This window comes from Rhodococcus sp. UFZ-B548 (assembly GCF_903819475.1).
Classification (GTDB): Bacteria; Actinomycetota; Actinomycetes; order Mycobacteriales; family Mycobacteriaceae; genus Rhodococcus_F; species Rhodococcus_F erythropolis.
Map to the genome: position 1 here is coordinate 1 of NZ_CAIJDS010000017.1, position 114,230 is coordinate 114,230.

At 61.7% G+C, this 114,230-nt stretch carries 112 protein-coding genes and 1 pseudogene (1 of these 113 running past the window's edge); 48 read left to right on the forward strand and 65 right to left on the reverse strand.

From position 1 onward, the window contains the following. Nucleotides 1-716: HNH endonuclease signature motif containing protein (locus H7C86_RS16235; RefSeq protein ID WP_182261826.1), on the forward strand; the 716-nt coding region annotated here is incomplete at its 5' end. 100 nt (nt 717-816) lie between these two features. Here H7C86_RS16235 and H7C86_RS16240 read toward each other — a convergent pair. From H7C86_RS16240 to H7C86_RS16255, 4 genes are all read right to left on the reverse strand, one after another. Next, nucleotides 817-1,515, reverse strand: coding sequence for a type 1 glutamine amidotransferase domain-containing protein (locus H7C86_RS16240; RefSeq protein ID WP_182261827.1), 699 nt, complete (start codon nt 1,513-1,515; stop codon nt 817-819). 153 nt (nt 1,516-1,668) lie between these two features. Further along, nucleotides 1,669-3,102, reverse strand: a complete 1,434-nt coding sequence (locus H7C86_RS16245; RefSeq protein WP_182261828.1) for a lipase family protein — start codon at nt 3,100-3,102, stop codon at nt 1,669-1,671. 144 nt (nt 3,103-3,246) lie between these two features. Next, nucleotides 3,247-3,918, reverse strand: coding sequence for a TetR/AcrR family transcriptional regulator (locus H7C86_RS16250; RefSeq protein ID WP_081051136.1), 672 nt, complete (start codon nt 3,916-3,918; stop codon nt 3,247-3,249). A gap of 76 nt (nt 3,919-3,994) precedes the next feature. After that, on the reverse strand, nt 3,995-4,165 hold the full coding sequence (locus tag H7C86_RS16255) for a hypothetical protein (RefSeq protein WP_175470379.1): 171 nt from the start codon (nt 4,163-4,165) through the stop codon (nt 3,995-3,997). A 152-nt stretch (nt 4,166-4,317) separates the two neighbouring features. Between H7C86_RS16255 and H7C86_RS16260 the strand changes: the two genes are divergently transcribed. Further along, nucleotides 4,318-4,731, forward strand: a complete 414-nt coding sequence (locus tag H7C86_RS16260; RefSeq protein ID WP_046379562.1) for a hypothetical protein — start codon at nt 4,318-4,320, stop codon at nt 4,729-4,731. A 15-nt stretch (nt 4,732-4,746) separates the two neighbouring features. Here the strand turns inward: H7C86_RS16260 and H7C86_RS16265 are convergent, their stop codons facing one another. From H7C86_RS16265 to H7C86_RS16275, 3 genes are all read right to left on the reverse strand, one after another. Next, a complete protein-coding gene (locus H7C86_RS16265; RefSeq protein ID WP_092765713.1) occupies nt 4,747-6,021 on the reverse strand; it encodes an RNA polymerase sigma factor in 1,275 nt (424 codons plus the stop codon). A gap of 3 nt (nt 6,022-6,024) precedes the next feature. Further along, nucleotides 6,025-6,453 (reverse strand): YciI family protein, encoded by a 429-nt coding sequence (locus tag H7C86_RS16270; RefSeq protein WP_007735729.1) that lies wholly within the window; start codon nt 6,451-6,453, stop codon nt 6,025-6,027. Nucleotides 6,454-6,612: 159 nt separating this feature from the next. Further along, nucleotides 6,613-7,206, reverse strand: coding sequence for a hypothetical protein (locus H7C86_RS16275; RefSeq protein WP_182261829.1), 594 nt, complete (start codon nt 7,204-7,206; stop codon nt 6,613-6,615). 93 nt (nt 7,207-7,299) lie between these two features. On the opposite strand from H7C86_RS16275, the gene H7C86_RS16280 reads away from it, so the two are divergent. Together H7C86_RS16280 and H7C86_RS16285 are read left to right on the forward strand one after the other, a co-directional pair. Continuing rightward, a complete protein-coding gene (locus H7C86_RS16280; protein ID WP_182261830.1) occupies nt 7,300-8,271 on the forward strand; it encodes an alpha/beta hydrolase in 972 nt (323 codons plus the stop codon). Between the two features lie 9 nt (nt 8,272-8,280). After that, nucleotides 8,281-9,360, forward strand: coding sequence for a helix-turn-helix domain-containing protein (locus H7C86_RS16285; protein ID WP_259349215.1), 1,080 nt, complete (start codon nt 8,281-8,283; stop codon nt 9,358-9,360). A gap of 22 nt (nt 9,361-9,382) precedes the next feature. On the opposite strand, the gene H7C86_RS16290 is transcribed toward H7C86_RS16285, so the two are convergent. Further along, complete coding sequence (locus H7C86_RS16290) at nt 9,383-10,282, reverse strand: LysR family transcriptional regulator (RefSeq protein WP_021333305.1); 900 nt, start codon at nt 10,280-10,282, stop codon at nt 9,383-9,385. Nucleotides 10,283-10,422: 140 nt separating this feature from the next. On the opposite strand from H7C86_RS16290, the gene H7C86_RS16295 reads away from it, so the two are divergent. Genes H7C86_RS16295 through H7C86_RS16305 form a run of 3 tightly spaced genes read left to right on the forward strand, consistent with a single transcriptional unit; the run spans nt 10,423 to nt 13,688 of the window. Beyond that, nucleotides 10,423-11,838, forward strand: coding sequence for an FAD-binding oxidoreductase (locus H7C86_RS16295; RefSeq protein WP_182261831.1), 1,416 nt, complete (start codon nt 10,423-10,425; stop codon nt 11,836-11,838). A 15-nt stretch (nt 11,839-11,853) separates the two neighbouring features. Then, entirely contained in the window at nt 11,854-12,495 is a 642-nt protein-coding gene (locus H7C86_RS16300) for a histidine phosphatase family protein (protein ID WP_182261832.1), read from the forward strand. Further along, on the forward strand, nt 12,495-13,688 hold the full coding sequence (locus H7C86_RS16305) for a winged helix DNA-binding domain-containing protein (protein WP_182261833.1): 1,194 nt from the start codon (nt 12,495-12,497) through the stop codon (nt 13,686-13,688). Before H7C86_RS16300 ends, H7C86_RS16305 begins: the two co-directional genes overlap by 1 nt. 5 nt (nt 13,689-13,693) lie before the next feature. Here the strand turns inward: H7C86_RS16305 and H7C86_RS16310 are convergent, their stop codons facing one another. The 5 genes from H7C86_RS16310 to fepB form a co-directional block, all read right to left on the reverse strand. After that, nucleotides 13,694-14,536 (reverse strand): siderophore-interacting protein, encoded by an 843-nt coding sequence (locus tag H7C86_RS16310; protein ID WP_182261834.1) that lies wholly within the window; start codon nt 14,534-14,536, stop codon nt 13,694-13,696. A gap of 21 nt (nt 14,537-14,557) precedes the next feature. Continuing rightward, nucleotides 14,558-15,382: an ABC transporter ATP-binding protein gene (locus H7C86_RS16315; protein ID WP_020909629.1), complete on the reverse strand. Its 825-nt coding sequence runs from the start codon at nt 15,380-15,382 to the stop codon at nt 14,558-14,560. 23 nt (nt 15,383-15,405) lie between these two features. After that, the gene (locus H7C86_RS16320) at nt 15,406-16,371 is read right to left on the reverse strand and encodes an iron chelate uptake ABC transporter family permease subunit (protein WP_020971266.1); all 966 of its coding nucleotides are present in this window, start codon (nt 16,369-16,371) and stop codon (nt 15,406-15,408) included. A gap of 86 nt (nt 16,372-16,457) precedes the next feature. Further along, nucleotides 16,458-17,516 carry an iron chelate uptake ABC transporter family permease subunit gene (locus H7C86_RS16325; protein ID WP_182261835.1) on the reverse strand — a complete coding sequence of 353 codons (1,059 nt, stop codon included), beginning with the start codon at nt 17,514-17,516 and terminating at the stop codon, nt 16,458-16,460. After that, a complete protein-coding gene (fepB, locus tag H7C86_RS16330; RefSeq protein ID WP_182261836.1) occupies nt 17,509-18,522 on the reverse strand; it encodes a Fe2+-enterobactin ABC transporter substrate-binding protein in 1,014 nt (337 codons plus the stop codon). The genes H7C86_RS16325 and fepB overlap by 8 nt, the downstream gene beginning before the upstream one ends. A 103-nt stretch (nt 18,523-18,625) precedes the next feature. On the opposite strand from fepB, the gene H7C86_RS16335 reads away from it, so the two are divergent. Beyond that, complete coding sequence (locus H7C86_RS16335; RefSeq protein WP_182261837.1) at nt 18,626-20,239, forward strand: helix-turn-helix domain-containing protein; 1,614 nt, start codon at nt 18,626-18,628, stop codon at nt 20,237-20,239. Here H7C86_RS16335 and H7C86_RS16340 read toward each other — a convergent pair. Continuing rightward, nucleotides 20,227-20,604: a glyoxalase/bleomycin resistance/extradiol dioxygenase family protein gene (locus tag H7C86_RS16340; RefSeq protein ID WP_031331446.1), complete on the reverse strand. Its 378-nt coding sequence runs from the start codon at nt 20,602-20,604 to the stop codon at nt 20,227-20,229. The genes H7C86_RS16335 and H7C86_RS16340 overlap by 13 nt on opposite strands. 97 nt (nt 20,605-20,701) lie before the next feature. On the opposite strand from H7C86_RS16340, the gene H7C86_RS16345 reads away from it, so the two are divergent. Next, nucleotides 20,702-21,427, forward strand: a complete 726-nt coding sequence (locus H7C86_RS16345; RefSeq protein WP_182261838.1) for a TetR/AcrR family transcriptional regulator — start codon at nt 20,702-20,704, stop codon at nt 21,425-21,427. 208 nt (nt 21,428-21,635) lie between these two features. After that, nucleotides 21,636-21,998, forward strand: coding sequence for a hypothetical protein (locus H7C86_RS16350; RefSeq protein WP_259349218.1), 363 nt, complete (start codon nt 21,636-21,638; stop codon nt 21,996-21,998). Nucleotides 21,999-22,063: 65 nt separating this feature from the next. On the opposite strand, the gene H7C86_RS16355 is transcribed toward H7C86_RS16350, so the two are convergent. From H7C86_RS16355 to H7C86_RS37935, 3 genes and pseudogenes are all read right to left on the reverse strand, one after another. Further along, nucleotides 22,064-23,671: a GTPase domain-containing protein gene (locus H7C86_RS16355; protein WP_182261839.1), complete on the reverse strand. Its 1,608-nt coding sequence runs from the start codon at nt 23,669-23,671 to the stop codon at nt 22,064-22,066. Beyond that, the gene (locus tag H7C86_RS16360) at nt 23,668-26,811 is read right to left on the reverse strand and encodes a LeoA/HP0731 family dynamin-like GTPase (RefSeq protein ID WP_259349220.1); all 3,144 of its coding nucleotides are present in this window, start codon (nt 26,809-26,811) and stop codon (nt 23,668-23,670) included. The genes H7C86_RS16355 and H7C86_RS16360 overlap by 4 nt, the downstream gene beginning before the upstream one ends. 117 nt (nt 26,812-26,928) lie before the next feature. Then, nucleotides 26,929-27,501, reverse strand: a pseudogene (locus tag H7C86_RS37935) (GTPase); the annotation flags it as partial. 551 nt (nt 27,502-28,052) lie between these two features. Between H7C86_RS37935 and H7C86_RS16365 the strand changes: the two are divergent. Continuing rightward, the gene (locus tag H7C86_RS16365; protein WP_069145333.1) at nt 28,053-28,904 is read left to right on the forward strand and encodes a PHP domain-containing protein; all 852 of its coding nucleotides are present in this window, start codon (nt 28,053-28,055) and stop codon (nt 28,902-28,904) included. Nucleotides 28,905-28,977: 73 nt separating this feature from the next. Next, on the forward strand, nt 28,978-29,190 hold the full coding sequence (locus tag H7C86_RS16370; RefSeq protein ID WP_069145332.1) for a hypothetical protein: 213 nt from the start codon (nt 28,978-28,980) through the stop codon (nt 29,188-29,190). Nucleotides 29,191-29,198: 8 nt separating this feature from the next. Here the strand turns inward: H7C86_RS16370 and H7C86_RS16375 are convergent, their stop codons facing one another. Together H7C86_RS16375 and H7C86_RS16380 are read right to left on the reverse strand one after the other, a co-directional pair. Continuing rightward, the gene (locus H7C86_RS16375; protein ID WP_046379577.1) at nt 29,199-29,726 is read right to left on the reverse strand and encodes a CinA family protein; all 528 of its coding nucleotides are present in this window, start codon (nt 29,724-29,726) and stop codon (nt 29,199-29,201) included. Between the two features lie 77 nt (nt 29,727-29,803). Next, complete coding sequence (locus tag H7C86_RS16380; RefSeq protein WP_182261841.1) at nt 29,804-30,952, reverse strand: glutamate--cysteine ligase; 1,149 nt, start codon at nt 30,950-30,952, stop codon at nt 29,804-29,806. Nucleotides 30,953-31,112: 160 nt separating this feature from the next. Between H7C86_RS16380 and H7C86_RS16385 the strand changes: the two genes are divergently transcribed. Next, on the forward strand, nt 31,113-31,418 hold the full coding sequence (locus tag H7C86_RS16385) for a hypothetical protein (RefSeq protein WP_024487711.1): 306 nt from the start codon (nt 31,113-31,115) through the stop codon (nt 31,416-31,418). 57 nt (nt 31,419-31,475) lie between these two features. On the opposite strand, the gene H7C86_RS16390 is transcribed toward H7C86_RS16385, so the two are convergent. The 4 genes from H7C86_RS16390 to H7C86_RS16405 all read right to left on the reverse strand — a co-directional run bounded on the left by H7C86_RS16390 (nt 31,476) and on the right by H7C86_RS16405 (nt 34,967). Continuing rightward, entirely contained in the window at nt 31,476-31,745 is a 270-nt protein-coding gene (locus H7C86_RS16390) for a Rho termination factor N-terminal domain-containing protein (RefSeq protein WP_020909642.1), read from the reverse strand. Between the two features lie 46 nt (nt 31,746-31,791). Continuing rightward, complete coding sequence (locus H7C86_RS16395; protein ID WP_182261842.1) at nt 31,792-33,960, reverse strand: catalase; 2,169 nt, start codon at nt 33,958-33,960, stop codon at nt 31,792-31,794. 143 nt (nt 33,961-34,103) lie between these two features. After that, on the reverse strand, nt 34,104-34,340 hold the full coding sequence (locus H7C86_RS16400; protein WP_003943084.1) for a CsbD family protein: 237 nt from the start codon (nt 34,338-34,340) through the stop codon (nt 34,104-34,106). Nucleotides 34,341-34,517: 177 nt separating this feature from the next. Next, nucleotides 34,518-34,967 carry a hypothetical protein gene (locus H7C86_RS16405; RefSeq protein ID WP_047889413.1) on the reverse strand — a complete coding sequence of 150 codons (450 nt, stop codon included), beginning with the start codon at nt 34,965-34,967 and terminating at the stop codon, nt 34,518-34,520. Between the two features lie 286 nt (nt 34,968-35,253). Here H7C86_RS16405 and helR point away from each other — a divergent pair, with 286 nt between their 5' ends. Further along, nucleotides 35,254-37,476, forward strand: a complete 2,223-nt coding sequence (gene helR, locus H7C86_RS16410) for an RNA polymerase recycling motor ATPase HelR (protein WP_182261843.1) — start codon at nt 35,254-35,256, stop codon at nt 37,474-37,476. Here the strand turns inward: helR and H7C86_RS16415 are convergent. Then, a complete protein-coding gene (locus tag H7C86_RS16415) occupies nt 37,438-38,199 on the reverse strand; it encodes an IclR family transcriptional regulator (RefSeq protein ID WP_182261844.1) in 762 nt (253 codons plus the stop codon). The genes helR and H7C86_RS16415 overlap by 39 nt on opposite strands. 69 nt (nt 38,200-38,268) lie before the next feature. On the opposite strand from H7C86_RS16415, the gene H7C86_RS16420 reads away from it, so the two are divergent. From H7C86_RS16420 to H7C86_RS16435, 4 genes are all read left to right on the forward strand, one after another. Next, nucleotides 38,269-39,096 carry a 2-keto-4-pentenoate hydratase gene (locus tag H7C86_RS16420; protein WP_182261845.1) on the forward strand — a complete coding sequence of 276 codons (828 nt, stop codon included), beginning with the start codon at nt 38,269-38,271 and terminating at the stop codon, nt 39,094-39,096. Beyond that, complete coding sequence (locus H7C86_RS16425) at nt 39,093-40,037, forward strand: acetaldehyde dehydrogenase (acetylating) (protein WP_020909649.1); 945 nt, start codon at nt 39,093-39,095, stop codon at nt 40,035-40,037. The genes H7C86_RS16420 and H7C86_RS16425 overlap by 4 nt, the downstream gene beginning before the upstream one ends. Beyond that, nucleotides 40,034-41,062 carry a 4-hydroxy-2-oxovalerate aldolase gene (gene dmpG, locus H7C86_RS16430; RefSeq protein ID WP_020909650.1) on the forward strand — a complete coding sequence of 343 codons (1,029 nt, stop codon included), beginning with the start codon at nt 40,034-40,036 and terminating at the stop codon, nt 41,060-41,062. Before H7C86_RS16425 ends, dmpG begins: the two co-directional genes overlap by 4 nt. A 230-nt stretch (nt 41,063-41,292) precedes the next feature. Continuing rightward, nucleotides 41,293-41,754 (forward strand): DUF6389 family protein, encoded by a 462-nt coding sequence (locus H7C86_RS16435; protein ID WP_069145328.1) that lies wholly within the window; start codon nt 41,293-41,295, stop codon nt 41,752-41,754. 33 nt (nt 41,755-41,787) lie between these two features. Here the strand turns inward: H7C86_RS16435 and H7C86_RS16440 are convergent, their stop codons facing one another. The 6 genes from H7C86_RS16440 to H7C86_RS16465 form a co-directional block, all read right to left on the reverse strand. Next, nucleotides 41,788-42,282 (reverse strand): DinB family protein, encoded by a 495-nt coding sequence (locus H7C86_RS16440; RefSeq protein ID WP_020909652.1) that lies wholly within the window; start codon nt 42,280-42,282, stop codon nt 41,788-41,790. Between the two features lie 132 nt (nt 42,283-42,414). Beyond that, nucleotides 42,415-42,762, reverse strand: coding sequence for a hypothetical protein (locus H7C86_RS16445; protein ID WP_182261846.1), 348 nt, complete (start codon nt 42,760-42,762; stop codon nt 42,415-42,417). A gap of 194 nt (nt 42,763-42,956) precedes the next feature. Next, complete coding sequence (locus H7C86_RS16450) at nt 42,957-43,991, reverse strand: MerR family transcriptional regulator (protein ID WP_182261847.1); 1,035 nt, start codon at nt 43,989-43,991, stop codon at nt 42,957-42,959. Between the two features lie 13 nt (nt 43,992-44,004). Then, a complete protein-coding gene (locus H7C86_RS16455; protein ID WP_031333885.1) occupies nt 44,005-44,670 on the reverse strand; it encodes a HEAT repeat domain-containing protein in 666 nt (221 codons plus the stop codon). Nucleotides 44,671-44,752: 82 nt separating this feature from the next. Continuing rightward, nucleotides 44,753-45,223: a DUF2269 family protein gene (locus H7C86_RS16460; RefSeq protein ID WP_182261848.1), complete on the reverse strand. Its 471-nt coding sequence runs from the start codon at nt 45,221-45,223 to the stop codon at nt 44,753-44,755. Between the two features lie 34 nt (nt 45,224-45,257). Continuing rightward, entirely contained in the window at nt 45,258-45,932 is a 675-nt protein-coding gene (locus H7C86_RS16465) for a DJ-1/PfpI family protein (RefSeq protein WP_182261849.1), read from the reverse strand. Between the two features lie 205 nt (nt 45,933-46,137). Between H7C86_RS16465 and H7C86_RS16470 the strand changes: the two genes are divergently transcribed. Next, nucleotides 46,138-47,082 (forward strand): GlxA family transcriptional regulator, encoded by a 945-nt coding sequence (locus H7C86_RS16470; protein WP_182261850.1) that lies wholly within the window; start codon nt 46,138-46,140, stop codon nt 47,080-47,082. A gap of 5 nt (nt 47,083-47,087) precedes the next feature. On the opposite strand, the gene H7C86_RS16475 is transcribed toward H7C86_RS16470, so the two are convergent. After that, nucleotides 47,088-47,759 (reverse strand): DNA alkylation repair protein, encoded by a 672-nt coding sequence (locus H7C86_RS16475; RefSeq protein WP_182261851.1) that lies wholly within the window; start codon nt 47,757-47,759, stop codon nt 47,088-47,090. 182 nt (nt 47,760-47,941) lie between these two features. On the opposite strand from H7C86_RS16475, the gene H7C86_RS16480 reads away from it, so the two are divergent. Both H7C86_RS16480 and H7C86_RS16485 read left to right on the forward strand, forming a co-directional pair. After that, on the forward strand, nt 47,942-49,312 hold the full coding sequence (locus tag H7C86_RS16480) for an APC family permease (protein ID WP_371326911.1): 1,371 nt from the start codon (nt 47,942-47,944) through the stop codon (nt 49,310-49,312). A gap of 25 nt (nt 49,313-49,337) precedes the next feature. Then, on the forward strand, nt 49,338-49,715 hold the full coding sequence (locus H7C86_RS16485) for a hypothetical protein (RefSeq protein ID WP_020971303.1): 378 nt from the start codon (nt 49,338-49,340) through the stop codon (nt 49,713-49,715). 49 nt (nt 49,716-49,764) lie between these two features. Here H7C86_RS16485 and H7C86_RS16490 read toward each other — a convergent pair whose 3' ends face one another. The 3 genes from H7C86_RS16490 to H7C86_RS16500 form a co-directional block, all read right to left on the reverse strand. Beyond that, on the reverse strand, nt 49,765-50,463 hold the full coding sequence (locus H7C86_RS16490) for an SDR family oxidoreductase (protein WP_182261894.1): 699 nt from the start codon (nt 50,461-50,463) through the stop codon (nt 49,765-49,767). A gap of 58 nt (nt 50,464-50,521) precedes the next feature. Continuing rightward, on the reverse strand, nt 50,522-51,403 hold the full coding sequence (locus H7C86_RS16495) for an MBL fold metallo-hydrolase (protein WP_182261852.1): 882 nt from the start codon (nt 51,401-51,403) through the stop codon (nt 50,522-50,524). Nucleotides 51,404-51,531: 128 nt separating this feature from the next. Continuing rightward, nucleotides 51,532-52,113, reverse strand: a complete 582-nt coding sequence (locus H7C86_RS16500) for a TetR/AcrR family transcriptional regulator (RefSeq protein WP_020971305.1) — start codon at nt 52,111-52,113, stop codon at nt 51,532-51,534. A 77-nt stretch (nt 52,114-52,190) separates the two neighbouring features. Here H7C86_RS16500 and H7C86_RS16505 point away from each other — a divergent pair, with 77 nt between their 5' ends. After that, nucleotides 52,191-52,874, forward strand: a complete 684-nt coding sequence (locus H7C86_RS16505; protein WP_182261853.1) for an SDR family oxidoreductase — start codon at nt 52,191-52,193, stop codon at nt 52,872-52,874. A 25-nt stretch (nt 52,875-52,899) separates the two neighbouring features. Here the strand turns inward: H7C86_RS16505 and H7C86_RS16510 are convergent, their stop codons facing one another. Both H7C86_RS16510 and H7C86_RS16515 read right to left on the reverse strand, forming a co-directional pair. Further along, nucleotides 52,900-53,304, reverse strand: coding sequence for a DUF4259 domain-containing protein (locus tag H7C86_RS16510; RefSeq protein WP_182261854.1), 405 nt, complete (start codon nt 53,302-53,304; stop codon nt 52,900-52,902). Nucleotides 53,305-53,413: 109 nt separating this feature from the next. Next, nucleotides 53,414-54,499: a sorbosone dehydrogenase family protein gene (locus H7C86_RS16515; protein WP_182261855.1), complete on the reverse strand. Its 1,086-nt coding sequence runs from the start codon at nt 54,497-54,499 to the stop codon at nt 53,414-53,416. Between the two features lie 178 nt (nt 54,500-54,677). Here H7C86_RS16515 and H7C86_RS16520 point away from each other — a divergent pair, with 178 nt between their 5' ends. Then, entirely contained in the window at nt 54,678-55,886 is a 1,209-nt protein-coding gene (locus H7C86_RS16520) for an MFS transporter (RefSeq protein ID WP_182261856.1), read from the forward strand. Nucleotides 55,887-55,913: 27 nt separating this feature from the next. Here H7C86_RS16520 and H7C86_RS16525 read toward each other — a convergent pair whose 3' ends face one another. After that, complete coding sequence (locus H7C86_RS16525; protein WP_007735613.1) at nt 55,914-56,810, reverse strand: helix-turn-helix transcriptional regulator; 897 nt, start codon at nt 56,808-56,810, stop codon at nt 55,914-55,916. Between the two features lie 134 nt (nt 56,811-56,944). Between H7C86_RS16525 and H7C86_RS16530 the strand changes: the two genes are divergently transcribed. From H7C86_RS16530 to H7C86_RS16540, 3 genes are all read left to right on the forward strand, one after another. After that, complete coding sequence (locus tag H7C86_RS16530) at nt 56,945-57,967, forward strand: zinc-dependent alcohol dehydrogenase family protein (protein WP_042953355.1); 1,023 nt, start codon at nt 56,945-56,947, stop codon at nt 57,965-57,967. A 396-nt stretch (nt 57,968-58,363) separates the two neighbouring features. Further along, nucleotides 58,364-60,199, forward strand: coding sequence for an acyl-CoA dehydrogenase (locus tag H7C86_RS16535; RefSeq protein WP_182261857.1), 1,836 nt, complete (start codon nt 58,364-58,366; stop codon nt 60,197-60,199). A 20-nt stretch (nt 60,200-60,219) separates the two neighbouring features. Continuing rightward, nucleotides 60,220-60,705, forward strand: a complete 486-nt coding sequence (locus tag H7C86_RS16540) for a hypothetical protein (RefSeq protein WP_182261858.1) — start codon at nt 60,220-60,222, stop codon at nt 60,703-60,705. 18 nt (nt 60,706-60,723) lie between these two features. Here the strand turns inward: H7C86_RS16540 and H7C86_RS16545 are convergent, their stop codons facing one another. From H7C86_RS16545 to H7C86_RS16555, 3 genes are read right to left on the reverse strand one after another with little or no spacing between them, the layout of a single operon-like run. Next, nucleotides 60,724-61,428 (reverse strand): hypothetical protein, encoded by a 705-nt coding sequence (locus H7C86_RS16545; protein WP_182261859.1) that lies wholly within the window; start codon nt 61,426-61,428, stop codon nt 60,724-60,726. Further along, on the reverse strand, nt 61,425-62,453 hold the full coding sequence (locus H7C86_RS16550; protein WP_182261860.1) for a nitronate monooxygenase family protein: 1,029 nt from the start codon (nt 62,451-62,453) through the stop codon (nt 61,425-61,427). The genes H7C86_RS16545 and H7C86_RS16550 overlap by 4 nt, the downstream gene beginning before the upstream one ends. Before the next feature lie 45 nt (nt 62,454-62,498). After that, nucleotides 62,499-63,701: a YbfB/YjiJ family MFS transporter gene (locus H7C86_RS16555; RefSeq protein ID WP_182261861.1), complete on the reverse strand. Its 1,203-nt coding sequence runs from the start codon at nt 63,699-63,701 to the stop codon at nt 62,499-62,501. A 95-nt stretch (nt 63,702-63,796) separates the two neighbouring features. Here H7C86_RS16555 and H7C86_RS16560 point away from each other — a divergent pair, with 95 nt between their 5' ends. The 3 genes from H7C86_RS16560 (at nt 63,797) to H7C86_RS16570 (ending at nt 65,934) form a co-directional block, all read left to right on the forward strand. Next, nucleotides 63,797-64,717: a LysR family transcriptional regulator gene (locus H7C86_RS16560; protein ID WP_182261862.1), complete on the forward strand. Its 921-nt coding sequence runs from the start codon at nt 63,797-63,799 to the stop codon at nt 64,715-64,717. Further along, nucleotides 64,714-65,400: a hypothetical protein gene (locus tag H7C86_RS16565; protein ID WP_182261863.1), complete on the forward strand. Its 687-nt coding sequence runs from the start codon at nt 64,714-64,716 to the stop codon at nt 65,398-65,400. The genes H7C86_RS16560 and H7C86_RS16565 overlap by 4 nt, the downstream gene beginning before the upstream one ends. A 96-nt stretch (nt 65,401-65,496) precedes the next feature. Next, nucleotides 65,497-65,934 (forward strand): SRPBCC family protein, encoded by a 438-nt coding sequence (locus tag H7C86_RS16570; protein ID WP_007735601.1) that lies wholly within the window; start codon nt 65,497-65,499, stop codon nt 65,932-65,934. A gap of 19 nt (nt 65,935-65,953) precedes the next feature. Here H7C86_RS16570 and H7C86_RS16575 read toward each other — a convergent pair whose 3' ends face one another. Further along, the gene (locus H7C86_RS16575; protein WP_182261864.1) at nt 65,954-66,421 is read right to left on the reverse strand and encodes a hypothetical protein; all 468 of its coding nucleotides are present in this window, start codon (nt 66,419-66,421) and stop codon (nt 65,954-65,956) included. A gap of 131 nt (nt 66,422-66,552) precedes the next feature. Further along, nucleotides 66,553-67,179 carry a class I SAM-dependent methyltransferase gene (locus tag H7C86_RS16580; RefSeq protein ID WP_182261865.1) on the reverse strand — a complete coding sequence of 209 codons (627 nt, stop codon included), beginning with the start codon at nt 67,177-67,179 and terminating at the stop codon, nt 66,553-66,555. A gap of 108 nt (nt 67,180-67,287) precedes the next feature. Between H7C86_RS16580 and H7C86_RS16585 the strand changes: the two genes are divergently transcribed. Continuing rightward, nucleotides 67,288-67,533 (forward strand): DUF3253 domain-containing protein, encoded by a 246-nt coding sequence (locus H7C86_RS16585; protein ID WP_182261866.1) that lies wholly within the window; start codon nt 67,288-67,290, stop codon nt 67,531-67,533. Between the two features lie 42 nt (nt 67,534-67,575). Here the strand turns inward: H7C86_RS16585 and H7C86_RS16590 are convergent, their stop codons facing one another. The 8 genes from H7C86_RS16590 to H7C86_RS16630 form a co-directional block, all read right to left on the reverse strand. Further along, nucleotides 67,576-68,442: an NmrA family NAD(P)-binding protein gene (locus H7C86_RS16590; protein WP_182261867.1), complete on the reverse strand. Its 867-nt coding sequence runs from the start codon at nt 68,440-68,442 to the stop codon at nt 67,576-67,578. Nucleotides 68,443-68,497: 55 nt separating this feature from the next. Then, nucleotides 68,498-68,998, reverse strand: coding sequence for a hypothetical protein (locus H7C86_RS16595; RefSeq protein ID WP_182261868.1), 501 nt, complete (start codon nt 68,996-68,998; stop codon nt 68,498-68,500). Between the two features lie 121 nt (nt 68,999-69,119). After that, nucleotides 69,120-69,638: a MarR family winged helix-turn-helix transcriptional regulator gene (locus H7C86_RS16600; RefSeq protein WP_003943230.1), complete on the reverse strand. Its 519-nt coding sequence runs from the start codon at nt 69,636-69,638 to the stop codon at nt 69,120-69,122. Nucleotides 69,639-69,844: 206 nt separating this feature from the next. Beyond that, nucleotides 69,845-71,770, reverse strand: coding sequence for a hypothetical protein (locus H7C86_RS16610; protein WP_182261869.1), 1,926 nt, complete (start codon nt 71,768-71,770; stop codon nt 69,845-69,847). Then, nucleotides 71,767-72,984, reverse strand: a complete 1,218-nt coding sequence (locus H7C86_RS16615; RefSeq protein WP_182261870.1) for a VWA domain-containing protein — start codon at nt 72,982-72,984, stop codon at nt 71,767-71,769. Before H7C86_RS16615 ends, H7C86_RS16610 begins: the two co-directional genes overlap by 4 nt. After that, a complete protein-coding gene (locus tag H7C86_RS16620; protein ID WP_182261871.1) occupies nt 72,981-75,233 on the reverse strand; it encodes a DUF5682 family protein in 2,253 nt (750 codons plus the stop codon). The genes H7C86_RS16615 and H7C86_RS16620 overlap by 4 nt, the downstream gene beginning before the upstream one ends. Beyond that, the gene (locus H7C86_RS16625; protein ID WP_003943024.1) at nt 75,188-76,276 is read right to left on the reverse strand and encodes an AAA family ATPase; all 1,089 of its coding nucleotides are present in this window, start codon (nt 76,274-76,276) and stop codon (nt 75,188-75,190) included. Before H7C86_RS16625 ends, H7C86_RS16620 begins: the two co-directional genes overlap by 46 nt. Next, nucleotides 76,273-79,611, reverse strand: coding sequence for a DUF4132 domain-containing protein (locus H7C86_RS16630; protein ID WP_182261872.1), 3,339 nt, complete (start codon nt 79,609-79,611; stop codon nt 76,273-76,275). The genes H7C86_RS16625 and H7C86_RS16630 overlap by 4 nt, the downstream gene beginning before the upstream one ends. 323 nt (nt 79,612-79,934) lie before the next feature. On the opposite strand from H7C86_RS16630, the gene H7C86_RS16635 reads away from it, so the two are divergent. Beyond that, the gene (locus tag H7C86_RS16635; RefSeq protein ID WP_021346071.1) at nt 79,935-80,351 is read left to right on the forward strand and encodes a VOC family protein; all 417 of its coding nucleotides are present in this window, start codon (nt 79,935-79,937) and stop codon (nt 80,349-80,351) included. A gap of 22 nt (nt 80,352-80,373) precedes the next feature. Here the strand turns inward: H7C86_RS16635 and H7C86_RS16640 are convergent, their stop codons facing one another. Both H7C86_RS16640 and H7C86_RS16645 read right to left on the reverse strand, forming a co-directional pair. Next, on the reverse strand, nt 80,374-81,816 hold the full coding sequence (locus H7C86_RS16640; RefSeq protein ID WP_182261873.1) for an amidase: 1,443 nt from the start codon (nt 81,814-81,816) through the stop codon (nt 80,374-80,376). A 39-nt stretch (nt 81,817-81,855) separates the two neighbouring features. Then, complete coding sequence (locus H7C86_RS16645) at nt 81,856-83,082, reverse strand: MFS transporter (RefSeq protein ID WP_182261874.1); 1,227 nt, start codon at nt 83,080-83,082, stop codon at nt 81,856-81,858. A gap of 119 nt (nt 83,083-83,201) precedes the next feature. Between H7C86_RS16645 and H7C86_RS16650 the strand changes: the two genes are divergently transcribed. Beyond that, on the forward strand, nt 83,202-84,101 hold the full coding sequence (locus H7C86_RS16650; RefSeq protein ID WP_259349227.1) for a LysR family transcriptional regulator: 900 nt from the start codon (nt 83,202-83,204) through the stop codon (nt 84,099-84,101). A 68-nt stretch (nt 84,102-84,169) separates the two neighbouring features. Next, on the forward strand, nt 84,170-84,658 hold the full coding sequence (locus H7C86_RS16655) for a hypothetical protein (RefSeq protein ID WP_029256678.1): 489 nt from the start codon (nt 84,170-84,172) through the stop codon (nt 84,656-84,658). Nucleotides 84,659-84,721: 63 nt separating this feature from the next. Here H7C86_RS16655 and H7C86_RS16660 read toward each other — a convergent pair whose 3' ends face one another. The 3 genes from H7C86_RS16660 to H7C86_RS16670 all read right to left on the reverse strand — a co-directional run bounded on the left by H7C86_RS16660 (nt 84,722) and on the right by H7C86_RS16670 (nt 87,580). Beyond that, nucleotides 84,722-85,582 (reverse strand): chlorophyllase/cutinase-like alpha/beta fold protein, encoded by an 861-nt coding sequence (locus H7C86_RS16660; RefSeq protein WP_182261876.1) that lies wholly within the window; start codon nt 85,580-85,582, stop codon nt 84,722-84,724. 184 nt (nt 85,583-85,766) lie between these two features. Then, nucleotides 85,767-86,693, reverse strand: a complete 927-nt coding sequence (locus H7C86_RS16665; protein ID WP_182261877.1) for a LysR family transcriptional regulator — start codon at nt 86,691-86,693, stop codon at nt 85,767-85,769. Further along, nucleotides 86,690-87,580 carry a LysR family transcriptional regulator gene (locus H7C86_RS16670; protein WP_182261878.1) on the reverse strand — a complete coding sequence of 297 codons (891 nt, stop codon included), beginning with the start codon at nt 87,578-87,580 and terminating at the stop codon, nt 86,690-86,692. Before H7C86_RS16670 ends, H7C86_RS16665 begins: the two co-directional genes overlap by 4 nt. 233 nt (nt 87,581-87,813) lie before the next feature. Between H7C86_RS16670 and H7C86_RS16675 the strand changes: the two genes are divergently transcribed. The 7 genes from H7C86_RS16675 (at nt 87,814) to H7C86_RS16705 (ending at nt 95,151) form a co-directional block, all read left to right on the forward strand. Beyond that, nucleotides 87,814-88,686 (forward strand): ABC transporter permease, encoded by an 873-nt coding sequence (locus H7C86_RS16675; protein ID WP_020909703.1) that lies wholly within the window; start codon nt 87,814-87,816, stop codon nt 88,684-88,686. An 11-nt stretch (nt 88,687-88,697) separates the two neighbouring features. Beyond that, nucleotides 88,698-89,471, forward strand: coding sequence for an ABC transporter ATP-binding protein (locus H7C86_RS16680; RefSeq protein ID WP_020971337.1), 774 nt, complete (start codon nt 88,698-88,700; stop codon nt 89,469-89,471). Between the two features lie 89 nt (nt 89,472-89,560). Next, nucleotides 89,561-90,517, forward strand: a complete 957-nt coding sequence (locus tag H7C86_RS16685) for an ABC transporter substrate-binding protein (protein ID WP_133727375.1) — start codon at nt 89,561-89,563, stop codon at nt 90,515-90,517. Between the two features lie 50 nt (nt 90,518-90,567). Next, nucleotides 90,568-91,665 (forward strand): hypothetical protein, encoded by a 1,098-nt coding sequence (locus H7C86_RS16690; protein WP_182261880.1) that lies wholly within the window; start codon nt 90,568-90,570, stop codon nt 91,663-91,665. Next, complete coding sequence (locus tag H7C86_RS16695) at nt 91,662-92,798, forward strand: CaiB/BaiF CoA-transferase family protein (RefSeq protein WP_020909707.1); 1,137 nt, start codon at nt 91,662-91,664, stop codon at nt 92,796-92,798. Before H7C86_RS16690 ends, H7C86_RS16695 begins: the two co-directional genes overlap by 4 nt. 80 nt (nt 92,799-92,878) lie before the next feature. Beyond that, nucleotides 92,879-93,862, forward strand: coding sequence for a nitronate monooxygenase family protein (locus tag H7C86_RS16700; protein WP_182261881.1), 984 nt, complete (start codon nt 92,879-92,881; stop codon nt 93,860-93,862). A 650-nt stretch (nt 93,863-94,512) separates the two neighbouring features. Continuing rightward, entirely contained in the window at nt 94,513-95,151 is a 639-nt protein-coding gene (locus H7C86_RS16705) for a hypothetical protein (RefSeq protein WP_182261882.1), read from the forward strand. A 3-nt stretch (nt 95,152-95,154) separates the two neighbouring features. On the opposite strand, the gene H7C86_RS16710 is transcribed toward H7C86_RS16705, so the two are convergent. Next, nucleotides 95,155-96,015: a haloalkane dehalogenase gene (locus H7C86_RS16710; protein ID WP_182261883.1), complete on the reverse strand. Its 861-nt coding sequence runs from the start codon at nt 96,013-96,015 to the stop codon at nt 95,155-95,157. Nucleotides 96,016-96,149: 134 nt separating this feature from the next. Between H7C86_RS16710 and H7C86_RS16715 the strand changes: the two genes are divergently transcribed. Further along, on the forward strand, nt 96,150-96,776 hold the full coding sequence (locus tag H7C86_RS16715; RefSeq protein ID WP_182261884.1) for a TetR/AcrR family transcriptional regulator: 627 nt from the start codon (nt 96,150-96,152) through the stop codon (nt 96,774-96,776). Between the two features lie 900 nt (nt 96,777-97,676). Here the strand turns inward: H7C86_RS16715 and H7C86_RS16720 are convergent. After that, nucleotides 97,677-97,964: a hypothetical protein gene (locus tag H7C86_RS16720; RefSeq protein WP_182261885.1), complete on the reverse strand. Its 288-nt coding sequence runs from the start codon at nt 97,962-97,964 to the stop codon at nt 97,677-97,679. 436 nt (nt 97,965-98,400) lie between these two features. Here H7C86_RS16720 and H7C86_RS16725 point away from each other — a divergent pair, with 436 nt between their 5' ends. The 3 genes from H7C86_RS16725 to H7C86_RS16735 all read left to right on the forward strand — a co-directional run bounded on the left by H7C86_RS16725 (nt 98,401) and on the right by H7C86_RS16735 (nt 100,987). Beyond that, nucleotides 98,401-99,366 carry a ferritin-like domain-containing protein gene (locus H7C86_RS16725; RefSeq protein WP_133727377.1) on the forward strand — a complete coding sequence of 322 codons (966 nt, stop codon included), beginning with the start codon at nt 98,401-98,403 and terminating at the stop codon, nt 99,364-99,366. Between the two features lie 628 nt (nt 99,367-99,994). Next, complete coding sequence (locus H7C86_RS16730; RefSeq protein WP_029256700.1) at nt 99,995-100,456, forward strand: Hsp20/alpha crystallin family protein; 462 nt, start codon at nt 99,995-99,997, stop codon at nt 100,454-100,456. A 180-nt stretch (nt 100,457-100,636) separates the two neighbouring features. After that, a complete protein-coding gene (locus tag H7C86_RS16735) occupies nt 100,637-100,987 on the forward strand; it encodes a hypothetical protein (RefSeq protein WP_133727378.1) in 351 nt (116 codons plus the stop codon). Between the two features lie 98 nt (nt 100,988-101,085). On the opposite strand, the gene dnaB is transcribed toward H7C86_RS16735, so the two are convergent. From dnaB to rpsF, 5 genes are all read right to left on the reverse strand, one after another. Next, nucleotides 101,086-102,492, reverse strand: a complete 1,407-nt coding sequence (gene dnaB, locus H7C86_RS16740) for a replicative DNA helicase (RefSeq protein ID WP_019746049.1) — start codon at nt 102,490-102,492, stop codon at nt 101,086-101,088. A gap of 508 nt (nt 102,493-103,000) precedes the next feature. Beyond that, nucleotides 103,001-103,456, reverse strand: coding sequence for a 50S ribosomal protein L9 (rplI, locus tag H7C86_RS16745; protein ID WP_003941243.1), 456 nt, complete (start codon nt 103,454-103,456; stop codon nt 103,001-103,003). Between the two features lie 18 nt (nt 103,457-103,474). Next, nucleotides 103,475-103,717: a 30S ribosomal protein S18 gene (gene rpsR / locus H7C86_RS16750; protein ID WP_003941245.1), complete on the reverse strand. Its 243-nt coding sequence runs from the start codon at nt 103,715-103,717 to the stop codon at nt 103,475-103,477. Between the two features lie 39 nt (nt 103,718-103,756). Then, complete coding sequence (locus H7C86_RS16755) at nt 103,757-104,281, reverse strand: single-stranded DNA-binding protein (protein WP_003941248.1); 525 nt, start codon at nt 104,279-104,281, stop codon at nt 103,757-103,759. 64 nt (nt 104,282-104,345) lie between these two features. Further along, nucleotides 104,346-104,633 (reverse strand): 30S ribosomal protein S6, encoded by a 288-nt coding sequence (gene rpsF / locus H7C86_RS16760; RefSeq protein WP_003941237.1) that lies wholly within the window; start codon nt 104,631-104,633, stop codon nt 104,346-104,348. 210 nt (nt 104,634-104,843) lie between these two features. Between rpsF and H7C86_RS16765 the strand changes: the two genes are divergently transcribed. Genes H7C86_RS16765 through H7C86_RS16775 form a run of 3 tightly spaced genes read left to right on the forward strand, consistent with a single transcriptional unit; the run spans nt 104,844 to nt 107,608 of the window. Next, entirely contained in the window at nt 104,844-106,199 is a 1,356-nt protein-coding gene (locus tag H7C86_RS16765) for a glycosyltransferase family 87 protein (protein ID WP_182261886.1), read from the forward strand. Beyond that, entirely contained in the window at nt 106,199-106,783 is a 585-nt protein-coding gene (locus H7C86_RS16770; protein ID WP_182261887.1) for a GNAT family N-acetyltransferase, read from the forward strand. The genes H7C86_RS16765 and H7C86_RS16770 overlap by 1 nt, the downstream gene beginning before the upstream one ends. A gap of 45 nt (nt 106,784-106,828) precedes the next feature. Next, nucleotides 106,829-107,608 carry a DUF4190 domain-containing protein gene (locus H7C86_RS16775; RefSeq protein WP_182261888.1) on the forward strand — a complete coding sequence of 260 codons (780 nt, stop codon included), beginning with the start codon at nt 106,829-106,831 and terminating at the stop codon, nt 107,606-107,608. Between the two features lie 6 nt (nt 107,609-107,614). On the opposite strand, the gene H7C86_RS16780 is transcribed toward H7C86_RS16775, so the two are convergent. Beyond that, entirely contained in the window at nt 107,615-111,457 is a 3,843-nt protein-coding gene (locus H7C86_RS16780; protein ID WP_182261889.1) for a helix-turn-helix domain-containing protein, read from the reverse strand. A gap of 187 nt (nt 111,458-111,644) precedes the next feature. Here H7C86_RS16780 and H7C86_RS16785 point away from each other — a divergent pair, with 187 nt between their 5' ends. Then, complete coding sequence (locus H7C86_RS16785; protein ID WP_019746055.1) at nt 111,645-111,944, forward strand: LuxR C-terminal-related transcriptional regulator; 300 nt, start codon at nt 111,645-111,647, stop codon at nt 111,942-111,944. Between the two features lie 2 nt (nt 111,945-111,946). On the opposite strand, the gene H7C86_RS16790 is transcribed toward H7C86_RS16785, so the two are convergent. Together H7C86_RS16790 and H7C86_RS16795 are read right to left on the reverse strand one after the other, a co-directional pair. Then, a complete protein-coding gene (locus H7C86_RS16790; protein ID WP_182261890.1) occupies nt 111,947-113,524 on the reverse strand; it encodes a glycosyltransferase family 87 protein in 1,578 nt (525 codons plus the stop codon). Between the two features lie 39 nt (nt 113,525-113,563). Then, nucleotides 113,564-114,230: the end of a transglycosylase domain-containing protein gene (locus H7C86_RS16795; RefSeq protein WP_019746057.1), read on the reverse strand. Its footprint extends 1,481 nt past the window's final position; 667 of the gene's 2,148 nt are visible here — the last part of the coding sequence; the start codon falls outside the window, past its right edge — the gene reads right to left on this strand; it ends in the stop codon at nt 113,564-113,566.

Below are 114,230 nucleotides of genomic sequence, written 5' to 3' on the forward strand. Positions count from 1 at the left end.
CTCTCACCGGGGAAATGTTGTTGTCGGCGTTGTCGAATCTGACGATGCCCACCCCCGCTCCGGATGGAACCCCGGATTCTCGGTCGGCGGCGAAGCGGACCGCGGACGGGTTCACCGAACTGATCCGGCGGTATCTGGACTGCGCCAAAACTGGCACCGATGGCGGCCAACGCCCGCACGTGAACGTGCACATCAACGCGCGTGATTTGGCGGAGCATCGGGACTGCGCCGCCGCACCCTCGCCCGATGGTGGTGGAGTGGCTGTGTCGGATCTCGATGTCGGGCACATGCCCTGGCTGGGGCCGCTGTCGGTATCCCAGACCAGACTCCTCGGTTGTGATTGTTTCCTCTCCACTGTCCTGCTCGACGACCACGGCGCGCCGCTCGATGCGAAACCCGGAAAGCGATTGGTGTCCGCGGAGCAGCGAGTGGCGTTGATCGCCCGAGACAAGGGCTGCGCCTTCCCGGGCTGCACATGTGTACCGGCCTGGACGGATGCGCACCATATTCGGCACTGGGCCAACGGCGGGCCGACGGTGATGAGCAACCTTGTCCTGCTGTGCCGTTCGCATCACCGGTTGATGCACCGAAAATCCGGGTTCGTCGGGAAATGGGTGATCCGCATCGGGGTCGACAACAAACCCTGGTTCATCCCACCGCCCTCGATCGACCCCGGGCAGCATCCGCGGCCGGCGAACACCACCTTCAAAACCTGAGGTAGTACTCCTCGGGCACAACAGAACACGGCCCAGCACCGCATCGAAAGAGTCCTCGATGCGGTGCCAAAAGCCGTGCTCGGGCCTAGCCGGTGATCGTTCAGCCCAAGTCCGCGACGATCCGCTCGGCGAGCGGCTTCGACGAAGCCGGATTCTGACCGGTGTAGAGCTTCCGGTCCACCACGACATAAGGCGACCACGCCTCAGCCTTCGAGAATTTGCCGCCCAACTCGCGTAGCCGAGTTTCGAGCAGCCACGGAGCCTTGTCCGCCAGACCAGCCTGCGTCTCCTCTTCGTTGGTGAACGCCGTCAGCTGATAGCCGTCGAACAGCCAGCTTCCATCGGATCTCTGGGCGGGCAGAAGTGCCGCCGGTGCGTGACAGACCGCCGAAACCACCTTGTCGGCGTCCAAGAACTTCACCAGAAGCTCGCCGAAGGATGCCGACACTGCAAGATCTTCCATCGGTCCATGTCCACCTGGCACAAAGACCACGTCGTAGTCGGCAGCATCGGCGTTCTCCAGAATCTCCGGCGAATCCAGCACCGGCTGCAGATCGGCGATGTACTTGCGCATACGATCAGCGCCTTCTTGCCCGCCGTTGACCTCAGGCGCCAGGCTTCCCTCATCCACAACGGGGGCTTTACCGCCTGGCGTCGCGATCACGATGTCGTAACCGGCCTCGACGAAAACGCGATGCGCCTCGACCAGTTCTTCCGCCCAGTATCCGGTTGGGTGGGCTGTCCCGTCGTTCAGCGTCCATTGATCTGCAGAAGTGACTGCAAACAACAGCTTTGTCATCGCGCAACCTTTCGTCGGTGACAGGAACCCAATTGTGACAAGAAGCCAGTTGTGACAAGACTCCATTGTCAAGGCCCGATCAGTGAAACAACGTCCAGTCAGTGCAACACCTTGCCCCTGGGAGAATTCCTCACCACAACATCACGTCCCCCGCTAGTTTCCGATCGGCTTGCCGAACAGGCCTGCGACAAGTTCGCCCACTGCGTCTTCCCAGACCGGCCACGTTCTCTGATCAAGCGCCATCGATCCAGCATCGAAGGTGCTGCACCCCTGTTGGGCCGGGACGCCGGCGAACCGATCACGAAGCCACAGCAGAGCACTCGGCAATGCGACGACTTCCATGCTGACATGCTCACTGAAGTGGTCTCTTGTGTAAACGACACTCGCAGAAGGATCTTGGCAATAGGTATCGACGAGTTTGTTCACCGGGCCCACAGGCACCAACCAGTCGGGATTCGACTGGTAGATGTACATCGGCACGTCAGGAACGGACTTACCCATGGCAGCTCGAGAGAGCGCGGCTCTCACCGTGGGATGTTGGACGGGATCTCCCGGTACATCGAGGAAACCTTTGATGTTGAGGAAGGGCACAGCAGCCGACGTCCAGAGCATGCACAGGTTGTCTTTGGCAGCGAAAAGCGCTCGGCCGGAGGGGTTTATGTGCTGATCTATGAAGCCTGCGAGTTCAGAATCTTCTCGGCTCACTCCGATGACACCGGCAGCGACGATCCCGGCCCCTAGAGCGTTGTTGGCATTGTCGAGCAAAGCACCGAGATCGGCTGCAACACCGCCTTCGGCGACTCCGACGACATTCAGTTCCGGGGCATAGGTGCGCCGCATTTCAGCCGCGTGACCAGTAGGAATCGACCCGCCCGAGTACCCGAGCAGCCCTACTCGAGTCGACCGACCTTGCAGCTCCATGGGTTCGAAGTTCTCGGCGGCACGAATACCGTCGAGCGTGATCCGCGCGGCTACCGGGCCGGACGCGAAAGAAGAATTCGGCCCCTGATGATCGGGCACCGATAGTGCCCAGCCCTGCGCCAGCGCCGCTTGCACTTCGAGGAACTGCGCCCCACCAGTGGCAGCGCCCGTCACCAGCCACGGCAATGCGCCCTGCTGCATGACATACGAAGGTGCGCAGTAACTTCCGAGCGAGTCTTCGGCCATCTGAAAGGACAGCAGCGGACGCGGCCCGCCGTCGCGAGTGTCGCCGCGAGGCTTGATCACTGTGGTGACAGCCGGAATCGCCTCACCCGCAGCGTTATTGGAACGATATGAGATCTGCCACGCATCAACATTGGTCGGAATCAGATTGAGAGTACCGAGATTCACTGTACGCGCGGCGATGATCTCACCCGGCTCCTTGGATTCGACGACCCCGGCGGGCGGTTCATAAAAGGCCTGGTCCAGCGCAGGCAATGGCGGCGCAACCGCAGGCGGCAGGGCAGGCTGGACCTGAACTTGGGTAGGAACACCTCCGTCCGGTGCCGCTGAGGCAGGTGCCGAAAGTGCGATCTGCCCGATTACTGCAATCACGGCAATCGCGAAGCCCCCGCGTTGTCGGTCAGTTGTCCAGCGTCGTCCCATACCAATTCCTCCCCGAAAAAGCACAGATTGCCTTGTGTTGCCGCAGTTCTCATCACGGGCGCACAAGTTAGATGCGAGTGTCTAACATATTGAGGACGAGAGTAGAGCGTTGTGGGCTGGATTACAATCCCCGGTGTTCGTGACCTATTCGCCGGCACGAAGGGGCGCGTCGTCAATCAACGCGTTCAGGAGCACCGTCATCAGATCCACCAGTACCGACACAGGGGGACGAGGCTCCGTAGTGCTCCACTGGTGCACCAGCGCGGTAAGCGCACCGATGAAGGCAGTGGACGCCCACCGGTAACCACCCGGCGGTTCGTAATCGTCGCCCACAATCCCTTTGATGATCGACTCGAAAAATGTTGCCCAAACCGAACGTTGGTCCACACGATGCTTTTCCACTCGAGGACTGACACCCACGACGTCGATGAAGGCAACGTGTGCACGTCGCGGGTCACTTCCGACCGACTCGACGAAGGCAGCCATGGCCGTTGCTGCCTTGTCCCGCAGATTGACCGAAGGCTCCGCGTCGAGTGCGTCGACCATTGCAATTCTGGCGTCGAGTTGAATCTGGTCATACAGCGCCAGGAGTAGATCCTCGCGGCTACCGAACTCGTCGTAGAACTGCCTTCTGGCCAAACTCGCGGACGCACAGATATCCGCCACCGAACTTCCGGCATACCCCTTGTCGGCAAACACACTGAGAGCAGCATTCAAGAAGAGGGAACGGCGCTCGGCCTTGCGTGCCGCGACCGACCTTCCTCCATAGTTCCTGTCTGTTTCAGCAATTGCCACGCCTGCCAGGGTATGCGGCATCGCGCTGCAGACAAAACGTACCTGACCTGCTGCGCAGTTCAGTCGCCGACGCTGGCGCGCTCACGCCGAAGTGCGATCAGGCCAGTACGAAGGCCACGGCAAAAAGTGTCCAGGCGGCAGCAAGAACCGTCGACGCCGCAGTAACTGCCCCGGTCACGGCAGGTCGAGTGCTGCAGTTGCGCGCCGCGATGATCCCGACCGTCATCAAGGTCAGCGCCATCAGGAATGACAGAACCACGATCTTCACCAGCAACCCCTTCGACGTCGGCCAACAGAACCGAAGGCCATTTAGATAGTACACAAATAGATCGTGCATTAATCAAATGGAATCAGTCAGGTACCTCTTGACAACATTCGATTGAAACTGTCAGGCTAAACCTGACGAATGGAGAATTTCTTATGCAAGATCTGATCGAGACCGCCCTGACCGCAAAGATCGAGACCGCCGCAACTTCGACGGTCAACGCCGGAATCGCCGAGGCCGGCGCGCAGGCGGACAAGATTGTCGGAACGGATCCATTACCTGGCAGCCCCGAATGGGAGGCAGAACAGGACACCGACATCCCGGCGCAGCGTCAGATGGCTTGGCAGTTGGCAAGTTTTCGGATCCAGCTCGCCGCAGGCATCGATTCGACGGCAAGCGTCATGAGCCTGCGAAGATTCGGCGCAACATGGGCAACCATCGGCCGCGCTGCCGGAATGACCCGTCAGTCCGCGCATGAACGGTGGGGTCGACGTGTATCGGACATGCTCGATCCTTACGGGGTCGGGATGCCGCCCATGGTGCCGAACGATGATCCGACTCAGCCCTGACTACCAATCGTGTGACTACTGATCCGACAGCAGCGCATCTGCTTTCGCGACCAATACTGCACGCTCACGCTCGTTCCCGGCCAGCCTCGCTGCTTCGAGGAGTTCGGTTCTAGCCTCCTCGGATCGGCCGAGCTGACTGAGCAACTCCCCCCGAACACTGGGAAGCAGGTGGTAGTCGGCCAGTTCACCTGAAGCGACAAGCTTGTCGACGAATTCGAGCGCAGGGTCAGGACCGTATGCCATGGATACCGCCGCCGCATGATTGAGGTCGACCACGGGCGATGGCGCCAGTTGCGCCAGAGCCTCGTAGAGGATGACTATCTTCTTCCAATCGGTGTCATCGAAAGTTGCTGCTCGCGCATGACATTCGGCTATCGCTGCCTGCAAACCGTACGGGCCACGTCCACGCCCGACGGCGTCAGCTCGTTCCAGCGCCGCAAGCCCACGCGAGATCTGTAGGCGGTCCCACCTAGTCCGGTCCTGGTCCGCCAGCAGGATGGGCTCACCTGTCGAGGTTGTCCGAGCGCCGAATCTCGAGGCTGTCAGCTCCATCAACGCAACAAGGCCGTGTACCTCGGATTCCCCGGGGACCAATTCGGCGAGTATTCGCGCGAGCCGCAGAGCTTCAGCACTCAGGTCCGCCCGCATCCACTCGTCCCCCGAGCTGGCTGCATAACCTTCGTTGAACACCAGGTACAGGACTCCGAGGACGGCGCTCAGCCTGCTCGAAAACTCTTCTCGTCCTGGAACTTCGAAAACCGCTTTCGATGCGGTCAACGCCTTCTTCGCACGGACTATCCGCTGCTGAACTGTCGCGGTCGGCGTCAGGAATGCCTTCGCAATTTCTTCGGTGGTCAACCCGCCTACAACCCGAAGAGTCAAGGCCACCTGCGCTTTTCGATTCAACACCGGGTGGCAGGCGATGAACATCAGCCGGAGGACGTCGTCGTCGATCCGATCCGGATCCCAGCTGACGTCGTCGAAATGCGAAGCGTCGTTCTCGAGTTCACGCGCAAAGTGGGCGTAGCGCTCGTCCAGCCTCTCTCGTCGTCGCCACCCGTCGATTGCTCGACGCGTCGCAACGGAAGTCAGCCAGGCAGCGGGATTTCGGGGAACTCCGGTGGCAGGCCACTGCTCGACAGCTTCGAGCAGAGCCTGCGCTGCCAGGTCTTCGGCGAGATCAAGATCTCCGACGGTGCGAGTCAACGTGGCGACGATCTTCGCGGATTCGATTCGCCAGACCGCGTCGACAGCCTTTCTCGTTTCTTCTCGCACCGCCTCGTCGGTCATGGTTCAGCCTGCGACCGGACGATCGGTACCGAGCTCTTCACGCCAGCCGGCTTCCTTCTGGATGTACTCGTTGTCCTGATCGAAGTCCGACATCTCGCTCACGCGGCGCACCTCGAGCTTGCTTCCCGGCCCGAGCGGGCAGCGCTTCGCCCATTCCAAGGCTTCGTCTTTGGTCGACGTCTGAATGATCCAGAATCCCGAGAACAACTCCTTCGTCTCGCCGTACGGGCCGTCGGAGACCAGCGGCGGATCGGACTCGAAATCGACGATGAATCCCTCCTCCATCGCCAATCCCTCACCCGCCAGCAGCACACCGGCCTTGATCAAGGACTCGTTGTACTGCCCCATCGCGGCGATGATCTCGTCGAAGTCCATGTCCTTGGATGCTTCGATGGCTTCGTCGGTGGAACGCATGATCAGCATGTACTTCATGAGAATCTCCTTCGTTTGTGGACCGCTCATTCGGTCCCTCTGCCTACACGTCGAACGGCAAAGACGCCGATCGACAAACTTCCGAAACTAATTTTCGAAGGACAAATCCGCCGGTCGAATACGTTGCCCACGGTATCGGCAGAAGGGTCGTCTGGCAGCTCAGAAATCGAGAAATCCCGGCACGACTTCATAGGCGAGCCCGGCCGCGTCAGCGCTCCCGTAGAAATACACCGAGCCGTAGCCAAACAGGTATTCCTCGACGAACTCGGGTTGCGGCTCGGCAACCACCGGCCATCCCTCTTCATTGATCTGGAACAGGAAGCGATGCCCGTCCGCCTCGACGGCATCGGCGTAGGACGGTTCATTTTGTATGAGCACCGGTTGCGGCGCGATCAGCACCAACGGCATCACTTCGTCGTCTGCGTGAAGATTGATCAACGCCGCGCTCCCCAGGCCCTCGTGAGTGCCGGCCGATTCCGCACTTCGTGATGACGGCGGGTGCAGGACTGCCCTGACCCCGATGTCCGGGTATTCGAGGTCGTCGTCGCCGATGGAGAATCCCCGACGGATGAAGACGGAAAGCTCTCGCGCACCGAGCCACGGAGCCGTGTGCGCCTCGAGCGTCAAGAGATACTCATGCGTCTGCAAAATCGGCTGACCAGCGAAAACCTGCGGCGGGCGTCCACCGATCCTGGACCCAACTTCCGAATCGCTCGAACCCACCCCGAGATGTACTCTGTCCACCGGCGTCATCCTAGGGAGATCCGACGGGCGTCGGAGGAAGGCTCTCCGATTTCCTACAAACCACTGGTGACGTAGGCCACATTCAGACTCGATGATGAGTGCATGACAACATTCCCCACTCTCGACCCCGAACTCGCCGCAGCGCTCACCATGCTCCCGAAGGTGGACTTCGCTGACCTCCCCAACGCGCGGGCCACCTACGATGCTCTGATCGGCGCCATGTTGGCCGACCTGTCATTCGACGGAGTCTCGCTTCGTGAACTGTCCGCTCCTGGCCTGGACGGCGATCCGGGGGTCAAGATTCGTTTCTTCACCCCGGACAACACCGCCGGCCCTGTCCCCGTTCTGCTCTGGATCCATGGCGGCGGATTTGCAATCGGCACCGCTGAGTCCAGCGATCCATTTTGTGTCGAGGTAGCGCGCGAACTCGGATTCGCCGTTGCAAACGTGGAGTACCGCCTCGCCCCCGAAACCTCCTTTCCCGGCCCCGTCAACGACTGCTACGCCGCGCTCCTCTACATCCACGCCCATGCAGAGGAACTGGGGGTCGATCCCAGTCGCATCGCAGTGGGCGGGCAGAGTGCAGGCGGCGGATTGGCCGCAGGCACTGTCCTCAAAGCCCGCGACGAGGGCGTTGTGCCCGTGGCATTCCAATTCCTCGAAATTCCTGAACTCGACGACCGTCTGGCGACTGTCTCGATGACGAACTTCGTCGACACACCGTTGTGGCACCGCCCCAACGCCATCCTGTCGTGGAAGTACTACCTCGGCGCGTCGTATTCAGGTCCCGAAGATCCTGACGTCTCCATTTACGCTTCGCCGTCCCGGGCGACCGACCTCACCGGTCTGCCGCCGACCTACCTGTCCACCATGGAACTCGACCCTCTTCGCGACGAAGGAATCGAATACGCCCTTCGACTGCTGCATGCGGGAGTCAGCGTCGAATTGCACTCCTTCCCCGGAACCTTTCACGGGTCGGCACTAGTGGCGACCGCAGCAGTCAGCGAAAGAACTGCCGCCGAAGCCCTCACTGCGCTCCGGAGAGGGTTGCGTTCGCTGTCGCCTGTCTCGTAGCGTTGCGAGATGCAAGGACTGATGTACCGGCTTGCCGAGCTCGATGCAGACTCGGCAGGCCTGGTACGTGTCATCGATTACTTCGACACGCTCGTGCGGCACGGCTCCGACACCGCATCTCTGCTTCGCGCGAGCGCGCAGTTGGCGGACTGCGTTGTAGGTATCGAGATCGTGGAACACGGTAGAAGCAAGAAGAATTTGCGCCGATGTGACCCACGCGGCCGATGGTCACCCGAACCCCAGTTCCCTCCGAGCATGGCCAGGGACATCGCTGTAGACGACGAGGTTCTCGGGAAGGTATGGATCGAGCGTCCTGGTGCGCACTTGCCGCTCGACGAAATGCTCGTCGATCGAATGGCCCTGACCGCAGCGATAATCCTGCAACCCCGACGCTTGCCTACCGAAGCCGAGCACACTCGAAATCTGTTGTTCCCGATGGATGAACTCGCGGTGCTCACCTCCTGCGCCGGTCTCGGTATCGAACCCCAAACCCCAGTCCGAGTCATGGCAACCAAGGCAGTCTCAGACACGGCCGGCGGCACTGCACACCTTGTTATTTCGCAAGATTGCACACCTGGCAAAGCCGTTGGGATAGAAGCTGATGGCGAGTATCTGAATCTCGTGGCGGGTTCGTTCGCACCGACACCCGAGCTGTCCGAGTCAGCACTGTCGTCATCCATTCGCGCCGGAATATCTTTGGCTGCTTCCGCTTCCGAAGTGAATACAATACTCAGCACTGCACGATTCGCTCGTGCACAGGCGTCAGCAACAACACCGGTCGTGAACGCCGACGATCTCGGCGCCCTCAACCTCCTGGCACCGGGATCACACATCGATCACTCGCGAATACCGGATCTGGTTCTTGCCGAAGAGATCGGCGATACCAAACAGGGATTAGAACTACTCGAAACCTTGAGGGCATACCTACAATCCGGAACATTGAGGGCCGCAGCCGATTCCATGCATCTTCATCACAGCAGCGTTGCGCACCGATTGGCGAAGCTGTCCCAGCACGTCGGATTCCACGTCGACACCATCGAGAACCGGGCACGCGCAACGGCCATGATGCTGGTCCTCGATGGCGGATAGGGCCCACCGCGCATCACTTGTGCTACACAGTGGTTGACGATCTTTCGCGTTCGGCGAGCGCAACGAAGGGTGCAAGCGCGGGATTCGGGTTGTCCGGACGGTAGGTCACGGCAACTTCGAGAGTCGGCTGCATACCGGCGATCTCACACAGATGAATACCCGGGATTCGGAGCATCCGGGCCCGCCCCTGCGGGATCGGCGCAATTCCCACCCCGTCCGAGACGGCGTGCAAAACCTGCTCGTCGTCAGCCTCGAATCGAACGATATTGGGAGTGCTGTCGGGCCAAAGTTGTTCGAGCGTACGCGAATACATCCCGGGCGCATTCGCCTCGGGCCAGAATACGACGGGGACGTCCACCAGATCTCCGAGTTCGAGTGTCGTTCGATCCCCGAACGGATGATCCACGGGAACGGCGACCAGGATAGGTTCGGTGTCGAGGACGATCAGGGGAAGTTCACGATCCTCGTCATCGAGCGGCGGTCGCACAACCGCGATGTCGACGGCTCCGGTTCGGACGAGGTCGACAGTCTGCGCCGAAGTGCCCCGGTGCACGACAACTTCGACGCCTGGATAGAGCTTGCGATAAGTGCTGACCAGATCTCCGACGGCGCCACCCGCCCACGAACGGGTGTACGCGATGCGCAGTTCCCCGTCCACACCGCGTGCAGCCAATCGAATTCGTTCGACCGCCCGGTCTGCGCACCCGAGCAAGAAGCGTGCCTCCCGTACCGCTACCCGCCCCGCGTCGGTGAAAGTGAACTGCGGACCTCGGCGATCCACCAGAGGAACTCCGAGTTCGCGCTCGAGAACCTTGATCTGCTGACTGAGTGCAGATTGCGCCACGTGAACGTTCGCGGCGGCGCGAGTGAAGCTGCCGTGATCCGACAGAGCAATCAGATAGCGGGCGCGCTGCAGGTTCATACGGCGATTATAAGAAGAACAGATGGTGGTGTCACTACTTGGTCTTGGACAGCGCATCACCTGAGGTCGGAGGATCGAGTGCAGATTGCTCTACCGCTCGTCTCTCGAAAAACTGTCCCCGAACGATCACAAGGTTGAACATGAGCCCCCGAACACTCGTCGAAGCACGCGAATCTGCAACGGACGCGAGGTTCCTCGGCACCCTCGCAGAGATCGTCGGCGAAGCGCATGTTCTCACCGATCCAGAGCTGATCGAGGGTTACACACGGGACTGGACGGGACGTTGGATCGGCGACGCAATAGCTGTGGTCCGTCCGGCCGACACCGCCGAAGTGTCCGCCGTCGTCACGACCTGCTTCGAGGCCGGGATTCCCATCACCCCGCAAGGTGGAAATACCGGACTTGTCGGTGGCGGAATACCATCGGCTGGATCAGTGGTGCTGAGCACCAGGCGTTTGGATTCGATCGAGACCGTCGACCCCATCGGCCGGACAATCGCGGCCGGTGCGGGCGTGACCGTCGCTCGCGCCGACCTGGCGGCCTCGGCACATGGCCTCCGATTCGGAATCGATTTGGCATCAAAGGAATCCGCGACCCTCGGCGGCATCGTCGCAACCAACGCCGGTGGTACCCGCATGGTCCGATACGGAAATACACGGGCACAGATACTCGGGATCGAGGCAGTACTTGCCGATGGTTCGGTACTGAGTAGATGGACTCCACTCGTCAAAGACAATGTCGGATACGACATCCCAGGGCTTCTTGCGGGCAGTGAGGGGACGCTCGCGATTGTCACCAAGGTCCTGATGAAGTTGGTCACCCCGGCGACCGACACCCAAGTTGTGCTCGCGGGTGTGCGCGACGTCGACCAAGCGCTGCAGTTGTGCAACCGCGTGCGCCAGAGCGGGTTGACCGTGGAGGCCGCCGAGATCATGACCGACGACGGCATCTCCCTCGTCTGCGCGCACACTGATGCCCGTCGCCCGTTCGGCACACCGTCACCGATGTACACCCTGATCGAGGTGTCATCGCCGCGCGAGACGGAAGAGTCACTCCTCGAAGTTCTCTCCGCCTCTGCCGATCTCATCGAGGACGCGACAGTGGAGCCTGGCCCCGCTCGAAAACTGTGGACTCTGCGAGAAAGCCATACCGAAAGCATCAGCGCTTCATCGACGACTCCGGTGGTCAAACTCGACATCTCCGTCCCCTTGTCCGTGATGGGCACGTTCATCGAGAGCCTCCGCGAAGTACTCACCGAACGATTCGTCCATGTGCGTCCAATGTTGTTCGGACACTTCGCCGACGGGAATATCCATGTGAATCTTCTTGACGCCGAACCGAGCATCGCCCACGAACTGACCGATACGGTCTTCGAACTCGTCTCCGCCCATCACGGAAGTATCAGCGCCGAGCACGGGATCGGTCGCGCGAAGTCACCGTGGATAGCGCTGGGGCGCACGGAAACCGACATCGCCGCCATGAAGCTGATCAAATCGTCCTGGGATCCGCGTGGAATCCTCAATCCTGGAATACTGTTGCCCGAAACGGTCGGGTAAACAAAAAGGGGTCTCGTGCAGGATCTTTACGTCGTCACTCATCCTCATGCCGAACACACAGCACAGGACATCGTCGGAGGTTGGCACAATTCGGTTCTCACGCCCGCAGGCAGGCGCGATGCAGAATTGATCGCCGAAGAGTTGAAACGTCGACGGACAGGAACTTCGCGCCCGATCCGCATCACCTCTTCCGACCTCGAACGGTGCGCCGAGACATCCGCGATCATCGCCCGGACACTTAATGTTCCGGCGACAACAGACTCTCGATTGCGCGAAATCAGCTTCGGAGAAGCCGAAGGGCGCCCGAACTCGTGGCTGACCCAGCGGCAGGTTCCGGCTCCTGACGACAACCGCCTCGATCACCGTGGCCCCGTTGCCGGTGCCGAAACCCGCCGCGACATCGCATCAAGGGTCGGTGAGTGCATTCGCGAACTGATGACCGAACTCGATCACGATCACATCGTCGTAACACACGGATTTGCACACACATTCGTCGTCTCCGCCTGGCTGCAGATCCCCGTCGAAGCCACAGGGTTTGCGAACTTCGCGACCACGCCCGGGGCCATCACACATCTCCAACACGACGACTACTGGCGCAATCGAACTCTCGCGCAACTAGCCGATACGACGCACTTGGCCTGTGGCACGATGGCCTGATGCGCCATGTCTCCGACGACGAACGCCGTGCACGCATAGGAGTACGTCATGCGCTGGCGCCTTCGTTCCGCGTCGATTCTCCGGAAGCTGCCACGCAGGCGATGACGGTACTGCACGCCACCGAATCAGCGACTGTCTATCTGTCTTGCTGGGCGAGGGTTCGGTCATTGGACGCCACTGACGTCGACAACGCCTTGTACGACCAACGCAGTCTCGTGAAGCAATTGGCTATGCGCCGCACGCTCTTCACCTTTCCCCGAGACTTGCTGCCGGCCGCGTGGTCGAGCGCGTCCGCCCGCGTCGCGAACACCGAGCGCGCACGAATGGCCAAGGATGTCGTCAAGGCCGGAATCGCCGTCGACGGCAACGACTGGCTCGATCGCGCGCGGGCGGAGGTTCTGACACTGCTCACCGATGCCCCTGAAGGCCTTTCCGCACTCGAGGTCCGTCAGGCAGTACCGATGATCGACGTCAAGGTCGAGGGTTCGGCAGGCGAAATCTGGTCGGCACCCAGGGTTCTCACCCACCTCGGGGCGACCGCAGACATCATGCGCGGCGCCAACACCGCCCGATTCCCCGTCTCACGCCCACTGTGGACTCTCACTCGACACTGGCTCGACGACGCCCCCACCGATCTCGAATCTGCAGACGGATACAGAGAAATAGTCCGACGCTGGCTCCACTCCTTCGGACCGGGGACGGAAGACGACATCGTCTGGTGGCTGGGCTCGACCAAGACGGTCGTCCGGGCCGCCCTCGCCGAACTCGAAGCCGTTGCAGTCTCACTCGACGGAGGCGACACGGGCTGGTTACTACCGGATGACGTCGCCACGGTGCCTGATTCAGGTCCTTGGGTGGCACTCCTACCGGTACTCGACCCGACGATCATGGGGTGGAAGAACCGTGACTTCTACCTCGGCCCGCACCGCAACCAACTCTTCGACACCCGCGGTAATGCCGGCACCACGGCTTGGGTCGACGGTCGTGTCGTAGGGTGCTGGATCCAAGACGAAACCGGTGTGGTCCACGTTCGATTGCTCGAGACCGTGTCAGCGTCTGCGCGACGTTCTCTCGATGCCGAGGCGGCGCGCCTCACCGAGTGGCTGGGCGGCGTCAGAATCGGCACGGGGTACGTCTCACAGGCGATGAGGCACGACGTTCCCGAACCTCCCGCCGGCACTAGCGCCCGGTGATAGCGTCAGATACCGATTGCCAGATCGTCGATGTCTGCGAGGGTGCCGCCGTTTTCGAGGATGCTCGTGTAGTTCCGAAGTCTGTTCTGATCTATCTCGGTAGTGCTGACTCCGCGCTTCCAGTAGCCGAAGACAACCACGTCGTCCTTCGCCAGGCCGACTGTCTTACGGAAATGCGCTCGGATGGAGCGCATCTCGTCTCGCTCACCGGCACCCCACACCGCATAGTCTCCTGGGTTCTCGAGCTCGAGGGCATACTCGGCAAGGCGATCCTCGACATGATGCAATTCGAGGCCGGGGATCACGGGCAGTTCCGCGAAAGCCTCGGCGTCACCGGTGGCGACCCAACCAACACCGGTCACACCCTCGGGCCACTGAAGCAGAATCGAATAGAGGGCAGGTATCGCGGTGTCGTCGGCAAACAGTGCGACGCGGCGACCAGTGATCTCGGGAACGAGGAAGTGCGGGCGAGGGCCGGTGAGCGAGAACGTGTCACCCACACGACGGTCGTCGGCCCACCGCATCATCGGGCTGGTGTGACCGTGCAGCACGACGTCGAAGGTCATCGAACCGCTCGACGCATCGAAGGTGCGCACCGTGTAGACACGAGAGACGTCGCCGTACTGCGGACCTAGCTGGATGCGGAATGCGACGTTGGGACGCAGCCAATTCGGGTCGTCCGCCGACGAAGTCAGCTGGACGGTGATGGGCAAGATGCTCTCGGTCGGACGTTCGACGCTTTCGACGACGGCAACCACGTCGTTGAGACCGCGGTCGTGATCTTCGCCGCGCGGCGCCTTTGCCGACGCAGAGGTTTCAGTTTCTTCAGGTCGAGATGCGGTAGTCATTGATATCTCCTGATCGATGGTTCAGTTGTGGACGGGTAGCTGACTGGCAGTTCTTCGATCACGCGGAACAACAAGTGGCCGTCCGGTTTCGGGATCTTCGAGGACCAGAGCCTCGAGGTCGAACACTTCACGCAGCAACTCAGGGGTGAAGACGTCCGAGGCACTGCCCTGCATGACGATTTTTCCGGACCGCATGGCAACTACGTGCGTGGCATATCGAGCCGCGAGGTTCAGGTCGTGCAGGACCGCGACCAACGTTCGACCAGACTGGTGCAGTTGGGAACAGAGGTCGAGAACCTCGATCTGGTGGGCAATGTCGAGAAAGGTGGTCGGTTCGTCGAGCAACAACACCGGGGTGCGCTGCGCGAGTGTCATGGCGATCCATACCCGCTGCCGTTGTCCACCGCTCAGTTCGTCCACCAATTGATCTGCTGCATTGCGCATTCCGACCTCGGCAAGCGCTTCGGCGACAACACGCTCGTCTTCGGGTGACCATTGGCGCAGCATGCTCTGGTACGGATATCGGCCGCGAGCCACGAGGTCTGCCACGGTGATCGCTCCGGGTGAGAGCGGAGACTGCGGCAGCAGAGCGATGCGCCGAGCCACTTCCTTGGTGCGGTAGGACCGAATGTCGTTACCGTCGAGCAGAACCCGACCCGATCGCGGCGCGAGCATTCTGCCGAGCGCACGCAACAACGTCGACTTGCCGCACCCGTTCGGTCCGACGACCACGGTGAAACCGCCGTCGGGGATCTCGAGACTCAACTCGTCCACGATGGTTCGATCGGCGTACCGGAGCTCGATCTTCTCGGCCTGTAGCCGCGATACCGGAGTAGCTGTAGTCATGAATCTCTTTCGTAGCAAGGTTTTCAGGCCTGACGGGCCAGCAGCCAGATCAGATAGGCACCGCCGAGCAGACTGGTGACAAGACCGACCGGAGTTCGGAGACCGACCTCGACCGCTTGGGCAATCAAGTCGGCGCCCGCCAACAGAACCGCGCCGAGCAGGAAGGAGGTCGCGACAAGAACACCGCTGCGCCGAGCCAACCGTCGTGCGATCTGGGGAGCTGCGAGCGCCACAAAGGCGATGGGACCGGTAGCTGCAGTTGCTGCTCCGGTGAGCGCGACCGCAAGCAGGATGCCGGCGAATCGGTATCGCTCCACGGAGATTCCGAGCGAAGACGCTGCGTCGTCGCCCATTTCCATCATGGTGACGCGCCTGGACACCACGACGAGAGCAGGAACGAGAACACCGACGGCGATCGCAACGCTGATCGCGTGTGGCCAACCGCGCCCGGTCAGCGAACCGGCCGTCCACTGCTGCACCACGGTGGCGTCGTCGATATCCGCGCGTACCACCAGGAACGACATCACGGCGCTCAGCATCGCCCCAACTCCGATGCCGACCAGGACGAGTCGAAGACCGCCGCTGACTCCGTCTTTGCGTGCCAGCGCGTACACGAGCAATGCGGTCAGCATGCCGCCGAGAACAGCAGCGCCCGCGGTCTGCAGTACCCCGCCGCCGAAGAACACGATCTGGACCACCGCCGCCGTCGCAGCGCCGGTGGTGAAACCGATGATGTCCGGCGAGCCGAGAACATTGCGCGAAAGCGTCTGGAAAACCGCGCCGGCCACACCGAGGCTTCCACCCACCCCGATCGCCGTGATCAGCCGCGGAAGACGGCGATTCTGGACGGACCGAACCGCCGCTGGGGTGCCTTCGCCGTTCAGAGCGCGCCACACCTCACCCAAGGACAGGTCCAAGGTTCCGTACATCAGCGTGGCAAACGAGAGCGCCGCCAACGCCGCGCTGATTGAGATGGCTACGAACAGCACTCGCGGGACTATTCGCCACGACCACGACCCGATTCGAACCACCCAACCGCGAAAAAGCGGTGGGACCGGCTGCGCGGCAATCATGTTCACAGTGACGCCACCCGCCGTGAGCGAACGAGCGCGACAAACAACGGTCCGCCGAGCACAGCCACCGCGATCCCCGTCTGCAGATCTCCCGGCGAGGTGACAACGCGACCGAGAACGTCGGCCAAGAGAAGAAACGCCGGCGCGACGACGAGCACGCACGGCAGAAGAAGACGCAGGTCCGGTCCGACCACGCCGCGCACGATGTGCGGCGCAGCCAGCCCCACGAATCCGAGCGGGCCGGCCGCCGCGGTGGCTGCCCCCGCGAGCAGGATGACTGCTACAGCGGATCCGGCCCGGGCGGGACCAGTGCGGGCGCCGAGCCCTTTGGCAACGTCCTCACCAAGAGCAATCGCATTGAGTGGACGAATCAGCAACAACGACAACACGATACCGATCGCGATGAAGGGAAGGACGGCGACGATCACGTCTCCGCCGCGCCCCTGCAACGAACCCACTGCCCAGAATCGGAACTGATTGAAGGCAGCCTCATTGCTGATGAGAACCATACTGGTGAGCGCCGTGATCGCCGTTGCCACAGCGGCACCGGCGAGCGCCATGCGCGCTGGGGTCGCGGCGCTGCGATGCGCAGACCCCAACATGTACACACCCACCGAGGCAACGGCCGCGCCGGCGAGCGCGAACCACAGATAACCGCCGACCGAAGTCACCCCCAGATGGGCAATCGCAATCACGACTGCCGCTGATGCTCCGGCGTTCACACCCAGTAGCCCCGGATCGGCCAGTGGGTTGCGGGTGATCGACTGCATCAGCGCGCCGGCCAGTCCGAGCGCAGCCCCGACCACCAGCCCGAGAATTGTTCGGGGCAAGCGTGATCCGATCACAACGAGGTGTTCGTTGTTGCCGGCGTCGTAGGAAAAGATCGCGTCGAGCACGGTGGCGACGGGGATGTTGCGAGAGCCGAGTACCAGCCCACCAACGGACGCCAGCACGATCACGACCACGGAGGCCAGGACCAACAACCCCGCACGCGCGGCTGTCCCGGACCGCAGCGGTGCTTCGGTCCGGGACTGCGAAGAAGCGCTCACGCCGTCATCCACCGAACGTGGACACCAGCGACTCGACTGTCTGCTTGGCACTGAAGTAGTCGAGGCGGAAAGCCGCCGTTCCCATCGCGTAGACCCGATCACCCTTGACAGCAGGTTGATTGGCGAGAAGCGGATCGGCAGCAAGTTGCTTCTCCACATCCTTGAGTCCCATCGAGACGGCAAACAGCGTCTGTGAGCCGTCAAGGGCGGCAGACATGTTCTCGGAGCTGACGATCGCGACGCCGGAGGCACCCCGCTTGTCCGGGGCGACAAACTGCTCAGCGGGCTCGGCATAGGTGAAGCCGAGCGAGGTCAGCAGATTGCCCTGTGGGCTGTCGGCTCGGAACGTCCAGACACCGTCGGCACCCATGTAGACCAGCGCCGTCACCGGCTGCTCGGGAAGTTTGATCTTCCCGGCCTGCGTCGTCACCCAGCTGTCGTACTCGTCGACGGTCTTGTGTGCCTCGCTCTCGAGTCCGGTGACAGTCCCCAGCTGATCTGCGAGCTCCTCCCAGGAGCTGGCGCCGTAGTCGAGAAGAACGGTGGGTGCGATGTCGCTCAGCTGCGCGTAGGCGTCGAGCGTCGAGTCACCTCCGTTGGCGGACCCGATGATCAGATCGGGTTCGAACGTCTCGATGGCGTCGAGGTTCAGCTCGAGATTTCGGTAGAGAACCTCGACTCCACGATCAGCTGCCACCTCCGACCACTGGGAGAAGAACCCCTGGTCATCGGTCATTCCCGACGGCGTTGTTGCCGCGCTGGCGACGACCGGCGCACCGATTGCAAGCAGCGTGCCGGTCAACGAGGGCGAGGTGGACACGATTCGGGTCGGCTTCGAGGTGATCTCGGTACTGCGGTCGCCGTGATCGACGGTGCGCGGCCATCCCTCGGCAGAACCTGAGGTTTTCTGGATGTCCTCGGTTCCGGTATCGCTATCTGACGAGCTGGAGCAGCCGGCAAGAGCGAGGGCGACGACCGCGGCGAGTATTGCCGCCGTCGGGCGAAGTGATCTGCGCATGAGTATGGCTTTCTGAAGGTACGAGAGTGCGCCGCTGCGAACGCAGACAGCAGAGGTAAAGTTAGCCATACTTAAGTAGCAAGGGTTGTCCAGGAGCGCCAACGTGTTACCACTATCAGAACCGGACGCGATCGGGTTAGGGCCGGTCCGCGCGAGCGCCACCGAGCCCAGCACCGCCCGCTCACCGCTGTTGTTCTGGGTTCTTGCAGGCAGCGGACGCGTCCGAGTCGGATCGACGGTCCACGAGATACCAGCTGGCGAATCGCTGTGGATCCCGGCGGGTGCGCGATACGCAATGGAGACGGACTCGGATTCCGTCGCGTTTCCCATCCTGCTTCCGCCTTCGAACGGCGCCAGCGCCGGGCCGGCTACCGTGACGCGCCTGCGGGTTCCGCCCGGATGGGAAGACAGACTGATCCACGAGTTCGTTCACAACCTGGGCTATCTGCGCGGCGACGCTGCACACCCGTCGTCCTTGTTCGAGATGATCGCCCGGGCTGACGACGGGGCCACCTCGCTGCCGCGATTGCCGCAGTCACGGGAAGCGTTCGAGATCGCGCACGCCCTTTTGCGAACGCCTGGCACCGACGACACCGAGGGACAATTCGCGAAGCGTGCCGGGATCAGCATTCGAACGCTCCAGCGGTACTTCGTGGAAGAAACCGGCCTCACCTTCACGCGCTGGCGGCTTCGAGCTCGGATCGCCGCCTCGTTGGAGTATCTGAAGCAGGACCGCGAGATCGGTTGGATTGCAAACGAAGTCGGCTTCGAAACCGGAAGCGGATTCACCCGCGCGTTCCGGGCCCAGATGGGAGAGAGCCCGAGCGACTATCGCCGACGGACCCTCTCCGGGCCACCCGATCGCAGCGTGGACACCGACAACGATCAAGCATTGGTCCGCATGCTCGCAGAGCCCAGGCAGCCCGGAGAAACTGCGCCGCCGATACCGGCCAACGCGACGTGGCCGCGCGTCAACGGCGCCCACGTCGCAGTGTGGGTTTACCGAGGCCAAGCCCGGGTGGACGTCGCGGACCGCAGCTGGGAACTGCGCACCGGCGAGGCCATGATTCTGCCTGCAGGCGTCCTCAATACCGTGACGGTTCCGACGGGTTCACTGCTGCTACCGCTCGGCTTCCGCTCCTCGAACGGGTCGACCGTATCTGCCGACGCCCTCGAGACCGTGCAGTTCTCCCCCGATGTCGAATTGGCATTGCTGCACACTTTCGTCGCCGCCTACACACCCTTGCGCCCGCGTGGCCACGACAGCGCCGCAGCATTCGACATCATCGCCACCGGCCCTCTCGCACAATCGGTTTCGAACGGGTCTGCCGCCGATTCGATTGCCACACGACTGGCAGCGACAATCGCCGCCCGACCGGCCGACCCTCGCACTCTGGACGAGTGGGCGCAAGAGTTCGGTACCGACGCGGCCAGGCTGCGCCGGGAGTTCCGTATCGAGACCGGCACTACGTATCCGCAATGGCGATCGCTTTCACGGATGACCCAGGCACGCACCCAACTCCAACTCGGGGTTGCACCCGGAACGGTGTCGAGGAACCTGGGTTACGCGCACCTGCCCGCATTCAGCCGAGCGTTTCGCACTGCGCACGGGATCTCACCGCAGCGCTTCCAAGCTCAGTCCGTCGAACGCGCCCTCTGGTTACGTTCTGTGCCGCGCGCCGCCGAGCCGAGCGCTCGGGTTCTTCACACCCACTGAACGAGCTGCCACACAATGCCGTTGGGATCGACGAACTGGCAGTAGCGCTCGCCCCACGGTTCGGTCTCCGGCTCTGTGACGACGGAGGCACCTTCGGCAGCGATGCGGGCGAACTCGGCGTCGATGTCATCGACCACGAATGCGATGAGCATGCCTTGCCCGGCCGAACCTGCGACGAAGTCCGGCTTGAACGTACCGAGACCGGTGCGCAGGAAGACCACGTTGACCCCGGCATCCGGATGATTCAGAGAAACGAATCCATCGTCGGACATGGCCTCGGTGAAGCCGAAATGGGTTTTCGCGAAGTGGGCCGACGCGTCCGTGTCGGCAACGTTCAAGGACAGAGCAGTGCTGGTGATTTTCATCGTGGCCTCCATGATCATAAACCTTGTGCAGTGCATACAGTATGCACCGTATAAGGTATACCACTGTTGAGGTATTCCCGATTTCTGGAGACGGCTGATGGCACGCGAACTGATCGACCTACTGTGGCGCGATCACCCCCTCGCACCGAAGGGTGGAGCCCGCGGCCCTCGCGCGAAGGTCACCACCTCACAGGCGGTCGACGTCGCTCTCGCCCTCGCGGACGTGGAAGGGCTGGACGCGGTGACGGTGCGCCGATTGGCCGCCGAGCTCGGAATCTCGGGCATGGCGGTGTACACCCACGTCGGGTCCCGTGACGATCTCCTGGTGCTCATGGTCGACACCGTGCGCAGCAACAGTCCGCGCCTGTCGTACGGGAACATGACGTGGCGCAAGCGCGTGCGCCGGGTAGCCGAGGAGGAACTTGCCCTCTACTCGGAGCACTGGTGGCTCCTGGACATCACCGATCAGCGCTCCGCGTTGGGTCCGGGAACTATCGCGAAGTACGACCACGAACTACACGCGTTCGACGGCACCGGGCTGAGCGACATCGAGCGGGATTCCGCGCTGACGTTTGTCGCCGACTTCGCCCGGTCCTCGGCGCAAGCACGGCGCCCCGACCCCCGAGCGGCCGACATGGCCGAGGTGTGGTCGTCCTGGAACCAGCGTCTGGCTGCCTATCTCGGCGACAACTTCCCGCTGGCGCAGCGAGTCGGAGGAGCGGCCGGCGAAGCCAAGAACACCCCGTACAGCCCCGAGGCAGCGTGGGAATTCGGGCTGGACCGGGTCCTCGACGCCCTGGAAGGTCTTGTTCACATCGAATGACATTCCTGCAATTCGAAACCGCGAGAGCTGTTGCACGCCTATGAGAATCAATCGACCCGAGAGGTACGGGGTTCCGATGAGCTTCTGATCGAGATTCCGCTGCGCGACGCAACCAGCTAGCCCCGAATTCAGCGGCATATATCCGCGGAGAAGGGGTAGACGAGTAGATACCGGCGGCACATCGACTCGACTCCAGGCGTGGTGGACAATGTTTCTCAGCGACCAGTCAATTCGTCATCACACCCGCCGTTTCGGTGCAGCTCTGTCGCCTTCACACAAGTGGCCTCCCCCGACCGAAACACAGCGCGTCGCACGCTGGAGTGAGAGGTCGGAGATGCTCGGCGCGCTGTCGGTACTCCTGTTCTGGGCTTTCGGCTTCGGCATCCTTCTGGGTGCGGGCGCGATTACAACAGGAATCTTTGCGCTCCGACGTCACCCGAAGAAGTCTGGCGGGTATCTGTTCTCGAATGCCCGCCAGCTGCCGTGGGATGCAATAGTCGGCCTCTTCACCGGCGTCATCGGTCTTGCCCTGAGCGGTTGGTTCTTCGTCGTGGTCCTACCCAACATGTAGCTCGACCTAGAACCCGCCGAAGAGATTGCCGCGCCCGCTAGCTGCTCGTCTCGAGGTGGATTCGCCTACAACAAGCCCTCGCCCTCGGATATCGCGGACTCCAACTTTGCGATCGAATCACGAAGCCCTTCAGATAGTTCTGCATGCGCACCGGCATCGTCGATTTCGTTCCGAACTTCGGAAATAGCTTCACTCCACGAATCGAGTGCAATTGCGCTCACCGCGGCGGTCAACTTACTCCGCTGCTCGTCCCGTGACTTCTGCTCCTGCGAAGCAACTGCCCGATTCATGCGAACTTCGTCAATCCAAGCGGCGATTTGAACAACTATGGGCAACAGGAAGGCAGCAATATCGGCGCCGTCGCTCAACGACCACGCATTCGGCTCAGAGCGTCGACCGGCCGAGCCACGATTTGTGCCTTTCCCGAAAGATGCTCCCTTTTGGACTCGCTCGAAGTCGCGCAAGCGTCTGATCAACAACGCTCCAACCATGCTGACATGGGGGGCAAAAGCGGTGAGTTGGATCGCAGCAGCGGGCTCCTTGTTGTCGGCGATCTTCGCCACGAGCCCTTCAAGCTTCCCCCAAGACGGCTGATTTCGTTGGCGCTCCGCCGATTTCCCGACGTCCTGACGCAATCGATCCAGTTCGCGTTGGTGTTTACCGAACCAATCGACAAGCGTGGGCCTTAGGGCCGCAACCACTTCCGATTGGTCCAGCACTCCGCTTTCTACGACCCTTCGGGTAGCTTCACCCAACGCACCGCGTAGGTCGTCTTTGGCTGCGGAGTCGGCACTTTCGAGTGCGACAAGTGATTGACGACGACGACCCGCTGTCGCGTCGGCCTGAGCAGCAAGCGGTGCACAAGCATCCAGCTGAGTTCTCAGCTCAGCGACAATTCTGACAACCGTTTGGCGCCAGTACCGTCGCTCCGTCGACGCTCTCAGCGCAGCAAAGTCAGATGCCGCGACTCTCTTGATCGCCGCAGAGAGAGCATCCATGCCGTCCCACTGACGTGAGTCGTCCCAAACCTCAGCATCGACGTCCCTCGTCGATCCCGCCATCTGAGCAAAATCTTGGGCGACAACAAAAATGGGATACGCGGCCGACAACTCCAACGATTCCGATAGTTCCACGGTCTTTCGAGACGCCAGTTGCCTGTACCCCGCGAGATCATCATCCGGATCGATCCCTGCTTCGTCGAACCTGGAGATTGAGAACCAAAGGCTATCGGAGGTCCATCCACTTCCGACGATCTCACGAAGAGCCTGATGTTCGCCGGTTGCCAATTGCGTTGTGACGGTGATAATTGCAATATCGGTTAAGTCTATCGCCTCGGTTGCACGCTGCGTGTTCATCACGCCCCGCGCATCTTTCGCCCCAATTGCCAGACCCGGGGTGTCCCTCAAAACGACGCCTGCCAGCTCTACACTATTGACATCGAATGTCTCGTGCCGAGCGCTGATTGTCAGCCAATCCGGCACCCTCACTTCACTATCCACCAACAGACGTCGGAGAAGCGAGCTCTTGCCGGTGTCATACGATCCGAAAATCGTAATCACAGGCGCATCGATCGAGGCGAATTGCTGCCATTGTTCGGCATAGTTCTCTGCGAGTGAACCACCCGGCAGGCTCGCCAGCCATTCGTTGACCTTCAGCACATCGATGTCGTTCATTCACCGCTCCGTTCGCATGCACGCAGATTTTCAGCCTGGGACAGTAACCGTTCGACCTTCGAGAGCGTATCCATCAGCGCGCGTTCTTCGTCGGCCGCGACTAGTCGCTGACTCTCGAGCAACTTCGTATATTCGGATAAAGAGGCTGCAGAGGCACGAATGCGCGGTATCGGCCCGTCCTCTTCTACGCCGTTCAGTACTTGATGCACGAGATCGGCTGCGGCCTCGTCGATAACCCCCGCCGCCTCACGCCTTTGCTCCTCACGAGCATTCGTTGAGAGTTCGCCCTTTACCATCGCGTGTGCATCGGCAGCCACTCCGGCTGCGGCCAGGATCGGGGCAACCTTCGCGACCCTGCCGGCGGCTTTCACAGCTCCCCAAGGCTTGAACTTCACCCCGATGCCCTTGCCGATGGCGTAAATCGTGTCGCGATTCGCGATCGCTCTCACAAATGCAGAACCGCCCTTGGCCGCCCCCGCAGCTATGTTCCCCGCATCCACCACCATAAATTCTGATTCGGGATCCTCGGCTCGGTGCCTCACCGTCGTAAAGGCAAGCGCATCCATTTCACGCCCGATTGTCGACGCGTGCGTACGGAACCAAGTCTCGATTTCTTGTTGAGCTTTGATCATGAACTGATCGATATCAGAGTCGAGGTCGCTGTTCGCCCACAACGCGTTCAATGCGGCAGGAATGTCCTCGACACCCCCACGATCCTGTTCAACCGCATAAACCGTGTACCGATTCGCATAGGGCTCGACGACTCGATGCGCATCCTGCCGAAGCGACTTCTCCAGTAGCTCAGAATCCTGCTCGCAGTTTCGAATTGACTGTTCCAGCGAGGTTCGGGCCGTCTCTTCACCCCGCACCTCTGCAACCTTCTGCTCAATTCGATTGCGCCCCTGCAGCATCATATTCAACGCTGTATCGAGCTGTGCTCCGCTCACACCGGCACTCCCCGATTTTCTCGAGTAAGAGTCGAGCATCCTTACGAGTGGTTCGACGCCGTCCCAGTCGCGGTGCTGCGCGTAATCTTCGCGGCTCACGTCCGTCCGTGCGCCGATCTCTCCAAACGGATCACCGGAGAGCACGTGAACCTGGTTCGCGTTCACCTCGATCCCACATGAACCCAACGCCGCAATGAGTTCTGCCTTCTTGCGATCCTTCAGCAGAAGGAAGTCTTCCGGTGCGGCGGTGGGATCGACGCCCAACTCATCAGATCGATTGATCAGGTAGATCATTCGAGTATCTTTAGCGACAGTCTCGCGTGTCCCTTCGACAATCCCTTGGAGGAGGGTCATGTCGCCGATGAGCAAGTTGACGTGCAATACGACGAGTACAAGCGCAGCCTCGCCGGCAGATTTCAACGCCAGGGCGTCGTGTTCGCGATTGCCACTCTGAAACCCTGGCGTATCGAGCAACTGGATATGTCCGAGGTCGTAACGCTCAACCGCACTTGTCGCCGCACCACCCCGTACACGGAGGTTCGCAGGAACCTGACCGCTCATCTCCACCAACAAACGTTTGATCAGACTGGACTTCCCCGAACTGTAGTCACCCAGCACGACGATGGCCGGCTTGATTGCTACCTGGCTGTGCGAAGCACCCGGCATCTGCGCATCAAGGACGGTCGCGTCCTCGATCTCTCGGATCAGTTCGGCGACAGACGAATCAGAGGGTAGGTCCCATGCTTTCAAAAGTGCCTGCTTCAGGTTCGACAGATCCACGTTGTCCCGTTCTACGAAGACCGGAAGTCGTTCCGTCTCAACCGCATTCTTGTCCAGGGATCCGGACTCGAACCAATCTTCACCCAACCAGACTTTACGTCCGGATACGGAGCCCCTCGCATCTGCTCCGGAAGCCCCACCCTCGCCCGGCGGCAGCGCCGAATGGTCGGCCAGGACGCGTGCTTGCGCACGTTCCAAAACCGATTTTGCATCTATCGCCAGCGGAAGCGACTCCGATGCCTGACGGAGGCGAGCTGCCAGATGAGCTGCGTCCTTCCGATCCTTTCGCAACGCAAGTGCTTCGCCCAGCAGTTCTGACAGAACGGGCTCTGCCACTTGCCAAGACAGATCTCGTCCATGCTCGCGCAGTTCCTGCGCGATCCGATCGTAAGTCCGATGAACTGCAGATCTGGATTGCCGCCCGAAATCGAATCTTGCCAGAGCGCCCTGCTTTTCAGTGCTTGCGGCGACCCGTTCGCCGATGTAGCGACCGGCTTGGGATGCGCCACCCAACCCGACTGCAACGGCCGCCCCCGCCCAACCAACAGGATTCCAGACGTTCGCGACGGCTGGAACGAAGATGGCACCCGCCGCACCACCGGCGGCCATCCCGGCGATCTTCATGGACCTGGCCAGGTTCGACTTCATCCGACCTGCATGGCCATCCAAGGTCGCCGAATCGGTCGACGATTCGGTGATGTCGGGCGCCTCGTCGATGCTCGCCAGCTTCAGTTCCCTCATCAGGAATGCTGCCTTCGAGTTCCAAACCGTCACAACTGCCGCTTGGATGTCGTTCATCGCGAAAACTGTATTACTGAACAATTCGTCGTCGATTGAGTTGCCACTCTCGAAAACAGTGGCTGCCAGTTCGTCTGATTTCGCGATAGAAGCTTCACGAAGTCCCGACAGGTGCGATTTGATCAGGTGGCTCATATGTCGATCGAGCGCGCCTTCGGGAGTTGCTGTGAACGTCTGTCCACGCGTGTCTTCCAAAGCGGACAGGAGATCCAGACCATCATCACGGCCGAGATACTTTGCTCGCTCATCGCCGTCTATATACCCCAAGACGTCCAGGAGTTGGTCGATCTGGCGCTCCGCGGCAGCAACTCTTGGTTCTATGCCCGCAATCATTCGCTCGAGCCTGTCGGCCGTCAGGTCAAGCACACCACGGAAGCCCTCGCGCAGCGAGGTTTGCCGTAGCTCGGCACCACCCTCGACTATCGACGCAGCGAGTAGTTCTTCCAGCACCCCGAAGTTCGACCAGTGGGTGAGGTATTCCACGCCAAATTGCTCACGATCCGACAGAAAATTCCGTCCCGCAGGGCCTTTGAACGGAGTACTCGCGCGACCGAACAATGCCCGGCGGCTTTGAACTGCAACGATCGGGGCGAATGGAAGATCAATCTTGGCCAACTCTGTTGCGATCGAATCGACATGCTCTCGAACTGCGCGAGACAGCGATTGGCGCGCAGATTGGCTCGCTACCTTGGCGGGGTGTCGCCAGCGGAGGTTGCGAACGTTCAATACCGCCACGGCTGGCTTTCCGTACGCACGCACCCACTGAGCGACTTTCGTGAACTCCGAATCTTGCTGACTCTGGCTGTCGAAGCACAAGAGAACCACGTCTGCAATCTCGACGGCTCGCCTTGCGGTTTCCTCGAGATCAACCCTCGACTGAGTGCGCCCCCATCCATTTATCCCGGGCGTATCCCATAACCGGCAGCTATTCCATGCGATCTCTGTGACGTCGGTGGTCCAATCGCTTTCACCAGGTGAGACATAGCCACCATCGAGCCCACCGAACGCTGAGAGCAACGTGCTCTTTCCAGCTCCGGTTCTGCCGAAAAATGCAATGTTGAATGTCGATAACACACGGCGCTGGTCAGCTAAGTGAGTGCGAAGGCTGCGCTCGAACCCGTCTGCGATTTCGGCAAGCTCAGGGCTGAGAACTGCTCCCGATGTGGCCGCGGAATGTGCTCCGGCAGGCAGTGCAAACTGTTCGACCAGAGAGCTGATCAAGGCGTCGAGTTCTTCCAATTCTCGATTGCCACTACCGACGGCTCGTTCCACTGCGTGTTGCAGCGCCACTCCAGCATCAACCATTCCTGACCCTTTCGCGGGTTGTTCTTCCTATCGGAAAGGCATCCGGAACTCCGCATTGCAGTTCGCTTGGATTCGGTTCGAATAGCTGACGCAATGCGGGAACCGAAGTTCTGCACTGACGGACAATCACTATGACTAACCAACCGCCAACAAACGATGCATTCCTAATTCCGACTGCCACCCGAATCGATATTCCGTCTCCCGACATGAGCATCGGTATTTGGATTGCATCCTAGATGACCCCACCGACAGGATTCCGTCCTTCTCGGTTTGCACTCTCTGAAGTCCAAATGGAACGCGCGATCCGTCCCGACGAACCCTAGGTTTTCTACGGCCATACCTGTTCCCCCTGCAACAAACTCGCGAAACAACCTCTCGAGGCAACTAGCGAGACATGTCGACGAGCGTGCTGTATCGACGGCGCACGAAGGTAGCAACAAGCCCTTCTGGGTAGGCCTCAACTCCCTGCCCACGTTGCCGCGAGGAGTTCGATTCCTCGGCCAAACCAAAAAGGTTTGAACTGATATCTCCCGAGCTGGTACGAACTGAACATGCAACTACCCGCGGACAGTCATGTTCACAGCGAGTGGTCGTGGGATACCGGCGGGCCACAGTCCGACGCTTCCGGACGAATGCAACAGACTTGCGCGCGTGCCGAAGCAATCGGATTGCCCGCGTTGGTGTTCACCGAGCATCTCGACTTCGATGCTCGGTGGCGCACAACCGCCGCAGATCTGATGCCCCATCAACATCACCTGCTGAGCACCGACGGCTACGTCCGCGCACCGATCCTCGACCTCGACGGCTACCTCGACAGCATCGAACGATGTCGACACCGTTTTCCTGAATTGCGGATTCTCACCGGAGTCGAGTTCGGACAACCGCACCTGCACGAAGCGCAGGCGTCGTACCTCCTTGATCTCGGTGTCATCGACCGGGTATTGGGTTCCTTGCACACTCTCGAAGTCGGCGACGATCGGAGTGAACCGAACACCCTGTTTCGAAAGTGGGGCGCCGACGAAGTGATGTGGGCTTACCTCGAAGAGATCCCGCGTATGGTGGCTGGCTCTCAGACCTTCGAAGTGTTCACCCATATCGACTACGCAGTGCGTGCATGGCCGACCGAAATCGCCGGACCTTTCGATCCCCGCAGATTCGAGGACGGATTCCGAAATGGGATGCGCGCCATCGCCGAAAGCGGTCGGGCGCTCGAGATGAACACCCGTCGACTGTGGTCCTGGATACCCCAGTGGTGGAGCGAAGAGGGAGGCAAAGCGGTGACATTCGGAAGCGATGCCCATGTGCCCGAGGCTCTGGCGGCGAACTTCCCGGAAGCGACAGCGATGCTCGAACACTACGGATTCCGTTCAGGTCGAAGGCCCGAAGACTACTGGACCCGCTGACCTTCTGTTCTCCTGGCCGACATTTCCGTGAGCAAAGGTTGTCGGAGACGGATCTACCCGCAATAGTCGATGTATGGATCGGTACAAGATCACGATGCCCGACGGCTCCTCGACCGAGGAACCTTTCGACTCCGACAAAGAAGCAATCGCGTGCGCCCTGGATGCCAATCGAGGCGTCAGCAAGCACCTTGTAGTCGAGAAATACGCGGCCGACGGCCGTCTGATTCCTACTGCTCAGGCTCCTGCGAAACACAAGGGACATCACAAGAATCGTTCGAACAGTTGAATTCTCGACTACACCACGCCTGTCGAACTTGGTGTGCGACGACCGGACGCGTGACGCAGAAGTAGACCGATCGCATGCTCGACGGTTGCTCCCAGGACGGCTTCGGGGTCACCTGAGAAAACCTGTTTCTCTGTTTCAGCGGTCCCATGGTCGACGACTCCGAACCACACAGTTCCCGGTGGGACGTTCTCCTGGGTATCCGGACCGGCTTCGCCGGTGACGGCCAGTGCCAACGTCGCGCCGAACAGTGTGGCAGTGCTGTGTGCCATGACCCGAGCAGCGTCCTCGCAGACGACTGGGCCGTCAGGAACATGAAGAACGGAATGCTTGACCGCTCGGGTATATGCGACGATCCCGCCACAAAACCAGGAACCGGCGTTCGGCGCCTTTCCTAGATGTGCGGCGATGTTCCCGGCGGTCAACGATTCCGCCGTCGCCACCGACAGACCGTGTTCCTCTACTACTGCGGCCAACTGCCTGCACATATCGTCGAGATCCTTGTCCGACGCAAGCTCGGGTCGTGGATCGCCATTCATATGTTCCTCCTCCTGCCGTCCGATCGGTGACCTCGATAAGAAATTGGAGGTCTTGGAATGCCAATTCCAACCGTGCCCTACAGCTCACTGCCACCTTGTGAACTGCACCCTTCGAAAGTGCGTCGGGCGCACTCGTCGATCACATCGGCCACCCGTGACCGGCGCGCGAGTTGCCGGCGCTGCACGATCGCTCCGTTTCCGTTGCTGAAGACCTTGTCCAAGGAAGCCGTGACCTGCTCGAACTCTCCGAATGCGGTCAGAGCAGGTTCGACATGATCCACCAATCGCCGAACCGCCTGGTGTGCAGTCAGCAAGCGCACGGATTCCACGTCCAGCGACCTGCCGTCGAGTCCGTCGCGTGCTGCACGCCAGCAAGCCGCGCGGAGTAGCTCCTGATCGACGGCAGGCGCAACCTCACCTTTGGTGATCGCAGCGGATGCGGTGCCGACGAGTGCCTGCACCAGTGTGGCCAGAGTCATCGTCTCCTCCACGGTGGCGGGCACGTCGCTGATCCGAATCTCCACGGTGGGAAGGTGATCCGACATGCGCGCGTCCCAATAGACCATGTGTGGATCGAGAATGACCCCTGTCTCCAGCATCGCTGCAACGGCATCCTCGTAGTGCCCCACGGACTCGAAGAAGGGCGGCGGACCCGAACTGGGCCATCTGCCGAACAGAACGTAACGCCAACTCGCATAACCGGTATCGCGTCCCCCACTGATCGGGGAGTTCGCCGTCAATGCCAACAAGGTTGGTAACCATGGACGCAGATGATTGATGATCTGGACTGATCGTTCTCGATCTTCGACACCCACGTGAATGTGGCAACCACACATCACACCTTCGGTGATCGCACCGAATTGACCGGCCATCCGTTGGTATCGCGACTTCTGCGTGATCTCGTCGACCGGTGGATCGTAGAAAGGCGTTCCGACAGCGATGAGTTGACATCCCACGCGGGCAGCGGCATCGGCGGTGAGGGCACGAGACCCACAGAGTTGGTCACGAAGGTCACGAATGTGGCTGCCGATCGAAGTGGAAGTCTCCACCTGACAACGTGTGAGTTCGAGTTGCAACGAGATACCGAGTTCTCGCCCGGCAGCAGCAACCTCGGAGTTGCGCAGACTGGGACGCCCAGTCTGCGGATCGCAGAGCAAAAACTCCTCCTCGACACCGAGAGTCGGTGTACCTACCGAGAATAGGTCAGGAGTCGGCTTCCCATTCATAGGCCTTCCTCGCACCGGTTTTCCTCCACACCCGATACTTCGAGCGTACGGCTTTCTCCGCACTTCGGCACTACTCCATCTGTTTCATTCACCCATCGATCGGGTAGTTGCCCTGTGAACCGACGACGAGCGAAGAATCGCAAGTCTTCATTAGCGAAGGATGGAGTGCGCCGTGACCAACATGAGCGGGAGTTCACCGGTAGATGACGAACACACCAATCGATCGCACGTCGGGGAGGCAATCAGCGACGGGCGCAACTATCCCGGATACCTGCTGATCGGGCTGGGTCTGGCAACACTCGGATTGACCTTGGTGGCAGCAGGTTACGGATTTCGCGGATGGGCAGTCATCGCCGGCGCGGTGTGCGTCGTGTCCTTCGTCGTCGGAACAGGGGCCATCTTGATGGAACACCGTCGGGTCAAGCGACTGGAAGGTCAGGAACTCTTCGATCAAGAAGGGCACTGAACCGAACGCTCGAGTTGTATTCTGCACAAGCAGAATACAACTCGAGCAGAATCCGGCTCAGTGATCGCGGAGTTTCTCGATCAGCTCACCCTTGTTCAGTTTCGAGTACCCGTGCAGATCGAGTTCCTTGGCGCGTTTCTTCAGATCGTCGACCGTCCACTCCTCGTACGGCGAAGATTGTCCGCCGGACTTGGCGACAGTCGACCGCCCTCGATTGGCGGCCGCATTGGAGATTCGAGCCGCCTTCTCCTTGGAATCGCCCTTCTCACGTAGCTCTTCGTAGAGTTCTTGATCCTTGAGTTGAGGTTGTGAGTCCTTGCGAGCCACTGTTTCGTCCCTTCACTCGTCTTCACTCCGACGGTGTGGCCGGCACTCAGGATGTGGGCGGCACCTCGAAACGCCCCCACACGCGGTGCGTCTTCAGAAGCTGAGCGAGTGAGGCGAGGGCCCCTTCCGCGTCAGCATCGACGACGACTCCCAATGCAGACTCGTCGATACCGGCGGCAGCCAGCGCTCTCATGCTCTCACTCCAACCACCAATTGCCTTGCTGTGACGATACATTTCGTTCAGCAGAGTCTCCACCCGTGAATCCAACTTGCCCTCGCCGATCCGAGAAACGTCGCCGCTCAGCAGGATTGCATCGAATTCGATCGAACGAGCTGTGAGGTACGTTCGCTGCACCGTCACCGCGTCGTCACCGTCCCCGATGGTTCCGCCGTGCGGGCCGAGGATCAGCGGCACCATGCCGGCGTCGGAGATCTTGTCTCGAATGGCAACCACGGTGTCGAGATCGGAGTTCTCGTCGACCAGTAGCGCGATGATCCTTCCGTCGACGGGCCATTCCGCGCCCACCTGGGACAGTGCAGGGCTGGGCTCCGGATCACTCAACGGCTCCGTCGGTTCGGGAACCGGAAGGCCAAGCCCCCCTGCGACGATCGACACGAGGCCCGCGTCGATGTTCGCCAAGATGCTCAGATTCCGGGTCTTGATGTTCTCCTCGTAGCACTTGCCCAATTCGAAGGTATACGCCTGCGCGACGTGCTCCTGTTCGACAGGGGAGAGACTGCGATAGAAGAGTCGAGCTTGCGAGAAGTGATCGTCGAACGATGCCGGCGCCTGCCTCACCTTTCGCCCTGAAACTTCCTCGGGCACCTCGATATAGGCCGCGCTGTCCGCCGAGGCCATGAACGGGCACCCACCGTCCAACGAATTGGGATGGTACGGCGCGACTCCGGTATGCACACCGTCCTGATGGAAGCCGTCGCGAAGCATGTCGTTGACAGGCGCGTGAGGACGGTTGATCGGAATCTGGTCGAAGTTGGGGCCACCGAGTCGCGTGATCTGGGTGTCGAGGTACGAGAACAAACGCGCCTGCAGGAGACGATCGTTGGTGATGTCGACGCCCGGAACCAAGTGGCCCGGATGGAATGCGACCTGCTCGGTCTCGGCGAAAAAGTTCGTCGGATTGGCGTCGAGTGTCATCGTTCCGATGACCTGAACCGGCGCGAGTTCTTCGGGCACGATCTTGGTGGGATCCAATAGATCTATGCCTTCGAACATTTCGTCTTCGGTATCAGGGAACACCTGCACGCCCAGATCCCAGGACGGATATGCGCCGGCCTCGATGGCGTCGGCAAGATCGCGTCGATGGAAATCCGGATCCACACCGCCGGCGATCTGCGCTTCCTCCCACACGAGTGAATGCACTCCGGCGGCCGGCTTCCAGTGGAATTTCACCAGATTCGTCTCGCCGTCGGCATTCACGAGCCTGAACGTGTGAATGCCGAAGCCCTCCATCATGCGATAGGAGCGCGGGATGCCTCGATCGGACATGTTCCACAATGTGTGCGCGGTGGCTTCGGTGTGCAGCGACACGAAATCCCAGAACGTGTCGTGCGCGCTCTGCGCCTGCGGAATCTCCCGGTCCGGGTGGGGTTTCGCGGCATGGATGATGTCCGGGAACTTGATTCCGTCCTGGATGAAGAACACCGGGATGTTGTTGCCCACCAGATCGAAGACACCTTCGTCGGTGTAGAACTTGGTGGCGAAGCCGCGCGTGTCTCGGACGGTATCCGCCGAACCGCGTGAACCCAGAACTGTCGAGAAGCGTACGAATACCGGGGTTCTGGCACCTGAAGCGAACAACGAGGCTTTACAGATGTTTTCGGCTGCGCCATTCGCCAGGAACGTGCCGTGCGCGGCCGCCCCGCGGGCGTGGACGACACGCTCCGGAATTCGCTCGTGATCGAAGTGTGTGATCTTCTCACGCAGATGGTGATCCTGCAGAAGAGTCGGGCCCCGCTCGCCTGCGGTCAGTGAGTGGTCGGTCTCGTAAAGCCGTGTACCGGTGGCGGTGGTGAGGTACTCCCCCCGCTGGCCACGTCCATTTCCCTTCACCTTCTCTTCGGCACCCGCGACGGTACGCACCTCCGGCTGCCGCTGGTCGTCCTTGGGCGGCAACGGCTGTCGAGGCTTGACCGGTTCTTTCAGGTCCGGCGCTTTCGGGGCCGGTGCACCTGGGACGGACTGAGATGAAGGCATCGAACAGCTCCTCTTGATCGTCATGCTGGGCGCACGAATCTTGTTACGCCCTAAGTAAGTAGAGATTTCAAACAGAACGCGGAGCCACGACTCACCCTCGGGCTGGGATCAATCCCAGGCCGAGGGTGACGAGTGCGTCAGGGCTATTGCTCGGACTTCTGTCGCGCTTCGTCTGCGGCCGCTTCGGCGCGAGCCTTCTCGGCTTCCGCCTCTTTCTTCGCGACTTCTCGCTGGCTTTCGGCCTTGTCCTGCTGGGCGCGGCCTTCTCGGGTCAAACTGTCGTTTCCGGAAACCGCACCAACGGCTTCCTTGGCCTTACCCTTGACGTCCTCTACTACGCCTTTGATTCCCTCGCTGGGACCGCTCTTGTCATCTGGCACGTTGACCCTCCAATACGTTTCGGATTCTCGCTCAGGGCTCCCACACAGGCAGGACTCCTACACAGAAGGCCCTACCCCGTCGAAAATCGCATAAACATCCGTGCACCGACCAGGCGCAGACCATGACTCGTCGTAGCCGAACGACGAGGTCGTTCCTCGAGTAACGATCAACCGTTCTCAGAAACTGTTTACCGGGCACAGGAATTGGCGGGACTCGTTCCAGAAGGGGAAGAGATCGGTGGTGGTTGCCGCAGGATGGTCGATCTCGGCGAGAGTGTAGAAATCGAGAATCGTCCGACCAGCTGCGGCGCTGACCTCGCATGCTTGCAAGCTCAGCTTTGCCTCCGCCACGAAGCCGATGCTGCGGGCGAAGGGACCGAGAGTTCCCGCATTGACGAAACTGTCGAGGTCTTGTCCCCACTGGTTGTAGTCCGACTGCAAAGCGAAGCTGCACGTTTCGCCGAACAACTCGCCGCAGGTGGTCGGCTTTCCGCCGATCGTGTGCACCGTATCGGCAAGCTCGTGTGAGGTGCTTTCGCGCGGAGATCCGGAAAGGAAAAGCAAGATGGCGACGGCCAAGGCAACCACCAGAAGGATGCTTGCGGCCGTTGCCAGTATCGCCTTCACATTCCCTCGATCCACGTAAGTTCATGAGGGCAACCGATTTTGGAACACCGGCCACTAGATTTGTACCCGTGGCGTTCAGGGTCCAAACATCGACCAGGCTGGGAGCCGTACGTCAGTCTGGGGGATCTGTTACAGGAACTGTGAGGGAGGATCAACACTCCCTTCCACTATCAATATATATCCCACTGGGGGCCTTGCGGCAAGGCCCGGGTAGTGCCGCAGAATGGCTCTTCCGATCCCGCACGACCGACTACGGGATCGGAACAGCCAGCGGAAGTGAGGGCACGTGCCAACCCAGGGATACGAAGAAGAACTGCGTTCCGAGCGGAACTATGTGGAGGGGCTCTACGCACGCCTCGATGCGGAGCGCGCCCGAGTCAAAGGCAGGTACAACACCGCTCTGCGCGGAAATGGCGAAGCACTCATGGAACGCGACGCCGAGGTGCGCGCACTTGCCAAAGAGGTGAAAAGGCTGGACGTAGCCGACAACGGACTGTGCTTCGGCCGGTTGGACTCGCTTTCGGGCGAGACCTCCTACATCGGCCGGATCGGCCTTCTCGATGCGGACAACGACTACGAACCGGTGCTGCTCGATTGGCGGGCGCCGGCGTCTCGCGCGTTCTACGTTGCCACCGCTGCCAACCCGGAGAACATGCGTCGACGCCGTCAGTTCCGCACCCGGAGTCGACGCGTGGTCGATTTCACCGACGAGGTACTCGGGCGCCCCGACGGCGTAGAACACGACACGCACAGCGATTCCGCCCTGCTCGCGGCAGTCAACGCACCCCGCGGTGAGGGAATGCGGGACATCGTGGCAACCATCCAGGCCGAACAGGACGACATCGTCCGACTCGAACACCCCGGGGTGCTGGTGATCGAAGGTGGCCCAGGTACCGGGAAAACCGTCGTCGCCTTGCACCGCGTCGCCTACCTGCTCTACACCCAGCGAGAGCGGATGGAACGTCACGGCGTTCTCGTGGTCGGGCCGAACCCGGCGTTCCTGAACCACATCGGCCGCGTACTGCCCTCGCTGGGAGAGTCCGACGTGGTGTTCATGACCACCGGTGATCTCGTTCCCGGTCTACGCGTCACCGCCGAGGACACTCCGGAGGCCGCTGGGTTCAAAGGTTCGCTGAAGATCCTGGACGTTCTCGGCGCAGCGATTGCCGATCATCAGCGATTGCCCGAGAACCCACTGTTGATCGAATTGGCGGACGTCACGGTGCGGATCGACGCCGAAACCGCGGAGTGGGCCCGAGAAGAAGCCCGTTCGAGCGGACTCCCCCACAACGACGCACGCACTGTGTTCACCGAAATCCTCACCTGGGCGCTGACCGAACGGGCGATAGCGCGGATCGGCAAGGGGTGGTTGACACGCAGTGACCGTGAAGCCTGGGAGCAAGTGCGGACGGACCTGACCGCAGAGCTGGTGGAAAACAGCGCATTTACCGCGGCGCTCGACACGCTCTGGCCGATCCTGACTCCGAAAGAGCTACTGACACAGCTGTTTACTTCTCCAGCGCGACTACGCGCGGCAGGCGCGGACGAGAAGCTGCTTCGCCAGGACGGTGACGCCTGGACTGTCTCGGACGTTCCGTTACTCGACGAGTTGGTGGACATGCTCGGCCGGGACAAGCCCGTCGACCAGAGTGCCGAACGTGAACGCCGCGACGAAGCCGCGTATGCAGCGGGCGTGCTGGACATGATGATCAGCCGCGAGGATCTGATGGACGACGAGGATCACCTTCTCGCCCAGGACATGCTGTACGCCGAGGACCTGGCGGATCGTTTCGTCGAACGCGATACCCGGGAACTCGCCGAACGTGCTGCCGCTGACCGAGACTGGACGTACCGGCATATAGTGGTCGACGAGGCCCAAGAGCTGTCCGAGATGGACTGGCGAGTCCTGATGCGCCGTTGCCCAGACCGGTCTTTCACGGTGGTAGGCGATCTCGCGCAACGACGTTCACCCGCAGGTGCCCGCTCGTGGGCGACGATGATGGAGCCGTACGTCCCCGGCCGCTGGATCTACCGATCCCTGTCGGTGAACTACCGCACCCCTGCCGAGATCATGAGCGTCGCCGCCGCCCTGCTCGCCGAGTTCGCGCCGGACGTGCAGCCACCCGAGTCCGTCCGCGCCTGCGGGATCGCGCCGTGGTCCAGACAAATATTCGCCGACGAACTAGCCTCCGCCATCGACGAATTCAATCAGGACGAGGCCGGGCGCGAAGGTACGAGCATCGTCATCGGACCTGCGGACGTGCCGGGCGCTGTGCCTGTTTCAGAAACGAAGGGGCTGGAGTTCGATGCCGTGCTCGTCGTGGAACCGGAGCGAATCATCGCCGACGGCCCACGCGGCGCGTCGGAACTCTATGTCGCCCTCACCCGCGCAACCCAACGTCTCGGCGTCTTACACGAGGGGCCTTTGCCGCAGGCATTGACCGGGCTCGTCCAGGCCGGGACGGCCGGATCACCGCAGTCGTTCGCGGCGAGCGATGGTGCTGTGTAGGCCTTCGGCAGCGGCGCGAACGTAAGGCACTTGGCTCTCGGGAACGAAGCGACTGGTGGGACCGGTGACACTGATGGCGGCGACGGGTTTGTCGTTGGTCCCGAATACCGGCGCCGCAACGCACGCGAGACCCGGCGCTGATTCCTCGCGCTCGAACGCAATACCGGTCTCGACCACTCGGTTCAGTTGGGTATTGAGAATGCCGGGCGCAACGATCGTGTGCGGGGTGCGTCTGGTCATCGGTTCCGACAACACTTCGCGACGAAATTCGTTGTCGGAGAAAGCCAGGAGTGCCTTGCCGATTGCGGTGCAATACAGCGGTATCCGGCCACCGGCCCGGGACGGCGAGTTGGCTTGCCTGTGTCCGCCGATTTTCGCGACATATACGACGTCGTGGCCGTCGCGGACCCCCAGGTGAACTGTCTCGTGGGTCCGCTCGTACAAGTCTTGGAGGAACGGCATCGCCATCTCCAGGAGGCTCCGTTCGAGGGAGGCGAGCATGCCGAGTTCGAAGAGGCCGCCGCTGAGCCGGTAGCCACCGTCGATACGGTCCAGTAGCCGGTTCGCGACCAGTTCGTTGGCCAGGCGGTGCACCGTTGCCTTGTGCAGTCCGGTCCGTTGGACCAGGGTGGCGAGAGGCAACACGTGGTCGTCAGCCCGGAAGGCACGCAGGATCGTCACCGCCTTGCCGAGCACGGTGTCGAGGTTTGCGCCGCCAGTCACCTGCCCAGCGTATCGCTGAGTGAGACAGTTCCCTGGCGCAATCTCGGCGCCACGGCGAAAGTAATGGCCATGAGCCAGCCCACGAATACCAGTACAGCGAGCGAGACGGACATCTCAGCTGCTGCTGACCGCCTCGCAGCCGCCATCGCGAGCGGTACTCCCTGCGCACCGGTGCGCGATCTGATCGGCGCCGACGATCTCGTCGCTGCCTACGCTGTCCAGCGCCGCGTCGATGAAATCCGTCGGCAGGCGGGTGCCGTCGTCGTAGGCCGCAAGATCGGCCTGACCTCGGTGGCAGTCCAGCAACAGCTGGGCGTCGACCAGCCCGACCTCGGCGTTCTGTACGCCGACATGGAGTTCCCCGCCGGCGGCACCATCCCCACGAGTCGTTTGATCCAGCCCAAGGTCGAAGCGGAAGTTGCCTTCGTGCTCGGTGCCGACCTCGTGGACGGACCGCTGGACAGTGCGCAGGTGCGCGGCGCGATCGACTACGCCGTCGCAGCGATCGAGATCTGCGACAGCCGCATCGAGTCGTGGGACATCAAATTCGGTGACACCGTCGCCGACAATGCGTCCTCGGGCGTCTACGTCCTGGGAACCGAACGCCGCACCCTCGACGAGGTGGAACCCGCCGGCGTCGTCATGTCGATGTCCGTCGACGGCACCGAGGTGTCCACCGGCGTCGGAACCGCTTGCCTGGGCGATCCGATCGAAGCAGTCGTCTGGCTCGCCCGCACGGCACGCGAGTTGGGGCAGCCGCTGACTGCAGGCCAGGTGATCCTGTCCGGCGCACTCGGCCCCATGGCACCGGTCACCGCAGGCAACGAAGTCACCGTGACCGTCTCCGGGTTCGGTTCCGTCACCACCAGTTTTTCCAGCGAAGAGGACAACGCATGAGCAAGGTCAAGGTCGCGATCATCGGATCGGGCAACATCGGCACGGATCTGATGATCAAGGTGCTGCGCAACTCCGACTACCTGGAGATGGGCGCGATGGTCGGCATCGACCCGGCGTCGGACGGCCTCGCCCGCGCAGCGCGTCTGAACGTGCCGATCACGGCTGAAGGTGTCGAGGGTTTGATCGGTCTGCCGAACTTCGACGAGATCGAGATCGTCTTCGACGCCACCTCGGCAAAGGCTCACGTCGCCAACAACGCGCGGCTGGCTCCCCTCGGCAAGCGCATGATCGACCTGACGCCTGCCGCCATCGGCCCGTACGTCGTGCCGGCCGTCAACGCAGACGAGCACCTGGACGCGCCCAACGTCAACATGGTGACGTGTGGTGGCCAGGCCACGATCCCGATGGTTGCGGCTGTTTCTCGGGTCGTCCCGGTGGCGTATGCGGAGATCGTCGCGTCCATCGCCTCGAAGTCTGCAGGTCCCGGAACGCGCGCCAACATCGACGAGTTCACCGAGACCACATCCGAGGCGATCGTTGCTGTCGGCGGCGCCCGCCGCGGCAAGGCCATCATCATCCTCAACCCCGCTGAGCCGCCGCTCATCATGCGCGACACGGTGTTCTGCCTCGTCGACGCCCCGGACCCGGCTGTTCACGAGGAGATCCGTCAGTCCATCGAGAAGATGGTCGGCGACGTCTCCGCCTATGTTCCGGGCTACCGCCTCAAGCAGGAAGTCCAGATCACCGAGATCCCGGCCGACCAGCCCGTCGAGACGTTGCTCGTCGACGGCAATCGCCCCACCCATCAGGTGTCGGTGTTCCTCGAGGTCGAGGGTGCTGCACACTACCTGCCTGCGTACGCCGGCAATCTCGACATCATGACGTCCGCCGGAATGCAGATCGCGGAGCGCATCGCCCAGCAGAAGGAAGCAACCAAGTGAGCAACCGCAAGATCTTCGTCCAGGACGTCACCCTTCGCGACGGCATGCACGCTGTCCGCCACCGTATTTCGCCCACCGACGTCAAGCGGATCGTCACAGCTCTCGATGCTGCCGGCGTCGACGCGATCGAAGTTGCACACGGTGACGGCCTCGCCGGCGGCTCGCTCAACTACGGCCCCGGCTCGAACACCGACTGGGAATGGATCGAAGCAGCGGCCGAGGTACTCGAGCACGCTCGTCTCACCACGCTGCTGCTTCCGGGTGTCGGCACGATCAGTGAACTCAAGCATGCTTACGACCTCGGTGTTCGCTCGGTTCGCGTTGCCACGCACTGCACCGAGGCCGACGTCTCCGCGCAGCACATCGAAACCGCCCGCGAGATCGGCATGGACGTCTCTGGCTTCCTGATGATGAGCCACATGGCGCCGGCCGAAGAACTGGCGAAGCAGGCCAAGCTGATGGAGTCGTACGGCGCGCACTGCGTCTACGTCACCGACTCGGGTGGACGTCTGGTGATGAACGACGTCGCGGATCGTGTTCGCGCATACCGCGACATCCTCGACGAGGGCACCGAAATCGGTATCCACGCGCATGAGAACCTCTCGCTCTCGGTTGCCAACTCCGTTGTCGCAGTGCAGAACGGCGTCACCCGCGTCGATGCTTCGCTTGCAGGTCACGGTGCCGGAGCCGGTAACTGCCCCCTCGAAGCCTTCATCGCCGTCGCGAACATCGAGGAGTGGGAGCACGGCTGCGACCTGTTCGCCTTGCAGGATGCCGCCGACGACATCGTCCGTCCGCTGCAGGATCGGCCGGTTCGCGTCGATCGCGAGACCCTCACGCTCGGCTATGCAGGCGTGTACTCGAGCTTCCTGCGCCACGCCGAGGCCGCTTCGGAGCGCTACGGAATCGACGTTCGCACACTGCTTCTCGAAGCCGGCCGCCGCCGTCTGGTGGGTGGTCAAGAGGACATGATCGTCGACATCGCGCTCACCCTCGCAGCGCAGGCGACAAAAGAAGCTGTCTGACGCGCTGCCGAGTTCGCTGATACCCGAGTCCCGCTCCCGTCTCCGGACGGGGGCGGGACTTGCCATTTCGGCCGAGAGAGCCCACCGACACGGCACTCGAAAAGCTGGCAAAGTTCGTCGCACGACATCTCTGACGCTCAGAGTAGAAACTTCTCCGCTACAGACGAATTCAGGAAACCAGCTTCATCGATGCAAGACCTGCAGGGTGATACCTTCGATATGCTGAGCTCGTGGAACCTACCGAATACCGTGACGAATTGAGATCTGTCCTCGATACCGCGTCGGGGGTAGTGAGCGATCGACTGGCTGCGATCCACAACGCGGCAACCCCGCGCACCGAAGGGATCGTCATCGACGTCTCGCTCGACCAAGACGGCGAGGGAACATTCGGCGTCTGGGCACGATACGAGGGTCCCGACGCATTCAGTCTGAATCAGCAGATCGGTGACGAGAGAGAGCTATTCGGCGTGATCTGGGGCGAGGAGGGCTGGGAACCGCCGGTTCCGCATCGACCGCGAAAGTGGTCACGTGTGGAACTCGAGAAAGTGATCGTCGGTGTCGTGGCCAAATGGATCGACGGGCTCATTCCCTCGACCGCCACCGAACTACCCTGGGAAGTAACGACTCCCGACGGAACTGTCGACGCTGTACTCGTGGGCCCAGAGATCAGCCGTGGACATTCGCCTCGGTGAAAGCGCGGAAGCATCGGCGAACACGTTGCAGCGTCAGCGTCCGGTCGAACCGTCGATCAATTCGCGGAGGATGTCAGCGTGCCCGGCATGGCGTCCGGTCTCTTCGATCATGTGCACGAGCGCCCAGCGGACACTCGGAGCGGGTCGTTTCGCCCCCGGCCGCGGGACGGGCGCGGCAAGATCTGTGCATCCGTCGAGAACTGCGTTGGCGCGCTCGACCGTCTCGCGATAGCGACTGACGACACCGTCCACGCTGTCTTCCGATGACGGTTGAAACGTCGCTTTCCAATCCGTCACGTTTTCTGCAAGGAACATCGATCGTTCGACAAAGGTCAGATGATTGGCCAGCCCGAGCAAGGTTGTTCCCGACGGAACAATTGTGGTGCGCACCTGAGGTTCCGGAGCACCTTCGACCTTGGCGGCAATCGAATCACGGAGGTAGTCGAGAAACGCTCGTAGTGTGGCTGCCTCGCTATTCCCTGTCCGGGGTGGTGGGGCATCTCGGCGGCTGCGACGCGACGTTGCCATGGCGGTTCTCCTTCCTCGGCGAAGAACGATGAAGAGGCTTCATTCCTGGATGGGCAGAACCGATCCTTCCGAACTCACTCCGATCCCGCATCAAATTTTGCCGTTACAGCAAAGACAACTTGGTTGCCGGTGTCAGCGTGCCGAGTTCAGGTCGCGCACAAGTTGGGGTCTCCGCCACTTGCCGACCTCGAAAGGCCACCGCCGCAGCGGATAGGCGAGACGAGCCACGAAGTAATTGACGTACTCGACGACGCCGAAAGCCCACACCGCCACGACGCCCACCGCCGCGCCGGAGTGATCTGGTAACCAGATGACAACGCCGAGAAGAGCTATCGCCAACAAGAGAACATCGAGGACCCGAAACACGCGGTAAAGCGCTGCGAGGCGGGCCGGCATCGGCTCCAACTCGACCCAGCCCCGCGCAAGCAGCCAATAGTTCAGGTACTTGCGTCTCAAACTCTGTCGCCGTTGATCCACCACGTAAGAACCCTATCCGTTGATCACCATCGCTTGCCACGTGGTGGTCGGACCGATTCTGCAGCGCGAGTGAGGAATACACTTCATCTCGACTTCAATCTCGAGCGCCATGAGGCGGATGGATGATCCTGGGACGTGTTGGCGGATCCGGCGGGAAACCTTTTCTGCCTGGGTGATCCGCACTAGCTGCGCCGTTGTCAGTCCCCGATACGCGGTCGTTCGCGCCGACGTGGTCCTCGATCGCGCATCTCGAGAATCGCTGCTGCCGTGGACGCGACCGTCTTGTCGTCGTCGTGGGTGATCCGGGCGAGCGCTTCGCGTGCTGCCGCGCCGGGAATCTCGGCGAGCGCCTGCGTAATTCGCAACCTCGTCGGGGCGTCGTCAGTGCCGTCGAGCCTTGCCTGCACGGCATCGACGACCTCACCGCTTGTAGGTGAGTGCTCCGCGAGACGACCGAGCACCTCGCCTGCCTCGACGTCGCGGCGCCCGTCGGCGACCATCTCGAGGAGAGCGGGCATCGAGACAGCCTCTCCGCGAGTTCCGAGGGCGAGAGCGGCGTCAGCTCGGACTATCGCGTCCGAATCATCGAGAGCTCGCTTCAGAGACCGAGTTGCTTCCTCGGTGTTGATCCCGGACATGGCCGACGTCGCGCGGCGTCGAACCTCGACGTCCTCCGATTCGAGCCCCTTCGTCAGACCTGCAAGGCCTGCACCTTCGGTCCTCGCCAACGCCCACTGCAATGCTCCCGCCACGTTGGCATCCCTCTCCGACAGGATGGCCTCGACGAGTGCGTCGACCGGCAATGCCGCATTTGCGTCCTGCGACAGAATCGCTTGCTGACGGTGGGCGGCGAACTCGGATTCGAGTGCACGCAACAGCGAGACCATGCGCAGGACGTCGTCCCACTCCGAAGGGGCGGTGGCGTCGACCCTTTCGAGTTTGGTCAGCAATTCCTCCTCCGCCGCGATCCGTTGCCGAGTGTGTTGCATGAGTTCACCCACCAAATCGGCCGGTGCGAAGTCTGGTTCGTCGAGTGCACGCTTGGCCTCGTTCAACGAGAGCCCCAATGTCCTCAGGCTCTCGACGTGGAAGAGGCGACGGATGTCGTCAGCGGAGTACTCGCGGTAGCCACCGGACGTGCGGCCCGTCGGCTTCACCAGCCCCAAAGTGTCGTAGTGACGCAGCATCCGTGTGCTGACACCACAACGCCGCGAGACCTCGCCGATCAACATCCGTCTCCCCTTCCTACGCGTCCGGTCCGATTGCGGCGACGCGCTTCGCCAACTCGTGTGAGAGAGCGAATCCACCGTCGGGATCGTGCCAGAGTTGCTTTGTAGCATCAGCATGCGCTCGGACACGCGGATTCGGGCTCGTACCGGCCGCGTCGAGCACCGGGAGCACAGCCTCGCCGAGCCCGGTCAGGGCGCGGCTCAGACTGAGCTGCATCTGCAATTCACCCCGACCGAGTTCTGTGGCCAGATCGGCCGCGAGTGCGCCCTCGTCTCCCGCCGGCACGAGAGCCACAGCCGCGCGCCACGCACTGCGCGCAACCTCGTCGTCCTGGTCGTGGACCAGCGCGGAGACCTCGGGCCACGCGATCGGATCGCCGATCTTGGACAAAGTGTGGAGCGCCTGACTGCGGGCTTGCGAGCCATCAGACCCGAGCTCACGGATCAGCCTCGGCACCGTGATTTCGGCCGGCAAGCGGCACAACGCCCAGGTCAGCATGTCGCGGACGAAGAAGTCCGGCTCGACGGCGCACCGATCGATCAGGGCATCCGTCAACTGAGGATCCGGGCGTGTGCCGACCGCAAGCGCGGCGCGCAGTCGAACCGAGGGATCTGCTGCGGCCAAGGCGTCGACGAGGTGAGCATGCTGCCCACCGTGGTTGGTTGTGTTCACGACAACCACCTCCTTCACCGACCAGTGGAACCCTTGTCACTGTGTCAAGGTCAAGCGTCACTACCTCCGACACGTGAAATGTCGCCTCGGATCACACGCCGGTTGTCGATCCTGGCCGAAAGATCATCAGCACGACGACAACGACCCAGAGCAGATTGAAGACTCCCGTCGCGGTGCCCAGTCGACGGGTGAGCCGCGTTGCGACGTCCACAACGGACCCGGTTCCTTCGATCGCCGCCATTGTCAGCCGTTGGGCGGGAAGCACGACCGCGGTGAGTATCACGGCGGCCACGACGGTGAGTGCGATCGAGGTGAGGATCCACACGTCACCGAGCACTCCGAGATTGACGGCGGTGGCGACACCGAGCATCGGAACGACAATGCCGATCGTGGCATACACCCGAACGATGCGATGCAGCATGCCCGTCGTCGCCACACTGGCGCTGTCTGGATCGGCGAGCGCGGCGCGGCTCGCCACCGGGAACATACTCGCTGCCACAGCGACAGGGCCGATGGCAAGAATGGCCGCAATCACATGGAGGGACAGCAGGATTCCGGTCATGGGATTTCTCGCGTTTCGGTACGCACAAGCGTATTCACGCGGCGTCCGGGGCGAAGGTGATTACAGGCTCGACGCCCTTGGCCGACCACACCGTTCCACGACGCTCGTAGTCGAAGAGCGCTTCGACCTCGAGACTTATCCGAGGCCCGAGGCATCGCTCCAGCAGATACAGGCCCAGGTCGAGACCGGATGTCACACCGCCGGCGGTGATCAGGTCACCGTCGTCGACGATTCGCGCCTGGATCGGAATTACACCGCCGGCCGCCAGTGCGTCCACGGCAAGATGGTGCGTCACGGCGCGGCGCCCTTCGAGAAGCCCCGCCATCGCCAGCGCCAATAACCCTCCACAGACGGTCGCAACGAGAACACCAGGATCGTCAAGTGCACGGCGCATCATGACAGGCAGTTCGGTTTCCGTTGTGGCCGCGAGCCTTTCCGGCAAGCTGGAACCCGGCTGGTCCGCATTGGGTTCGAAGAGACCCGATGCTCCGGGAACGATGATCAGATCCGCGTGTTCGACATCGAGGGTTGCAGTGGCGGTCATAGCGAGTTCACCACTCCCGCTCACGACGGTCCGAGGCCCCTCCGCGCTGACGAGTTCGACGCTCAACGCCCCACCGCTGGCGAGACCCCCGGCGTAAAGCACCTCGTACGGACCCACGACATCCATGGGATCGAATCCGTCGAACAACACGATCTGCGCGTGCACTGCAACCTCCGATTTTGTGCGACGCGCTCCTGTGCACGTCGCTGTTCCCACGACAGTAGGAGGAAGTTGACCTCAATGGCGACGGCTGAAAGCCAACCTTCGACGGCTTTCAGCCAACCTCACACATTCTGTGAAGTACCAGTTGAGAGGATATTTCAGGACACGAGATCACCGAATCTCGCGCCACATACGCTACGTTTCAGACATGCATGACGTTGCAGTTCTCGCGTTGCCCGGGGTGGTGCCGATGGACCTGGCGGCACCCCTCGAAGTCTTCGGACGATGCAGGCTCCCCTCGGGTGCACCGGCGTACCGGACCTCCGTGTGCGCGCTTACCGAGGAGGTGGAGACCGGAACGTTCACGATGCGAGTACCGCACGGACTGTCACGTCTCGCCCAGGCAAGCACGATCATCATCCCGGGCACCGCCGATCTCGACGTGCCGATCGACCCCGAGATCATCGACGCCATCAGAACTGCCGCGGATCGCGGCACGCGCATCGCCTCACTGTGCGTCGGTGCATTCACACTCGCCGACACAGGCTTGCTCGACGGACTTCGCGCGACGACGCACTGGGCGGCTGCGTCGGAGTTGGCGCGTCGGCACCCGGCCATCGACGTCGATGCCGCCGTTCTCTACGTAGACAACGGGCACGTCCTGACTTCCGCCGGCGCCGCTGCCGCACTCGACCTTTGCCTGTACATGGTCCGTCAGGACTACGGGTCTGCGGTCGCCGCCGACACGGCGCGGCTGAGCGTGATGCCGCTCGAACGTGCCGGAGGGCAAGCACAATTCATCGTCCACGAACCTCCCGTACCCAGCGGGACAACCCTTCGGCCGCTACTGAACTGGATGGAAGAGAACCTCGGGGAGCAACTCGACATCACGACAATCGCAGCCAAGGCAACGATGAGCACTCGCACGCTCAACCGCCGCTTCCAGGAACAAATCGGTACGACGCCGTTGCAGTGGCTCCATCACGCGCGGCTCCGTCAAGCGCAATTTCTGCTCGAGACCACCGACCACTCCATCGAACGTGTTGCGGGACAAGTCGGATTCAATGCCGTCACAACGTTCCGCGAACGCTTCCGAGACTTGGTCGGCACCAGTCCACAGCGATACCGGACGCAGTTTCGAACGTCGCGCTAGCTGACCTACTTCTCGCTCTGTCGACGCACCATCTCCGAGATCCAGATCGGCGCAAACGGCGAGGTGCAGTTCGGGGGAGTCGGGTAGTCCTCGAGCACTCGCAGACGTTCACCGATGTCGATTGCACGGGCCCGGTATTCGGCATGTTCGATCCCGATCTGAGCCAAGCAGTGGTTCATCGCCCATTGCAGGCGATCAGGGGCATCCTTCATCCCCGCCTCGATGACGTCGAGCAATCCTGAAAGATCAAGGCCCTCGGGCTTCTTCGCTACGCGCTCGGTAGTCAGGGCCCAACCGGCGCTCGCAACCACGGGATCGGAGTCGGCGGTCCAGGCCACCCGTAAATCCTCCGCGTGCGGGTTCTTCTTCACCACGTAGTTGACGAGCCAGTCATGCACCTTGGGAGTACGAGCCTCACGCAACATGACGTCCAACTCGTCACGCCCGAACGCCTTCGGGCGACAGATCAAGAGGGCAAGCAGCCTCGCTGCAGTATCGCCCGTCGCCCAAAGTTGTTGTGCAAGTTCCTGCTGAGTCTTCAGTCGCTTCGCGACTGCCCGCAGTTTTGTCAGGTTCACACCGTGATCGTCACCGTGCTTCTCGTTCACTGCGCGCACCTTCGGATCCTCGAGCGCAGCCAACTCGTCCATCACCGCGGCAACCGTCGATTCAGCCACGCCGTCCTCCAGTCACTACTTCTGCGATTCACCTACTGGCAAGTCACCTACACAAGTCACCTACTGCAAGTCACCTACAAGGAAAGCACGGGACGGCACGCGCCGACGCATCCACGTCCGACCCGTGTTTGAAACTTCGACCAATGGGTACATGTCTGCTCCTGAGGTGGCGGCACGTCACCATGAAGACAGGACGAACCTTGCATATGCGACGCGCCGCGGGTGCCGAGAACGTGGACGAAACCGCAGGCGGAGATGAAGGCGGCAGTAAGAACGTTCTCACTCGGGCTATAACCGGCCCACTCCTTTTCGTGTTCATCCTCGGAGACGTCCTGGGCGCCGGTATCTACGCATTGGTGGGCGTCATCGCCGGTGAAGTTGGTGGAGCCGTCTGGGTACCACTGCTCGTAGCGCTCGTCATGGCATTGCTGACAGCAACGTCGTATGCCGAACTGGTCACCAAATATCCGCGGGCGGGCGGTGCAGCAGTATTCGCCCAACGGGCGTATCGGAAACCTCTGATCTCATTCCTCGTCGGCTTCTCGATGCTGGCGGCCGGTGTCACGAGTGCAGCAGGACTCGCCCTCGCATTCTCGGGTGACTATCTCAAAGCCTTCATCGACGTCCCGACCGTTCCAGCCGCGCTCGTCTTCCTCCTCCTGGTGGGGCTTCTCAATGCCAGAGGCATCAAGGAGTCGATGCGCGCAAATGTCGTCATGACAGTCGTGGAGGTCACCGGCCTCGTCATGGTTGTCGTCCTCGCCTGCGTAGTTCTCGGGCACGGCGACGGAACCTTGAGCCGTGTCGTGGAGTTCGACGACAGTCGATCGCCTGCACTCGCCGTGTTGGCAGCGGCGCTCCTCGCGTACTACTCGTTCGTCGGCTTCGAAACCTCGGCGAACGTCGCCGAAGAAGTGAAGAACGTGAGCAAGGTCTACCCACGCGCACTGTTCGGAGCCCTGTTGACGGCGGGCGCCGCCTATGTCCTTGTCGGCCTGGCTGTCTCGGTGGTGCTGCCCGCCGACGAGCTCGCCGCGTCCTCCGGCCCCTTACTGGCAGTGGTGTCGGCCGCCGACGTCGGTGTTCCGCCTCGCCTGTTCAGCCTGATCGCTCTGGTAGCCGTCGCCAACGGCGCACTGCTGACGATGATCATGGCAAGCAGGCTGACGTACGGAATGGCGTCGGAAGGGTTGCTCCCCAGCGCATTCGCGCGCGTGCTACCGCGGCGCCGGACCCCCTGGGTGGCGATCATCGCAACCACAGCCGTTGCCATGGCTCTCTGCGTCACCGGATCGTTGTCAGCCCTGGCAGAGACGGTGGTACTCCTGCTGCTTTTCGTATTCATCAGCACCAACATCGCGGTCCTGGTTCTGCGTCGTGACGCAGTGCAACACAGTCATTTCCGGACACCGATCATCTTTCCGATCCTCGCCCTCGGTACGTGCGTTGCGTTGCTCACCCAGCAGAGCGCCGCAACGTGGTTGCGCGCATCATTACTCTTGGCGGTCGGAGTAGTGCTGTACGCCCTCTCCCGCCGTCGATCCACGAAGTAAGGTGCGATGTTCGAAAGGGGGTGTGATGACCGACAGTTCTGACACACCAGATGTAATTCAGCGTCGAGAGCGAAAGATCAACAGGCGAACCCTGACGTACGGCCTGTCCGTCGTTCTGGCTACCGCGGCACTGGTTGTCGCGATCGTCTGGTTGGGCTCCCGGCGGGGCGAATGCTTCGGTACCGACACCTTGCTGTGCTCACAGAAAGATCGCCGACTGGCCGTCTTCGTCCCGAGCCTCATGCTGCTACTCGGCTCCGTGGGCGCGTTCTTGCGAGCCTCCCTGCGATTGCACCGTCTGCGGCGCCTCTACATCCGGCCGTACATGGCGTGGCTCCTGACGGGGCTCACCCTGGTGTACCTGGCGGGAGCCTTCATCTTCATCGAGGGAAATATTCTCTGAATACATCTGTTCGGCAATCGGATTCACAGACCGAAGCAGTAGCTGTCGTTCAGAATCGTGTGTCGTCGATGGCAGTAAGGACCACTTCTCGAACCGATGACGAAGACGACAGATTCGAGATGGAGCGCACGGTATCCACGACGTCGTGCACGGGAACCAGAGACCCATCTCCGCGGGCAGCAGCGATGTCTCGGGGCACATCGAGTCCATCTTCCGTGTTGAGATATCCGAGGTGAAGGACCGTCACTGCGAGTCGGTCCTTCCGGTAGCCCTCTCTCAACGCGTCGGCAATACCGTTGATCGCGGACTTCGATGCGCCGAACGCAACTTCCGGCCTACCGCTTCGCGGGAGCCCCGAGGTAGAACCGGTCAAGAAAATCCGAGGTCGAGGACGCCCGATCATCCGTGGGATCAGGCGCTTCGACAAAAGGATCGTGCCGGTGATGTTGGCGTTGATCATTTCCAGCATTTCGACGTCGGATTGATCTGTGAACACATAATCGGAAGTGAAGGCGTCCCCTTCCCAAATTCCGACGTTGCAAATCAGGGTGTCTACACCTCCGACAAGCTCCTGGTCGATCGAGTTCGCTGCCGCAACAGGGTCGGTCAGATCTGCTTCGATCCACTCGGAGACGTCGAACCCGTCAGGGCGCCGACGAGAAATACCGACAACGTCGTGACCATCGCTCCTCAAGCCCTCGATCAATGCACGACCAAGTCCCCGGCTCGCGCCGACAACAACTACCATCGCCACAATTGCACCCTTCTGCCCGCTCTGTTCACATCCAATGGATGACACGACACATTCATGCACGCCGAAATACGTTGCCCTCGAGCGTGACAACGGCACCGGCCGCAACGAGCCGCTGAAGGTGCAGCTGCGCAGTTCGTCGTTCGACTGCATCGACGTACGGCGCGGTGACGTGCGGACGGTAGACGAGGCGATGCGCGACGATGTCATCCAACTGCCTTGGTTCACCGAGAAATTGGACGAGTCTTTCTTCGCGGCTGAGCAGTTTGTCGCGGTAGGCGGTCAGCCGGCGACGGAACTCGTCGCTGCCTTCGACGACGCCCTTTTGATGGAAGGTGCCGTACCACCGAGCGTCGATGCCCGCGGCGCGGTCGATGGAGGCGAGGAAGTCGTCGACGCTACTGCCCAGGTCGCCGTACATCGGGCCGAAGGAGGTGAGATCGATGTCGGCGACATAGAAGAAGCCGTCGGGCTCGATGAGGAGGCCACAATGTCCGGGAGTGTGACCAGGTAGGTGAATGACCGTCGCCGTGCGGTCTCCGAGGTCGAAGACGTGGCCGTCGGCGATCCCGGAAACGTCATCGTGCGTCGGGGGAATGCCGTACTGCGCTGCTATTGAATGTTCGACCTCAGCTCGCTCCTCGGGGCGGAGGCCGTAATTTGTGAGCATCGTGTCAAGGGAGGCGACCGACGGTGCGTCGAGGTTGTGCGCGTACGTCGGTGCTTGAAAATGCCGGAGACCGGCAACGTGGTCCTCGTGGCCGTGACTGATGAAGACGAGGTCTGCGCCAACGGGATCTCGGTCGAGGGAGAGGGACGGGTCGATCACCAGCGTGCGTTCGGATCCGTGCACGACCACGGTGTTTCCGAAGGGGACGGTCCCACCGTTCTCTGGTACCAGCACTGAGACTTTGCCAAATTCTCTGGGTGTGAACATCTCTCGCTTCTCCCTGCGGCCATCGGGTAGTGAAGTTGCAGATCTCGAAGCAATCGAAGGTATCGCTGACAGAGACCTCAGCCAGTATGCATGGCCGGGTCAGCGGGCCGTACGCGGATCATCCTGGACTACCCGGTGAGCTCTTCACGAGCAGCGACAAGGACTTCCTCGGAGAGGGACGATCCCTTGGTGGCTCGCGAGAGGACCAGAGCGCCGATCATGGTCGAGAGACGCACGAGCCCGTCATGCTCCTCATCCGCGAGCGCCTTGGCAAAATCACCGACCCCCTCGACATACACCCGACGGGCCTCACTGTCTGCCGGCTCGCGTGCCATGTCGGCGGCGAGTGCAGCAGCGGGACATCCGTCTGCCGGATTGTCGCGATGCTCCACGGAGAGGTAGTTGTCGATCAGGGCTTGTCGAGCCTCGTCACGCTGCCCTGCATGCCTTTCGAGACCTGCTGCGTGCAGCTGCGCCAGTTCAGCGAAGGCATGGGTGGTCGCTTCGTCGATGAGCGCATCCTTGGACGCGAACTGCTTGTAGAAACCACCGTGGGTCAGCCCCGACGCCTTCATCAAGTCGGCGACGCTGAGGTGAGTGCCCTTCTCTCGGAACAGACGAGCTGCGGTTTCCACGACGCGCCGACGGTTCTCTTCCGCTTGTTGCTGCGATACGCGGCCCATCACAACGCCTTCCAGTTTGGATTTCACTTGACATCTATCCTAGCCCACACTTAGATTTGATTCATAATCTAAATGTCACCGACAGTCACAACCCTGGGAGAATCATGGACCTGAACAAGACGGTTGCGGTCGTCACCGGAGCCAATCGCGGACTCGGCCGCCATCTGGCAGCAGGGCTCGTCGAGCGCGGCGCGAAGGTGTACGCGGCTGCCCGCAATCCGGAAACTGTCGATCTGCCCGGCGTCATCCCCCTGAGGTTGGACGTGACGGACGCCGAATCGATCACGGCCGCAGCGCAAATCGCATCGGATGTGACCTTGGTGATCAACAACGCCGGAATCTCTACCTCGGCACCCTTGATCGGAGGCGACATCGATGACGTTCGCCGCGAGATGGACGTCAATTTCTACGGCCCGCTTGCCGTGACCCGGGCATTTGCTCCGGTCGTCGAACACAACGGAGGCGGAGCAGTACTCAACGTTCTTTCGGTGCTGTCCTGGTTCCATCCGGCTGCCCTCGGGTCTTACGCGTCATCGAAGGCAGCGGCGTGGGCGATGACCGACGCCGTTCGAGAAGAACTGGCGCCGCGGGGAATCGCCGTCTCGGCACTGCACGTTGCATACATGGATACCGACATGGCTGCGGGCGTACCGGCTGAACAGAAGATCGATCCGGCCGATGTCGCCGCGCAGGCCCTGGACGGCATCGAACGTGGGCTGGCAGAGATCCTCGCCGACGACACCACCCGGTATGTCAAGGGGAGTCTGTCGTCGTCGAACTCCGAGTAACCAAGGGACTGTTGACGAGTGACACTCATCCCACCGTTTTGAGACTCGCCAATCTGCCCAGGATCGGTGCCCGCCAAGCCGCGAGGTCTTCCGGACCGTTTTCTTCCCACAACTCGCACAACTCCGACGTGTCGCTGTCTGCGACGGCACGCTCGAGTGCGGTGAGGACCCATGCCTTCTGCTCCGGACTCAAGCTTCCGGCGTACCCGGCGGCATCAATCTCGGCCAGCTGCACAGGCGCCGGAGCAACCCCGTGCGCAACCGCAAGGATCTCGGCGACGGCAATAGCTGTTTGAGCATCATCGGCATCGAGGTAGCCGTCGTCGGGGTGGCGTGCGTAATCGTCGATATCGTAGTCACCCGCCTGTACGGCGCTGAGCAGGTCGCCCGCTACGTCGTTGTCGAAAGGTCCTGAACCCCAAGTCCCCATGCTGTCTCTCCGATCCGTACCCGCGTCATCTGTCGTAACGATATTAGTGAATCACCGGCTTCGGCGAGGATCCTCGGGCTGGAAGTACTGCGTTCGCCGGAAATCGACATCAGCGCAACGGCACGCGAATGATGCGGTCATCACCGGGTTTGGGGTCGCCGCGTCCGTCGGTGTTGTTCGTCAGTATCCACAGCGACCCGTCCGGTGCGACTACAACATCACGGAGGCGCCCGTATTCGTCGACGAATTGCTCGTCGGCGGTCGCGGGATCGGTCAAGGGCACCGTGCGGAGTCGCTCACCACGAAGATTGGCGATGTAGATCGTGCCGTCGTGGATGGCGATTCCGCTGGGGCTGGCATCGTCAGGTGACCATTGTTGGAGCGGGTCGATGAATCCGCCTTCACCCGCAATCCCTTCGACCTCGGGCCACCCGTAGTTTCCGCCTGCTTCGATCTTGTTGAGCTCGTCCCAGGTGTCCTGCCCGAACTCGCTGGCGTACATCGTGCCGTCCTCGGTCCAGGCAATGCCCTGGGAGTTGCGGTGGCCGTAGCTGTAGACAAACGAGTTCGGAAATGGATTATCCAGCGGCACATCGCCATCCGGAGTCATTCGAAGGATTTTCCCGGACATCGAGTCGAGGTCCTGAGCCCTGTCTCGACTACCGGCATCACCGACGGTCACGTACAGCATCCCGTCCGGGCCGAACGCGATGCGACCACCGTTGTGGTAGTTGGCCGAAGCGAGCCCGTCGAGAATCGTCTCGGCCGGCCCGAGCGCGAATTCCCCCGGAGCACCGATGATGTCGAAGCGTTCGATCCGGTTCTCCCCGTTCGCGGTGAAGTACGCGTACAGGCGGTTTTCACGTACTGCGATCCCTAGTAAACCGCCCTCACCTCTGGGGTTGACGCCGTCGACGACTCCCACCTCGCGGCTGTTTCCGCCGGCGTCGAGTTCGAGGATTCGCGCGCTGTCGCGCTCACTGACAAGTGGTGTGTCGCCGTGGAATGCGATCGACCAGGGCGCGTCCAAGCCGTCGGCGACGGTCTCGGGTTCACCGAAGGCCGCGGCGGGCGCCGATCGTGCTGTCGTGCTTGCCTGCGGACGGGGCCCTTCAGGATCCTCGCTACCGCAGGCCGTCAGGAAGGCCGAGACGAGCACGGCCGCGCCCAGTCCTCGGATCTGTCGTCGTGTCATGGGCGCGTCTCCCGGGTTCAGGCAGTCTTTGCGCCGACGGTAGCGCGCAATCGGCCACACCGGGAGTCCCTTCGAGTACCCCCAACGACCGGGACTCCCTCGCAGGCGACGGGCGTGATGCCCTGGACGGGTGCGCCACGACATGCGCGTCGTCAACAGAAAGAGAACTGACCACCTCATGATTTCCGCCCCGACCGTCGAAGAAACCGGCCGCCTGCCGCTCGTGATCTACGTGCTGGCCGTCGGAGTTTTCTTGATGGGCACAACCGAATTCGTCGTCGCCGGCATTCTTCCCGAAATCGCGGGTGACCTCGGTACGTCGATCGCGAACGTCGGCCTGATGATCACCGTCTTCGCGATCGGAATGATCGTCGGCACGCCGGCGATGGCGATCTTGACACTCAGGGTTCCCCGACGCGTGACCTTGAGCTCGGCGCTGGTTGTTTTCGCGATCGGACACGTCATCGTCGCGCTCTCGTCCAACTTCGGACTCATTCTCGGCGCCCGCTTCCTCACAGCCGTGGCGACGGGCGCATTCTGGGCAGTCGCCGCAGTGGTCGGAGCAAAAGCGGCCGGCCCGGCGTCTTCCTCGCGCGCGCTCGGCATCGTCTTGGGCGGAGGCATGCTCGCGAACGTCATCGGTGTTCCGCTCGGCGCTCTGGCCGGTCAGAGCATCGGGTGGCGTGGTCCTTTCTGGGCCCTCGCCGCCCTCGCGCTCGTCGCCGCGGCCGTCGTCCACCGATTGGTACCCGCCGACACCGACTCCGGTGCGGTGCCGTCCTGGCGAGCGGAGATCGCGAGCCTACGGGACGAACGCATCTGGCTCGTTCTGTCCGGTTGCGCCGTCGTGTGCGGGTCGTCGCTGGCGGCGTACAGCTTCATCTCTCCGCTGTTGACCGAGAACACGGGACTTGCTGCGTCGGCAGTGCCGCTAGTGCTTGTCGGCTACGGACTCGGTGCGTTCGTCGGCTCCAATCTCGGCGGTCGACTCGGTGCGAAGCATCAGTACGGGGTCTTGTTCGTCTCGGCAGCGATGACGTTTCTCGTACTCGGGGCGCTCTGCCTCTTCTCGCACAACGTGATCGTGACGGTGATTCTCGTAGTCATGCTGGGACTATTCGGCATGTCGACCAATCCCATCCTGATCGGGATGGCTGTGCGTTATGCCGATCAGGCACCGACGATGGCTTCTGCTCTCAGCACCTCGTCGTTCAATCTGGGCACGGCGGTCGGCTCCTGGATCGCCGGGTTCGCGTTCGCCTCGAGTCTCGGTGCCACTGGGCCGGTGTTGGTAGGCACCGGCGTTGCCGCTCTCTACTTTCTGCCGCTGATGATCCTGTTGCGCAAGGAACGCACGAAGCGCACCGCCGTCGAAGTGGTCAACTGACGACCCGATCAACCGTCGCGCAGTTCGTCAGCCGTCCGTCAGCGACCGCTCCGACACGTGAGGCGCAGAGTCCGCATTCTCACTGGCTGCCAACGAGGCGAGTAGCTGCATCCGTTCCGCGGACGGCGATCCCGGCTCTGCGGTGTAGATCGTGAGCGTCAACCCCGGCTCGGCGGCCATCTCCAAACCTTCGAAGGCAAGCGTCAGCTCGCCAACGGCGGAGTGGTGAAAAGTCTTGAATCCGGTGCCGTGATGGCGGACGTCGTGCGCGCCCCACCGACGCCGGAATTCCTCACTCCGAGTGCTGAGTTCACCGATCAGATCGTGCAATTCCTTGTTGTGAGGATCTCGCCCAGCCTCGGTTCGCAGAATCGAGACGGTCACCTCGGCAAACGCGTTCCAGTCCGGATAGAACTCGAAAGCCCTTTCGTCGAGGAACGTGAAGCGCGCGATGTTCGGGGGCTGCCCCGGCATGTCGTAGAGGTCCTTGTAAAACGCACGCGCGAGTGGGTTGACCGCAAGAAGATCCATGCGACCGTTCCGCACGAAAGCGGGTCCTGCGGTGACTGCGTCGAGCGCCCACTGCAGGCTCTGATGGGGCTTCCAGCCCTTCGCATTTCGCCGACGCGGGGGCCTGGCTACCGGGCTTGCCGCGTGCGCGAGATCAAAAAGGTGGGCGCGCTCGGCGTCGTCGAGTCGTAGGGCCTTCGCGATACTGTCGAGCACTCCCGGCGATGCGCCGCTGATCGCTCCGCGCTCTAGCCTCGTGTAGTACTCGACGCTCACGCCGGCGAGGGTTGCCACTTCACTTCGACGCAGACCTTCCACGCGGCGGTTCGATCCGGCCGGCAGTCCAACTTGTTCGGGCGTGACTCGGGCGCGCCGCGAGGTCAGGAATTCGCGTACTTGCGCTCGATCGTCCATGCCATCGAGGGTAAGTCAGTGACCGGTAGCGAGGGAGTCCCTCGCAGTACCACTATCGCGCGGGACTCCCGCACGCCGCCAAATCGTGATCAGGTTGAAGTGACACGAAGAAACCGATGGTGAGGAGCCACGTCATGCGCGCTGTCGTCATGCATGCCCCCGGCGATGTCCGGGTCGAAGAGATCGAAGCGCCGGTGATCGTCGAACCGACCGACGCGATCATTCGCGTTACAGCCACCTGCGTCTGCGGTTCCGACCTCTGGCCGTATCGCGGCATCGAAAAGCTGAATGGCCCGACGCCGATGGGACACGAATACGTGGGCGTCGTCGAACAGGTCGGCCCTGACGTCAACGACATCGAAGTTGGAGACTTCGTCGTGGGCTCGTTCGTCGCGTCGGACAACACCTGCGAAATCTGCGAGGCGGGCTTTCAGTCTCGCTGTATCCACCAGGTCATGATGGGCTCGGTCGGCACCCAATCCGAATACGCTCGCATCCCGCTCGCGGACGGCACCCTCGTCCCTGTCCGCGGAGAGCCGACCGAGCGGCAGGCTCGCAGCCTCCTTGCAGCCTCCGACGTACTCGGCACCGGTTGGTTCGCCGCCGTAGCTGCGGAAGCCGGACCTGGCAAAACAGTCGCCGTCGTCGGCGACGGCGCAGTCGGACTCCTGGCGATCCTCGCTGCCAGACAACTCGGCGCCGAGCGGATCATCGCCATGTCACGCCACGCCGACCGGCAGGCACTCGCCACGCAATTCGGCGCCACCGACATCGTCGAAGAGCGGGGCGACGCGGGCATCGCGAAGATCAAGGAACTCACCGGCGGCTACGGCGCCCACTCGACCGTCGAAGCCGTAGGCACCCAAGAATCGATGATGCAGGCTATCGGAGCTACCCGCCCCGGCGGACATGTCGGCTACGTCGGGGTATCCCACGGCGTCGAGCTCGACGGCATGAACCTGTTCTTCGCGACGGTGAGCCTGCTCGGCGGTCCCGCGCCGGTCAGGCGATTCCTACCCGAACTGATCGAGCTCATCATGACCGACCAGATCGACCCAGGCATCGTCTTCGACCTCACTCTCCCGTTGGAGGACGCCGCCGCCGGCTACCAGGCGATGGACGAGCGGCGCGCCACCAAAGTGCTACTCACCCTCTGACCGATACCAAAGGCTCACGAGACAGAACTGGGCTCTCCACGCCGATCGAGGAACGTCTCGGCTACCAACGAGAGGCGCTCGTGGTTTACCGAGCAGCATGTTCACTGATCACTGCGAATGCGTTTGACGCCGAAGGCGAGGATGAGCACTTCGATTGGTGCGCAGCTGCTTTGACCCAAGAGGATGCTACGCGACTGATATGCACCCCACCAGCGGAAACCGATTGTACGAGTGAATGTTTCAATGAGAGCGGCTTGGCGCTACTTTGTAGCAACGAAACTCGTCTCTACCTACGGTTGCGTACTGAATTCCTTGTGGGGCAGGCTTTCTTGTGTACTGCTGACGAGCCGTATCTGCTGACGAATCGTATTGCTGACGAACCAAGGTCGGAGAACAATGGGTCACTACAAAAGCAACGTGCGTGATATCGAGTTCAATCTGTTCGAGGTGCTCGGGATCGGCGAACTGTTGGATGCCGGCGCTTACGGGGACCTCGACACCGACACTGTGCGCAACATTCTTGCGGAAGTAGCGAGACTGGCAGAAGGCCCGGTCGCCGCGTCCTTCGCCGACGCGGATCGGAACCCTGTCGAATTCGACGCACCCAATCACGCAGTTGTGGTCCCGGAACCTCTACGCAAGACGGTCGAGGCGGTGAACGAGGCCGGTTGGTCGCGACTCGGCCTACCAGAAGGCATGGGTGGTGTTCCTGCTCCGGCGCCGTTGGTCTGGGCGATCGGCGAAATGTTGGTCGCGGCAAACGGATCCGCAAGCTTTTTCAACATGGGTCCACTGATGGCGAGCGTGCTCTACACCATCGGAAACGAACAGCAAAAACACTGGGCCAAAGAAGGATTCGAGCGCGGATGGGCCGGAACGATGGTGCTCACCGAACCAGACGCCGGATCCGATGTAGGCGCAGGCCGAACAAAGGCAATCGCGCAGGACGACGGCACCTGGCACATCGAGGGCGTCAAGCGATTCATCTCCGGCGGTGACGTCGGAGACACGGCCGAGAACCTCTTCCACTTGGTGCTTGCCCGGCCCGAGGGAGCCGGTCCAGGAACCAAAGGTTTGAGCCTGTTCTACGTTCCGAAGTCCCACTTCAACTCGGACACACTTGAACTGGGAGAGCGCAACGGTGTCTACGTCACCGGCGTCGAGCACAAGATGGGCCTCAAGTCTTCCCCAACTTGCGAGCTCACCTTCGGAGCGACGGACGTTCCTGCCGTCGGCTGGCTCGTGGGTGATGTCCACAACGGTATCGCCCAGATGTTCCAGGTCATCGAGAATGCTCGAATGATGGTGGGCACCAAGGCGACCGGAACACTGTCCACCGGCTATCTCAACGCCCTCGAGTACGCAAAAGAACGAATTCAAGGCGCAGACCTCACCGAGCTGACAAACAAGACCGCGCCCCGTGTGGCCATTACGCACCACCCCGACGTCCGACGCAGCCTGGCGATGCAGAAGGCCTACGCCGAAGGCCTCCGAGCGGTCTACCTCTACACCGCCGCACACCAGAATGCCGATGTCGCCGAGTTGGTTTCGGGTGCGGATGCCGAATTGGCGGCGCGGGTCAACGATCTGCTGCTGCCGATCGTCAAGGGCGTCGGCTCCGAGAAGGCCTACGAACTGCTCACCGAGAGCCTGCAGACCCTGGGCGGCTCCGGTTATCTTCAGGACTACCCCATCGAGCAGTACATCCGCGATGCCAAGATCGACACCCTGTACGAGGGCACCACGGCGATCCAGGCGCAGGACTTCTTCTTTCGAAAGATCGCACGCGACCGCGGCGTTGCACTCGCTCACGTAGCCGGTCGCATACGAGAGTTCATCGACAGTGAGGCCGGGAACGGTCGACTCAAGGCCGAGCGAGTCCTACTCGAGAGCGCCTTGACCGACGTGCAGGAGATGGCCGGGACGCTCACCGGCTATCTGATGGCTTCCCAGGACCAACCCTCCGAGTTGTACAAGATAGGCCTCGGCTCGGTGCGCTTTCTGTACGCGGTAGGCGACCTGCTCATCGGATGGCGCCTGTTGGTGCAAGCGGAAGTCGCGTTGGCAGCCTTGGACCGTGACGCGTCGGCAAAGGACCGGTCGTTCTACCGGGGCAAGGTGGTCGTCGCGTCGTACTTCGCCAAGAACATCCTGCCTATCCTGGCGTCGACGAAAGAAATCCTGGGTTCCCTCGACAACGAGATCATGGAACTCGAGGAAGACGCATTCTGACAACGTGCCATAGTGAAAGCATGTATATGCCCGACTTCGACTACGTGGGAGTCTGGAGCTTTCCGATCATGGGGCCGGATGCACCAGACGACGCTCCCGCCAACGTCGTCGAGGCGTGCCAGGCTGTCGGCAAGGATCTGCAATGCCGCTGGCACGGCCCTGATACGTACATGCAGAACTGCGTGTGGACGGTGTCGATGCTCGATGACGGTCAGTGCCACCTCGCGCTCGACGCTGGACCACGACCAAAGGGCAAGAGTGCAGGAACCAGTCCCCTGATCGGCGTCAGGGTCGTCGGGCCGCACATAGAACAGCCTGTACAGGAGTTGACGGCCCTGATCGCCGGCGAAGTCCAGGACGAGCTGGCCGGCGGATTTCCCTTTGTGCACTGGCCCATCGAGAAGGACCGACTCTTGATGCCGACATTGCGTGGCGGACGCGCGGTATGGGTGGTTCGCAGCGCTGATCGCATTGTCTCCGAGATGGGCGAGCTCTGCCCGAGATGAAAATGCTTGCTGCGTGATTCAAACGTGGTCGTGAACCGGCGACGGAATCTTGTTGGAACGATACGAGTCTCTGCTCCGGTTCGGCCGCCAGAGACGCCAGTGTTTCGCGGACAACCGGAACGGGAGAGGGTCTTGTAGGTGACGAGCACCGGACGACAACCGTTCGTCTGCAGGCAGGTTGAGCCAAAGGGACAGTGAGGATGTCGCGTTGCCGAGGGTTGCGCGTATGCCTGACTCGCCGAGAATCCGGCCGTATCCATCTACGGCAAAACGGCCGAACGTGTCGGGGGTGATGTCGGGGTACGGCGCGCGCGTGTTGGGGTCGATCAGGCGTACGGGCGCGCTGCAGGTCAGTGCCGCCACAGAACGTCCGTGGGTTGTAACAGCATCGCAACCAACGAGGGCATCGAGCGCTTCGTTGACAGAAGCCGGTGGGACGTTCCATTCGGTATGGGTTTGCGCTTTGTAGCGGGGCCCACCGAAGAGCTCGGTAGCGAACGATGACAACTGCGCGGTCGGCTCGGATGGCCCACTCTGGTAGATCTCGAACGTCCACGACGGCAACGACACTGGTTCGGTGCAGGATTCCAGGAATGTCTGCAGCCGCTGAAATGCAACATCGGGACGCTTGACTCGAAGCGAGTGTGCACCACCGGCGGACCCGGGCAACCCGTCGTATGTCACTACTTCCGGCAATCCGGCTTCCGGTGTCCGCGCCGTCACAGGTTAGCCAATCGCGAAATCACTACCCCGGCTGGTTCCTCCGTCGCGTGGCGACAGCCGGTGCCGGCCCACAGGTGCATTCGCTCGGGATCTGCCTGCGCAACAGCGGCTTTGCGCATCGGGTTGGTCAGGTGATGGATGGCCGGATACCCGATGGGCGCTTGTGCGTCGTAGCGATCGATGAACTCGTTCCGAAGTGCCCGTGCAGGACGTCCCGTGAAAGCTCTTGTGACGACCGTGTTCCCGCGTGACGTGTCGGCCAGAGCTGCCTTGTGCGGAGCCGAGGCACCACTCTCCTCGGTGCGCAGCAGTACGGTACCGACGACTGCCGCGTCCGCTCCGGCACGTAAGGCTGCAGCGACGTCGGCGGAGGTCGCCAGTCCACCGGCCGCCAATAGCGGAACCGACGTGCGGTGACGGATCTGAGCGATCAGTTCGGTGATCGGTGTTTCTGCCGGAACCTGCAGGGGAGTGAGCGTTCCGGAGTGGCCGCCGGCAGCCGACGATTGCACGACAAGCAGATCGGCACCGGCGTCGACGGCAAGGAGCGCCTCTGCCTCCGAAGTCACAGTGAGTACGACAAGTGAACCGGCAGCGCGCAGCGCCTTGATGACGCCGGGTGCGGGAAAGCCGAAAGTGAAGCTGACCACCGGAACCGGGCTGGCCAGGAGCAGATCGATCTTGTCCTCGAAGTAGTCGTCGTCTTCGACCGGCTCACCGTCAGCCAGTGTGATGCCGTAGCGATCCGCCTCGACCTGGATCGCCCTGGTATAGGCACGGTAGGCATCGACGTCGACAGGCACCGGGTTGGGCGCAAAGACGTTGACACCGAACGACACTCCCTCGGCGCGCACGGCGTCGATCTGGTCGGACAGAGCCTGAGGCGTCTTGTACCCGGCGGCGAGGAATCCGAGACCGCCTGCGCGAGAGGCAGCAGCAACAAGTGCCGGTGTGGAAGCGCCGCCGGCCATGGGCGCTGCGATGACAGGGACCTTCAGGTCGAGATCGGTTGTAAGTGCGCTCATTCGAACATCTCCAGTCCTACGTCGGGTAGTGCTCCGGCGGTTTCGTCATCTGACATCAAAAACTACCTCCTCAGTCGAGGTGGCCGTCCGAGAGTCCGCATCGAGATCGGAAGGGAATCGGAACCGCAAGGCCGCGGCGGCCACTGCCGCGCCCAGAACGACGGCCGCACCCAACAGCAGAGCGTCGCGATACCCGTCTCGCAGCAACGGAGTGACAACGAGTGGGCCGAGAATCTGACCGATGCTGTATCCAGCGGTCAGCAACGCCACGGCGCGTGGGAACTGCAGGTGCGCGCCGATTGCCAACACAATTGACCCGATACCAAGGAAGGTGACACCGAACAGGAAAGCTGAAATCAGTGCGGGGCCGACGCCTCCGATCACAGCAGGAAGCGCTATGCCCACCGCCTGAATCAACAGGGCAACGAGAAGCAGAGTCGGCCTCGACCAACGCAGGCTGAGCCAAGCCCACAGGGCGCACGAGGGAAATGCGGCCAGACCGACCACTATCCAAGCGCCGCTGCCGACCCATTCTGGAGCGGCGAGATCGATTGCGGCAACAAGGAACGTGCCCGCGATGATGTAGCCGATGCCTTCCAGGAAATAACTGATGAACAAGGCAGTGAACCAGCGTTGGGAACTGGGAGTTCCCGGCGCGTCCGGTATGATGGTCGGACGCGGTTCCGGCGTCAATCCCCAGGCTGCGACCGCACACACCACTGCAAGGGCCGCAGATGCCAGCCAGGCTGTACTCCAGGTACCGATGAAGCGGACGACCAACACGAGGACCCCGGACAGGGCGATACCCAACCCAACTCCGCCGAATCCCCATCCGGCCAGGAATTGGGACTGCCCCCGAAGGTGCGCGTGCAAAGCGCTGACGGCGATCATGAAGACGAGGGCACTGGCAATGCCTGCGACGAGCCGCAGGGCGAACCAGATGGATCCGTCGTGGGTAGTGGGCATGAGCGCCAAAGTCGCGATGAGGACCACCAACGACGTACGCATCACCGCTGCCGAGCGCACCACGCCGGGAATGAGGATTCCCGCGAGCGCGCCGATGAGGTACCCGACGTAGTTGGCCGTCGCCAGGGTGGCGCCGAGCGAGGCCGACAGACCGGCCTGCGTGTGCATCAACGGCAGGATCGGTGTGTAGACGAATCGACCGATTCCCATGCTCGCCGCCAGCGCAGCGGCAGCTTGGACAGCGTGCGCTCGCGGGGAGACGCCGTTGTGGACTGTGGTCATGGTCTTATCGTGTGCCCCGGCCGCGCCGGACCGCCACGACCGCTTTGCTCCTGACTGATAGGCACAACCTCCCACCGCACGTAGCATGAATGATCGTGGAGCTGCGTCAGCTGAGATATTTCGAGGTCGTCGCCGAGGAACTGCACTTCGGCCGACCCGCGGCGCGGCTACTGATAGCCGGGCCGTCATTGTCGCAGCAGATCATGGCACTCGAGCGCGACCTCGGCGTCAAGCTGTTCGTCCGCGACCGCCGTTCCGTCGCTCTGACGCCAGCCGGCGCGGCCCTGCTCCCTGATGTCCGTGCGCTACTCGAGAGTGCCGAGAATCTGCGACGCCGCGCGGAGCGTCTGTCCGGAGCGGAGCCCGTCCGGATCGGCTACGTCAATTGGCTCCCCACGGATCTGATCGCGCGCACTTCAGGGGTCGCGCAACTGCACGTCGACGCCTGGGTGGTGCCATCACACGCACAGGCCGCGCGGGTAGCGGACGGCAGCCTCGACCTGGCGATCGCCTGGGTGCGGAAAACCGATGTCGCCCAACATGCTCTGAGCGCGAAACTGCTCGGTGCGGATCGGCTCTACGCGGTCTCCACCGGAGAGGACACCACACCGGTGCGGGCACGCGACGTCGTCGTACTCGTCGACGACGACACCACCTCCTGGTATTCGTGGAACGGCTACGCCGAAGAATTCGCTCGCGATACCGGCGCACAGATCCTGCGCATCAACGACGGTGGTATCACCGGCCCGGCATTCTTCGATCACGTGCGTGCCATCGGCCATCCGGTCGTCAACTCGCCCAAAGGGCAGACCATCACGCTGCCGAGCGATCTCACGGCACGCCCGATGATCGACCCGGCGGCAATCTGGACGTGGTCACTCCTGTGTCGCGAGAACGAAACGCGTCCTGCCGTTCTCGCGGCCGTCGACGCTCTCACCCGCGGCGTGACTGATCTCGAAATCCACGAAGACGGGATATGGCTACCCATGGACGATCCTTACCGGAGGACTCGATGACACGACGCGCTATTCGAGTTTTCTGGGGACGACGGCCGGAATCGGTGCAGGCCGTGGCCTCCCGGTGGCGTCGGACGTTGGAGCAAGTCGAATTCCTGTTGCCCGAGGTGGTCGACGGGTCGTGGCAACAGATCCATTCCGCTGGACCTGCTACTGCCGTGACCGTCGACCAGTTGGCACAGGCCCTCGAGAACGCGCAGGCCGCCGAAGACTGGTCGGATCGTCTGGGAGTCGGATTGAGGCTCGCAGCCAGTGGAGGGCCCGAATGGGGGCTCGAACTCTCCGGCTTGGCGGGCGGCGAACCGGAAATCGTCCTACAGTCGATGATTCTCGCTGTCAGCGCGCCGGACGCCGCCGAAGTTCCTGAGACAGAACTACTTCGGATGCTCGCCGCGGTGTGGGAACCGGACTTCGGAGATGTCACCGACGACGACATCCTCGACGCTCTCGAAGACGAGTCCGACTATCGCGTCGGAGATCCCGTGATCGGCCGCTTCGGCTACCTCTCGGCCGCTCGCGCTGACGCGATCCCGGATGACCTGGCCGTAGACGTTACCGCGTTACCCGGCGGCGTGTTGCTGCAGATCAGGGCCGGCGATGGGGCCGTTTTGGCTTACGAGCGCCTGCGCGAGACCGGCGCACTCGATCCGCTTCCACGTCCACTGGACCGCGCAGTCTTCTGAAGGCGGTTACCGTTCGTCGAGTTTGGGTAGCCCGGGCGTCGGAACGAAGTCTCGCCTCGGCACTACCGCCGAAAAATGAACCGAAAGGCCCACCGCATGGTTGACGTCACCCGCAAATTCACCGCCGAGGTACCGATCGAGAAGGCTGCGGCGTTTCTCCGCGACTTCGCCAATGCGCCGACGTGGGATCCGGGCACCGAGAGTTGCACGCAGATCTCCGACGGTCCTGTCGGCGTCGGAACCCAATGGCACAACGTGTCGAAGCTGTTCGGCGTCACCACGGAACTGACGTACACGCTGGTGACCGACGAGCTGAATCACGTTGTTCTCGAAGGAAAGAACAAGACTGCCACCAGTACCGACGACATCACCTTGACTTCGGTGGGTCCGAACTCGACCGAGATCGAATATCACGCGAACGTCGAGTTCAACGGTGCCGCCAAGATTGCGTCGCCTCTCCTGAAGGCGGGATTCGAAGCCAAAGTGGCACCGGAGACGGTGAAGAAGATGACGGAAGCCCTCGAAGCGCTCTGACAAGTCCGTCAGGTTCTTGTCACTGTGTGTTGCCGCCGCTCGCGCCACCGTTGCGAGCTTCGATGGCATCGATGGACTTCGTGAACGACTTTCCCAGCACTTGGGTGCCGACGAGTCCGAGTACCGACGCCAGGAGCTTTCCCTTGAGGTTCTTGCCGTCCCGGACCACGACGGCGTCGACATCGGTCAGGCCCGTCGGCTGCCGGGTCAGCGTGTAGGTATGGCTCGACGCCCCGCCCCACAGGTTGGAGTCGGTGGTTGTCATCACGACGCGGTGCGGGTCGGTCCAGTCGTAGTGCAGACGCTCCCAGATACCACTGGAGCCCTCGGTGACATCAGCATCGTGGGGTCCTCGTTGGTGCACTTTCAGGTAGCTGTCCGCACTGCGGCCGAAGATTTCCTCACGGCCCGGGCCGAAGTCGGTCAGGCCGGCAAGGACCTGTTCGGGCGTCGCAGTGGTCGTCTTGTGAAGATGGATCGTGGTCATGGCGCCTTCTTTCAACTGTGGATGATCCGGTGTGTGGATGATCCGGTGCTGAAAAAGCCGGGGAGTGACTCATCCAGCACACCACTCACACGAAATGAATGAAAGACAATTGCTCGCCCAGTCTCGATCCGCTATTCGCCGCCGCGCCGGCTGGCAGTGATTGCGCCGTGCGGCCTGTAGCCGCTCCCCGTCCGGGTATGGGTCTCGATCACGTCGAAGCCCGCTGTGACCAGCACCTCGGCAAGTTCGGTCACCGGCCATCGATAACCAGTCGTCGCGGCATGATCAAAAGGCTCTAAGATTGTGCCTTCGAAGAAGCCCACCAGCAACCCACCACCTGGGCGGATCACGCGCGCGAATTCAGCGAGCGGTGCCTCGATATCTTGCGGGTGATGGTGAATGAGCGAGTACCAGGACAGCACGCCGCCCAGTGAATTCGTTTTCGCGTCCAATGCCTCGAAGCCCCCGACCTCGAAGGAAAGATCCGGGTATCGGGTGCGGGCTCGTTCGACGAACTCGGGCACGAGATCGATCCCGCTCACAGCCAGCCCGCTCTGGGCCAGGAAGTCTGTCCACTGCCCCGGCCCGCACCCGGCGTCGAGCACGGGGCCGGTCAAAGTGGCAGCCCAGCTGGTCACCAGGTCCCGATCAGATACGTGCGTCGAATCCATCGAGCCGAAGAGGTCCGTGTACTCCTGGGATCTGGCCGAATACGACTTTCGGACTACGTCGCGGCGCGTTGCACTCGAATTCTCCACGCCGTCAATAATTATCGATGTGCACCATTCCTTCACCACAACTCGCCGAACCGAAGGTTCATACTCTGTTGAAGGCCTACGGTCACGACCGGAAACTGAGGTCACACGGTGGAAGAGAAAGAACTGGCGGCGAAGATCCGCGAACTACTCAGTGCCCGATCAGCCGAGTCGAGCATCTGCCCCTCCGACGTGGCCCGCGCAGCGGCACCCGACAATTGGCGGCCGCTGATGGAACCTGTCCGAGAGGCCGCCCGCCACATGGTGGCCGACGGCGAAGTACAGATCACCCAAGGCGGCGAAGTCGTCGACCTGGAATCCGTACGAGGTCCGATCAGGATTCGGTGGGCTCGTTGATCAACCGCGTGACTGCTGGCGGCACTGCTCTCGCAGCGTGAATCAGCGGAAACGGTCCAGATGCTCACGCAGGAACGCATCCAGGGTTCGTGGCTCACGCCCCAAGACACGTGCCACCGTGTCGGTGGGTGACTCCGGGCGCGAGACGGCAAGTTGCTGGATCTCCAGAATGTGCTCGGCCAGCCACGGAGGCATGTGGGCATGATCGACGAGGTTTTGCCGAAGTTCGTGCGGTGGCAGGTCGATATATTGGACGGGGCGATCGAGCATGCGGGTCAGAGAATCGGCGATGCCGCCGTAGCCGACTGCCTCGCTGCCCGTCAGGACGTAGGTACCGCCGGCGAGGTCGGCGCGTGTGAGCACGGCCGCGGCGACGTCACCGATGTCTCGGCAGTCGATCCAGTTGCACGGCGCGTCCCGCATCGCGCCCAGAATCACCCCCTGCGCAGCCACCGCCGGAGCCAGGAGCAACAGATTCTGCATGAACGCATAAGGGCGGAGCAGAGTGTGGCGGATCCCGGATGCACGCAGGTGTTCGCCGACGGCATGGTGGCCGCGGGAGAGAGCGATGGGGGAGTCGGCCGCGGCGGCGGGGTCGGAGATCTTGACGATGTGTTCGACGCCGCTCTCGGCGGCTATGTCTATCACACGCGTTTCGAGCTCGACCTGTTCGAGGCCGTTGGCCATGGCGAGGAAAAGTTGTTCAGCCCCTTCGAAAGCCGTGCGTAGCGAAGTTGAGTCTGCGGCATCGGCCGGCACTACTTCGACCAAACCGTCGGCCAAATCGCCGAGGTGGGCGCTCAGCCTTTCCGGGTCGCGGGACAGCGCTCTGCTCGGCACACCCGAGGATGCGAGACTGCGTAGCAACGCGCCGCCTGTGGTTCCGGACGCTCCCAAGATGACGATCATCGTGTTCCTTTCGGTCTTCCCCGGGAAGCCGGGGATCTTTGACATGTGTTGTCGGTCAGGGATTCTGACGGCGCCATCGCCAGCTGACGATGACGGCAGCCACAGCAGCAGATATCGGTAGATCGAGTTGCAGGCGAGCAAGCCAAGCAGTGTCGACCACGCTCGTGTGAGCTGGTAGCCAACGGGAGGCGAACCACCCGACGAGGCCTGCAATCACAGCGGCTGCGACGGCAAGAATTGCCGCCACCATGACGCGAGGCAGGGCCGTGGTCCACGGCCGTGACCTCCCGCGACGCTGCAGCCAGGAGCCGATCAGCAACGCCACCACTGCCGACGTGCCCGCAATGGACGTAAATGCCGCCATCGTGAGGCCCGATTGGCCGGATGCGACTCCGCCCGCACCCGCCATCAGCGCAGGGGCAAGGTAGGCGACCAGCACCTCTCTCCACAGGGCGAAAGGTCGTGCGGCGCGACGATCGGCAACCGGGACGCGTCGATTGGAATCGGTTATCTCCCTTTTATTTTCGCGACGGATCGGCGGGGTGAGTCCGGACATGAAGGAGACCAACTTTCCGATTATAATTAGGTGGCTAACTATTTGGGCATGGAGAGAGAAGCCTTTGTCGAGAATTGACGACGATTCGAATCGCTACACGAATGCCTGGAATCCCAGCCGACTACTCCGCAGTCAGCGCACCGATACCGCGAACGACCCGCGAGAGCAGATCCAGAAAAACCGCACGCTCGTCGACAGTGAGCTCGTCGACCATTTCCTCGAGACGAGCAAAGTGTTCGGGCGCCATGTCACGTAAACGCTGAGCGCCGCGAGCAGTCAGGACGACCACCGCACCACGCCCGTCCTCGGCGGACGGACGCCGAGCGACCAAACCCTCCTGCTCGAGGCCGTCGACCAGCCCGGTCACCGTGGCTCGCGAGACGCCGAGATCAGCGGCCAGTCGCGAGGGAGATTTCTCCCCGTCATGGTCTTCCAGATCCGCAAGCAATCGGTAACGGCCGGTCGACAGTCCATACCTCGCGAAGTGAACCTCGGTTGCTCGACCGAGCCGCGCGCCCGCCGAGATCAGCCGAACCGCAACCAGCACCGCCTGCGGATCGGACCCGAGGCCGTAATGCTCCAACTGCCGCCGCGCCTGATCCAACGTGGGTGAGTCGTGATCGGTTCCGTCCACTGCCATGCAACTAATATGGCACCTAACTACATTCTGGTCAACCCTTCACCAGAGCGAGTGTCAACGCTGCCGAAGCCGTGCGCGAGTTGCAACAGGTCCAGATCGGCGTGACTGCGAGCCAGAACCTGTATGCCCATTGGCAGCCCCTCAGAATTGAAGCCTGCAGGCAGGCTGATGGCCGGCAGGGTCGCAGCGAGGCAAAGCCGAGTGTCTCAACGTGATTCGATGGCCGTGACGATCCGGATCACAGCATGAACCCACGCATCTGCCGACGTCTCCAGCTCACCGAACGAAATCGCACCGGCTACGCACTCCAAGGCTCGCGCCGTTGAAGCCATACCGACCATGACTACCCCCGCTGCACAACGACGAAGCGCAGAAATAGTAGGCTCAGCCGCATTTCTCAGCCCGCGGTGAGCGATGTCCGCGAGTACGGATAGAGCCCCCTCCAGCGCACTGTCGATGGCGTCCACACCGCCCGTCGCAACTGCGCGAGTCATCGTCGCACTGCCGAGGCCTTCTTCGAGATCGGGAACGATGACGCCGAGGTCGCATGCAACAGCGAATGGTGTCATCCACAACGCACCGGCTCGGACAGTCAGCCGACCGCTCACGGCCCTCGGCCGGGCCGACATTGCCCGGACCATCGCGTCGATTGCACCGGGCGCATGCGCTCGATGTACGACGCTCACCTGCGCCAGGTTGCCACGCCCATCTCCGACCCGCATTGTCCACATCTGTTCTGCAGGAGCGTAATCGGTGCTGATTACAGAATCTATTCGCATCACACCGACGCCATCGGTAGTCAGCCGGGCTCGGGCAAACGACGGCGGGCGCTCGATGAACCGGCGATGCATCTCGGCGTAATCGTCCACCACGTCAATCGATTTTTCCCACGCGTCGACGCCGAGAGGGAGAATGGAAGTACGCCCGATCCCTTTACGCCCGAGGCGGATTCTGTGGTTGGCACGGCGAACCGCTGATTCTGTGAGCACTGTCGATGAAGCCAAAGCGGCGACCGTCGAACCGGCAATTCGGCGAGTCGAGATCGCATACCCGGAGAGTGCCTCGTCGGATTCACTCGACCAATCGTGACTCATGAGAAAGACTGCATCCGAATCTGGTTCGGCGAAGTAGATATCGGCGGTAGTCGAATCGCCAGTCGCCGTCACCCTCGCGCCGAGGCTGATCAGACGTGAACGACGCAGCGGAGTTTCACCGGGAGTCTCGGTCCCTAGTGCTGTCCCGGCAAGCGATGAATCGACCGATTCACCGAGTTCGACCCTCGCATGAATCTCGGCGATGATCATCGCCACTCGTGTGCGACTGTGCCCGGCATGCCGCACCGAATAGGCCTCGATCTGGTCGGTCAGTTCTATGCACGCATCGGCCAACCAGATTGCGGAACCTGCCTCAATGGTGCGGGCGTCTCTGACGGCAGTGGCGTGTTGCACCGCCGTTGTGGTGGACAGACCGTCCACGAGGATCGTCCGCGCCAAGGCCCTTGCCATAGCACTTCGATCAGCATCTCGCACGACTGAACTCCGACCCACGTGCACATGGTCGGTTCCGGATTCGTCCGCCGCCCGAACCGCCCACACGGCAAGTGCTATCGCTTCTGCCGTCGTGTGCGCAGATGCCGAAGAATGGGCGTGACTCAGTTCGTGTGGGACCAAGAACCGGACCGTGCAATGCGGGAGTTCGACTCGCACAACAGGATCTGTACCTCGAGCTCGATGCACTGTTGCCTGGTAGCCCTCCCGCCTGGTCCGATTCGCCCGTGCCAGTACCGCCGCTCCGAGAAATGCCTCCAGCGCCTCGTCATCGAATTCCCCTGGCGTCCAGTCTATGTGATCGAAGCTCGACCCGTGATTCGCCCGATAAGCGAGAACAAGACCGACACGGTGCCGGCACACCGAGCTTGCGCCACACGTGCACGACGCTTCCGAGAATGGAACGCCGGCAGGAAGACTGGTTTCGACACCGTCGACGTACCGGACGAGGATCCGTTCGCTCGTCACCAAGAGTTCGGGCGTTTCCTCGGCCAACATACGCGCGGCTCGTTTGACGAGCCCGCGATTGGCGACCAGCGCAAGCGCATCGTCGGTGAGCGCAGCCAGATCAGGCCGGGGCGTCATCGAATACAACCGGCCACGAATTCGGCCAGCCCTCCGGGAGTCATCGCACCGACGTGTACACCCAGTCGCGTCAAGCGACGGGCAATTTCACGGTCGTAATCAGGGTCACCAGCATCGTCGAGCGCTGCAAGCGCCAGGACACGCACACCATTGTCAGTGAGACCGGCAACGCTCCGTACGAACCGATCCGGTGCACTTTCGTACAGATCGGAGATGATGACAACAATCGTTCGTTGCGGCGTATCCACCAGTTGCGCGGCATAATCGACGGCCTTTGCACCGTCATTCCCGCCTCCCAATTGGACGCCCATCAAGAGCTCGACCGGGTCGAGAACCTCGGACGTGAGATCGACGACATTGGTGTCGTATGCAATGAGGTGAGTCCTCAATCCGGGGACATTCCAGAAACATGCAGCGGTGATCGCCGAGTGGAAAACAGAGTCGATCATCGATCCGGACTGGTCGACCAACAGAATCAACGTCCACGTATCCGTGTGCCGACGAGTTCGCGAAGTGAACAAAGGCTTTTCGATAGCAATCTTGCGTGTTTGCGGTGACCAATGCTGCAGATTGGCGCGAACCGTTGCCTCGAAGTCGAAATTGCGCGAATTACGAAACGCTGTTCTGTGTCGGCTACGTTTGCCGTGGAAGGTCCTGCGGACGTCCACCGAGAGCCTCTCGATCAACTCGCGTACGACATTGTCGACAGCCTTTTTTGCCATCGCCAGAACTCGGGGATCCATCAGGTGTTTGGTACGCAGCACTGCTCGAAGCAGAGTCACGCTGGGCTCGATACGCTGCAACGCTTCCAAATCTGTCACCACTTCGGTGATTTCGTATTTCTCCACGGCGTCGCGTTCGAGTCGATGAACTGTCTCGCGAGGAAAAAGACGATGGATGTCGTCGAGCCAGTCCACGGCCGTCACCGTCGTTTCGCCGAGCCCATTGGGGCGATACCGCCCATCCTTGCGACTCGGCGGAACCGCACCCGGGGAACCGGGCGTATCTCCGCCACCCGGGTTGTCTCCAGTCGTTACGGAGTCGGTCCCCTGCAGTCGGGAAGTTCCAGCGCGAACGCCCTGCGCGCTGCGAGCCGGGTCACGGCCGTACAGCCACTCCAACGCGTCGTCGCGTTCAGCCGCATCGCCCGTCGGATCACCGAGTACTCCGGCCGACGCATCACCCAGAATCAGCCGCCATCGTTCGATGTTCATCGCATACCGATCTGGGCAAGCGCGTCGTCCACCCGGGCGTCGAGCTGCCTTCCGACATCCAGGGAGTTCACGACTGCAGCCTCTGGTGTCGACGTTGTCAGGCGGCGCGCGATGATGTCGCGTTCACGGGGAGGGAAGAATTCGAAGGACTGCCGTAGAGCGGGAAGTGCTGTCAGGAACTCGTGTTCGGACAGTCTGCTCACGATTTCATCGACGGCGGTCAACACTGTGTCGCTGGATTCCGCGTCCAGAAAACGCTCACGTGCTACTCCGAACAGTCCGCACAACCAATCACCGAGGTGTTCTGCAGGAATCGATCGAACGGCGTCGACTGCTGCATCGGGGGGAATTCGATCCCAGGACGTTCCCAGGGCCGATCCCCTGATGTCGACCGCGGCACCATTGTCACGTGCCAGAGCGGTCAGGTCGTCGGCCGGATCAGTCGAGAGGATCTCCGTCGCATACTCCATCGCATCGGATAACGCTGCGAGAGCTGATATCCGGAGGAGATCAGCGCCACCGGTCGTGGCCCGAACTCGGTGCGCCAACGCAACGACCTGCGAGGACGCCGAATCAATTATCGCCCCGAGCAGTGTGGACCCTCGGCTCCCGAAGAGTGAATCGTGCCGCCACAGGTCCAGAGCGGCTCGAAGCAGCAGGCCTGTGCCCCCGAGATCTCCTACGCCCTTCAATGATTCGGATGCGATCGACTCGGTTCGGTCAGCCACCGAGTCGAGTCCACAAAGAACTGCATCGAACAGAATGTGTGCAAGACGCTCGACATCAGCCGCAGCCGAAGTCAGCGAAGATTCCAGGTTGGCCCCAGCTGCCTCTACCAGAGTATGGCCTTTGGCTGCAGCCTCGACCAGCACCGGGAGGCGGTCTGCGGAGTCGACAATCATCCATCGTTCTGTCGACACCACTGCAGAACCACTGCCTGGACCTGCAGTTCGCTCGAATCCTGGCACTCCCAGCACACGCAACTGATGTAGTGCACGACTACGCTGACGACTACGCTCGTCGGCCAAGTCGAGTACAACAGGGCCGGGCAAGAGGTCGAACTCCTCGAGGAGCATATCGACGTGACAAACCAATCCCGGTACCGGTGAATCAGGGTGTAGCGTGCCCCGCCGATCACCTCGCATCGTGCGCATACAGGCCGAGATGACGGGGTCGGGTTCGGGCCCCAGAGGTTCCCCTGCGAGTGTCCAAGGCAGCGGCGACGCCAACGCCTCATCCACCAATGTACTTGCTGCAGCATCTAATACATCTCGTCGCGTCGGCAGCGTGTGACCACGGATAGCGGCGAGTCCGAGGATCTGCGTACGGAATCCGATGAAATCCGTTGTCGAGACTCGTTGATTCCGGGATCGCAAATCACGGACGATCGCCGCGGCTGCAACCTCCCCGGCCGATGCCGTTTTCTGCCAGAGCTTCTCGTACCACCATGGTGATTCCAGGTCGAGACGACTGTAGGAATAGGGGACCAGGTAACTGCCGATGTCGACATCAGGGCCCGCGGTCGGAACGGCGGGCCAGAATCCGTCGGTCGGTCTACCGCGAGCCAGTTCGGACATGATCGCCGGCCGATGACGCCCGCCGCAGACGACAACGACAGCACCGCTTCCGGGGCGCTCGCGAGCGGCCCGTATCCACGATGCCATGTACTGTTCGCGCTCGGATACTCTGGCGTCACCTACCCGGATCGCATCGAAGTAGTCGTCGAGGACAGCAGTCAATTCCTCGACAGTGAGCGTATCGGCGCGCGACTCGACGACGTGATCCCACATCGCGTCGACCGTGTCCAGTCCCAGTCGGCCCGCCAATACTGTTGCAGCAACACTGTACTCGTCCGGCGGCCCTTCGAAAGCGGGGTGCCAGGCGGGAAGATCGATCAACCGAACCTCCGCCGACACCTTGGAGGCCGACCGAAGGGCGATCCATTCTGGAGACCAATCGGTGAAGGCAGCCCATGTCACACGTGTGTGCGCTCCTCGTCGCACGTGGGAGTACAGCGCGATCGGTAACTTGTGATCGAGTCTCAGTTCATCGATTCGATCGGTGAAGTCTGCGGGTCCCTCGATCAAGACATGCGTCGGCTGCAGGCGTTCAATGGTCTCCGCCACGATCCGGGCACACGCAGGGCTGTGGTGCCGAATCCCGATCACCACGACGTCGCGACCAGCGTCCACCACAGCGACGCTCACGGTCCGGTCAGACGTGCGTGCGCCCGGCGTAGCTCTTGCCATGCCGCACTCGTCCGCTGCGACCCTACTTTCTCGACGTAGCGGCGCAACCGGGCAGCATCCTCACTGTTGTCTTTCGTCGCCGTACCGGCCAGGGACTCGGCGAGGTCGGTGACGGTACCGGCGTCTCCTCGCAAGAACCACCCACGAATACCGGTGGCATGCGCAAGGGACACCGCTTCAGCCGTGCTCATCACCGATGACAGTCGCTCGACCGGCGATCCGTTCGCGGTGAATCCTGTACGTAGGTCACGAAACAGCGTGACCAACAACTCGGACACTGCCGGATCTTGTTCTGCGGCTACACCGGAAGCACGCAGCAAGGCCGCCGATTCTGTTCGCACGAGTTCGACTTCGGTGTCGAAATCGGCGATCGGGTGCACGGTCTCGAAGTTGAAGCGCCGTTTGAGTGCGGCGCTCATCTCGTTGACGCCACGGTCGCGGGTGTTTGCGGTGGCGATCACATTGAAACCCTCACGGGCATAGACCATTGCGTCGTCTCCGGAAAGTTCCGGGACTGCCAGCACCCGTTCGGACAGCAACGACAACAGAGTGTCCTGCACTTCGAGCGGACACCGCGTGACCTCCTCGAACCGCACGACGCGTCCCTCGGCCATTCCACGCATCATCGGCGCTGGAACCATCGATCGAGTCGAGGGGCCTTCCGCGACGAGCAGTGCATAGTTCCACGAATACCGGATCTGATCCTCGGTCGTGGCGGCACCGCCCTGGATCGTGAGGGTCGAATCCCCGCTCACAGCAGCGGCGATGAGCTCTGACAGTAGCGATTTGGCAGTACCAGGTTCTCCGACCAGCATCAATCCACGTGTCGTCGCCAAGGTGACGAGTGAGCGTTCGACGAGCGATGCGTTGCCTACGTATTTCGGCGCTATTCCCAGCTCGACGTCGCCCATGACGAACGTCCGCGCCGACGTGAGGGTTAGACGCCACCCCGGTGGTCGCGGCCCAGTGTCTTCTTCGGCCAAACGCGCAAGTTCCTCGGCAAACCGCTCCTCAGCCGGTGGGCGCTGGACTCGTGAAGTCACGAGGCGAACCCTGCCAAGTCTGCGATGAGTTCGGAGACCGTCGCACGATCGACATCGTTCAAAGTCCCCCCACGGAGTTCCACCGAAACGAGCTTCTGATCGGGGTACCCGTTGTAAGGGTCTCCCGTCCCCATCCCGGGCTCCAACCCCAGCAGAACAGACACGTCATCGCTGAGCTGGTACAGCAGGCCTTGTCCCCAGGAAGCTGGGTTCTCCCACACCGGTTCCCATCCTCTGTACGTCAACCGCAGTGCCTGACTGGGGCTGGCGGTTACTCCGGTGAATCGACTCAGACCACTCCCGTCGACGTCATCGGGTAGCGGATCGTGGACAGCACGACCCAGCTGTGGGAAAGGCTGCAAGATTTCGTAGTCGGCGAACACGTCGGACCACGCGCCCACCGTATCGGGTATGTGCGCGGGGTGTACTAGCCCGATACGGCCCTCCGGTAGCTCGACGGTCTGGTCGTCGATGTCGGCCAAGGTACTGTCCTCCGCGACCCGGAACACTACTGTAGGCAGACCTCTGTCATCGAACGATGCCCACAGCAGTCGCCGTGCAACGTGAATCAGCAGCGGATGGCCGAGCACGAAGTCGTCGAATTCTGTCCTAGTCCAGCGGCGCCCGGTAACCATCGAACGGTTCAGGCGTTTGATCTGCTCGGCAGCAACAGCTTTCGTTTCTCGCTTAAGCTCGGCGAATCGCTTCTTCGCACTCTCGGCGAGAACAACGTCGTCATTTCTGGTGGGTTTGGGCAGTCCTGACGTCTTCTTACCTCCTCCGTCGAGCACATAAGGCACGAGAGCCTCCGTGAAACCGACGGTGAACATCCGCGTCCCGTAGTCGAAGTTCATAGTCCCATCCGGCGTCAGATCGAGATCAGGAACGATCCGGTCGGCCAGCTGTTCTCGATCGAGCCCGAGACTGTCGGCCAACTCTGCGACGCGTTGTGCCGCTCCGTTCTTCAACGACTTGAACTTCATTTTTCGGGAGATGTGATCGAGTTCTGTCAACGCGCGGGCTGACCCATGTGCAGCCAGTGCATCGAGACCGAGTTGTGCTCGTGCTGCACCATTCTCACCTGGCCACCGTCTGACGAGGGGTGCCAATTTTGCCACGGTCGAATCGTCGCCGAGCCAACCCAGCGCAAGAATCACCCAGTTGTCCTTCGACGGAGCGCCGGCACCCCACCAGCGTTCGAATAGTTCCCACGCGGCCTCGGCGAGCGACGATCGGTCACAGTACGCAGTTACTACATCGAGTCCGGCGTAAGGAGCGTCCGCGGTTCCGATTGCGCACATCGTCAGGATCGTCGACACCGCCGACGTCGGCAGTGCGGCTGATCGATTCTCGTTCAGAATCAGCGGAAGTGAAGAGACATCCACCCAAACCGGAGTTTTCGGTATCCGCTTGGGCAACATCTCGAGCGGGTCGAGATCGACAATGCCGGCGACTACCTGCCCGGCTTCGGGGCCGTACCGGTTCGCTCCGTCCACCACTGTCTCGCGTGAGGTTGTTCTGGCGAGCGCACGCAGGGCGGCGGCAGCATGATCACGTTGAGCACCTGCCGGACCCACTGCGTCTGGAACGAGTAGTGCCACTGCATCTTCAGCGTGTCGAACCAGCCACGCCATCGCAGGTTTGCGGAGATTCTTCCTGGTGGCGAACATCGTCGCATGCACGCGCGCGACATCGATATCGACATATGGCATCAAGTATGGCGCCGCGGCACCTGGATGAGCGCGCGTGAAGCGAAGCATCAGCGGCAGCGCATCGAGTTCGTAGCGAGCGACAACCCGAAGTGGATCCTTGAGCGAGGTTCCGGGCCAGTCCGTCAGGAACGGGCGCGCGATTTCGTCTGGGGCCAGTAGAAAAATCACCCAGGTGTTCCAGTCATGGGTGGAACGCGGTGATACATCCTGCACATACTGTTTGTAATTTTCCCACGTGGTGTAGGAGTAGTCGCTCGGAGTGTTCTTGATTTGTTCGAGTTCACCTGGAAGCCAGACTATTCGGCTGATTTCAGGAGCAACGAGATCACCGATCACCGCGACCTCGAGCGCTTTCTTTCTGTTCGACCATGGCGGCGCGACGAGAATGGGCGGAAGATCCGTGGCCTCGGGCGTCGGCGTCGACAATTCGGCGATCCTTCGCCGTGCAGGCTCGGGAAGTGTAGGCGACAGCTCGGCGGCGATGTCGGGATTCGCCCGCACGTGACGGTCCAACAGGTCGATATCCTTCTCTGCCAATATCTTCAATGCTCGACGTGGGTAATGTTGCATTGCGTGTAGGACCGCGGGCAACGCACTCTTCACGTGGCGACGTTCGACCAGAGCAGTGAACGCTTCGTCGGTGGGTATCGCCGAGAGCGCCCAGAGGATTCGGAGCAGTGTCGCCTCGTCCCTCATGTGTCCGTACTGGTTTGGTTTGTCGAACGCGTCGACCAACAGTCCGGTAAGACCTGCACCTATGCCGTCAACTACTGCGGCAACCATCGCGTCGTCCTCGAGCCAACTGCGCATTGCGTGTGAGTCGGTCACCCGTTCGAGCTGCTGTACCGTGTTCGACGAAACCGTCAGCTGAGTGTTCCAGTGATACCACCGGGCGCGCATTCCCATGATGAGTTCTTCCGACCATCCTTCCTCGGTCGGAAAGATGTACGACGCCGTCAAACGGCGGGTGCTGTTGGTGCGCATCGACGACGCCACCTCTCGGGCTGCGGCGTAGTCCTCGTCAGAGGCTGTCGCCAACAGGCCGCGCATACGGTCGAGCATGTGCTCTCGGACCACTTGCGCATCCGGTTCGTCCGTCCGCCCGAGCTGCTCGCGCAGTACATACTCAGGCATCTTGTATCCCGCAGCTGGCGACTCACCGCCGATGTTCGCCACTACAATTACCGCGTCGGGTCCCAGCTCTGACACAGGCACCGAAACATGAACGAACCGCAGGTCGGCCCATTCCAAGAGTGCTTCGACCGCGAAGACCAACCCGTGCCGTGCCACCAACCCGTCCACGAGAAGTGTCGATTGTTGCCGGTCATTATCTGCGTAGCGGCCGAGTATGCAGTACAAAGCAGCTGCACCGACAGCGGAGATCTCACCGGCTTGATACTTCCGGGCGGCGAGGGTGAGCTCGTCAGGATCAGGATCATTGACCAAATACGCTGAACTGAATTCGCCAAACTGGTCGTCGCTGTCGAATTGTCGATCGAGTTCGGCACCGGCTGCGGGATCGACAGGTGCCACGTCGGCGGCAAAACCGCCGCGCCGAGGGTACTTCATCGGCAACCACGACGCGGGTGGCACGGCAGTAGATTCGGTCGTGGTGTGGTTCACGCGTCTCCTCGAGATCCCGGCCCGGTCGGCGGGCGTAGCCAGAATGATAGCGATCCGAACGATCGGCTTGTTCGACATTCCCGAACGCGGCCCCCGACAGCGGTTGCGGTGACGTCCTCCTGCACATTGGCACAGGGCCGAATACGGGATCGACGCTACAAGCGACTGGTCGAGTATCTGCTGCTGCTGACAATCGAGCCGCCGACGGACCGGTGGACTGCCCACGTCGCACGCGGAAATAGCGGCGAGCATCTTGGTTCCGAAGAATGCCGCAAGCTTCCTCCCTCCCGACACTCGATTGTCTTGGGCGTTAACATCGACAGATGCTCACTCGAGTCGATCTGACGATGGATTGCACAGACCCCGACCGCTTGGCTACGTTTTGGAAGATAGCCGCTGGATACGTCGATGAGCCACCACCGCAGCCTTTTTCGACCCGGGAGGAGTGGCTGGCCACTTTCGACGACGAAGACGACGGGATGGGCGGCGCTTGGTTGCACCACCCGCTCGGAGTGGCTCCCCGACTCTGTCTACTACAGGTTCCTGAATCCAAGGTCGCCAAGAACCGATTGCATCTCGATCTCCGGGTATCCGGAGACGGGACCCCAGTTGAGAAGTGGGCGACAATCCTTCGCGAGGTCGAACGACTACTACGCGCGGGCGCCTCAGAATTGGAAAGATTCGAAGGTCACCATGTGAGCATGGCCGACCCAGAGGGCAACGAGTTCTGCGTGGCGTGATTCACCCGCCTGCCCGAGATTCTCACGAGAAGGCCTGGCAGTCCGGGTGATTGCCGGGATAGGGCAGAACCTCCTCGAGGGCGAGCCCTATGGCAAAGGCCGTGTGGTCGTCGTACGGCCGCGTGACTATCTGTGTACCGGTGGGGATTCCGTTCCGAGCGAAACCGGTGGGGATTGTCAGCACCGGGCAGCTGCTCAGGATGTTGAAGGTGATGGCCGGGACAGCCTCAAGGTAGAACTCCAATTCTGTTCCAGGCACATTGATTCCGTGCCCGACGTAGTCGTCGCCGGCAAGAAAGCCCTCCGTCACCACTGCCGGAGTGATCAACGCGTGATACGTGTCGAACAGGGATCCGATCGACGAATAAAGTTCGGCTTCGATCGCGAGTCCGTCGAGGAAAGTCGCATCACCACGGGTGCGGCGTGCCCATCGCGCGAATTCCTTCGCGTACTCCGTGACCTTGTCGGGGTGCGCGGACGCTTCGGCGGAGATCGATGCACCGAACACGTGATCGTAGTGAATGGCGGCCGCACGCATGATTGCAGCGCGTGACAGGTCGACTTCGATGATCTCCGCGCGTGCGCCCAGCGCAGTGAGGGTGTCCACCAACTTGGCGGTGTTGGCGGCAACGTCCGGATCAACCGGCCAGTCACCCAACGCGGGGATCACGGCGATACGCATTCCTGTCAACGAATGCGTATCGAGGCCGGGCAGCGGTGATGCCGGTACATGCGAGGCAATGTCAGTGGAGGTCGGTCCCGCGATGACCGACTGCATTGTGAGGCAATCACTTACGGTGCGAGCCATCGGACCGCAGTGGCAGTAGCGATCGAGATTGAAGGGCGGATCGACAGGGACACGGCCATGCGGTGGCTTGAACCCGACAATTCCGTTGAGAGACGACGGAGTTCGGATCGATCCTGCAACATCGGAACCGGTAGCCAAGTGCGTCATACCGGCGGCAAGCGCGACTGCCGATCCACCGGAAGACCCGCCGGAGGAGTATTTCGTGTTCCACGGATTGCGAGTGACGCCCCACAACTCGGACTGTGTGAACGCGGCCGAGGAGAATTCGGGCGCCGTCGATCGCGCGTGGACGATGGCACCGGCGTCGACGATCCGCTGCACGAAAGTCGAAGTGTGGGTGGCGATCAAGTCCTCATAGACCTTGGACCCTTGAGTCCACGGCTGGCCTTGTACCGGTTCATCCTCTTTCACCACAACGGGAACACCGGCGAGCGGAAGGCTGACATCCGAACCGCGGGCGTAGTGGCGTTCCGCTGACTTCGCTTGTGCCCGCGCAGTATCGAAGAAAGTGTGTCCCACTGCATTCAAGGTCGGGTTGAGCGCCTCGATACGTTCGATGGTGGACTCGAGCACTTCCACCGGAGACAGCGATTTGTCCCGGTAGCGTTCGAGCATCTCGGTCACATCCATGAATGTCGAAACGGGTGTCTGGCGCATATCTGTTGTCCTGCCTCTATGAAGGTTTTGTGTAGGCGGCTAGGTTGTCAGTTCGTGCTTTGCCACGACGGGATTGCGGAATGTGGCGAGCAGCATTGCGAGAGTGGCGATTCCCGCGGATATCCAGAAGACCGTTTCGGAACCGGAGTGGTCATGAATGCGTCCACCCGCGAACGCGCCGAGGGCGATGCTTGCATTGAAGACTGCAACCCACAGAGCCGCAGCGGCCTCTCGGTGAACGGGGGCTGCTTGTGCGATCCATGTTTGAGTACTCACCGATACACCACCGTAGAAGAGGCCCCAAGCCGCCATGAGCAGAGCAGCTGTGATCAAGGTAGTAACCGAGATCGGGAACAGGGCAAGGGTGATCGCTACTCCCGCGCTGAGGATGACGACCACAGTCTTCGGTGACTTGGTGGCAGATGGCCCGGCTATGAAGTTGCCGACAACGCCCAGAGCCCCGTAGATCAAGAGCATCGTGCCGATCTGCGCAGGGTGCAATCCTGCGAAGAGCTCCAGCCCCGGACGCACATAGGTGTACGCCGCGAAATGAGCGGTGACGATGAGCGCGGTAATCGCGATTCCGACCCGGACTCCCGGGTTCCGAAAAGCCACCACGAGACTGCCGAGCGACAAAGCTTGATCAGCTGGCATCACGGGTAGGACAGCGAACATGGCGAGCGCGATCAGCGTCGCGGCGCAGCTGAGAGTCCAGAATGCCACGCTCCACCCGGCCGCTGCTCCGATATACGTCCCCGCAGGGACACCGAGAACTGAGGCAACCGCGATTCCGCTGAAGATGATCGTGGTCGCCAACCCGACGGATCTGGAACCCACCAATTTGGGTGCCAGGCTAGCGGCGAGTGCCCAGACTCCGCCCATGCTCACACCGAGTAGGACGCGAGCACCAGCGAGAACAGCGAAGCTTGGTGCGAGAGCCGTGAGGGCGTTCGCCGCGGCGACTACAAGCATCAGAACGATAAGCGTCGACCGACGATCGAAGCGCCGGGTCACGATGGGCACGAACGGGGCAGTGGCCGCTGCCACCAATCCGGTAATGGCCAGTGAGAGCCCGATGGTCCCTTCGCTTTCCACCAGGTCAGCACCGATCGGGGTGAGTAGCCCGACCGGCATCATCTCTGCCGCGACAACGATGAAGGTGGACGCTGCGATCAGGGCGACCGCAGCCCAGTGGTTCTCGATGGTGTGTGCGTGGGTTGAGGACGTGGGCGCGGGGCTGTTCTGCCCGGGCGCGGAATGTGGCATGTAACCAGAGAAACTCCCGCACGCCCCAGGATCAACGGCGAATCGCTCATCCAACCATTAGCTCAATTCATCGATGAGCCATGATGGAGTGGTCGAATGAGTCGAAGGTCGGAGTGAAAATGTCGGAGCCTCCGATGCGTGAGATCGAGTGTTTCCTCGTTCTCGCTGAAGAACTGCACTTCGGTCGCACCGGCGAACGACTGTTCATCTCCCAGGGCCGAGTCAGTCAGCTGATCAGCGGGTTGGAGCGCCGTATCGGCACCAGCCTGGTGGCGCGCACCAGTCGCCGCGTACACCTGACTGAATTCGGCGCCGAATTTCTTGCGTCATTGGCTCCCGCGCATCGTGCGCTTGTCGGAGTAATCGAGGACGCTCAGTCACGAGCACGCAACATGCCGACGCCGCTTCGGGTGGGTTTCCAAGGAGCAATTTACGATTCGATCGCGGCTGCTGTCACTCGTTTCGAGATACAACATCCGCAAACTTGCGTGACCATCAAAGAATTACCCCTGGGTGATCCGTTCAGTGATGTACTCGCCGGGCGAATCGATGCGGCGGTGGCACTTCTCCCCGTAGATGAGCCCGAGCTGACAACCGGGCTCGTCTTTTCTCGACAGCCCCAGACCCTGGCCGTCTCAGTCCATCACCCGTTCAGTGAACTGGACGTGATCGACGCCGAGCAGTTGGCGCAGATCTGTCTCGTACCCATCACCGGCCCCGCCCCCGACTATTGGCAGCGTGTGAATTCCCCGAGCACGACGCCGGGCGGAGCCACGATTCCCACGCAGGGTGGGGCGAGCACCGTTCAGGAAGGCCTGTCGCAGGTCGCATTCAGTCAGGTCGGCCTCATCCTGTGCGCAGCAACCGCTACATACAGCCAGCGCTCGGACATCACATTCGTACCGATCAACGGATTACCCGAATCTGCTTTGGGCCTCGTGTGGCGTACCGAACTCGAAAGCCCACGACTCCGCGCTTTCGCGAAGGCGATCGAGGAAGCCCACTCCTGCCCCGTCTGACGGTGATCAGCCAAGTCGCGGAAGGACTCCGGGACGTGGGGATGCATCGTGTGTGGAATGATCGCGCCATGTCTGCGATCACCGACTACTTCACCGCGCGCACGGATGAGCACGCCACCTCCGCCCTCGAGGGACTCGTCGACTTGGAACCAGCGGTGATCGAGGCGAACGATGCCTCTCGCCCGCGGGTTCAGTTGGCTGCGGGTGGGACTCCAGTTCTGCAGGCGAAAGGCGTCGATCCAGTTGTCGCGCTCGGCCGACTGGAGGCAGCCCTCACCGCTCGCCCCTACAACGAGGTCGCAAAAGGTCCACGCTGCGGGAAACTCGTCGCAATGAGCGACGACGGCGACACCCTCGTGCTCACGGTTACCGACGAATTACGCGATGCACTAGCGGAATTGAACGCTGACGATGTCGCCGCCGCTGCGGCGGCCTGGGCGATCGACGAGACGAGTGAACCGTCGGAGGACTCAGTGCCGTTCCTGACCGCCTTCGCCGAACTAGCGACCAGAGCTGTGGCTCAGGGCGAACGGATGTATGGCTACGTCGTCATTTGAGCTTCTCAATTCCGCCGATCTGAACGGACAGGCCGTTCGTCTTCGACAACTCCCGACTTACCGTCACCCCGGGATCTGCATGGCCAGATCGTTGCGGTCGAAGTCGGAGAACTGCTGGGTGTCAGTGCAGTATCCGCAGCTCGCTCCGAAGAACTCGGTGCGGGCGTTCGGATCGTCGAGTAGCCAGTACCGCAGCCACGCCGTGCTCGGCCCGCGCATATCGCCGCCATTGATCGCCGTACCGAAGTGCGTGGCGCCGCGCAGTTCCAGATACTCGGCCGGTACGTGGTCGGCGTCCTCGTACATCGCCCGCACGATCGCCGGCCAAACGATTGCGTCGGCCTGGCCGGCCAGATAGAGAACCGGCTCGTCGATGAGGTCGACATCGTTGAGCGGGCCTGGCTGGATCGCGACGGCAGTGTCGACGCGGTCGTCGACCGCAGCATTGATCGCCGCAGACCCGCCCTGCGAGTGCCCCACCGCACCAATGTGTTCCAGGTCGACTTTGCCGAAGAAGACGCTCGACGGGCTGGCTGCCTTGTCCGCGATGAGGTCGATTCCCGACCGCATGGTGATGGCGAAGTTACTTGCCGGGGTATTGGCGGCGACCACGATGAATCCGTGGCTGGCGTAGTGGCGCAACAAGGAGGTGTACGCACCGGGGAGCACACCGGTCCCGTTCCCCCAGATCACAACAGGGTGCGTCTCGCCGCGCGCGCCGAGCTGGCGCGGGTAGTACAGAGTGTGCACCAGCCCGATCGAGACATTCGGCGTGTACGGCCCTGCGCTCGCCCAGTCGTGCCCGACGCTCGGGATGCCGGGCGTATCGGCAGCCGCTGTTCCGGTTGCGCCCGTGAGTCCTAGCGTCGCGCACAACGCAACCGCCGCTGCAGCATTCACGAAATGTTTCAGAGACTTTCGCATGAAAGTCAACCTTTCGAAGTTGATCCGGAGTGACGCGTATTACATATTTACGGCAAGGTGAACCGTCGGCTTTGTTCGAGGAAACGGACTATCCCAGAAGTGTTGTGTCTGTAGACAAAACAATCGTTCTCGGTGTATGAGCAGCCGCCGCGAATACGCAAAGTCCCAGAGAGATCGACTCCGCCTACAGCTTCCGCGCCGATTGCTCGGCACACAGCCGTAGGAAATGTTCGACGACCTGCGTGTTCTGGCCGTCCTTTGCCACGGCTGCGATCTTCCGTGGCGGCAGTTCGAGTATCTCGCCCACAGTGCAGCCGCGTTCGGATGCTCGCTCGGCACTGGAGAGTTCGAGGATGACAGCACCGATCCCTTCGTATGCGAAATCCGCGAAGGCATCGCGATGCTGTGACCTCATCACGAAGGCATGGTCGATTCGCGGTTCGATCGAACGCAGATGGCGATAGACATCGGAAGTTTCGAACCGCGGTGCGACGACCAAGCCGATACGCATGAGGTCGTCGCCGATGAATACCCCGTCGACCGGTGGCGGGGTGCCGGGCGGGCAGACAAGGCGCAACTTGTGGTCCGGAAGGCGCACCATTCGAGTCCCGGGAACGCCGGTGGGCGGCGACTCCATTATTGCCACGTCAGCGGTGCCGGCCATGACCGGGTGAAGCGCATCGGCCACAGATGACCCCGGCGGAACCGAGATGGTGATTCTCAGGTTCGGCACCTCCGTGCGCAGCGCTCCGAGCAGCACCGCTGTGGGATCGTCCGCAAGGCTCGCTGTCGTGGCAACACTGAGGTGGGGGACTGCTGACAGTAAGAACTCGCGCTCGACCACTAATCGGTCGAGCGCGGCCAGCGCTTCGCGTGCTGGATCGATGAGATTCCGTCCGCGCGCAGTCAGCGTCGCGCCGGCCCGGCCCCGATTGAAAAGCCGTCCTCCGACGCGTCTTTCGAGTCGCGCAATTGATTGAGAGACGCTCGATGTTCCTGTGAACTGGTTTGCCGCTGCTGCCGTGATACTGCCGTGTTCGACGACCGCGAGGAAGTCTTGTAGCTGCCGCGGATCGATTCGCGGGGGCGCGGACTCTCCGAAGTTGCTCATCCGGCGTTCCCCATTCCACCTTCGTCACCTAATCGGCTGGTCGTCTCGATAAACGCTTGTGCCGCAGGCGATGGCGTCGAACCGTGGAACATCCAGATATCACGAGTGAGCGGGGGCCGAGTACGACACAGCACCACACCTTCTCCGACTGTATCGGCGACAGATTCGGGAAGGAAGGCGACGCCGACTCCCGCGCGTACAAGTGGGATCATCGAGGCCACAGAGATAGTCTCCGCAACCACCGCCCCGTCCACAGTGCCTTCGCCCAGGCGTTCCGCCAACAGTCGCCGAGTGACATCGTCACGCGGGCTGGTGATCAATCCGATTCGCAACAGATCCGTCAACGCCGCTACCCCCTCGCCTTCACTTCGTGCGGCGGGCACCAGCGCAACGATTCGTTGCCGGCCGAGAAGGATACGTTCAACACCCTCGTCGAACACCTCGTCCACCCCGAGGCCGGTATCAGCCTGACCCGAGGCGACCACCGTTCCGATTCCGTCGGTGTCGTTGCTGAGCATCGTCACCGCAACGTTGGGAAACTTGCTTTTGAACGCACCGAGGGCCGTGGCCGCCGGATCACGCGCCAATGTTCGCGGACATACGACCGTCAGCCGACCCCGCTGCACGACGTTCAATGGATGCAAAGCGTGATCCAAATCCCGGTATGCCCGAAGTACTTGGGCCGCCGGACCTGTGAGATCGCGCCCAGCGTCGGTCAGGGTGACTCCCCGCGAGCCACGGCGGACGAGCGTCAGGCCGCACTCTTTCTCCATTCTGGCCAGAGCCTCCGAGATTGTCGGCTGGCTGACCCCCAGTCCGCGAGCAGCAGCGGAAATGCTGCCCCGATCAGCAAGGGCGAGAAAGTATTCCAGATGACGCCGGTCCATTGGGATTCCCTTCTCATGGAAGTCCGCGTGCGCGCCCGATTCTGCGCCCGTCAGCCATAGGTAAACCCTATGGCATACCTCTCGAATGTGGCGTAGACGGGAAGAAGAATCCCGTGATCTGCTTCACATATGAACGCAGTGAGCAACAACCCGGGGAGCTTCGACCAGACGCACCCGTCTGCTTTTCTCGAGCACCTATCGCCGCCTGTGAGCACTACGGAGAAGGCGCCGAAATGACCGAAACCATCACCGCTAGTTCGCCATCCGGCGCTACGTCACCCCGTTCCGCGAGGCGGGCACGCTCTGAGCCGAAGCCCGCTCGACAGCGTCGATCCGGTACACGACGCACCATCGGGGTACGACTGGCCCAGGCCGCACTGCTTTTGGTCCTACTCGGAGCGTGGCAGCTCGTCGCATCGCAAGGTTGGATCGAGCCAGTTCTGGCCAAAACGCCAGGCGAGGCCTGGAACTACTTCACCGCAGCAGTGCAGTCGGGGGAGATTTCGACGAACTTGCGTGCCACGATGACTGCCGTCGTGATCGCGTGGATCCTCGCAAGCGCAGTCGGGGTGGCGGTAGGGCTCTCTCTCGGACTGCTTCCGACCCTCGAACGCATCATGAGTCCGTTTCTGGATGCGGCGAATGCCATGCCACGTCTTGCGCTGGCACCTCTGCTTATCGTCATCTTCGGGATCACGATGACGGCAAAGGTCGCTCTCGCGTTCACACTCGTATTCTTCATCGTCTGCTCGAGTGCACGAGCCGGTGTGAAGTCAGTTGACGACGAATGGCTCCGACTTTCCACTGTCCTGAATGCCAGTAAGACACAGGTGTTCTGGCACATTCTCCTCCCCGTCGCGACACCTGGCATTTTTGCCGGTCTTCGGTTGGGGCTGATCTATTCACTGCTTGGCGTCGTGGGTTCGGAACTGATCTCGTCACGGGACGGGCTGGGCCAGCTTGTGTCGATCTACTCGGCCCAGTTCCGGATGGAAGCGGTCTACGCGATCCTCATACTTCTCGCAATCGTCGCGGTCGTCCTCAACCAGGCCATGAACTTCGCCGAGCGCTACCTCCTTCGGTGGCAGCCACCGGCCCGACGATGACAGGAATCATCATGGATACCAACGTGATTACACCCGCAGTCCAACTCGACGGACTGACGATATCCTTCCCCTCGCCCGACGGGTCGGCGAAAACTGTGGTCGATAATCTCGACCTCACAATCCCTCGCGGACAGTTCGTGAGCCTGGTCGGCAGGAGTGGTTGCGGCAAGACCACCCTGCTCAACGCGCTCGCTGGATTGGTAGACGCAACAGAAGGGAAGACCGAGGTCCTCGGCACAACGCCATTCGACGCTCGTTCTCGGATGGGCTTCATGATGGCCCGAGATGCGCTGTTCCCGTGGCGAACAGCGCAGAAGAACGTGGAGTACGGTCTCGAATTGAGGGGAGTACCCAAGGCGGAGAGACGAACTCAATCCGCGCGCTGGCTTGCGGCCGTTCAAATGTCCGAGGCGTCACGGCTGTGGACTTGGCAACTCTCCCAAGGGATGCGCCAGCGTGTCGCGTTGGCCCGAACGTGGGCTCTGGATCCGGACATCTTGTTGATGGACGAACCGTTTGCCGCCCTCGATGCGCAGACCCGAGTCGAAGTACAGCGAGAATTCCTCGAGCTTTGGCAATCCCAGGTAGGCCGGACGGTCATCTTCGTAACCCACGACCTCGGCGAAGCCATCTGTCTCTCCGACCGCGTTCTGCTGCTCGGGGCCGGCCGGGTGATCGACGACGTCAGCATTGACATCGAGCGCCCCCGCGAACTCGAAACCCTCACCGCCGAACCTCGATACATAGAAATCTTCAACCGGCTGCGTGGTCAGCTCGACCACTGATGTGCCCAGCCAACTCAGCTTGATTACTGATGTGCCTGCCAACTCAGCTTGATTTCTGATGCGCCCAGCCATCAAGGAACAGGAATCCCATGAAACTTCGACCTTTTGTCGGCACAGTCATTGCGGCGGCCCTACTGCTTTCCGCGTGTGGAGGGGGAGGGCGTCCGAACGACGGTAGCGTCGCCATCGGGGTCTACCCTGCGAGCGCTTTGTCCCTACCTGTCTACGTCGCCGTCCAACAAGGAATGTTCGACAAGGAAGGCCTCCACGTCGAGCTCATCGACGGAAAGAACGGGCCCGAACTCATCAGCGGTCTCATCGGCGGTACAACCGATCTCGCGGTCGGAGCACCCGGAACCGTCGTTCCGGCCATAGAGCAAGGGCAGAGTCTGCGGCCACTGTCCCCGTACGGGTCGATCGATCTTGCCATCGCCGTGACGAAAGACAGCGGCATCACCACCATCGAGGATTTGCCCGGCAAGCGGATCGCCATACCGTCACGTGGCGGCGCGGCCGAGCAATTCGTCAATCAGCTTCTCGGAGAGAGAAACATCGACGCCTCCACGGTGCAATTCATCGCAGCGGCACCCACCGCGAGTCAGATACCACTCGCACGAAAGGGCGACATAGATGCCGCCGTTCTCACCGCTGCCAGCCAGGCCGTATTCGATGCTCAAGGAATACCGATGACGGCGATTACAGAAGTAGACCCGGTGGCCTCTGACGGCGTGAGTTCATACGGCCTGGGCACGGTGCTCGTCACGACAGCCACATTCGCTGAATCCGATGCTGCTGCCCCCGTTTGTGCGGCGCTCGAGGCCGCAGCAGGGTGGATAGCCGATCCCGCGAACGAGCAAGCAGGAGCTCAACTTCTCACCGAGCGAATGAATGTTCCTGCTGACAAAGCCAACCAGGTGTGGGCTTCGCAGAAGACCCTCTGGCCGGTCGAGATTTCAGCCCACCGATGGACCCAGAACGTCGCATGGGTGAACAACCAGACCTCGGGTAAGTCCGACGCAGACGTCCCTTTCGACCCCCTCTGCTGACCAACGCCCCATACACAATCCAGTTCGTCTATTACGAAAGAGAAGAAACGATGACACAACTCGCTGACCAGTCAACACAATCCGAGTCCCAGCACGATCGCCGGCAGCTCACCGAGGCTTGGTCTGCAGTCACCGACAGCCTTGCGACATTCGGTTCGACAGCTGCCGCCACAGGATCGCCGCTGGACAGCGCCGAAGGCGTACGGCACGCACTTCGCCTGTTCGGATACCTCGCCGAGATGAATATCGAACGCCAAGACGTGCTCCGACCTGAACTCTTCACTCTGATGTCACCGATGCGAAAGTTCTGGGGAGACGGCATCGACGTCGACTACTGGACTGCGATGATCGACCCCAACGAGACATATCGCATTCACGGTAACCGTGGCACAGTGCCCTACGTCGCCGTCCTCGCCAATCGTGTGGGCGCGTCTGGGACCGACAGGGTCGCCGACAACATCGTCATCGACGACAAGGTGTGTGATGCGGACGGCAACTTCGAGATCTTCGTCGCACAAGAACTTGAGGGGCGCAGCGGCATTCGGCTGGATAAGCGCTGCTTCGACGTTGTAGTGCGTGTGTATCACAAGACGCGTAACGCGGAGATCGATCCCGTTCTCCACATCGAGCGCCTCGGTCCGCCGCCTGGTGCACGCCCCGATCTCGACACGGCGTGGCTGGCCCAGCGCCTCACGAAACTTGCTCGTGGCATGGACGTGAGCCTTCGACGCAGTCTTCAGCTCATCGAAACACTCAGTCAGTCTCCCAACGAGATTCGCGTGACCTCGGAGCAGCGAGGGTGGGGAGACTTCTACGGCACCAGCTCCAACCAATACATTGCCGGCTGGTGGTCACTGAAAGACGCTACTGCCGTGGATATTACATTTACTCTCCCGGACTGCACCTACTTCGGAGTGATGCTGTACAACCACTGGTTCGAGTCCTTCGAGTACCGCGACCACACCGTCAACCTCAACGACGCACACTTCGAGCGCAATGACGATGGAACCGTGACGATCCGAATCGGGGGAGTAGAAGGCGACAGAAACCGACTGAACCCCTGCAACCACACCGAAGGCATCTTGTTGGCGCGCTGCCTGGAGCCCGCTGAGGATGTCACTTCGCCTCATGTGGAGATCATTCGATGACCGACGAAGTAGACCTGCCGTTGGCAGGTGTCCGAGTAGTGGAGATCGGTCAACTGATCGCAATCCCCAGCGCCGGGCAGCAGTTGTCCGATCTCGGCGCTGAGGTCATCAAGCTCGAGCCTCCAGGTGGTGAACCGGCCCGACAAATCGACGCCGACTACGCGCGCGGCATCTTCTACGGGTACAACCGTGGAAAGCGTTCAATCTGCCTCGACCTCAAAGACTCCGCCGATCTGCAGCGAGCTCGGGATCTGATCGCATCGAGCGACATCTTGCTGCACAATCTTCGCCCGGGAACCCTCGATCGATTGGGATTCTCCTCTGCCGAACTCCAACGCCTGCGACCGGAAATCATCGCCGTCTCGGTGAGCGGGTACGGGGCGGAGGGCCCGTCCGCCACCCGCGCGGGGCTCGACATCGCTGCGCAAGCAGAGAGCGGACTGATGTCGGTGACGGGTGAGGCGGATAGCCCGCCACAACGTGTGGGCGCACCGGTCATAGATCATGCAACGAGCTACGTTGTCGCTCAAGCGGTACTGGCAGCGCTACTGCGGCGCGAACGCACCGGCAAGGGCTCCTCCGTCCGAGTTTCCCTGCTGGACGTCGCAATCCACTTGCAGACCGCCAACTGGATCGAGTGGCAGGTATCCGGAAAGCCCATGATTCGCAAAGGGAACGGACAACCAAGCGTCGCACCGGCGGCAGACGTCTTTCGCGCCGTCGATGGCGAGCTGGTGATCAGCGGATACCAACCGCGCGCATGGATCGAACTGTGCAAGGCAATCGACCTGCCGGAGTTGGCCGACGACCCGAGGTTCACCACCAATGCGCTGCGCGTGGAAAACCGTGTTGACCTCGTCGCCACGATCGAGAAGCAGCTGTGCCACCGTAGCGCCGCGGAAGCGGTAGAGCATCTCACTGCGGCCGGAGTGGTTGCCGCACTTGTGCGTGACTACGACCAGGTGATCTGCGCCGACGACGTGGTTGCGAACCGTTCCTTCATCCCCGGCACCAACGAACATGGCGAACAATATTTGACGCCTGCCATGCCCTATCGCGCCGAACCTCCGATGGCACGAACTGATCCCTCGCAGGTCCCGGCCTTGAACGAGTGGGCGTCGTCGATGGGCTGAATGCGTCACTCTGGCCGAAAACGGCTTGGCAACAACGTAACTGACAAACCGATATCCATGCATCATCGAGGAGATGTCCAGTGCTGACAACCGCATTTACCGAGACGTTCGGAGTTAGTCACCCCATCGTCCAAGGCGGCATGCAGTGGGTGGGGAGAGCAGAACTCGTAGCGGCAGTTGCAAACGCCGGCGCGCTCGGCATGCTCACTGCTCTGACACAGCCGACACCTGACGATCTTGCCCGAGAAATATCCCGAACGCGCGAGCTCACCGATCAACCGTTCGGAGTCAATCTCACAATTCTCCCCACGATCACGCCCCCGCCCTACGACGAGTATCGGAACGTAATCATCGATTGCGGAGTGAAAGTCGTCGAGACGGCCGGCTCGTCTCCAGCAACCCATCTGCCACACTTTCACGGCGCAGGCATCAAGGTTCTCCACAAGTGCACCAGCGTCCGCCACGCGGTCAAAGCCCAAGCCCTCGGTGTCGACGGCATCAGCATCGACGGGTTCGAATGCGCCGGGCATCCAGGGGAAGACGACGTACCTGGTCTCGTTCTCATCGCTGCAGCAGCAGAGCGGATCAGCATTCCCATGATCGCGTCCGGCGGATTTGCCGATGCGCGGGGATTAGTGGCCGCCCTGGCGCTTGGCGCCGACGGCATCAACATGGGCACTCGGTTCATGTGTACCGAGGAGTCTCCGATTCATCGCAACATCAAAGAGGCGATAGTTGCTGCCTCCGAGGTGGACACCGAGCTGATTTTCAGGTCACTGCGCAATACCGCTCGCGTAGCACGCAACAGCATCAGCCTAGAAGTTATCGAAATTCTCTCCAGTGGCGGCAATTTCGAAGACGTTCGACATCTTGTTGCCGGTGCGCGGGGCAGAGCGGTGTTCGACAGCGGCGACCCGGAGGCTGGCATCTGGACGGCGGGGACTGTGCAAGGATTGATTCACGACATCCCCACAGTGGGTGAATTGGTGGAACGTATTGTCGCAGAGTCCGAAGCACTGATTGCCGGACGGCTTGCCGGCCTCCTGGATCCTGTCAGCGCCTGACGCTGTCCGAACCCGCTGAGCGCTACCGTCGGCCAGTTCTTCGCGCATGATCGCTGCCGTTGCGTTGGCCGACCCGCATGCCGCCGATACTTCGTCCTCGATGCGTCGTGCGGTGACGGTGAGCTCTTCCGGATCGCCTCGCAGCTTGTCATCGCGCTCGATCGTTTCGGGTGCATCCCGACGATCATTGACGTCGGGACGAGGAACGCATCGGAAGGAGCCGCGAGACTGACAATCGCGCCACCGTCCTCGAGGACCATGCGGTATCCAGTCGGTTCTCGAATTAGCGGCAGGGAGCGTCGAACAGCATCACCGTGATCTGCTCCTCGGTGACACCTTGCGCATGCACATAACGTAGTACCTCCATTCCCGGACCCACGGTCGACGGACGATGGAGAGCTCAGAACTCATGTCGCGTGGTGCATGGCCAAATACCTTGATAGGTAGGCATCCACACGACTGTGGCAGCTATTCGTCGTCATCGAAGGCCCGAGTTGGGTATCAGATGAAGGCGGACAACGGTTCTCGGCTACTTCAGGGAGGCAGAGCCGTGGAACCCATGCGAATCGCACCAGTCGGGCCCGGATGACGAAATGCTCGTCGACGCGCTACGCTGCCCCTAACCCGACACGACCACAGATCCGGACACCATGACCGCATCGGCCGAACCGACACCCGACGACGTGGTGTCGGCCGCAAAAGCGCTGCACGCGCTCACCGCGATACCGGACCACTCACCGCGGTGGTCGAACACGGCAGAACCGACTCAATGGACTGCGACGCACACGATCGAGCACATCAGCGACGCGCTGCTCTTCTACAGCGGCCAGGTAGCGAGACGGGCCGACGCCAAACTACCGGTCCTGCGCGACGGTCGTGATGCCCCTGCATCCGAGCATCTCGACAACGTCCTTTCGTCCGCACATGTACTCGCCGCTCTGCTCCGCGACCTCGCGGAGGAGCGTGTGTTCCACCCCAGCGGATCAGCTGACGCGCCAGGGTGGGCTGGCATGGCTGTCACCGAAATACTGGTTCACGGCACCGACGCAGCACGTGCCCTGGGTGTCGGGCTGATTCTTCCCGAAAATGTTTGTGCGAGAACAGTCTCGCGGGTTTTTCCCTGGATCGATCTGACTTTGGCCAGGCCGCCCGAGTTACTGCTGGCCATCACCGGCCGATTCTCCATCGACGGCGTTCACTCCGATCCCGATTGGTGGTGGCAATCCGCTCCGCTCGTCGAATGGGACGGCCTCCCCAGGCGTCGCGATGTCAAACCGGGGTGGACCTGACAATCACGGAAATCGATTCGCGATGGCCGCGATGATTTCATCGGGCGCGTGCTCCTGGATGAAATGCCGTGCATGAGGTAGTTCGACGACGTCAAGGTCGGTGAACGTCTCGCGTATCCGCGGGATACACGCTTTCGGACGGAACACCATATCCCGCATCCCCCACACTGCAAGAGCCGGTTTGTCCCCCAGTAGCGCGGGCACGTCCTGGGCGAGTTGGGCCAACTGTGCTCGTGCGGCACGGATTTCCTTGGGCATGACCGCGAGCCCACGCCGCGATTCCGCTGTAGGTTGCACATTGCGATAATGGTCAGCCTCCTCCTCGGTTAACGTGCGGCCAAGTTCCCCGAGCAAGAAACGCTCCACAAGGAGATTCTGCTCGAGTATGCGGCGTTGCATGGGTCGACTACTCATGATCACGCTGAATGCTTGATTGGCCAGTGGCTCGATCGGCCAGAACACTGTGTTGCCCAGCACGATCCCTCTGACTCGATCTGCCCGCTCGGTTGCCGTGCCCAGCCCGATAGGTCCACCCCAGTCCTGCCCCATCAAGACAAAGCCGTCCAACTGAAGATGGTCGATCAGTTCACCTAAAATCGTCGTGTGCTGTGAAATTCTGTATCCGAAATTGTGCGGCCGCTCGGACAACCCGAAACCCAGGTAGTCCACCGCAATGCACCGGTACCGGTCGCGCAGCCCCGCCACGACTTTCCGATAGAGGAAACTCCATGTAGGGGAGCCGTGGCAGAACACAATCGGCGGACCCGTCCCCTCGTCGATGTAGTGAACTCGACCGGCAGACGAGTCGAACCAGCGCGACTCGAACGGGTACACAGTCTTGTCTGGAACGAAATCGATCATCATGTGGTGCCTCCTTGTCCGACCTATCTCCCCATGTCGCGCAATAGACCCAGCGCGTATTCGAATATCACGCACGACATTCTCGCTACACCTGTAGCAGCAGCGTGTTTGCTACGCTACACCTGTAGCATCGAATCGTGTCTACACAAGCGGCTGGCAGCCATGACCGTCGAGAGCTGATCGCCAACAGCGCCATTCGCGTCATTGCCCGTGACGGAGTTCGCGCGCTCACTCACCGAGTGGTCGATATAGAAGCCGGAATCCCCCAGGGCGCGACCTCGCACCATGCAAGAACTCGACTCGCGCTCATCGAACTCATCGTCAACACCCTTGCCGAACGCGCGATAGCTGACGCCAAACAAGCTGCAGCCTTTCTCAATGCAACGGCACAAGGTGAGCACCAACTGAGCATTTCTGATCTGGCAGGCGTGATCACCGCACTTGTCGAGACACTTTCGGACCGCCGCGACGACATGAAGGCGCGCTACGCCCTTGTTCTCGAACTCGGTGACGAACCACTGCTTCGAAGAAAGCTGACAACACAGTCCGAGGTTCACGCCATAAGCCGAGAAGTGACAGCGATACTTTTCGACAGAGCAGGTCTGCCGAGTTCCGACGAACGAGTCGACGAGTTGATCACCCTCACGGATGCGCTGGTCTTTCACCGAACGATCATCCAAGAGAACACATCCCCTGAATCTATCCTCGCCGCCTATCTGCGAGGCGTAGCTTCCCTCGCAGGCGACCTCATTGGAGAGTCGTGAAAACTGACCGAGTTGATCGCACCGCTTGCAAGCCGATCCGTCTTCGATTTTCGACCACAGACACTTCCCTGACCGCCGGTGCTCAGCGACCCTAATTCGCACGAGGCCAGTACTGGGACATGCGCCCACGGAGTCGCGTTGCCACACATGCATTCCGATAACAAACGAGGAAGAAGGGGCTGCCACCATCGTCAGATCTTGAGATCTTCACCTGCGCAAATGCAATGGTCAAGACGGATTCAACCCAGAACAATGGGACGAGCGCGATTAACAAGGCGTACCTCCCGTTCTCGTGTGGCGTTGACGACAGTCAAGAGATCAAGAACGCCGCGACCTCGGTCAAATCACCAAAAGATGAGACACGCACCTTTGGATACAGCCCCGATGGGGACGAGTTTCGTCACTGACGATGGGACAAACTAAGCTAAGAGATCCAGCCTGAATTCCTGTGCATTCGACACTCGCCTGCCGGTCCGCATGGGTGAAAAGGAAAGCCGACGGACACGGCGGCAGGTCAGAAACCGCTCCTCAGTTTGTATAATCTACTCGCCGATCTCTAGACCCGCCTGCCACCCATCCTCACTCTGATCGCGGCGCAGCATTCAGCGATCACAATGCCATAGCAGATCGAATTACGTTGCAGTGCAAGCATTTAAGCGTCAAAATGACAGAAGATGAGTTATCGGCATGCAATGGAGCGCCACTAGTGGGCCGCGGCACAGCCTCATTGACGTCATCGTAAGCGAAGCCACCACGAGCTGACCAGAACTGATCTGCCGCCCATTCCTCTCGAAAACTCTGGGCATGGCGCCAGCCGCTACGCGAAACCCGGTGCACTCTCGAACCGCAGTTTGAGTGAGAACCGTCGGGCCGCGCGCCGGTGGTAAGGCGGTTGGACCGTCAGTCCTCATGATGCTTGTCGTCAGCACGAGCCTGGAATTCCGAGAACTGTTCGTCGAGGTTTTCGACCTTCTCGTCCGACATCTCCGTGACGTGGTCGGCGAAAGCTGTCCCGGCGACTGTGCCGCCGGTCCCGGGCACCGTGACCGTCTCTCTCGATCCAGGCTCGTATCTTTTGTCCATCTCGTCCGCGAGTTCTATCGCCCCGTCAGCGGTGTCGGGACTTGTTTCGGATCCAGTCGTACCCTCTTGGCCGGCATCAACGTGCCCGGAACTTTCCACGTTCACTGGTATCCCACTCTCTGCATCGACACCGACCGGTCGTCGCTTCAGGCAACCTGCCGACACTCGAACGGGTTGCTCGGCAGCCTGTTTCGTCGACATATCAGTTTCGGGGTCACGACGCATTGGAGGTACCCCGTCCGCCGCACGGCGAATCCGGAATGTTGGTCCGCGGTATCCAACGACCTACACGCGCGGTGGTACAGGGACTGCGAGAGCCTCGCGGACGGATCAGGCCGCCCCACCATGAAATCGGCCCTCGCCACCCTTGGCCCAATTACTCGTCGATGCGGTTCGACATCCGCAGCGAAGTTGCGGTGGTTACTAGGCGGTAGGTCGGGGTAGCCCGCGTATCGGCGGTGGCTCCGCGGTCCGCGGAGCACTCGTCGAGCACAAGCTGAACATCATGTAAAGCACGCACCGACGAAGGGACGACCCCGATATGAGCAACTCCGAAACCACGTCCGCCTTGATCAACCAGCTGCGCATCATCCTCGGTCTGACACATGCCGAGATCCAGGTCGCCGAAACACGCGTCGCTCAGGCCAGAACCGAAGCGGTTCGACGCGAACTCACGGAAAACGCAGAGAACGGTCGAGAAAGGGCCAGTTCCATCGAGTCCACGATTCGCGATCTGGGTGGCGTTCCGGAATCGGTCGGTCCGTTCCTCGGACGAGCGACAGCAGGAGTGAAAGCGATGGTCGAACAGGCCCAGCCCTTCGACGAAGCTGTACTGGGAGACCTTGCGCTCGAACATCAACTCCTCGACCGCTCCCGCTACCTCAAGGCCCTGGCCACTGCCGGCGGCGATCAGACCGTCGCGGCGTTGGCCGACCGCCTCATCACTGCACACTCCGCGACTGTGGACTGGCTGACCACCGTCCTTGCCGAGGAGGCTCTCGGGGGGCCGGCAGCTTTGCGTCGCACTCCCTTCCAAGCGGCCACCGGAGCAGCCATTCGACTGGTCAACGTTCCGGTCTCCTGGTCCACCCGCAGTCTCGACCGTGCCATCGACGCTGTTCGCACATCGCCGCCGGTATTGGGTGAGCTGATCAGCTGGGGCGCATATGCCGGTGACGTGACTGTGAAAACACTGTCGGCCAGTAGGGATGCGGCCATCGCCACGGCTGAGAAAGTCACTCGCCGAGAAGGTGCTGACGGTGCCGCGGATGTCTTCCGTTCGGTACGCAAGTCGAGTGGGTTACTCGACCCCGCTGAACTTCCCATCGAAGACTTCGACGAACTCAACGTCACCCAGGCCGTCTCCGCGGTGAAGGAACTGGCCGACGCCGCACAGGTACGAGACATCGTTGCGTACGAGGAAGCGCACAAGAACCGACACGGCATCGTATCCGCTGCACAGGCAAGACTTGCGGCGATCGCCCAGGAAGTCGTCGGAATTAACTGACCTTCGTATCCGCCTGAGGAGGGCGAGAGAAAACAGCCTCTGCATTGCTTCGTGTCCCGAAGAACCGAGCAAGGCCAGACCGCCCCGAACACAACTACAAAGCACTCCCGAAATCGGCGATACTCGTTCATCACGACAGGTTCCGGGCATACGGGGCGGGGGCTGACCACGCATCAAAGTCAGCCCCCGCCGCCGTTTCTGCAGTTTAGGGCTGTCAGCGCAAACTCACCATGGAAGAACGCGCCTGTCTACTCGAAATCTACGAGACGCGGCAGTTTCTGAATCGAAACACATTGCAAGAATACGGGTTTGAAGCAATCGCCGTTGTACGCGAACATCGATCTTGCTGGGCGCAGCGGCAGTCGTAATCCCGCACGAACTCGACCGGCAGCTGACAGCATCTCGACACCGGCAATTCCCGTTCCGCCCCCACCCCATGGGGTTGGCAACCGCCGTTGTTCCTGCTCCGATGCTGCCTTGTTCGCGGCCGAGACACTCCTCGAAAAAATCTGGCACTCTCAGTTGCAGAGTGCTAATTCGTGTGGTTATCATGTTCTCGCACAGTGAGTTCGGTCGACCGCCACAGTGGCGGGGACCTTTCGTTTCACGACATGGGAGGTGTGTTGCTGTGCTTCGTTTCGATCCTTTCACCGACATCGATGCGATCACCAAGTCCGTCCTCGCCGCGGGAACCGGCAACGGACGCAGTCCACGGTTCATGCCAATGGACCTCTACAAGGTCGAGGACCAGTACGTCCTGCACGCCGATCTTCCCGGCGTCGATCCCGGCTCGGTGGACGTTCACATCGACGGCTCGACTCTGACGTTGACCGCGCATCGCACGGCCCTCTCCGAAGAGGGTGTGAGCTGGCTGGCGAGTGAGCGTTTCGCTGGAACCTACAGACGACAGCTGTCGATCAGCGACGACATCGACGCCGAACAGATCGTCGCCTCGTACGACAACGGCGTGTTGACGGTGACGTTGCCGATCGCGGAGAAGGCGAAACCGCGGCGGATCGAGGTCTCCTCCGGACCGCCCTCACGTACCGAAACCATCGAAGCGACAAAGCAGGTGCAGGTCGAAGCCTGATCCTGCTGGCCCGGACGAGCGTTCCCACGGTGGGGTGCGTTCCGAAGACACGCGATGCGTGCTCGGGACTCACCCCACCGCCCGTTCGATCCCCACCGCCGTTCGATCCCCTCTGCACCCGTATGGCCGATCGGCCCATCCACTACACGAAAGAATCAGCACGAGAACCCTTTAGCCGTCATGACTGCATCAACCATCCCCCCGCACGAACAATCCGACAACACAGGCAACACCGAATCCCGCCCGCACACCTCGCCCGATTGGTGGGATCACCACCGCCCGATCAACAGCGATGAATACAGCGACATGGCGTTGATGCTCGGTGCACTCTCGATACTGACATTCTGGATGTTCGGCCTCGGCATCCTCCTCGGTGCCGCCGCCATCGGAACCGCACTGGCAGCGCGCCGACCCGACACCCCCGGACACGATCCGGGGGACAACACCGCCGGCGTGGTCGGGATCCTCACCGGCATTGCCGGAATCGCCTTCGGCATCGTCTTCCTCACTGCAGCACTACCCCACCTGTAGACAAACCGAATTTTGCACTAGTGGAATCGAATTGGTGCTTGTAGCAGGATCTCACAAGATCTGAAATCCGTCCCACCTTCAGGCGATGGCGGCAGCAGCTATCCCCGCGCCATATCGACGAACTTCGAGAGATGAAGCTGGTGCGCCACAGTGATTGTCGCGGTCGGGCCGTTACGGTGCTTACCCAGAATCAGGTCGGCTTCACCGCCACGGGGATCGTCTCGCTCGGTCGCGTCGGGGCGGTACAGCAGAATCACCATGTCGGCGTCCTGCTCGAGCGATCCGGACTCACGAAGGTCGGCGACCTGCGGACGCTTGTCGGTTCGCTGCTCGGGACCACGGTTGAGCTGACAGATCGCGACAACCGGAACTTCGAGCTCCTTCGCCAAAAGCTTTAGGCTACGGGAGAATTCGGAGACTTCCTGCTGACGGGACTCGACCTTTTTACCCGAGCTCATCAGCTGGAGGTAGTCGATGACGATCAGGCGAATGTCGTGTTTCTGCTTGAGCCGCCGCGCTTTTGCGCGAATTTCCATCATGGTGAGGTTGGGGGAGTCGTCGATGAATAGCGGCGCCTCACTGATCTCACTCATGCGACGCGCGAGCTTGGTCCAGTCGTCGTCGGTCATCTTTCCGGAGCGCATGTCGCCGAGCTTGATCTTTGCCTCTGCGGACAGCAGACGCATGACGATCTCGGTTTTGCTCATTTCCAACGAGAACATGACGCTGGCCATGCCGTGCGTGATGGAGCAGGAACGCAAAAAATCCATTCCAAGGGTCGATTTGCCCACACCAGGTCTAGCCGCGACGATAATCATCTGACCAGCGTGAAGGCCGTTGGTGATCTCGTCGAGATCCTTGAATCCGGTGGGCACACCGAGGGAAATTCCGCCTCGGCTGGCGATGGAGTCGATCTCGTCCATCGTGGGCTGGAGGAGCTCGGTGAGGGGTACGAAGTCCTCGGTGGTTCGACGCTCGGTGACCTCGAAGATCTCGGCCTGCGCGCGGTCGACAACCTCGGCCACGTCCTGGCCCTCGGTGCCGGCGTAGCCGTACTGGACGATGCGAGTACCGGCGTCGACGAGACGACGCAGCACGGACTTCTCGGCGACGATCTCGGCATAGAAGGCAGCGTTGGCGGCAGTGGGCACTGTCTGGGTCAGCGTCACCAGATAGGCAGCACCACCGATACGGCGGAGCTCACCTCGACGGTCGAGCTCGGCGGAGACCGTCACCGGGTCGGCGGGCTCGCCACGGCTGTAGAGGTCCAGGATCACGTCGTAGACGGACTGGTGGGCGGGCCGGTAGAAGTCACCCGGACGCAGTACCTCGAGGACGTCAGCGATGGCGTCCTTACTCAGCAGCATGCCGCCGAGCACCGACTGCTCGGCAGTCATGTCCTGAGGTGGCTGGCGTCCGAACTCCTGGTCGGGCTCGGCCTCGGGAGGGCCCGGGTAGTCCGGCCCTGAGAAGTCGGAAGGTCCTCGATCATCTACAACAGCCACAAGCGAGACCTTCCCGTAAAACACTCGACGACACTGCCAGAAACCGCAGCGCCCTCATCATTTGTACCTGCCCCCACCGACATCCCCTAGCCGCATTCGGCCGGGCTGTAGATAGACGCCGAGATGACGTTAGGGACTAGTAGGTCCGCATACAAACCGGACTGTGGATAAACCTGTGGATGCTTTGTGGAAACTCCCGCCCCACGGTGTGCACCGCCTGTGGAGCATTTGGGGACTACTTTGCCTAGCAACCACAAAAGACCAGGTAGATGGCTATCCACAATTTCACAGGCCTGTTGATGAAAATAGTTTTTCCACAGTCGGCGCGTCGGCGTGTCGGGCGTGTTGCCTCGCCCGATTCGTCACTGATCACCAAGTCGAACATCACAGTGTGAGAGTTATCCCCAGGTCCGATTCGGGACGCTGTCAGGCGGCACACCGCACCCCGAAACAAAACGTCGGGCCCCACACACCGAAGTGTGCGGGGCCCGACGAGACGAACAGTCGACTATGCGCCGACGACGTTCAGGTTGAACTTGGCAACCACATCGGGGTGCAGGTTCACGACCACGGCGTGCTTGCCCGTGTTCTTGATGTGAGCCTTCGGCAACACGATGGAGCGCTTGTCGACAATCGGTCCACCGGCAGCCTTGATCGCAGCAGCGACGTCAGCGACGGTAACCGAACCGAAGAGCTTGCCCGAGCCACCGGCGGTCTTGACCGTCAGCGTTACGGACTCGAGGCCCTCGATAGCTGCCTTGAGCTCCTTGGCGTGATCCAGGCCGCGCACAGCGCGCGCTTCCTGTGCACGACGGATGCCCTCGACCTGCTTCTCGGCGCCACGGGTGGCGACGATTGCCAGTCCGCGGGGGAGCAGGTAGTTACGGCCGTAGCCGTCCTTGACCTCCACGGTGTCGCCAGGCGCACCGAGGTTGTCCACGTCAGCGGTGAGGATGAGCTTCATGTTCTTTCCTCCCTTTCCTTAGCGAGCCACGGTGGCGTAAGGCAGCAGTGCTACCTCACGTGAGTTCTTGACGGCAATGGCAACGTCGCGCTGGTGCTGGACGCAATTGCCGGTGACACGGCGAGCACGGATCTTTCCGCGATCGCTGACGTACTTACGAAGCAACGTCGTGTCCTTGTAGTTGATCTGCGTGTTCTTCTCTTTGCAGAAGGTGCAGACCTTCTTCTTCATAACCTTGTCGCGCAAGGGCGGCTTCGGCATGTCTTTGCTCTTTTCTGGATGTTCCTGATCAGGTACGGATCAGAAGGGCGGTTCGTCGCTGCCCGCACCACCGAAGGAGCCCGAAGCCTGAGGCGCACTGCCCCAAGGATCGTCTCCACCCGAAGGTGCAGCGCTCGGACGTCCGCCACCCGATCCGCCGGAGGAACCGCCGAAGTTGCCGCCTCCACCGCCGCCACCACGGTTGGCCTTGTTGACCTTTGCCGTGGCGTACTTCAGTGAAGGACCGATTTCATCGACTTCGAGCTCGACGACAGTTCGCTTTTCGCCCTCGCGAGTTTCGTACGAACGCTGCTTGAGCCGGCCGCTCACGATTACTCGTGAACCACGGGTCAAGCTCTCCGCGACGTTCTCGGCTGCTTCGCGCCAGATGTTGCAACGCATGAACAGCGCATCGCCGTCTTTCCATTCATTGGAATTACGGTCGAAGGTGCGGGGCGTGGAAGCAACCGTGAAGTTTGCAACCGCGGCACCCGCCGGGGTGAAACGAAGTTCAGGATCAGCCGTCAGGTTTCCGATGACGGTGATGATGGTGTCGCCAGCCATGTGGTTCCTCCTGCATTGATGTAAGACCGTTGGGCGCGAGAGTAGAGCTCGCTACCGACAGTAATTACTTGTTGTGGCGCAGAACCTTCGTGCGCAGAACCGACTCGTTCAGACCGAGCTGACGATCGAGCTCAGCGACGGTGGCGGGAGTGGCGTTGATGTCGATCACCGCGTAGATACCTTCAGCATGCTTCAGGATCTCGTAGGCGAGACGACGCTTACCCCAGACATCGACCTTGTCGATCGTGCCGCCGTGCTGGCGCACAACATTGAGGAACGTATCCAGTGAAGGAGCGACAGTGCGCTCGTCCAGGCTGGGGTCAAGGATGACCATCAATTCGTAATGACGCATAAGACCTCATCACCTCCTGTGGACTAAGTGAAAACGGCCACGGACTATCCGTGGCAGGAGGGTCGTTGCGTCAGCAACCCTCGTAGGTTACACGAGGGGCCTTGACCAGGGAAATCGTCCCGGCCCTCCGGGAAGACCACCAGATCGATGCGCGACGCGTGGTGCAGACGCATCACCCCGCGAGCCACTGCGCCCCCTAGGGTGAGAATCATGCGAACAGACCGCAAGACCCCGGCGTCGATCCTGGCGTTGGTCGTCGGATTGTGCGGGCTGACGATGGCGCTGGGCTATTTCAACAAGGCCAGATGCGGCGGTGCACCGTTCGCGCCCGACGGCCGAAGCCTGAACTTCGACGTCAACAAGAACATCGACGTCTGCTACTCCGACATTCAGCTGCTCTGGCTCGGACGAGGCATCGATCAGCATCTGTTCCCCTTCGTCACCGGCGGCATAACGCCCGAAGGATTCCTGACCGGCGGAACCGTCGAATACCCGGTGCTCAGCGGAATTCTGATGTGGCTGGGCGGTATCGGCTCACACACCGACACCGATTTCCTTCTGCACTCGGCCCTGATCCTGGCTCCTTTCGGACTGCTCACGGCGTGGATGCTCGGCAAGATGAGCGGCGCGTACGCGCTCGTGTGGTCGGCGACTCCGCCTCTGGTTCTGTACGCATTCCACAACTGGGAGCTCCCGGTAGTAGCCACCAGCGTCGGCGCGATCTTCCTGATGACGTTCGAGCGGATCCCGCTGCGAACGCGCGCGGTTCTGGCGGCCGTCATCCTGGCGATCGGTTTCTGTTTGAAGCTGTACCCGGGAATGTTCGTGCTGCCGCTCATGGCGTATGTGCTCCTACGCGGCACCGAAGGCAAGCGCTACGACGTTCGTGGGGCGCTGATGACGGCGGGCGCGGCGATCGTCACCGTCGTCCTCGTCAACCTGCCGTTCGCCCTCATCTCGTACGAAGGCTGGCGCGCGTCGTTCAGCTTCCAGGAGAAGCGAAGCGCCGACATCACCACCAACTCGGTGTGGTTCTGGGGTTTGCGCCCGTTCTACGGTTTCGGAGTTCGCGAACTCAACGCCGACTACGACGCACTGGTGAGCATCCTGTCTCCGGTCATGATCCTGGTCTCGTTCGCGCTCGCGATGTATCTGGGTTGGCGCCGATACGTCCGTGACGGCTACTTTCCGTGGATTGCAGTCAGTGCCGCGATGCTGTGCGGATTCGTGTTGCTGCACAAGGTCAATTCACCGCAGTACACACTGTGGATCCTGCCGTTCCTCGTACTGTTCAAGATCCGGTGGTTCTGGATCGTCGCCTATCTGATCGCCGACGCGGCGTTGGGTATCGGCATCTTCCGGTACTTCTACCAACTGGACATGAATCTCGATCCGAGCAAGTACGAAGCCGTCGTCCAGGCGAGTGTGTGGGGCCACGTCCTCCTGCTCGCCGTGTTCTTCGTCCTGTTCCTGCGAGTCCCGTTGCGGTATCCGCTGGCCGGTGGGACCGATCAGATTGCGAACTCCGACAACAACCTTCCGACTCACTCACGGGAGCACGCCTAATGACTGCATCATGGTTCGAATCACCGACGCTGACCGGTGATCGTGTCCGACTCGAACCCCTGGGCTTCGCGCACACCGACGCTCTGCTCGCGGCGGCCGACGACGCGGCGATCTTTCGTTGGACCGCAGCGCCCATCACCGATCGGGAACAGGCACAGAGGTACATCTCTGCAGCCCTCGACGACCCGAATCGGATCGCCTTTGCGCAGGTGAACATCACGACGAACGCCGTGGTCGGCACTACGTCCATGTACCAGATCGACCCGGTAAACCGCAGTCTTGCAATCGGATACACGTGGTTGTCGCGCTCCGTTCAGGGAACCGGGATCAATCCCGAATCGAAGCTGCTCCTGCTTCGTCACGCCTTCGACCAGCTCGAGGCCGTACGCGTCGAGTGGCACACGGACGAGTTCAACGAACAGTCCAGGGCAGCGATCGCAAAGCTCGGCGCTCAGTTCGAGGGCCTGCTGCGCAAGCACCGGCGCCGCGCCGATGGCAGTTGGCGTACAACAGCGCTGTTCGCGATGACCGACGACGATTGGCCGACCATCGCACCTCAGCTCGAGACACGTACCCGAAACTAGCGATCACCTGCACTCTTCGGCCAAGTCCATGCCAAGATTCACCTCATGAGCGATCAGGGTGGGTACGGGTACCAGGGCAATCAGAATTGGCAACCGGCTCCGTACGGGCAGCCCGATCCGTACGGCAGGCGGCCGACGAACACGCTCGCGGTGCTCGCCCTCGTCTTCGCGTTCCTCATCGCGCCGTTGGGGATCGTCTTCGGGCACATCGCTCGCGGCCAGATCAAACGGACCGGCGAAGAAGGCGACGGACTCGCCCTTGCCGGACTGATCATCGGCTACATCTTCACCGCACTCGGCATCCTGGCCGTGATCGTGTGGATCGCGTTCTTCGGGCTGCTTGCCGCCGCTTTCGGCAACGCCGCCGATGAAGCGAGTTCGCGGAGTTTCACCTACACGACGCCGTACTCGTACTCCACGACCACGACTCGGGCGCCGAGTGCACCCACCACAGCGCCGAGAACGACGACGCCACCACGCGTCACAACCTCGATCGGTCCGGCGCCGACCGTCTCTGGCACCGACCGTCAGGGTTTCATCTCCGGCGGCCCCAGTTGCAACTCCACCAATCCTGCCGTCGCCATCGCCGTCACGACCGGATCACGAATAGTCATCTGCGAAACGGGAGTCGGCCGCTACTACTACAAGGGTCAACGGCTGAGCGACGGCGCCACCATCGAACTCGACGATCCGACGCCCACCGGCAACGGATTCACCGTCACCAACAAGGACGTGACATACAAGCTCACCTCCGCCGGACTGGTGATCACCGGCAGCGGAGGCGAGCTGGGTCGGGAACCGGCGCTCGAGTTCTGGATGAACTGACCCAAGTCAGCCGGCGCACGGATCCTGATAGGGAACACCGGGCAGGTAACGCTCCCATTCGGCTTCCGTGATGGGAGATCCTGCGGTGCGGCACAATCGATCAACGACGCTGTCGGGATCGATTCCCCACAAGCGAACGGTCTTGTCCGACCCGCTACCCGCGATCATGTCACTCTCGCCGGCGAACTGAGCGTCGTTGACGCGACCCGGGTAGGCGGACAGCGTCGCAATTCGTGTTGACCGCGAGGGGGTCTCGATATCCCAGAGCCAGACGGTTCCGTCGCCGACACCGGCAGCGAGCCGATCACCGGCGCGGTTGAACGAGATCGAATAGATTGCGCCCTCGGGACCGAGAAGACGAGCGAGCTCCTCGGGTGCCGACGGTGTGCGTACGTCCCACACGGCGACCCTGTGATCCGCACTTCCGGCGGCCAACAACGTCCCGTCGGCGCTGAAAGACACTGCTAATGCGTAACTTTCGAATCCACCCACCGTCGCCGCCACCCGGGGCGACGCTGCGTTCGACACATCCCACAGATCCACTTCGTTCTTGGCGTTCGCGATCGCCAGGATGTCGGCGCCCGGTTGAAATGCCATCATCTGCGGGTAAGAGCCGACATCGGTCGACGACAGCAGCTTCGGTTCCGATGGATCGGAAACGTCGACCAACGCAATGCTGTTGTCGTCCTGCGAGGACACCGCCAGCAGATCTCCGGCGGGATTCAACGCGACGACCGCCACGATGCCCTTCACGTACACCGCGGGTTCGCTGTAGATCCGTGGCGACGCCGGATCACTCAGGTCCCAAAGATAGGCACCGCCGCCGCCGGTGCCGCTCACAGCCAGGTTCCCGTCTGCCGACACCGCCGACGCACCGCTGAAAGAGTCGTCCCCTTGCGGTTTCAACTCCGGCATCACCGCGGGGCGATCGAGATCCTCGGTGTTCCACGCCAACATCGCGCCACCCCTGGCCCCGACGCCGGCCACCAGACGCGAGCCGTCCGCGGCAAAGGGACTGGTGAAAATCGTGTCCCGAGGTCCCGCCCAGACCGGACCCGGTAGAGCCCACACGCGAGTCACACCGTTGAGTCCTCCGGTGACCAGGTTGCGGCCGTCGTCGCTGTAGTCGACGGTGGTCACCGCCCCACTGTCCGGAAGTGTTTCGATCAACGCCCCGGTTCGTGGGTCCCACACGCGCACGGAGTTGTCGGAACTTCCTGCGGCAAGACGTGTTCCGTCTTTGCCGTAGTTGAGTTCGTTGACGTAGCTGGAAAATCCCGTCAGTGCCGGCAGGGGAATGGGGCGCGCCGGATCGCTCATGTCCCACCGAACCACCTCCCTGCCAGTGGTTCCCGCCGCAAGCTCGCGTCCGTCCGGACTGAACGCGACACCGAGGTAGTGGACGGTGGTGCCGTTCGGCTCGGTCGCGAAGATCGGCGCCGATTCCTCACCCCACTTCGCGACGTCCCACACACGAAGTGTCGATTGACGCCCGCCTGCCACGAGGAAACGTCCGTCAGGACTGAACGTCGCGGTGACAATGCCGTCAGCTGGATGCGGAAGAGCAGGCAAAGCAACGGCATTCGTGGAGGTGTCGATGTTCCATCGCAGGACGTCGGGCGTCGAGGTACCGGCGACCAGCTTGGTTCCGTCTGGACTGAACTCCATGTCCTGCACTACGCGTTCACCGTCGACGGGAAGTGTTCCACGGACCGGATTTTCGGGATCCGACACGTCCCACAGCGCAGCGCCGCCGGCGCCACCGGTCGCAAGCAGCCGTCCGTCCGGGCTGTAGGCGACGGCAAAGAGGGCCGTACCCTCCGAGACTCCGAGGAACTCCGCCTGCGGAACAGCTGAGGCCACACCGTCCACCATCGGATAAAGTCTGACCTTCCCATCCGAACCACCCACCGCCACAACAGTTCCGGCTGGGTTTATCCGGGCCTTCATCGCGCCGGGCGGTCCGATGATGCGAGTAGCCGAATGAACGCCCGACGCATCCAGCAATGCCGAGCGGGCTTCGGTTGTTTCGTTGACCGCAAATGCCGCCAGAGCAAGCTGCGACGCCAGCGACGGATCCCGCTCGCGCATCCTGATCGACTCGGTGGCCACCTGACGCGACATCGCCTCGTCTCGCGCGGTATCTGCTTGGACACGTTGACGATTGGCTCCGATACCGGCGACGGTCGCAACCACCGCCAACACCAGAGCGATCACCGACGCAGCTGCCAACGCAGTCACGAGCCGTCGCAGAACGCGTGTACGTCGGCGATCGGCAAATTCCTGCTGATCACGATGCTCGATGCTCGCAGCGAGGTACTCCCGCTCGGTGGCGTTGAGGTCGGCGGCGCGGGTCCGACTCGGTTCCAGTGGGAGACCGAGTTCACCCGAGTTCAGCCATTCTTCCGTCAGATGAAGACGTGCGGGTCCGAGCAGCGCACCGGGGTCGCGTCCACTGTCTTCCCACACCTGCGCCGCGTAGGTGAACCGGCGATGCACCGCCAGGCCGGCGCGGTCCGAGTCGATCCAATCGCGAAGCCGACTCCACGCTGACAGTAAGACCTCGTGCGAAACCTCGACCGTCTCTTCGTCGACGGTGAGAAGGCGCCGTAAGGCGAACCGGTCGATGACGGTGTTCACGTCGTCGACGTCGTCACCGAGGAAGAGTTCGGTGCGCGGTGCACGCCGACGCGTCTGCGTCACTTCGTCGACGTTGACCAATCGCAGGAAGATCCTGCGCGCCAACTGCTGCTGCCGCTCTGTGAGCTCGCCGTACACTTCCTCCGCGCTTTGCTGGACGGCTCCGGCAATCCCGTCGGTGGCGTAGTAATCCGAGACGGTCAGAGTTTTACGCGTCGACCGTTGCCAGGTCCCCAACAGTGCGTGTGACAGCAAGGGCAAAGCTCCGGGGTCGCTCGCCGTACGCGAGCCGCGTGGTGTCAGCTCGGATACCAGAACCTGAACCAATTCGCTCTGCACGGTCATCCCGGCCTTGATCGCCGGCTCGACGATCACCTCGCGCAATTGTTCGTCGGTCAGTGGCCCGACCACCATCGGCGAATCGTCGAGCAGCGGCACCAAAAGCGGTTCCTCCGCCGCGAGACCGTAGAAGTCGGCGCGCATTCCGATGACGGCGATGGTGTTCTCACCGAGTTCCGCGAGAGTCCGCAGTATTTCCTCGCGCCGATCACCGTCGCACTGCGTCCACAGTTCCTCGAACTGGTCGAGGATCAAGACGGTTGGTTCGTCGGAAATCGACGACGGAATTCCTCCCGTACCCGGCTGCAGAATTTCGACCCGCCAGCCGTCGAACCGTGAATCGCCCTCGGCAACCTTGGGGGCGAGCCCGGCCCGCAGCAACGACGACTTACCCGATCCGGAAGCACCGATCACCATGAACTGACGGCGGCCGACACCTCGTATCGCCGACGCCACCCGTTGGGCCAAGTTGGCAGTGAGTTCGTCTCGACCGAAGAACCACTCGGCGTCCTCTTGTCGGAAAGATTCGAGACCTCGATACGGAACGGTGGCGTCACCGCGTCGTCTGGCTGTCAGCTGCCTCACTCGTTGCACCGCACCGATCCAGCGCTGCCGCTCATCCTCGGAGTCGACACCGCAGGCCTCGAGGAGCGCAAAAAACATTGGGGTACTCGCCGGCGTCGGCAGGTGTTGGCCGGCGAACCATCCGCTGACGGTTCCGTGCAAACCACCCGAACGCTCGACGGCTTCGCGGACCGTCAGTCCGGCCGCCTTCCGCAAAGCCGTGAGCGCCTCAGCAAACTGACCACGCGACTCGATCTGGGCGGGATCGACCCGATTGTGCCTACCGGCTTCCGCCTTCGAGTTCATAGCGAGGCACTCTATCGGAGCAGGTAGGAGATTTGTCCGTTGTATGGACTCTGTATCGAGAGAGTTGCGTCCGTTCCACTGAGACGCCTTGATCGAAATACTCGTTCTCAGTCGCGCCCCATCTCAGCAGCCCTTCTGCAAATACGGCAGTCGACGTCCATTCCCTCCGTCGAAAGGCGCTACTCGCATGTCTTCAATCGGCATTTCTCCGAAGATCGAGGCAAACGTGTCCCGAGTCGGCAACCCCAAGCACGGCAAGCACAAGCCGAAGCTGAGCGTCCGCGAGATCGAAGTACTTCTCGCCTGGCTTCGTTCGGATTCCAAGTCCGAGGTCGCCGAGACACTCGGCCTACGCGTCTGCACCGTCAACACACACATCACTCGGGTACGCACGAAGTACAGCGACGTCGGGCGGCCGGCTCCCACGAAGGCAGCGTTGTTTGCCCGCGCGGTCCAGGACGGGTACACCACCCTCGACGAGTGGTGACCTCAGACCGCGACGGGTTCCGGTTCCTTCGCCTTGGACGGCTTCAACCAACCTGGTAGCCAGGCAGGTTGTTTGTCCGGAGCCTGATCGAGAACACCGCCCGCCGGATCGTCGATGAACCCGTACCGCACGAGATCCTCCGACGGCCGGTAGATCTGACGGAGCACCAGCGCGCACAGAACGAGTACCGCGATGTCCCGGACCACGACGGTTCCGGTGAACCACTGCTCGGGCAGCCCCTTGTTGGACACCCCGAGGTAATACATCATTCGCGGAACCCAGACCAGGGCGTCGATGGTCATCCACGCGAGCAGGAGCCTGCGGTGCGGCAAGGCCAACACGGCCAGCGGTACCAGCCACAGAGAATACTGCGGGCTCCACACCTTGTTGGTGAGCAAGAAGCCCGCCACCAACAGGAAACACAACTGCGCAACGCGCGGACGACGCTGCGCCGTCAGGGCGACGTAACCGACACCAATGCAGACTGCCACGAACAGCAGCAGAGAAACGGCGTTGAGATTCGACGGCGACTCACCCTGTGCGAGAGGACCGTCGAGGCCCTTCCACGACGTGAACGACGCGATCACGTTGTAGATGGAATCGGGATCGGCCCCGCGCTCGGAGTTGAGCCGGAAGAACTCGTACCAACCATGCGGGTACAGGGCGGCGATGGGCAGGTTCACCGCAAGCCATGCCGCGACGGCGCTGAGTGCGGTCACCAGCCAGTCCCTCGTCTTGCCCGCGCGCAGACACAGGACAAAAAGCGGTCCGAGTAGGAGCAGCGGGTAGAGCTTCGCGGCGCCGCCCAGGCCGAGCAGAATTCCCGCGAGCACGGGCCGCTTGCGTGCCCACGCCAACAACCCGCCGGCCGCGAACGCCGTCGCCAGAGGATCGAAGTTCGTGAACACGTGCACGATCACCAGGGGCGAACAGGCGATCAGCGCGCCGTCCCACACCCGTCGTCCGGCCAGCAGGGTGCTCGCCCACACGGTGACCAGCCACGCCAACGCCAAACCGAACGCGACGACGTTGAAATAGAGCGCCACCTGAATCGCGCCCGGCAGCCAAGTGATCGAATCCCACGCTTTCGCGACTTTCATTGCGCCGTACTGATAGAGCCCCGAGATCACCGGATACTCCATGTACCGCATCTGGATCGAACCGTCGCCGCGTACTTCTTCCCACGACGTCTTGTACGGGAATGCTCCCTGATCGAGGCGTTCGGCCCCGTACAGCGGAACGGTGTCGGAGTAACACATCGCCACGTACTGACGGCTGCCACTCCAGTCGAGGCCGACCTGCCCGCTCTCGCCGACCGGCGCCTGCTGAATACAGCCGGCCTTCGCGAACCAGCCGAAAGCCAAGAACACCACGGCGAGCAGAAGGATCACTCGCATCGGGGTGAAGAAGCGAGTGCGTCCGATCAGTGCGTGACGACCTACCGGACCGCCGACGGTTCCCGACAGCGCAGACACCATCGCGTCGTTGCGACTGGGAACGTCCCGCCAATCCGCCGAACGAAGATCTTCGGCCAGCGGAGCTGGGGAGGTCGGTTCGGCATCATCAGCATTCGCGGCCACTCCGCGAGGTTACCGTCTTTCGAACCGACCACCCTCCAACTACTGGCCGGGGCTCACACCTGCCGGTTCTTCCTCGGTGGTCTCGCCTGCCCCTGGTACCTGCGGCGTGGTTGTCGTCGGCCGGGAGATGCCCGGAATCGGGATGGTGATGCCCGGCAGAACCTCGACCTGCGTCGTCGTCACCACGGGCGGCGGAGTGGTTTCCGTCGTCGTCGGTGCGGTGGTCGGCGGCGCCGACGTCTTGGGCGGTGCAGGTGCCGTGTACTCCGGAACACCACCGGCTTGGCCGTTGATCTTGCCCGGCGTCGGGAACTTCTCGTTGTCGGTGCCGTCGAGGGCGCCGTCCATCGTGTCCTTCCAGATGTCCGAAGGCAGACCCGAGCCGTAGATCATCGCGCCGCCCGAGTTGGTGATCGCTTCACCGTCGGGAGTTCCGACCCAGACCGCGGTCGAGAGTGACGGCGTGTAGCCGACCATCCATGCGTCCTTGTTGGCTCCGGTGTCACCGAGCTGCGCGGTACCTGTCTTCGACGCCGACAGACGTCCGCCGGCCAGGTTGTGACCGCGCGAGTACGCCGCGATCGGCTGCATCGCAGCCGTCACGTTGTCCGCCACGGCAGCGTCGATGCGGTCCTCACCGGCGGGTGCGCCGCGGTCCAGCAGCACGGTGCCGTCAGCCGCGACGACCTTCTGGACGAAGTGCGGT

Bases quoted from the DNA above. Each gene is read 5' to 3' on its own strand.
- H7C86_RS16240 (WP_182261827.1), bottom strand. From the start codon at position 1,515: ATGACAAAGCTGTTGTTTGCAGTCACTTCTGCAGATCAATGGACGCTG.
- H7C86_RS16245 (WP_182261828.1), bottom strand. From the start codon at position 3,102: ATGGGACGACGCTGGACAACTGACCGACAACGCGGGGGCTTCGCGATT.
- H7C86_RS16250 (WP_081051136.1), bottom strand. From the start codon at position 3,918: ATGCCGCATACCCTGGCAGGCGTGGCAATTGCTGAAACAGACAGGAAC.
- H7C86_RS16260 (WP_046379562.1), top strand. From the start codon at position 4,318: ATGCAAGATCTGATCGAGACCGCCCTGACCGCAAAGATCGAGACCGCC.
- H7C86_RS16265 (WP_092765713.1), bottom strand. From the start codon at position 6,021: ATGACCGACGAGGCGGTGCGAGAAGAAACGAGAAAGGCTGTCGACGCG.
- H7C86_RS16270 (WP_007735729.1), bottom strand. From the start codon at position 6,453: ATGAAGTACATGCTGATCATGCGTTCCACCGACGAAGCCATCGAAGCA.
- H7C86_RS16275 (WP_182261829.1), bottom strand. From the start codon at position 7,206: ATGACGCCGGTGGACAGAGTACATCTCGGGGTGGGTTCGAGCGATTCG.
- H7C86_RS16280 (WP_182261830.1), top strand. From the start codon at position 7,300: ATGACAACATTCCCCACTCTCGACCCCGAACTCGCCGCAGCGCTCACC.
- H7C86_RS16285 (WP_259349215.1), top strand. From the start codon at position 8,281: ATGCAAGGACTGATGTACCGGCTTGCCGAGCTCGATGCAGACTCGGCA.
- H7C86_RS16290 (WP_021333305.1), bottom strand. From the start codon at position 10,282: ATGAACCTGCAGCGCGCCCGCTATCTGATTGCTCTGTCGGATCACGGC.
- H7C86_RS16295 (WP_182261831.1), top strand. From the start codon at position 10,423: ATGAGCCCCCGAACACTCGTCGAAGCACGCGAATCTGCAACGGACGCG.
- H7C86_RS16305 (WP_182261833.1), top strand. From the start codon at position 12,495: ATGCGCCATGTCTCCGACGACGAACGCCGTGCACGCATAGGAGTACGT.
- H7C86_RS16310 (WP_182261834.1), bottom strand. From the start codon at position 14,536: ATGACTACCGCATCTCGACCTGAAGAAACTGAAACCTCTGCGTCGGCA.
- H7C86_RS16315 (WP_020909629.1), bottom strand. From the start codon at position 15,382: ATGACTACAGCTACTCCGGTATCGCGGCTACAGGCCGAGAAGATCGAG.
- fepB (WP_182261836.1), bottom strand. From the start codon at position 18,522: ATGCGCAGATCACTTCGCCCGACGGCGGCAATACTCGCCGCGGTCGTC.
- H7C86_RS16340 (WP_031331446.1), bottom strand. From the start codon at position 20,604: ATGAAAATCACCAGCACTGCTCTGTCCTTGAACGTTGCCGACACGGAC.
- H7C86_RS16345 (WP_182261838.1), top strand. From the start codon at position 20,702: ATGGCACGCGAACTGATCGACCTACTGTGGCGCGATCACCCCCTCGCA.
- H7C86_RS16350 (WP_259349218.1), top strand. From the start codon at position 21,636: ATGTTTCTCAGCGACCAGTCAATTCGTCATCACACCCGCCGTTTCGGT.
- H7C86_RS16355 (WP_182261839.1), bottom strand. From the start codon at position 23,671: ATGAACGACATCGATGTGCTGAAGGTCAACGAATGGCTGGCGAGCCTG.
- H7C86_RS16365 (WP_069145333.1), top strand. From the start codon at position 28,053: ATGCAACTACCCGCGGACAGTCATGTTCACAGCGAGTGGTCGTGGGAT.
- H7C86_RS16370 (WP_069145332.1), top strand. From the start codon at position 28,978: ATGGATCGGTACAAGATCACGATGCCCGACGGCTCCTCGACCGAGGAA.
- H7C86_RS16375 (WP_046379577.1), bottom strand. From the start codon at position 29,726: ATGAATGGCGATCCACGACCCGAGCTTGCGTCGGACAAGGATCTCGAC.
- H7C86_RS16380 (WP_182261841.1), bottom strand. From the start codon at position 30,952: ATGAATGGGAAGCCGACTCCTGACCTATTCTCGGTAGGTACACCGACT.
- H7C86_RS16385 (WP_024487711.1), top strand. From the start codon at position 31,113: ATGGAGTGCGCCGTGACCAACATGAGCGGGAGTTCACCGGTAGATGAC.
- H7C86_RS16395 (WP_182261842.1), bottom strand. From the start codon at position 33,960: ATGCCTTCATCTCAGTCCGTCCCAGGTGCACCGGCCCCGAAAGCGCCG.
- H7C86_RS16420 (WP_182261845.1), top strand. From the start codon at position 38,269: ATGAGCCAGCCCACGAATACCAGTACAGCGAGCGAGACGGACATCTCA.
- H7C86_RS16425 (WP_020909649.1), top strand. From the start codon at position 39,093: ATGAGCAAGGTCAAGGTCGCGATCATCGGATCGGGCAACATCGGCACG.
- H7C86_RS16440 (WP_020909652.1), bottom strand. From the start codon at position 42,282: ATGGCAACGTCGCGTCGCAGCCGCCGAGATGCCCCACCACCCCGGACA.
- H7C86_RS16450 (WP_182261847.1), bottom strand. From the start codon at position 43,991: ATGTTGATCGGCGAGGTCTCGCGGCGTTGTGGTGTCAGCACACGGATG.
- H7C86_RS16460 (WP_182261848.1), bottom strand. From the start codon at position 45,223: ATGACCGGAATCCTGCTGTCCCTCCATGTGATTGCGGCCATTCTTGCC.
- H7C86_RS16470 (WP_182261850.1), top strand. From the start codon at position 46,138: ATGCATGACGTTGCAGTTCTCGCGTTGCCCGGGGTGGTGCCGATGGAC.
- H7C86_RS16480 (WP_371326911.1), top strand. From the start codon at position 47,942: ATGAAGACAGGACGAACCTTGCATATGCGACGCGCCGCGGGTGCCGAG.
- H7C86_RS16485 (WP_020971303.1), top strand. From the start codon at position 49,338: ATGACCGACAGTTCTGACACACCAGATGTAATTCAGCGTCGAGAGCGA.
- H7C86_RS16490 (WP_182261894.1), bottom strand. From the start codon at position 50,463: ATGGTAGTTGTTGTCGGCGCGAGCCGGGGACTTGGTCGTGCATTGATC.
- H7C86_RS16495 (WP_182261852.1), bottom strand. From the start codon at position 51,403: ATGTTCACACCCAGAGAATTTGGCAAAGTCTCAGTGCTGGTACCAGAG.
- H7C86_RS16505 (WP_182261853.1), top strand. From the start codon at position 52,191: ATGGACCTGAACAAGACGGTTGCGGTCGTCACCGGAGCCAATCGCGGA.
- H7C86_RS16510 (WP_182261854.1), bottom strand. From the start codon at position 53,304: ATGGGGACTTGGGGTTCAGGACCTTTCGACAACGACGTAGCGGGCGAC.
- H7C86_RS16515 (WP_182261855.1), bottom strand. From the start codon at position 54,499: ATGACACGACGACAGATCCGAGGACTGGGCGCGGCCGTGCTCGTCTCG.
- H7C86_RS16520 (WP_182261856.1), top strand. From the start codon at position 54,678: ATGATTTCCGCCCCGACCGTCGAAGAAACCGGCCGCCTGCCGCTCGTG.
- H7C86_RS16525 (WP_007735613.1), bottom strand. From the start codon at position 56,810: ATGGACGATCGAGCGCAAGTACGCGAATTCCTGACCTCGCGGCGCGCC.
- H7C86_RS16530 (WP_042953355.1), top strand. From the start codon at position 56,945: ATGCGCGCTGTCGTCATGCATGCCCCCGGCGATGTCCGGGTCGAAGAG.
- H7C86_RS16535 (WP_182261857.1), top strand. From the start codon at position 58,364: ATGGGTCACTACAAAAGCAACGTGCGTGATATCGAGTTCAATCTGTTC.
- H7C86_RS16540 (WP_182261858.1), top strand. From the start codon at position 60,220: ATGTATATGCCCGACTTCGACTACGTGGGAGTCTGGAGCTTTCCGATC.
- H7C86_RS16550 (WP_182261860.1), bottom strand. From the start codon at position 62,453: ATGAGCGCACTTACAACCGATCTCGACCTGAAGGTCCCTGTCATCGCA.
- H7C86_RS16555 (WP_182261861.1), bottom strand. From the start codon at position 63,701: ATGACCACAGTCCACAACGGCGTCTCCCCGCGAGCGCACGCTGTCCAA.
- H7C86_RS16565 (WP_182261863.1), top strand. From the start codon at position 64,714: ATGACACGACGCGCTATTCGAGTTTTCTGGGGACGACGGCCGGAATCG.
- H7C86_RS16570 (WP_007735601.1), top strand. From the start codon at position 65,497: ATGGTTGACGTCACCCGCAAATTCACCGCCGAGGTACCGATCGAGAAG.
- H7C86_RS16575 (WP_182261864.1), bottom strand. From the start codon at position 66,421: ATGACCACGATCCATCTTCACAAGACGACCACTGCGACGCCCGAACAG.
- H7C86_RS16590 (WP_182261867.1), bottom strand. From the start codon at position 68,442: ATGATCGTCATCTTGGGAGCGTCCGGAACCACAGGCGGCGCGTTGCTA.
- H7C86_RS16595 (WP_182261868.1), bottom strand. From the start codon at position 68,998: ATGTCCGGACTCACCCCGCCGATCCGTCGCGAAAATAAAAGGGAGATA.
- H7C86_RS16600 (WP_003943230.1), bottom strand. From the start codon at position 69,638: ATGGCAGTGGACGGAACCGATCACGACTCACCCACGTTGGATCAGGCG.
- H7C86_RS16610 (WP_182261869.1), bottom strand. From the start codon at position 71,770: ATGACGCCCCGGCCTGATCTGGCTGCGCTCACCGACGATGCGCTTGCG.
- H7C86_RS16615 (WP_182261870.1), bottom strand. From the start codon at position 72,984: ATGAACATCGAACGATGGCGGCTGATTCTGGGTGATGCGTCGGCCGGA.
- H7C86_RS16620 (WP_182261871.1), bottom strand. From the start codon at position 75,233: ATGGCAAGAGCTACGCCGGGCGCACGCACGTCTGACCGGACCGTGAGC.
- H7C86_RS16635 (WP_021346071.1), top strand. From the start codon at position 79,935: ATGCTCACTCGAGTCGATCTGACGATGGATTGCACAGACCCCGACCGC.
- H7C86_RS16640 (WP_182261873.1), bottom strand. From the start codon at position 81,816: ATGCGCCAGACACCCGTTTCGACATTCATGGATGTGACCGAGATGCTC.
- H7C86_RS16645 (WP_182261874.1), bottom strand. From the start codon at position 83,082: ATGCCACATTCCGCGCCCGGGCAGAACAGCCCCGCGCCCACGTCCTCA.
- H7C86_RS16650 (WP_259349227.1), top strand. From the start codon at position 83,202: ATGTCGGAGCCTCCGATGCGTGAGATCGAGTGTTTCCTCGTTCTCGCT.
- H7C86_RS16655 (WP_029256678.1), top strand. From the start codon at position 84,170: ATGTCTGCGATCACCGACTACTTCACCGCGCGCACGGATGAGCACGCC.
- H7C86_RS16660 (WP_182261876.1), bottom strand. From the start codon at position 85,582: ATGCGAAAGTCTCTGAAACATTTCGTGAATGCTGCAGCGGCGGTTGCG.
- H7C86_RS16665 (WP_182261877.1), bottom strand. From the start codon at position 86,693: ATGAGCAACTTCGGAGAGTCCGCGCCCCCGCGAATCGATCCGCGGCAG.
- H7C86_RS16670 (WP_182261878.1), bottom strand. From the start codon at position 87,580: ATGGACCGGCGTCATCTGGAATACTTTCTCGCCCTTGCTGATCGGGGC.
- H7C86_RS16675 (WP_020909703.1), top strand. From the start codon at position 87,814: ATGACCGAAACCATCACCGCTAGTTCGCCATCCGGCGCTACGTCACCC.
- H7C86_RS16680 (WP_020971337.1), top strand. From the start codon at position 88,698: ATGGATACCAACGTGATTACACCCGCAGTCCAACTCGACGGACTGACG.
- H7C86_RS16685 (WP_133727375.1), top strand. From the start codon at position 89,561: ATGAAACTTCGACCTTTTGTCGGCACAGTCATTGCGGCGGCCCTACTG.
- H7C86_RS16690 (WP_182261880.1), top strand. From the start codon at position 90,568: ATGACACAACTCGCTGACCAGTCAACACAATCCGAGTCCCAGCACGAT.
- H7C86_RS16695 (WP_020909707.1), top strand. From the start codon at position 91,662: ATGACCGACGAAGTAGACCTGCCGTTGGCAGGTGTCCGAGTAGTGGAG.
- H7C86_RS16705 (WP_182261882.1), top strand. From the start codon at position 94,513: ATGACCGCATCGGCCGAACCGACACCCGACGACGTGGTGTCGGCCGCA.
- H7C86_RS16710 (WP_182261883.1), bottom strand. From the start codon at position 96,015: ATGATGATCGATTTCGTTCCAGACAAGACTGTGTACCCGTTCGAGTCG.
- H7C86_RS16725 (WP_133727377.1), top strand. From the start codon at position 98,401: ATGAGCAACTCCGAAACCACGTCCGCCTTGATCAACCAGCTGCGCATC.
- H7C86_RS16735 (WP_133727378.1), top strand. From the start codon at position 100,637: ATGACTGCATCAACCATCCCCCCGCACGAACAATCCGACAACACAGGC.
- rplI (WP_003941243.1), bottom strand. From the start codon at position 103,456: ATGAAGCTCATCCTCACCGCTGACGTGGACAACCTCGGTGCGCCTGGC.
- rpsR (WP_003941245.1), bottom strand. From the start codon at position 103,717: ATGCCGAAGCCGCCCTTGCGCGACAAGGTTATGAAGAAGAAGGTCTGC.
- H7C86_RS16755 (WP_003941248.1), bottom strand. From the start codon at position 104,281: ATGGCTGGCGACACCATCATCACCGTCATCGGAAACCTGACGGCTGAT.
- rpsF (WP_003941237.1), bottom strand. From the start codon at position 104,633: ATGCGTCATTACGAATTGATGGTCATCCTTGACCCCAGCCTGGACGAG.
- H7C86_RS16765 (WP_182261886.1), top strand. From the start codon at position 104,844: ATGCGAACAGACCGCAAGACCCCGGCGTCGATCCTGGCGTTGGTCGTC.
- H7C86_RS16770 (WP_182261887.1), top strand. From the start codon at position 106,199: ATGACTGCATCATGGTTCGAATCACCGACGCTGACCGGTGATCGTGTC.
- H7C86_RS16775 (WP_182261888.1), top strand. From the start codon at position 106,829: ATGAGCGATCAGGGTGGGTACGGGTACCAGGGCAATCAGAATTGGCAA.
- H7C86_RS16780 (WP_182261889.1), bottom strand. From the start codon at position 111,457: ATGAACTCGAAGGCGGAAGCCGGTAGGCACAATCGGGTCGATCCCGCC.
- H7C86_RS16785 (WP_019746055.1), top strand. From the start codon at position 111,645: ATGTCTTCAATCGGCATTTCTCCGAAGATCGAGGCAAACGTGTCCCGA.